102 protein-coding genes and 2 pseudogenes (2 of these 104 running past the window's edge) are annotated in these 112,760 nt (G+C 63.5%); 58 read left to right on the top strand and 46 right to left on the bottom strand.

The window, feature by feature from the left end; genetic code table 11:
• Positions 1-831, top strand: partial view of a methyl-accepting chemotaxis protein gene (locus U4Y88_RS05850; protein ID WP_224011607.1) — the 3' portion only. Its footprint begins 696 nt before the window's first position; 831 of the gene's 1,527 nt are visible here — the last part of the coding sequence; its start codon lies beyond the left edge, outside the window; the stop codon is at positions 829-831.
• A 105-nt stretch (positions 832-936) separates the two neighbouring features.
• Here U4Y88_RS05850 and U4Y88_RS05845 read toward each other — a convergent pair whose 3' ends face one another.
• Entirely contained in the window at positions 937-1,377 is a 441-nt protein-coding gene (locus tag U4Y88_RS05845) for a hypothetical protein (protein ID WP_110326782.1), read from the bottom strand.
• A 281-nt stretch (positions 1,378-1,658) separates the two neighbouring features.
• On the opposite strand from U4Y88_RS05845, the gene U4Y88_RS05840 reads away from it, so the two are divergent.
• The 8 genes from U4Y88_RS05840 to U4Y88_RS05805 all read left to right on the top strand — a co-directional run bounded on the left by U4Y88_RS05840 (position 1,659) and on the right by U4Y88_RS05805 (position 6,778).
• Positions 1,659-2,870, top strand: a complete 1,212-nt coding sequence (locus U4Y88_RS05840; RefSeq protein WP_321782867.1) for a sugar transporter — start codon at positions 1,659-1,661, stop codon at positions 2,868-2,870.
• Positions 2,871-3,001: 131 nt separating this feature from the next.
• Positions 3,002-3,328 carry a hypothetical protein gene (locus U4Y88_RS05835; RefSeq protein WP_224009694.1) on the top strand — a complete coding sequence of 109 codons (327 nt, stop codon included), beginning with the start codon at positions 3,002-3,004 and terminating at the stop codon, positions 3,326-3,328.
• A 163-nt stretch (positions 3,329-3,491) separates the two neighbouring features.
• A complete protein-coding gene (locus tag U4Y88_RS05830) occupies positions 3,492-4,361 on the top strand; it encodes an alpha/beta hydrolase family protein (RefSeq protein WP_321782865.1) in 870 nt (289 codons plus the stop codon).
• 245 nt (positions 4,362-4,606) lie between these two features.
• Positions 4,607-4,966, top strand: a complete 360-nt coding sequence (locus U4Y88_RS05825; protein WP_321782863.1) for a hypothetical protein — start codon at positions 4,607-4,609, stop codon at positions 4,964-4,966.
• Positions 4,967-5,074: 108 nt separating this feature from the next.
• The gene (locus U4Y88_RS05820) at positions 5,075-5,689 is read left to right on the top strand and encodes a type 1 glutamine amidotransferase domain-containing protein (RefSeq protein WP_321782861.1); all 615 of its coding nucleotides are present in this window, start codon (positions 5,075-5,077) and stop codon (positions 5,687-5,689) included.
• Positions 5,686-5,958, top strand: coding sequence for a DUF1488 domain-containing protein (locus tag U4Y88_RS05815; RefSeq protein ID WP_321782859.1), 273 nt, complete (start codon positions 5,686-5,688; stop codon positions 5,956-5,958). Before U4Y88_RS05820 ends, U4Y88_RS05815 begins: the two co-directional genes overlap by 4 nt.
• Before the next feature lie 19 nt (positions 5,959-5,977).
• Positions 5,978-6,565: a hypothetical protein gene (locus U4Y88_RS05810; protein ID WP_321782857.1), complete on the top strand. Its 588-nt coding sequence runs from the start codon at positions 5,978-5,980 to the stop codon at positions 6,563-6,565.
• A 51-nt stretch (positions 6,566-6,616) separates the two neighbouring features.
• Positions 6,617-6,778: a DUF1328 family protein gene (locus tag U4Y88_RS05805; protein WP_224009681.1), complete on the top strand. Its 162-nt coding sequence runs from the start codon at positions 6,617-6,619 to the stop codon at positions 6,776-6,778.
• Positions 6,779-6,937: 159 nt separating this feature from the next.
• Here the strand turns inward: U4Y88_RS05805 and U4Y88_RS05800 are convergent, their stop codons facing one another.
• Entirely contained in the window at positions 6,938-7,732 is a 795-nt protein-coding gene (locus U4Y88_RS05800) for an SDR family oxidoreductase (RefSeq protein ID WP_321782855.1), read from the bottom strand.
• A gap of 187 nt (positions 7,733-7,919) precedes the next feature.
• Between U4Y88_RS05800 and U4Y88_RS05795 the strand changes: the two genes are divergently transcribed.
• Both U4Y88_RS05795 and U4Y88_RS05790 read left to right on the top strand, forming a co-directional pair.
• Positions 7,920-9,137: a YbfB/YjiJ family MFS transporter gene (locus U4Y88_RS05795; RefSeq protein ID WP_321782853.1), complete on the top strand. Its 1,218-nt coding sequence runs from the start codon at positions 7,920-7,922 to the stop codon at positions 9,135-9,137.
• A gap of 248 nt (positions 9,138-9,385) precedes the next feature.
• Positions 9,386-10,591 (top strand): NAD(P)/FAD-dependent oxidoreductase, encoded by a 1,206-nt coding sequence (locus U4Y88_RS05790; protein WP_321782851.1) that lies wholly within the window; start codon positions 9,386-9,388, stop codon positions 10,589-10,591.
• Between the two features lie 83 nt (positions 10,592-10,674).
• Here U4Y88_RS05790 and U4Y88_RS05785 read toward each other — a convergent pair whose 3' ends face one another.
• Genes U4Y88_RS05785 through U4Y88_RS05775 form a run of 3 tightly spaced genes read right to left on the bottom strand, consistent with a single transcriptional unit; the run spans position 10,675 to position 14,057 of the window.
• A complete protein-coding gene (locus U4Y88_RS05785) occupies positions 10,675-11,196 on the bottom strand; it encodes an RrF2 family transcriptional regulator (RefSeq protein WP_224009673.1) in 522 nt (173 codons plus the stop codon).
• A 59-nt stretch (positions 11,197-11,255) separates the two neighbouring features.
• Positions 11,256-11,858 carry a TetR/AcrR family transcriptional regulator gene (locus U4Y88_RS05780; protein ID WP_321782849.1) on the bottom strand — a complete coding sequence of 201 codons (603 nt, stop codon included), beginning with the start codon at positions 11,856-11,858 and terminating at the stop codon, positions 11,256-11,258.
• A 60-nt stretch (positions 11,859-11,918) separates the two neighbouring features.
• Positions 11,919-14,057, bottom strand: a complete 2,139-nt coding sequence (locus U4Y88_RS05775) for a phosphocholine-specific phospholipase C (RefSeq protein ID WP_321782847.1) — start codon at positions 14,055-14,057, stop codon at positions 11,919-11,921.
• A 225-nt stretch (positions 14,058-14,282) separates the two neighbouring features.
• Between U4Y88_RS05775 and U4Y88_RS05770 the strand changes: the two genes are divergently transcribed.
• Positions 14,283-14,609 carry a hypothetical protein gene (locus tag U4Y88_RS05770; protein WP_321782845.1) on the top strand — a complete coding sequence of 109 codons (327 nt, stop codon included), beginning with the start codon at positions 14,283-14,285 and terminating at the stop codon, positions 14,607-14,609.
• Between the two features lie 109 nt (positions 14,610-14,718).
• Here the strand turns inward: U4Y88_RS05770 and U4Y88_RS05765 are convergent, their stop codons facing one another.
• The 3 genes from U4Y88_RS05765 to U4Y88_RS05755 all read right to left on the bottom strand — a co-directional run bounded on the left by U4Y88_RS05765 (position 14,719) and on the right by U4Y88_RS05755 (position 15,839).
• Positions 14,719-14,925 (bottom strand): hypothetical protein, encoded by a 207-nt coding sequence (locus tag U4Y88_RS05765; protein WP_224009665.1) that lies wholly within the window; start codon positions 14,923-14,925, stop codon positions 14,719-14,721.
• Between the two features lie 94 nt (positions 14,926-15,019).
• A complete protein-coding gene (locus U4Y88_RS05760) occupies positions 15,020-15,370 on the bottom strand; it encodes a response regulator (protein ID WP_310631789.1) in 351 nt (116 codons plus the stop codon).
• Between the two features lie 214 nt (positions 15,371-15,584).
• Positions 15,585-15,839: a DUF2795 domain-containing protein gene (locus tag U4Y88_RS05755; RefSeq protein ID WP_224009661.1), complete on the bottom strand. Its 255-nt coding sequence runs from the start codon at positions 15,837-15,839 to the stop codon at positions 15,585-15,587.
• A gap of 290 nt (positions 15,840-16,129) precedes the next feature.
• Here U4Y88_RS05755 and U4Y88_RS05750 point away from each other — a divergent pair, with 290 nt between their 5' ends.
• Complete coding sequence (locus tag U4Y88_RS05750; protein ID WP_321782843.1) at positions 16,130-17,401, top strand: GGDEF domain-containing protein; 1,272 nt, start codon at positions 16,130-16,132, stop codon at positions 17,399-17,401.
• Positions 17,402-18,215: 814 nt separating this feature from the next.
• Positions 18,216-19,514, top strand: coding sequence for an alpha-hydroxyketone-type quorum-sensing autoinducer synthase (gene cqsA / locus U4Y88_RS05745; protein WP_321782841.1), 1,299 nt, complete (start codon positions 18,216-18,218; stop codon positions 19,512-19,514).
• A gap of 62 nt (positions 19,515-19,576) precedes the next feature.
• Here cqsA and U4Y88_RS05740 read toward each other — a convergent pair whose 3' ends face one another.
• The 4 genes from U4Y88_RS05740 to U4Y88_RS05725 form a co-directional block, all read right to left on the bottom strand.
• Positions 19,577-20,518 (bottom strand): response regulator, encoded by a 942-nt coding sequence (locus U4Y88_RS05740; RefSeq protein WP_321782839.1) that lies wholly within the window; start codon positions 20,516-20,518, stop codon positions 19,577-19,579.
• 80 nt (positions 20,519-20,598) lie between these two features.
• Positions 20,599-21,960, bottom strand: a complete 1,362-nt coding sequence (locus U4Y88_RS05735; RefSeq protein WP_224009654.1) for a sensor histidine kinase — start codon at positions 21,958-21,960, stop codon at positions 20,599-20,601.
• Between the two features lie 258 nt (positions 21,961-22,218).
• Positions 22,219-23,073, bottom strand: coding sequence for an alpha/beta fold hydrolase (locus U4Y88_RS05730; RefSeq protein WP_321782837.1), 855 nt, complete (start codon positions 23,071-23,073; stop codon positions 22,219-22,221).
• A gap of 4 nt (positions 23,074-23,077) precedes the next feature.
• On the bottom strand, positions 23,078-24,676 hold the full coding sequence (locus U4Y88_RS05725) for a benzoate-CoA ligase family protein (RefSeq protein ID WP_321782835.1): 1,599 nt from the start codon (positions 24,674-24,676) through the stop codon (positions 23,078-23,080).
• A gap of 346 nt (positions 24,677-25,022) precedes the next feature.
• On the opposite strand from U4Y88_RS05725, the gene U4Y88_RS05720 reads away from it, so the two are divergent.
• From U4Y88_RS05720 to U4Y88_RS05695, 6 genes are all read left to right on the top strand, one after another.
• Positions 25,023-25,991, top strand: coding sequence for a helix-turn-helix transcriptional regulator (locus U4Y88_RS05720; RefSeq protein ID WP_224009648.1), 969 nt, complete (start codon positions 25,023-25,025; stop codon positions 25,989-25,991).
• A gap of 155 nt (positions 25,992-26,146) precedes the next feature.
• Positions 26,147-27,886, top strand: a complete 1,740-nt coding sequence (gene boxC / locus U4Y88_RS05715) for a 2,3-epoxybenzoyl-CoA dihydrolase (protein ID WP_321782833.1) — start codon at positions 26,147-26,149, stop codon at positions 27,884-27,886.
• A gap of 52 nt (positions 27,887-27,938) precedes the next feature.
• Positions 27,939-29,366 (top strand): benzoyl-CoA 2,3-epoxidase subunit BoxB, encoded by a 1,428-nt coding sequence (gene boxB / locus U4Y88_RS05710; RefSeq protein WP_310630709.1) that lies wholly within the window; start codon positions 27,939-27,941, stop codon positions 29,364-29,366.
• A gap of 29 nt (positions 29,367-29,395) precedes the next feature.
• Positions 29,396-30,640: a benzoyl-CoA 2,3-epoxidase subunit BoxA gene (gene boxA, locus U4Y88_RS05705; protein WP_321782831.1), complete on the top strand. Its 1,245-nt coding sequence runs from the start codon at positions 29,396-29,398 to the stop codon at positions 30,638-30,640.
• Between the two features lie 255 nt (positions 30,641-30,895).
• Positions 30,896-31,360: a PaaI family thioesterase gene (locus U4Y88_RS05700; protein ID WP_224009640.1), complete on the top strand. Its 465-nt coding sequence runs from the start codon at positions 30,896-30,898 to the stop codon at positions 31,358-31,360.
• A 131-nt stretch (positions 31,361-31,491) separates the two neighbouring features.
• Complete coding sequence (locus tag U4Y88_RS05695; protein ID WP_321782829.1) at positions 31,492-32,697, top strand: L-dopachrome tautomerase-related protein; 1,206 nt, start codon at positions 31,492-31,494, stop codon at positions 32,695-32,697.
• Between the two features lie 31 nt (positions 32,698-32,728).
• On the opposite strand, the gene U4Y88_RS05690 is transcribed toward U4Y88_RS05695, so the two are convergent.
• Positions 32,729-33,640, bottom strand: coding sequence for a 2-dehydropantoate 2-reductase (locus U4Y88_RS05690; RefSeq protein ID WP_321782827.1), 912 nt, complete (start codon positions 33,638-33,640; stop codon positions 32,729-32,731).
• Between the two features lie 69 nt (positions 33,641-33,709).
• Entirely contained in the window at positions 33,710-34,558 is an 849-nt protein-coding gene (locus tag U4Y88_RS05685; protein ID WP_224009634.1) for an NADPH-dependent oxidoreductase, read from the bottom strand.
• A 377-nt stretch (positions 34,559-34,935) separates the two neighbouring features.
• Here U4Y88_RS05685 and U4Y88_RS05680 point away from each other — a divergent pair, with 377 nt between their 5' ends.
• From U4Y88_RS05680 to U4Y88_RS05670, 3 genes and pseudogenes are all read left to right on the top strand, one after another.
• Positions 34,936-35,586: an SDR family NAD(P)-dependent oxidoreductase gene (locus tag U4Y88_RS05680; RefSeq protein ID WP_321782825.1), complete on the top strand. Its 651-nt coding sequence runs from the start codon at positions 34,936-34,938 to the stop codon at positions 35,584-35,586.
• A 52-nt stretch (positions 35,587-35,638) separates the two neighbouring features.
• Positions 35,639-35,932 (top strand): annotated as a pseudogene (locus U4Y88_RS05675) (recombinase family protein); the annotation flags it as partial.
• Between the two features lie 51 nt (positions 35,933-35,983).
• Positions 35,984-36,487, top strand: a complete 504-nt coding sequence (locus U4Y88_RS05670) for a recombinase family protein (RefSeq protein WP_321782980.1) — start codon at positions 35,984-35,986, stop codon at positions 36,485-36,487.
• 64 nt (positions 36,488-36,551) lie between these two features.
• On the opposite strand, the gene istB is transcribed toward U4Y88_RS05670, so the two are convergent.
• Together istB and istA are read right to left on the bottom strand one after the other, a co-directional pair.
• Entirely contained in the window at positions 36,552-37,361 is an 810-nt protein-coding gene (istB, locus tag U4Y88_RS05665) for an IS21-like element helper ATPase IstB (RefSeq protein WP_321782823.1), read from the bottom strand.
• Positions 37,351-38,868: an IS21 family transposase gene (istA, locus tag U4Y88_RS05660; protein WP_321782821.1), complete on the bottom strand. Its 1,518-nt coding sequence runs from the start codon at positions 38,866-38,868 to the stop codon at positions 37,351-37,353. Before istA ends, istB begins: the two co-directional genes overlap by 11 nt.
• Between istA and U4Y88_RS05655 the strand changes: the two genes are divergently transcribed.
• From U4Y88_RS05655 to U4Y88_RS05640, 4 genes are all read left to right on the top strand, one after another.
• A complete protein-coding gene (locus U4Y88_RS05655; protein WP_321782819.1) occupies positions 38,861-39,205 on the top strand; it encodes a hypothetical protein in 345 nt (114 codons plus the stop codon). The two genes, istA and U4Y88_RS05655, sit on opposite strands and share 8 nt — an antisense overlap.
• On the top strand, positions 39,198-39,695 hold the full coding sequence (locus U4Y88_RS05650; protein ID WP_321782817.1) for a lysozyme: 498 nt from the start codon (positions 39,198-39,200) through the stop codon (positions 39,693-39,695). Before U4Y88_RS05655 ends, U4Y88_RS05650 begins: the two co-directional genes overlap by 8 nt.
• Positions 39,695-40,252 carry a lysis system i-spanin subunit Rz gene (locus U4Y88_RS05645; RefSeq protein WP_321782815.1) on the top strand — a complete coding sequence of 186 codons (558 nt, stop codon included), beginning with the start codon at positions 39,695-39,697 and terminating at the stop codon, positions 40,250-40,252. Before U4Y88_RS05650 ends, U4Y88_RS05645 begins: the two co-directional genes overlap by 1 nt.
• 189 nt (positions 40,253-40,441) lie before the next feature.
• Positions 40,442-41,233 (top strand): DNA adenine methylase, encoded by a 792-nt coding sequence (locus U4Y88_RS05640; RefSeq protein WP_321782813.1) that lies wholly within the window; start codon positions 40,442-40,444, stop codon positions 41,231-41,233.
• A 197-nt stretch (positions 41,234-41,430) separates the two neighbouring features.
• On the opposite strand, the gene U4Y88_RS05635 is transcribed toward U4Y88_RS05640, so the two are convergent.
• A complete protein-coding gene (locus U4Y88_RS05635; RefSeq protein ID WP_321782811.1) occupies positions 41,431-42,597 on the bottom strand; it encodes a Shedu anti-phage system protein SduA domain-containing protein in 1,167 nt (388 codons plus the stop codon).
• Between the two features lie 119 nt (positions 42,598-42,716).
• Entirely contained in the window at positions 42,717-43,235 is a 519-nt protein-coding gene (locus tag U4Y88_RS05630; RefSeq protein WP_321782809.1) for a hypothetical protein, read from the bottom strand.
• A 482-nt stretch (positions 43,236-43,717) separates the two neighbouring features.
• Between U4Y88_RS05630 and U4Y88_RS05625 the strand changes: the two genes are divergently transcribed.
• Entirely contained in the window at positions 43,718-45,067 is a 1,350-nt protein-coding gene (locus tag U4Y88_RS05625) for an AAA family ATPase (protein ID WP_321782807.1), read from the top strand.
• Positions 45,064-45,771, top strand: a complete 708-nt coding sequence (locus tag U4Y88_RS05620; protein ID WP_321782805.1) for an HNH endonuclease — start codon at positions 45,064-45,066, stop codon at positions 45,769-45,771. Before U4Y88_RS05625 ends, U4Y88_RS05620 begins: the two co-directional genes overlap by 4 nt.
• A gap of 463 nt (positions 45,772-46,234) precedes the next feature.
• Here U4Y88_RS05620 and U4Y88_RS05615 read toward each other — a convergent pair whose 3' ends face one another.
• The 5 genes from U4Y88_RS05615 to U4Y88_RS05600 form a co-directional block, all read right to left on the bottom strand.
• Positions 46,235-46,708 carry a GNAT family N-acetyltransferase gene (locus tag U4Y88_RS05615; protein ID WP_321782803.1) on the bottom strand — a complete coding sequence of 158 codons (474 nt, stop codon included), beginning with the start codon at positions 46,706-46,708 and terminating at the stop codon, positions 46,235-46,237.
• Positions 46,709-47,098: 390 nt separating this feature from the next.
• Positions 47,099-47,560, bottom strand: coding sequence for an NUDIX domain-containing protein (locus U4Y88_RS05610; protein ID WP_321782801.1), 462 nt, complete (start codon positions 47,558-47,560; stop codon positions 47,099-47,101).
• A 94-nt stretch (positions 47,561-47,654) separates the two neighbouring features.
• On the bottom strand, positions 47,655-48,113 hold the full coding sequence (locus U4Y88_RS05605) for a GNAT family N-acetyltransferase (protein WP_321782799.1): 459 nt from the start codon (positions 48,111-48,113) through the stop codon (positions 47,655-47,657).
• Positions 48,114-48,272: 159 nt separating this feature from the next.
• Positions 48,273-48,566, bottom strand: a complete 294-nt coding sequence (locus U4Y88_RS37740; RefSeq protein WP_415774402.1) for a GNAT family N-acetyltransferase — start codon at positions 48,564-48,566, stop codon at positions 48,273-48,275.
• A gap of 112 nt (positions 48,567-48,678) precedes the next feature.
• A complete protein-coding gene (locus U4Y88_RS05600; protein ID WP_321782797.1) occupies positions 48,679-50,136 on the bottom strand; it encodes an AAA family ATPase in 1,458 nt (485 codons plus the stop codon).
• Between the two features lie 260 nt (positions 50,137-50,396).
• On the opposite strand from U4Y88_RS05600, the pseudogene U4Y88_RS05595 reads away from it, so the two are divergent.
• Positions 50,397-50,780, top strand: a pseudogene (locus U4Y88_RS05595) (short-chain dehydrogenase/reductase); the annotation flags it as partial.
• 27 nt (positions 50,781-50,807) lie between these two features.
• On the opposite strand, the gene U4Y88_RS05590 reads toward U4Y88_RS05595, so the two are convergent.
• The gene (locus tag U4Y88_RS05590) at positions 50,808-51,452 is read right to left on the bottom strand and encodes a hypothetical protein (protein ID WP_321782795.1); all 645 of its coding nucleotides are present in this window, start codon (positions 51,450-51,452) and stop codon (positions 50,808-50,810) included.
• A 12-nt stretch (positions 51,453-51,464) separates the two neighbouring features.
• Positions 51,465-52,859, bottom strand: a complete 1,395-nt coding sequence (locus tag U4Y88_RS05585; protein WP_321782793.1) for a selenium-binding family protein — start codon at positions 52,857-52,859, stop codon at positions 51,465-51,467.
• A gap of 302 nt (positions 52,860-53,161) precedes the next feature.
• On the opposite strand from U4Y88_RS05585, the gene U4Y88_RS05580 reads away from it, so the two are divergent.
• The gene (locus U4Y88_RS05580; protein WP_224009629.1) at positions 53,162-53,455 is read left to right on the top strand and encodes a DUF4148 domain-containing protein; all 294 of its coding nucleotides are present in this window, start codon (positions 53,162-53,164) and stop codon (positions 53,453-53,455) included.
• 142 nt (positions 53,456-53,597) lie between these two features.
• On the opposite strand, the gene U4Y88_RS05575 is transcribed toward U4Y88_RS05580, so the two are convergent.
• Positions 53,598-54,167 (bottom strand): helix-turn-helix domain-containing protein, encoded by a 570-nt coding sequence (locus U4Y88_RS05575; protein WP_321782791.1) that lies wholly within the window; start codon positions 54,165-54,167, stop codon positions 53,598-53,600.
• A 118-nt stretch (positions 54,168-54,285) separates the two neighbouring features.
• Between U4Y88_RS05575 and U4Y88_RS05570 the strand changes: the two genes are divergently transcribed.
• On the top strand, positions 54,286-55,086 hold the full coding sequence (locus U4Y88_RS05570; RefSeq protein ID WP_321782789.1) for an SDR family oxidoreductase: 801 nt from the start codon (positions 54,286-54,288) through the stop codon (positions 55,084-55,086).
• Between the two features lie 88 nt (positions 55,087-55,174).
• Here U4Y88_RS05570 and U4Y88_RS05565 read toward each other — a convergent pair whose 3' ends face one another.
• The 6 genes from U4Y88_RS05565 to U4Y88_RS05540 all read right to left on the bottom strand — a co-directional run bounded on the left by U4Y88_RS05565 (position 55,175) and on the right by U4Y88_RS05540 (position 61,455).
• On the bottom strand, positions 55,175-56,671 hold the full coding sequence (locus U4Y88_RS05565; RefSeq protein WP_321782787.1) for an efflux transporter outer membrane subunit: 1,497 nt from the start codon (positions 56,669-56,671) through the stop codon (positions 55,175-55,177).
• Entirely contained in the window at positions 56,668-57,645 is a 978-nt protein-coding gene (locus U4Y88_RS05560) for an HlyD family secretion protein (protein WP_321782979.1), read from the bottom strand. The genes U4Y88_RS05565 and U4Y88_RS05560 overlap by 4 nt, the downstream gene beginning before the upstream one ends.
• Positions 57,646-57,652: 7 nt before the next feature.
• Complete coding sequence (locus U4Y88_RS05555) at positions 57,653-57,862, bottom strand: DUF1656 domain-containing protein (protein WP_310630694.1); 210 nt, start codon at positions 57,860-57,862, stop codon at positions 57,653-57,655.
• Positions 57,863-57,899: 37 nt separating this feature from the next.
• On the bottom strand, positions 57,900-60,032 hold the full coding sequence (locus tag U4Y88_RS05550; RefSeq protein ID WP_224009619.1) for an FUSC family protein: 2,133 nt from the start codon (positions 60,030-60,032) through the stop codon (positions 57,900-57,902).
• 10 nt (positions 60,033-60,042) lie between these two features.
• On the bottom strand, positions 60,043-60,504 hold the full coding sequence (locus tag U4Y88_RS05545; RefSeq protein ID WP_224009617.1) for a MarR family winged helix-turn-helix transcriptional regulator: 462 nt from the start codon (positions 60,502-60,504) through the stop codon (positions 60,043-60,045).
• A gap of 243 nt (positions 60,505-60,747) precedes the next feature.
• Positions 60,748-61,455, bottom strand: coding sequence for an HAD family hydrolase (locus tag U4Y88_RS05540; protein ID WP_224009608.1), 708 nt, complete (start codon positions 61,453-61,455; stop codon positions 60,748-60,750).
• Between the two features lie 189 nt (positions 61,456-61,644).
• Between U4Y88_RS05540 and U4Y88_RS05535 the strand changes: the two genes are divergently transcribed.
• Positions 61,645-62,406, top strand: coding sequence for a class I SAM-dependent methyltransferase (locus tag U4Y88_RS05535; protein WP_321782785.1), 762 nt, complete (start codon positions 61,645-61,647; stop codon positions 62,404-62,406).
• A gap of 65 nt (positions 62,407-62,471) precedes the next feature.
• Here the strand turns inward: U4Y88_RS05535 and U4Y88_RS05530 are convergent, their stop codons facing one another.
• Complete coding sequence (locus U4Y88_RS05530; RefSeq protein ID WP_224009730.1) at positions 62,472-63,611, bottom strand: pyridoxal-phosphate-dependent aminotransferase family protein; 1,140 nt, start codon at positions 63,609-63,611, stop codon at positions 62,472-62,474.
• A 369-nt stretch (positions 63,612-63,980) separates the two neighbouring features.
• On the opposite strand from U4Y88_RS05530, the gene U4Y88_RS05525 reads away from it, so the two are divergent.
• Positions 63,981-64,376, top strand: coding sequence for a PaaI family thioesterase (locus U4Y88_RS05525; RefSeq protein WP_065065395.1), 396 nt, complete (start codon positions 63,981-63,983; stop codon positions 64,374-64,376).
• Positions 64,377-64,480: 104 nt separating this feature from the next.
• On the opposite strand, the gene U4Y88_RS05520 is transcribed toward U4Y88_RS05525, so the two are convergent.
• The 3 genes from U4Y88_RS05520 to U4Y88_RS05510 form a co-directional block, all read right to left on the bottom strand.
• A complete protein-coding gene (locus U4Y88_RS05520; RefSeq protein WP_065065394.1) occupies positions 64,481-65,275 on the bottom strand; it encodes an ABC transporter ATP-binding protein in 795 nt (264 codons plus the stop codon).
• A 1-nt stretch (position 65,276) separates the two neighbouring features.
• The gene (locus U4Y88_RS05515; RefSeq protein WP_224009603.1) at positions 65,277-66,173 is read right to left on the bottom strand and encodes an ABC transporter permease; all 897 of its coding nucleotides are present in this window, start codon (positions 66,171-66,173) and stop codon (positions 65,277-65,279) included.
• Between the two features lie 230 nt (positions 66,174-66,403).
• Positions 66,404-67,393 carry an ABC transporter substrate-binding protein gene (locus U4Y88_RS05510; RefSeq protein WP_224009601.1) on the bottom strand — a complete coding sequence of 330 codons (990 nt, stop codon included), beginning with the start codon at positions 67,391-67,393 and terminating at the stop codon, positions 66,404-66,406.
• Positions 67,394-68,430: 1,037 nt separating this feature from the next.
• Here U4Y88_RS05510 and U4Y88_RS05505 point away from each other — a divergent pair.
• The 5 genes from U4Y88_RS05505 (at position 68,431) to U4Y88_RS05485 (ending at position 73,371) form a co-directional block, all read left to right on the top strand.
• Positions 68,431-69,546, top strand: coding sequence for a branched-chain amino acid ABC transporter substrate-binding protein (locus U4Y88_RS05505; protein ID WP_321782783.1), 1,116 nt, complete (start codon positions 68,431-68,433; stop codon positions 69,544-69,546).
• 142 nt (positions 69,547-69,688) lie between these two features.
• Complete coding sequence (livH, locus tag U4Y88_RS05500) at positions 69,689-70,615, top strand: high-affinity branched-chain amino acid ABC transporter permease LivH (protein ID WP_224009598.1); 927 nt, start codon at positions 69,689-69,691, stop codon at positions 70,613-70,615.
• Positions 70,616-70,622: 7 nt separating this feature from the next.
• Positions 70,623-71,903, top strand: a complete 1,281-nt coding sequence (locus U4Y88_RS05495; RefSeq protein WP_224009596.1) for a high-affinity branched-chain amino acid ABC transporter permease LivM — start codon at positions 70,623-70,625, stop codon at positions 71,901-71,903.
• Positions 71,900-72,670 carry a high-affinity branched-chain amino acid ABC transporter ATP-binding protein LivG gene (gene livG, locus U4Y88_RS05490; RefSeq protein ID WP_224009594.1) on the top strand — a complete coding sequence of 257 codons (771 nt, stop codon included), beginning with the start codon at positions 71,900-71,902 and terminating at the stop codon, positions 72,668-72,670. The genes U4Y88_RS05495 and livG overlap by 4 nt, the downstream gene beginning before the upstream one ends.
• Positions 72,670-73,371, top strand: a complete 702-nt coding sequence (locus tag U4Y88_RS05485; protein WP_224009593.1) for an ABC transporter ATP-binding protein — start codon at positions 72,670-72,672, stop codon at positions 73,369-73,371. Before livG ends, U4Y88_RS05485 begins: the two co-directional genes overlap by 1 nt.
• A gap of 119 nt (positions 73,372-73,490) precedes the next feature.
• On the opposite strand, the gene U4Y88_RS05480 is transcribed toward U4Y88_RS05485, so the two are convergent.
• Entirely contained in the window at positions 73,491-74,654 is a 1,164-nt protein-coding gene (locus U4Y88_RS05480; protein ID WP_321782781.1) for a helix-turn-helix transcriptional regulator, read from the bottom strand.
• A gap of 345 nt (positions 74,655-74,999) precedes the next feature.
• Between U4Y88_RS05480 and U4Y88_RS05475 the strand changes: the two genes are divergently transcribed.
• A complete protein-coding gene (locus U4Y88_RS05475; protein ID WP_224009589.1) occupies positions 75,000-75,623 on the top strand; it encodes a DUF4337 domain-containing protein in 624 nt (207 codons plus the stop codon).
• Positions 75,624-75,749: 126 nt separating this feature from the next.
• Here U4Y88_RS05475 and U4Y88_RS05470 read toward each other — a convergent pair whose 3' ends face one another.
• Positions 75,750-76,223: a hypothetical protein gene (locus U4Y88_RS05470; protein WP_321782779.1), complete on the bottom strand. Its 474-nt coding sequence runs from the start codon at positions 76,221-76,223 to the stop codon at positions 75,750-75,752.
• A gap of 242 nt (positions 76,224-76,465) precedes the next feature.
• Positions 76,466-76,954 carry a DUF2501 domain-containing protein gene (locus U4Y88_RS05465; protein ID WP_321782777.1) on the bottom strand — a complete coding sequence of 163 codons (489 nt, stop codon included), beginning with the start codon at positions 76,952-76,954 and terminating at the stop codon, positions 76,466-76,468.
• Between the two features lie 744 nt (positions 76,955-77,698).
• On the opposite strand from U4Y88_RS05465, the gene U4Y88_RS05460 reads away from it, so the two are divergent.
• Positions 77,699-78,988, top strand: coding sequence for a transposase (locus U4Y88_RS05460; protein ID WP_321782775.1), 1,290 nt, complete (start codon positions 77,699-77,701; stop codon positions 78,986-78,988).
• A gap of 374 nt (positions 78,989-79,362) precedes the next feature.
• Here U4Y88_RS05460 and U4Y88_RS05455 read toward each other — a convergent pair whose 3' ends face one another.
• Positions 79,363-80,883: a mannose-1-phosphate guanylyltransferase/mannose-6-phosphate isomerase gene (locus tag U4Y88_RS05455; protein ID WP_321782773.1), complete on the bottom strand. Its 1,521-nt coding sequence runs from the start codon at positions 80,881-80,883 to the stop codon at positions 79,363-79,365.
• Positions 80,884-81,388: 505 nt separating this feature from the next.
• On the opposite strand from U4Y88_RS05455, the gene U4Y88_RS05450 reads away from it, so the two are divergent.
• The 10 genes from U4Y88_RS05450 (at position 81,389) to U4Y88_RS05405 (ending at position 94,431) form a co-directional block, all read left to right on the top strand.
• On the top strand, positions 81,389-82,768 hold the full coding sequence (locus U4Y88_RS05450) for an undecaprenyl-phosphate glucose phosphotransferase (RefSeq protein ID WP_310634327.1): 1,380 nt from the start codon (positions 81,389-81,391) through the stop codon (positions 82,766-82,768).
• A 77-nt stretch (positions 82,769-82,845) separates the two neighbouring features.
• Complete coding sequence (locus U4Y88_RS05445; RefSeq protein WP_074982425.1) at positions 82,846-84,264, top strand: UDP-glucose dehydrogenase family protein; 1,419 nt, start codon at positions 82,846-82,848, stop codon at positions 84,262-84,264.
• 52 nt (positions 84,265-84,316) lie between these two features.
• Positions 84,317-84,766: a low molecular weight phosphotyrosine protein phosphatase gene (locus tag U4Y88_RS05440; protein WP_224009577.1), complete on the top strand. Its 450-nt coding sequence runs from the start codon at positions 84,317-84,319 to the stop codon at positions 84,764-84,766.
• Positions 84,763-85,935 (top strand): polysaccharide biosynthesis/export family protein, encoded by a 1,173-nt coding sequence (locus tag U4Y88_RS05435; protein WP_310634326.1) that lies wholly within the window; start codon positions 84,763-84,765, stop codon positions 85,933-85,935. Before U4Y88_RS05440 ends, U4Y88_RS05435 begins: the two co-directional genes overlap by 4 nt.
• 51 nt (positions 85,936-85,986) lie before the next feature.
• Positions 85,987-88,215, top strand: a complete 2,229-nt coding sequence (locus U4Y88_RS05430; RefSeq protein WP_310634325.1) for a polysaccharide biosynthesis tyrosine autokinase — start codon at positions 85,987-85,989, stop codon at positions 88,213-88,215.
• 17 nt (positions 88,216-88,232) lie between these two features.
• Entirely contained in the window at positions 88,233-89,159 is a 927-nt protein-coding gene (locus U4Y88_RS05425) for a glycosyltransferase family 2 protein (protein ID WP_224009728.1), read from the top strand.
• Between the two features lie 99 nt (positions 89,160-89,258).
• Positions 89,259-90,416, top strand: a complete 1,158-nt coding sequence (locus U4Y88_RS05420) for a glycosyltransferase (protein ID WP_321782771.1) — start codon at positions 89,259-89,261, stop codon at positions 90,414-90,416.
• A 152-nt stretch (positions 90,417-90,568) separates the two neighbouring features.
• Positions 90,569-91,996, top strand: coding sequence for a glucose-6-phosphate isomerase (locus U4Y88_RS05415; protein WP_224009726.1), 1,428 nt, complete (start codon positions 90,569-90,571; stop codon positions 91,994-91,996).
• Positions 91,993-93,216, top strand: a complete 1,224-nt coding sequence (locus tag U4Y88_RS05410; RefSeq protein ID WP_224009569.1) for a glycosyltransferase family 4 protein — start codon at positions 91,993-91,995, stop codon at positions 93,214-93,216. Before U4Y88_RS05415 ends, U4Y88_RS05410 begins: the two co-directional genes overlap by 4 nt.
• Before the next feature lie 54 nt (positions 93,217-93,270).
• Positions 93,271-94,431 carry a glycosyltransferase family 4 protein gene (locus tag U4Y88_RS05405; protein WP_310632370.1) on the top strand — a complete coding sequence of 387 codons (1,161 nt, stop codon included), beginning with the start codon at positions 93,271-93,273 and terminating at the stop codon, positions 94,429-94,431.
• A gap of 108 nt (positions 94,432-94,539) precedes the next feature.
• On the opposite strand, the gene U4Y88_RS05400 is transcribed toward U4Y88_RS05405, so the two are convergent.
• The 3 genes from U4Y88_RS05400 to U4Y88_RS05390 are packed head-to-tail and all read right to left on the bottom strand — an operon-like array spanning position 94,540 to position 97,656.
• Positions 94,540-95,496 carry a GDP-mannose 4,6-dehydratase gene (locus U4Y88_RS05400; protein WP_321782769.1) on the bottom strand — a complete coding sequence of 319 codons (957 nt, stop codon included), beginning with the start codon at positions 95,494-95,496 and terminating at the stop codon, positions 94,540-94,542.
• Complete coding sequence (gene gmd / locus U4Y88_RS05395; RefSeq protein ID WP_224009564.1) at positions 95,483-96,526, bottom strand: GDP-mannose 4,6-dehydratase; 1,044 nt, start codon at positions 96,524-96,526, stop codon at positions 95,483-95,485. The genes U4Y88_RS05400 and gmd overlap by 14 nt, the downstream gene beginning before the upstream one ends.
• A 44-nt stretch (positions 96,527-96,570) precedes the next feature.
• Positions 96,571-97,656, bottom strand: a complete 1,086-nt coding sequence (locus U4Y88_RS05390) for an acyltransferase (protein ID WP_321782767.1) — start codon at positions 97,654-97,656, stop codon at positions 96,571-96,573.
• 393 nt (positions 97,657-98,049) lie between these two features.
• On the opposite strand from U4Y88_RS05390, the gene U4Y88_RS05385 reads away from it, so the two are divergent.
• The 3 genes from U4Y88_RS05385 to U4Y88_RS05375 are packed head-to-tail and all read left to right on the top strand — an operon-like array spanning position 98,050 to position 104,249.
• On the top strand, positions 98,050-100,239 hold the full coding sequence (locus U4Y88_RS05385) for a hypothetical protein (protein WP_321782977.1): 2,190 nt from the start codon (positions 98,050-98,052) through the stop codon (positions 100,237-100,239).
• A gap of 39 nt (positions 100,240-100,278) precedes the next feature.
• On the top strand, positions 100,279-101,745 hold the full coding sequence (locus U4Y88_RS05380) for a flippase (protein ID WP_224009560.1): 1,467 nt from the start codon (positions 100,279-100,281) through the stop codon (positions 101,743-101,745).
• Positions 101,742-104,249, top strand: a complete 2,508-nt coding sequence (locus tag U4Y88_RS05375) for a glycosyltransferase family 4 protein (protein ID WP_321782765.1) — start codon at positions 101,742-101,744, stop codon at positions 104,247-104,249. Before U4Y88_RS05380 ends, U4Y88_RS05375 begins: the two co-directional genes overlap by 4 nt.
• A gap of 200 nt (positions 104,250-104,449) precedes the next feature.
• Here the strand turns inward: U4Y88_RS05375 and U4Y88_RS05370 are convergent, their stop codons facing one another.
• Positions 104,450-105,610, bottom strand: coding sequence for an acyltransferase (locus U4Y88_RS05370; RefSeq protein WP_321782763.1), 1,161 nt, complete (start codon positions 105,608-105,610; stop codon positions 104,450-104,452).
• A 237-nt stretch (positions 105,611-105,847) separates the two neighbouring features.
• On the opposite strand from U4Y88_RS05370, the gene U4Y88_RS05365 reads away from it, so the two are divergent.
• Positions 105,848-105,991, top strand: coding sequence for a hypothetical protein (locus tag U4Y88_RS05365; RefSeq protein WP_167371401.1), 144 nt, complete (start codon positions 105,848-105,850; stop codon positions 105,989-105,991).
• Between the two features lie 377 nt (positions 105,992-106,368).
• Entirely contained in the window at positions 106,369-107,259 is an 891-nt protein-coding gene (gene galU / locus U4Y88_RS05360) for a UTP--glucose-1-phosphate uridylyltransferase GalU (RefSeq protein ID WP_065065473.1), read from the top strand.
• A 58-nt stretch (positions 107,260-107,317) separates the two neighbouring features.
• On the opposite strand, the gene U4Y88_RS05355 is transcribed toward galU, so the two are convergent.
• Both U4Y88_RS05355 and U4Y88_RS05350 read right to left on the bottom strand, forming a co-directional pair.
• Positions 107,318-107,842 (bottom strand): nucleoside deaminase, encoded by a 525-nt coding sequence (locus U4Y88_RS05355; RefSeq protein ID WP_310630173.1) that lies wholly within the window; start codon positions 107,840-107,842, stop codon positions 107,318-107,320.
• A 72-nt stretch (positions 107,843-107,914) separates the two neighbouring features.
• Positions 107,915-109,015, bottom strand: coding sequence for a BMP family ABC transporter substrate-binding protein (locus tag U4Y88_RS05350; protein ID WP_224009552.1), 1,101 nt, complete (start codon positions 109,013-109,015; stop codon positions 107,915-107,917).
• 366 nt (positions 109,016-109,381) lie between these two features.
• Here U4Y88_RS05350 and U4Y88_RS05345 point away from each other — a divergent pair, with 366 nt between their 5' ends.
• Positions 109,382-111,001, top strand: a complete 1,620-nt coding sequence (locus U4Y88_RS05345; protein WP_321782761.1) for a S53 family peptidase — start codon at positions 109,382-109,384, stop codon at positions 110,999-111,001.
• Positions 111,002-111,238: 237 nt separating this feature from the next.
• Positions 111,239-112,760, top strand: partial view of a S10 family peptidase gene (locus U4Y88_RS05340; protein WP_224009542.1) — the 5' portion only. Its footprint extends 140 nt past the window's final position; only the first 1,522 of its 1,662 coding nucleotides appear in the window; the start codon lies at positions 111,239-111,241; its stop codon lies off the right edge, out of view.

The following is a 112,760-nucleotide window of genomic DNA, read 5'->3' as shown; positions in this document are numbered from 1 at the left end:
GCAAGCGGACGCGATGAAACGGCGCTCCTGCTGCGCGCGCTGAAGGGCATGCAGCGCAGCCTCGTGGGCGTGGTGAGCCAGGTGCGCGGACATGCGGAAGGCGTGGCGTCGGCGAGCGGGCAGATCGCGGCGGGCAATCAGGGTCTGTCGTCGCGTACCGAAGAACAGGCCGCCTCGCTCGAAGAAACGGCCGCAAGCATGGAGCAGATCACGGCCACCGTGCGCCAGAACGCGGCGAACGCGAAACAGGCTGCGCTGCTGGCCAGCGACGCGGCGGGCACGGCGGTGCGCGGCAAGGATCTGATGGCCGAAGTGGTCGAGACCATGCGCGGCATTTCGACGAGTTCCGGCGAGATCGTCGACATCATCGCGGTCATCGACGGCATTGCGTTTCAAACCAATATTCTCGCGTTGAATGCGGCAGTCGAGGCCGCGCGCGCGGGCGAGGAAGGACGCGGCTTCGCGGTGGTCGCTTCGGAAGTGCGCACGCTCGCGCAGCGCAGCGGCGCGGCGGCGAAGGAAATCAAAAAGCTGATCGAGGCTTCGGCGCAGCGCATCGACGCGGGATCGTCGCTCGTGAACGACGCGGGCAGCGTGATCCAGGACATGGTGGCGGCCGTGCAGCGCGTGACGACCATCATCGACGAAATCGCGACCGCTTCGCAGGAGCAGAGCACCGGTATCGAGCAGGTGAATGTGGCGGTTACGCAAATGGACGAAGTCACGCAGCAGAATGCGGCGCTCGTGGAAGAGGCGTCGGCGGCCGCGCATGCCTTGGCCGAGCAGGCGGTGGAATTGCGCGAAGCGGTGGGCGTGTTCCGGCTCGCTTGATAGTCGATTCGCGATTCACGCGCGAGGCGAATAAAAAAAACGGCACGGCGATTCAATTCGCCGTGCCGTTTTTCTTTAAAGCGGACTCGCGGAGGAGCGGGCGCTTCAATCCCAATGGCGATGCTTGTTGCCGTGGTGACGCTTGCCGTGATAGCCGCGCGAGTAGTCGTCTGCGTATGAATTCGACCGCGAGATGTTGCCGCCGAGCGCCGAACCCGCGCCGCCGCCGAGCGCCGCGCCAACGAGGCCGCCGGTACGGCCGCCCATGGCGTTGCCGGCCGCCGTGCCCGCGCCGCCGCCGAGTGCGCCGCCAATGATGGCGCCCGTGCGTTCGCGACGGTTCGACGTCACTGCGCCGCCCGCGCCGCCGCCCACCGCGCCGCCGATCACGGCGCCCGTGCTGCCGCCGACCGCGCCGCCCAGCGCTGCGCCGGCCACGCCGCCGAGCGCGCCGCCCAGCGCATTGTTCATGTCGCCGGCCATTGCCGGAATCGAAGCCGTGGCAGCCAGCGCTGCAATCGCCATCATCGGGAAGAATTTCTTCATGAGTGAACTCATTGGTTTTAATCCGGCGCTGAGTATAACTTCCAATCTGAAAGGCTCCTGTAACGACGGCAAGGTTTGGGGGTAAGAGGTGTAACAAAATGATCGCAAACACCCGTGATTCCGCGAGAGCCCCTTACGCAAACTGAAATAAACGGCGGACGTTATTGGGGCGTTATGGTCCGGTAAATTTGCCCGCATGAACCCTTTTTGCGCGTTGCAACAGGCTTGCACGTGCTTTACGTGATAATTGCCGCTGTTTTGCTTTTTGCCCCTGATTGAATATGTCGACGCCTGAACGGAGCACATCCGGTTACGCCTGGTGGGGCGTGCTGGTATTGGCGCTGTCCGCATTTATTTTCAACACGACCGAATTCGTCCCGGTGGCGCTGCTCAGCGCGATTGGCGACAGCCTGCAAATGAAGGCGACCGACGTCGGCCTCATGCTGACGATCTACGCGTGGACGGTGGCGGTGGCGTCGCTGCCGCTGATGCTGCTGACGCGCAATATCGAGCGCCGCAAGTTATTGACCGGCGTATTCGGTTTGTTTATCGCCAGCCACATTTTGACCGGCGTGGCGTGGAGTTTTCCCGTGCTGGTCGTCGGCCGGATCGGTATTGCGTGTGCGCATGCGATTTTCTGGTCGATATCGGTGTCGCTGGTCGTGCGGCTCGCGCCGCCCGGCCAGAAAAGCCGCGCGCTCGGCATGCTCGGCATGGGCACGTCGATCGCCATGGTGGCGGGCATTCCGCTTGGCCGTGTGATCGGCGAAACGCTGGGCTGGCGCGAAACGTTTCTGGCGATCGCGGCGGCCGCCGGCGTCACGCTGCTGATGCTGCGTGTCGCGTTGCCGAAGCTCGAGAGCCATCAGACCGGGTCGTTCAAAAGCCTGCCCGTGCTGTTTAAAAAGCCGATGCTGGTATCGCTTTATCTGATTACCGTGCTCGTCGTATGCGCGCACTTCACGTCGTATACGTATATCGAGCCGTTTATTCACCACGTCGGCCAGGAAAGCAACGGCCGCATTACGTATTTGCTGATTCTGTTCGGCGCGGCCGGCATTCCCGCCGCTATTGGTTTCAATCGCCTGTTTCCGCAACGTCCCGAACAGTTCCTGCGCTCGGCCGTCTTTGCGATTTGCGTATGTCTGCTCGTGCTGTTTCCGTGTGCGCTCAATATCGTGACGCTGTCCGTACATACGGCGATCTGGGGCGGCGCGGTCGTGTGTTTCGGCCTGGCCATGCAGGCGTGGGTGCTGCGGCTCGCGCCCGATGCCGCCGATCTCGCGGTCTCGATCTATTCCGGTTTGTATAACGTGGGCATCGGCGCGGGCGCGCTGCTCGGCAATCATATTGCCAACGACTTCGGCATTGCGTGGCTCGGCACTTTCGGCGGCGTGGCGGGCGGACTCGGCGCGGCGATCTGTGCGCTGGCGTTGCGCCTGTATGGCAGCCATCATGCGCCTATCGATATGGACGCACACGCGCCGCATTAGCCTCATTAAAAGGGTGCCATGCACCCTTTTTCACCCGCTTCAATCGCGTCGCCAGGACCTTCCAGAACGATTCATGCGTGTGCTAACCTGTATATATATACAGTGCTCGGCGCAGGACTTCACACGCAATCATGGGACGAAATCATCGTCATTTCCCTCCGCTCACGGCAGCGGAGCTGGCCGATATTTACGACCAGCATCCGCTGCCCGTGGTCTTGCGGCTGCTTTGGGAGATTCATCGATTGCGCTCGACCATTAGCCGCGCGAATCAGGTCCGCATGATGATCGGTACGCGCGTGGGCACCGCCAATACGCCCGCGGGCATCTGGGAGCGCTTCGAGCAGGAACTCGACGCCGAGCCTTGCCTGAACGATCCGCTCACGCCGCGCCAGAAGGGGCTGCTGCACGAGGGCGAGCCGCAAGGGCGGCTACGGCGCAGGCGGCGCAATGGCGATTAGATAAGCGACTGAATGAGCGATCAGGTTCGCCGTGCCCAATTAGTGGACGAATGGGGCCGTGAATGTCGCCGTAGGGTTCGCCGAAATTTGGTTGTAAGTGCCAGTTGCTAGAGTCGTCGCTGATGTCGTGCCCCTCGTGGCTATCTGACAAGAGCGACCACTCATGAATAAAGCCCGCGCGTTCCGGCCCCTGCGTGTGTTCTGGCTGTTTCTGATTGTGTTTTTTAGCGCACCCGTTTGGGCGTTCCAGACGAAAATCGTCTCGATTCCGAGCGTCGCCATGCATCGCGCGTTCGACGCCACCGTGGTCCTGCCCGGCGATTACGGGCGCGGCAGCGGCACCACGCGCTATCCGGTGGTGTATGTGCTGCACGGTTCCGGCGGCAATTACGCGGACTGGACCTCGAATACGCAGATCGGCAAACTCGCTGACCGCTATCACGTGATTCTCGTGATGCCCGATGGCGGTCACGAAAGCTGGTATATCGACAGTCCGTTCGATCAGGCGAGCCAATACGAAACCTATATCGGCACCGAAGTCGTTTCGTGGATCGACACGCATTTCCGCACGATCGCCACGCGGCAGGCGCGTGCGATCACCGGCTTGAGCATGGGCGGATTCGGGGCGCTGCGTATCGCGCTCGACCGGCAGGAAACGTTTGGCGCCGCAGGCAGCATCAGCGGCGCAGTCGATCCGCGCAATTGCGAGGACGAACCGGGCATCGACCGCGTGTTCGGCAATCCCGCACGCCATGCGGACTTCTGGACCCGCAACGCCATCGTCGAAGACGCAAGCAGTTTCGAGCACGCGCATATCGCGCTCACGATCGATTGCGGCGTGAGCGACTTCTTCGTGCAATCGAATCGCACGCTGCATGAGAAGCTCATTGCATTGGGCGTGCCTCACGATTATGCGGAGCGGCCCGGCGGCCATACGTGGTCATACTGGTCGAATTCGATTCGTTACCAGGTGTTGTTCTTCTCCACCACGTTTCAGCAAAACGGCTGGCATCGGCCTGCGCATCTGGCTTGAAACGCGGTATTTAACGCATCCCTGACTTATCTGTTTGAACGGGCCCGCGAAGACGGGCCCGTTTCTATTTCTGCCCGCGCTTTTCTTCCTCGTTGATTTTTTGCTCCGTCGTGTTTATCCGGCTTCGTGCGGCACATCGCTTGCGCTCACGAAGGTGTTCGCGCGGCGCGCCTCGCGATGCACGTACACACCGGCAGGCGACGCGCCGCATATCGGCAAACGAATCGTTTTCAAGGAGAACGACGATGAGCAGACCGACGATCAAGGCAGTGACATGGGTTCTCGCAATGGCGCTTTCCGGCGCGGCATACGCAGCAGGCGGGATGGGAGGATCGGGCGGCGTGGGCGCGGGCGGCGGCACCGCGCAGGGCGCGGCAGGCATGGCGCCGAATAACGGCATGGGCGCGAACGGAAACGGCAGTACCGGCACGAACGGCGATACCAGCGGTTACGGCGCGCCGGGCAGCACGGGCGTAGGCGGCGGCATGGGCACCGGCACGGGCTCGACGCCGAACAAGTCGCCTTCGACCGCGCCGGGCTGGAACAACAACGGCGGCAACTCGCAATCGATGCCGCAGACCACGTCGCCGAACACGACGCAATGATTCGCGTGACGTGTCCTGCGTTGCGCCCTTTAACCTCGGGCATCCGGCTTGCTCAACTATTCGATGATGTGAGCCGATGCCTCAACGAGACAGTCGAAGGAGTGCGTGATGACGCGTGAACTGGAACATTGCAAGGTAGCGATCCTCGCCGTGGACGGTTTCGAGGAAGTCGAACTCACCGGGCCGCAACAGGCACTGATCGAAGCTGGCGCGCACGTCGACGTGATATCGAGCGAACCCGGCGAAATTCAGGGATTTCGGCATATCGACAAGGGCGCGCGCGTGAAGGTCGATCGTACGTTCGCGCAGGCGAAGCCCGACGATTACGACGCGGTGGTGCTGCCCGGCGGCGTGATCAACGGCGACGCGATTCGTCTGATCCCCGAGGCACAGGCGTTCGTGAAGTCGGCGAATGCCGCCCACAAACCCATCGCGGCGATCTGCCATGGCGGTTGGCTGCCGGTGTCGGCGGGCATCGTGAAAGGGCGCACCATGACGAGCTGGCCTTCGCTGCAAGACGATATTCGCAACGCGGGCGGCACATGGGTCGATCAGCGCGTGGTGCGCGACGGCAATTTCGTCACGAGCCGCAAGCCTGACGATTTGCCGGCCTTCAACGCGGAATTGATCGCTTGCCTGACGGCTGCGCCAAAAAGCGGGCACGCGCCGCGTCAGTCGTCTACGGCGCATCGTTGGCCAAAATCGATAAGGATTCCGATATGAACATCCACTACCGGAATGACGCGCCTGAATTCGACGGTGCGAATCTGTTGATGCATTTCATCGCCGAAGTGGACGGCGAACCTGTCGATTGCGCCATCAGCGCTGAAGCGCTCGAAGATCACTTTGGCGCGGAATCGGCGCTCGAAGGGCCGCTGCAGGAGGCGTTCGTGCGCGGTCGCGCACAGATTCGCAGCGTCTGTACCGAGTCCATCGAACAGACGGGCGGCGGCGTGGTGCTGCATAGCGGCCACTTCCGTATTCAAGGTTGATCGAGCAAGGAGAACGGCTATGTCTCTGATCGTTGCGAGCCGCTTCACGACGTTCAACGACGCCGAAGCGGCCATCGGCCAGCTTCACACGAACGGATTCATCGACGACGACGTGTCGCTCTTTTACGTGAATCCGGGCGGCCAGCACGCTCGCTTTCCCGTGGGCGGCGACCGCTTCGTCGATCCCCAGTCACGCTGGGCCTCGCTTGGCGCAGGAGCGGGAGCCGGCGTGGGCGCGCTTGCAGGCGTGGTCATCGCCATCGTGCTGTCGCTCCTCTTTTTACGTTCGTTGCTCGTGCTGGCGGTGGCGGCCGGCGTGGGCGCCTATGTGGGCACGCTCGCGGGCGCGCTGATGGAAACGCGCGGCGGCGGTCATGGCAAGGCGCCCGATATCGCTCACGACCCGGACGGCACGCCGCACGGCCGCGAATCGGGCGTGCTCGTGGCCGTGCATGTGAGTCCCGACACGCAGCGTCAGGCCGCCGAGGTATTGGGCGCGGCGGGCGGCGTGGAAGTGGAGCGAGCACACGGCCGTTGGCAACAAGGTAAATGGGCGGACTTCGATCCGACCCAAACCGTCGAGCCCGTGCAATCCGTGCCGCGCTAGGCACGCCTCGCGATTCATGTCGAATTCTTTTTTCGAAGACCGGAGGACGTCATGCTTCAATACGCAGTCATTTTCTTCATCATCGCGATCATTGCCGCCGTCTTCGGCTTTGGCGGCATTGCAGCGGGCGCGGCATCCATTGCCAAGATTCTGTTCTTTATCTTTATCGTGATCTTTCTCGTCACGTTGCTGGTTGGCGTTGTGCGGCGCTGAGGGTAAATGCGTCGACATCACGCTTTGCACGCGCGTGAAAATGAAAACGGCCCGCGGAATTCGCGGGCCGTTTCTTTATGTGTCACACCTTGTGCAGCGCGGCAATCGCGAGTTCGACATCTCCACGTCGCGAAATTTGCTAAGGATATCGAATCAGTATCAGGCGATGGTATCGACCACGCCGCCGTCGACGCGCAGCGCAGCGCCCGTGGTGGCGGAAGCCTGCGTCGAGCACGCATAGACGACCATGTTCGCCACTTCCTCCACGCTCGCGGCGCGGCGGATGATCGACGAGGCGCGATGTTGCTGCACGAAAGCCGCCGCGACTTCCTCGACCGTCTTGCCGGTCTTTGCGACTTCGTCCCGAAGCATCGCTTCCACGCCATCCGAAAGCGTCGGTCCTGGCAGCACCGAATTCACCGTCACGCCTGTGCCGGCGAGGCGCTTGGCGAGCCCGCGCGCCACGGCGAGCTGCGCGGTCTTGGTCATGCCGTAGTGAACCATGTCGGCGGGAATATTGAGTCCCGATTCCGACGAGATGAACACGATGCGCCCCCAGCCCTGCTTGACCATCGCGCCCGCATACGCGCGCGAGAGCCGCACGCCCGACATCACATTGGTTTCAAAAAATCGCTGCCATTCGCTATCGGGAATCTCGAAGAAATCTTCCTGCTGAAACACGCCGAGATTGTTGACGAGGATATCGACTTTTGGATGCGCTTTCACGAGCGCATCGCAGCCCTGCGTATTCGACAGGTCGCCGACGAAACCCTGCACTTGCGCGCCCGGCACAGCGGCGCGCACGGCCGCTTCGGCATCGTTGACGTTGGCGGCGTGGCGGCTGCTCACGATCACGGTCGCGCCGGTTTCGGCGAGACCTTTGGCGATGGCGAGGCCGATTCCGGCCGCCGAGCCGGTCACGAGCGCGAGTTTTCCAGACAAATCGATTTTCATCGTGGCTCCTTGCATCAATCGGGGGAGAAGGGTTGCGGGGCAGGCGAGCGTCAAGAACGGCAACGGGCAGTGTACTGCGCACGCTGTCCGGCTGCGCTCGGGGCTTGCATTTTAATTCGATCGATATAGAATCCGTTATTACTGTATCGAGTGATATAAAACAGCCTCTTCGAGAATGAAATCAAACATGTCAGCCCAGCCATCCACTCTTGGTGCGCGCGTGCCCGAGCGGCTCGACGCTTCGGCCTTGTTCGCGACGCTCGCGGGCCTGTGCGGCAGTTTCGTCGCCATCGGTCTTGCGCGTTTCGCCTACACGCCGTTGATTCCTGCGCTGATCCAGGCGCACTGGTTCACGGCATCGCAAGCCGTCACGCTCGGCGCGGCGAACTTCGCGGGTTATCTGCTGGGCGCGCTGCTCGGGCGGCCCATCGCCCATGCGCTCACGAACCGGCACGCGCTGCGCGTGCTCATGGCGACCGCCACGCTCGCGTTTTTTGCGTGTGCGTTGCCGCTGTCCGTGGCGTGGTTCTTCGTGTGGCGGCTCGCGTCCGGCGTGGCGGGCGGCGCGATCATGGTGCTGGTCGCCACGTCGATTCTTCCGCACGTGCCGCCCGCGCGACGCGGCTTCGTGAGCGGAATGATTTTTCTCGGGCTGGGGCTTGGCATCGCGGCGTCGGGAACGGTCATTCCCTCGCTGCTGCATGACGGTTTGCGCGCCGCGTGGATGGGCCTCGGCGCGCTCGCCTTGCTGCTGACGGCGATTAGCTGGTTCGGCTGGCCGGCCAGCGATGCGCCCGTTGCTGCCGCGCCCGCGCAAACTGCGGGTCACGCTGTAGGGGCACAAACGCCGCTGCGCGTGCTGTACGCGCAATACGCCGCCAATGCGTTGGGGCTCGTGCCCGCGATGATCCTGCTCGTCGATTATGTGGCGCGCGGACTCGGACGCGGTGCGTCGACCGGCGCGCATATCTGGGTGCTCTACGGCATGGCGGCGATCGCGGGACCGATTCTCTGCGGGCAACTCGCCGATCGGATCGGTTTCAAACTCGCCTGGCGTTTTGCGTTGTTGATTCAGGCCGTTGCGGTGGCGCTGCTGGCGCTGTCGAATCACACGGCAGCGGTGCTCGTCGCCACGCTGATCCTCGGGGCATTGACGCCGGGCGTCGTGCCGCTCGCGCTGGGCCGCATTCATGAACTCGTGCCGCACGATCATCTCGAACAGCGTGCCGCGTGGAGCCGCGCGACTACCGCATTCGCATTGTTTCAGGCGCTGGGCGGCTACGGTTATTCGTTTCTGTTTTCGCACACGCATGAAAACTACGCGTTGATTTTCGCGTGCGGCGCCGTTGCGCTCTCGCTGGCGTTTGTCGCGGATCTGGCGACGAGCCGGCTGTCGAAACGATGAGGCGCTAATCGCGATCGCGATAGCGATACACAAGACGAGCACGAGCGCCCGCATGCTTCAGGCATGCGGGCGCTTTTATTTTCAGCGCTCGAAATCGAAGCGCAATTGATCGGACGAATGCCCGGCGTTTGTTTTCGCTCAGTGGAGTCAACAGTGTGTTTCGTTAACATGCATTGTCGCGTTAAACTACGACTCATAGAATCCGAGTTACACGTTGCGACGGTGCAACGATCCACAGGAGCAGCAGCATGTCCAGACGCATTTTGATTATCGGGGCCGGTTTCGCCGGCATGTGGAGCGCGCTGAGCGCGGCGCGTTTGCTCGACGAGGCGGGCCGTGCGGACGTCGAAGTCACGTTGATCGCGCCGGAGCCGCATCTGCACGTGCGTCCGCGCCTGTACGAAGAAGGGCCGGAGAACATGAAGGCGCCGCTCACGGACATCTTCCGCGAAGCTGGTGTGAAGTTCGTGCAGGGCAGCGTGGCGCGTATCGACGTGGCGCGTCGTGAAGTGGAGGGTGTGGATGCGGATCAGCGCGCGTTCACGATGTCCTATGACCGCCTCGTGCTGGCGACGGGCAGCAAGCTGTTCCGCCCGGCCATCGCGGGCCTCGCGGAGCACGCGTTCAGCGTCGATCAGATCGACGAAGCGGCGGAACTCGAAGCCCATATCCGCGATCTCGCGCAACTGCCCGATACGCCCGCGCGAAATACCGTCGTGGTGGCGGGCGGCGGTTTCACCGGCATCGAAACGGCCGCGGAAATGCCCGCGCGTTTGCGCGCCGCGCTCGGCGGTAGCGCGCAAGTGCGTGTGATCGTCGTCGAACGTAACGAGGCGCTCGGTCCCGATCTCGGTCCAGGTCCGCGGCCCGTCATCGAGCAGGCGCTCGGCGAACTCGGCGTGCAGTGGAAACTGGGCCAGGGCGTGACGGCCGTCGACGCGCACGGCGTCACGTTGGCCGACGGCGAGCACATCGCCGCGAATACGGTCATCTGGACCGCCGGCGTGCGTGCGAGCGCGCTGACCGAGCAGATTCCCGCGCGCCGCGATACAGCGGGCCGTCTCTATGTCGATCGCCACCTTGCGGTCGAGGGCGTGCCGGGCGTGTACGCGACGGGCGACGTCGCGAGCGCGGCCACCGACGACGAAGGCAATCGCACGCTCATGTCGTGTCAGCACGCGATGAATCTTGGTCGCTCGGCAGGGCACAACGCCGCTGCCGATCTGCTGGGCCTCGACGCGCTGCCGTATAGCCAGCCGAAATACGTGACCTGTCTCGATCTCGGCCCGTGGGGCGCGGTCTATACCGAGGGCTGGGAGCGCGAAGTGAAGATGAGCGGCCAGGAAGCGAAGGCGCTCAAGCACCGCATCAATACCGAGTGGATTTATCCGCCGCGCGCCGAGCGTGAGGAGGTGTTCGCCTCGGCGGATCCGCGCCGGATCGTGGTGGCCTGATCGCCCCCATCCCCCACGCAGTCAATGAAAAAGGCCCTTGAAAAAGGGCCTTTTCTGCGTGGTCGATAAAAATCTCGGAAAGCTTACGCGCGATCGCTGCGCCGATTCGCGGCGCGGTCGGCAAACCACTCGACCACTTGATGACCGTGGCTCGCGGGCGCCTTCGAATGAGCGCGCGCGGCGAGGTCGGCGAGCGTGTGCTTTTCGAGTTCCTCGCGCATGCTGCGCTCGGCGGCCTGCATCACGGCGTGGATCGAGCAGGTGCCGCGCGTGGCCCAGGCGGGCGCTTCGTCATCGAAGACCGCGCATTGCGCGCGAATCTCGCGGCAGTCGAACAGGCGTTTGTCGCCGTCGATAGCGTCGACCACGTCTTGCACGGTGATGTGTTCGGGCGCACGCGCGAGCGCGAAGCCGCCGCGTACGCCTTCGGTGGCCGAAACGATGCCCGCTTTCGAGAGGCGCGTGAACAGCTTGGCCGCGTAATCGACCGACACGCCCTGCATCTCGGCGAGATCGCGCACGCTCGCTTCGCGCACGCCCGAAGGCTTCGCGAGATAGAGCAGGCAGTGCAAACCGTATTCGACCCCGGTGCTGATGAAAGACATGACGATACCGCGACTGATTGAATCGGAGTTAGAAGATTAACACAGGCGGACGCCGCGCGTCAGCCCGCCTGGCCCGGCAGCAATCCGAGCAGCGTGAGCGCGGGCGCGACGGCATTCACGAGCCAGTCGCGCTCCGGTTGAATGCGCGCGATCACGCGCAGGCCCAGCAACACGGCGAGCAGATGCTGCGCCGCTTCCTGTGCGCCGACTGTTTTGGCGATTTCGCCGCTGGCTTGACCGGCCTGCACGCAGCGCAGGAAAAAGTCGCGGATCTGCACGATTTCGGCGGCGAGCGCGGCGCGCAAGGCCTCGTCGTCGGGCGTGGCTTCGAGAACCGAATTCACCATCAGGCAGCCGCGTTTGGCGGGATCGTCGAGCGAGCGCTGCACGGTTTCCGCGAAAAATCCGGCGATGGCGGTGCCCGGCGTGCCGGCGGCTTCGTGGCGCGCGATGCGCTCGCGCAGCGACTGCTCCAGATAGTGATCGAGCACGCGCAGAAACAGCGCGCGTTTGTCGCCGAACGCGTTGTACAAGCTCGGCTGGGTGAGCCCGGTGGCCTTGACCAGATCGCGCGTGGAGGTGGCTTCGTAGCCGCGCGCCCAGAACGCGTCGCAGGCAGCGTCCAGCACGTGGGTTTCGTCGAATTCGCGAGGGCGGCCCATTGATGGCTCCGTGGCAAGGGAAGCCATCATTTTAGATCAATCGATATGAAACGGGGCGGCTCAGCTCGCCGCGCCCATTTCGGGATCGCTGATGCTGTCCCTGCCGGTTTCCACGCGGCCTGCGAAGCGGCGCGTGGTGCCGTCGGCGGCGCTCAGCGTGAAGTCGTACCAGCCGCCAGATGCGTCGAGCGGCCAGCTCTGCGTGACGCGTGCGCGCGGCGCGACGGTGAAGGCCCACGGTCCATCGCGGCGATAGGCGTTCGCGCTCACGGTGCAGGTGGCGGATTCGCGGCCTTCGTTGACGATGGCGATGCCGACGCTATTGGCGGCTGCGTCGTAGCTCACCTGCATTTCCAGTCCCGCTCCGTGCGGCGGCTGCCCCAGGTTGCCCGCGAAGCCGCGATGAAAGCCGTTGGGGCCGAGCACCCAGAGATCGTAGGCGCCCGCATCGGTGGGCGTGGGCGTCCACGTATCGGCGAGATGCTTGCCGGCTTCGACGGTATAGCGGCGCGGCGCGCGGTCGAGATGCCGTTTGTCGTAGACGTGAAAGACCGCGCCCGCGCTGCCTTCGTTGCTGAAGACGAGATGCACGTCGCGATGTTTCGCATCGACGCTCGCATGCGCATGCAGCCGATACGGCAGTGCGCGCGACGGACGCGCGACGCGCGCCTGATGCGGCATCGTCTGTTCGTTTTCTGCGGGCGCGTGCACGGTTTTGAGCGTGCTTTGCTGGGCGTTGAGCGCATCGGCGGCGGCGCGCGTGGGCGCAGGAAAATTCGTGGACGATTTTTCGTTCGGGCTACTGAAGTTAAATGCCGAGGTCATGTCGCCGCAAACGACACGCCGCCATGCGCTGATATTCGGCTCCAGCACGCCGAAGCGCTGTTCGAGAAAACGCAGCACGGACGTGTGATCGAACACCTGCGAATTGACGTAGCCGCCCGTGCTCCACGGCGAGATCACGAACATCGGTACGCGCGGACCGGGCCCGTAAGGCTGGCCGTCGGGCGCGAGCGGTTGTTTGTCGCCGGGCGGATTTGGCACCGTGAAATACTCGTGCTCCGTGCTGACTGTCGACTTGCCGGCATAGCTGCCGTCGTTGAGCGGCGAGGGCACGGCGGGCGGCGGCATATGATCGAAGAAGCAGTCGTTCTCGTCGTAGTTCACGAACAGCACGGTCTTGCTCCAGACCTCGGGATTCGCCGTGAGCGCGTCGAGCAGTTGCTGGATGTACCACGCGCCCTGGCCCGGCGTGGAAATGGCCGGATGCTCGCAATAGGCTTGCGGCGAGATGATCCAGCTCACTTGCGGCAGCCGGTTCGCCGTCACGTCGTCCTTGAGCGCCTGTAAAAAGCCGCCGTCGGGCAGCGTATTGCCGATGCCTTTATAGAGCGGCGATTGCGCTTCGATTTCCGGTGTCCACGGCGCGTTGGGCGCGCCCGCGATCGACTCGTGCACCTTGCGGAACGTGGCGAAACCCGCGAGCGGATTGTCGTTGTAATTGTCCGGCTGATTTTCGTAGACCTTCCAGCTCACGCCGGCTTTCTGCAGACGCTCCGCGTATGTGGTCCACGTGAGCCCCCTGGACGAACTGTCGAGCCAGTCCCAGCCATTGTTGTTGACCACGGCGTAGGGCGCGCCGCCGGGACCGTTGGTGCCGGTCCACAGGAAGAGGCGATTCGAGTTCGTGCCGCCATGCAGCGAGCAATGGTAGGCGTCGCAGATCGTGAAGGCATTCGCGAGCGCGAAATGAAACGGCAGGTCGGCGGCCTGCAAATAGCCCATCGACACATTGCCTTTCGCGCGCGGCCAGTGCGTCATGCGGCCCGCATCCCACGCGGCATGCGCGTCGAGCCATTCGTGCGCGCCGCCCGCGAGCAGCGCGTTGCCCTTGCTTTTGTCGAGGTAGAACGGCAGCAGCGTGCGCTCGCCGTCGCTTTGTTGCCAGATGGCAGCAAAGCGCGGCTGCGGAATCGTGATGCGGTCGCCGAAGCCGCGCACGCCTGGCAGCGTGCCGAGGTAATGATCGAACGAGCGGTTTTCCTGCATGAAGATCACGACATGCTCGACGTCCTGAATCGTGCCGGTCGCGTTGTGCGCCGGGATGGCGAGCGCGCGCCGGATCGCGGGCGGAAACAGGCTGAGCGCGGCGCCGGCCGCGGCGCTGCGCAGAAAGTGACGGCGGTCCTTCGAGGTCATCGTGCAACGTGCGGTGATGGTGAGGGGCGGATGCCGGCAAGGCACGCGTGAGCATGACACGTTGGCCGCGCGCGTGCGTATCGACTGTACCGGATTCAGGGAGCGCGCTGCGGGTGTCGTACCCCGTCGATGTCGCGAGTTTAAGCCAGTGTGCGCGGCACGCAAGCTGCTGCGTGCAGGGGAGGCGCGTCATTGGCGGAAATGCGCCGTTATCGGAGGTGTGCCATGAACAATCATCACAAGCGTGCTGAGCAACGGGCGGCGCCTGCCGCGCATGAAGCGCGTCATGCATCGCAGACGTCCCACGAATCGCAGGAACCCTCGCAGGAGGAGGCGCAGAGCGTGAAGCATCCGCGTCATGAGGGCGGTGAGCCGGTGGCGACCCGTCATCCGCACGAGCCGCGTTCGGTGGGCGTGCAGGGGCATCGCGATCTCGAACGCGGTTTGGAGGATACGGACCGCTGGGGTGGCGATGCGTATCAGTCGCGCACGCAAAACGACGCGCAGGCGAATCGCAACGCGAAGCCCAATGCGAATGCCCGGCGGCGCTGAATCAAGACGCGGGAATTGAATGACGTGTAAAAGCGCGCGCGGCGTCAATGTCTTTCGCGCCGCGCGCGTTTCATATCAGCGTGAATATTGAATCGGGCGAGTCCGGCGATCAGTCCGATTTCCCGCCGCCGTCGAGTCCCGCGCCTTTGCGCCAGACTTCCTTGCCGCGTTCCGAGAGTTCGCCGCTGCTGTGTGTGGCGTCGGGCTCGGTGCCGTGCACGGCCATATCGCCGCCGGGTGGCTCCTGTGACGGCTGTTTGTGCTGCTTGCGTTGCGCGACGCGGTCGTCCTGCGAGCGTCCTGCGTAGTCGGTCATGATGGCCCTCCTGGTGGCATCGTCATGCCTTACGCGCCGCAATGCGCGTGCCGCGACTTCATGGCAATCACTGAGGATGGCGAATCAATCGTCGTCACGGAGACGCTACGCGCCGCAGAATATCGAGTAATTGCGCCACGGCGAAAGGCTTGCGCAGAAAGCCGACCACGTCGGCGTCGGCGGGCAGCGTGACGAGCGCGGAGACGAGCACGAGCGGAACGGCCGCGAGCTTGCGGTCGCGGCGCATGGCGCGCATCAGTTCGAGGCCGTCCATGCGCGGCATCATGCAGTCGGAGATCACGACGTCGGGCGGGTCGGCGAGCGCGCTCTTGAGCGCGTCCGAGCCGTCCACGGCGGTCCTGACCCGATAGCCTTCCTGGCCGACCAGCTCCTTGAGCGCGTCCAGTGCGTTGCTGTCGTCGTCGACGAGTAATACGGTTGCCATACGTCGTTTACCTGTGCGGCGCGCATCGACCACCCCGGCGGTCCTCACGTCGCGTGCGCCCTTGTTCTTGCCGTGGCTGCGCCCTTGATCCGGGCAGTCCGAAGCCGGGGACCGTCCGGCACTCGGGGCGGAGTGCGCAAATTTCGTTCCCGGCGAGTCCGGGGGGGGCGTTGTCTGGCTGCTGCGCATAGGCGTCGACCGGTGTAAGCGGCGCTCAGCGGACCGCGAAAGGCCGCGGGCGCGCCTGCCGGTCGTGCGCGGCGACAATCGACGCAGACACTTCCGAAAAGCTGCCGAACGCCTCGTCGGGCAGCTCGCGCAGCGCGGCGAGCACGTCGGCGCGCGCGCCCGCGCGTTCGGCGCATTCGATCAGCGTGCCCGGATGGGCGGGGAAGGTCACGGTGTCGACGGCGCGCTCGACGCGCAATATCAGCGCCTCGCGTGCGACGTCCGGTATCGATGCGGGCATGGCAGTCTCCTGAATGACGTTGGCGTTGAATGGGCGTGCATTGCCGTTTTCTTCAGCAGATGGCGTTCCCGTCGATCCGTGTGTACGCATCGATCGGTGAATGCGGGGCGAATGCGGGGCGAGTCGTGGCAATTCATCGCTAATTCGCGGCTATTCATCCTGCATGAATAAATATCCGCGCCACATATCGACGGTGCCTACTAAAAACCATGCAAGCTTTATGCAATTCGTGCCCTAAACTGACGTGACCCCTTATCGAATTCCGAGCCAGCCGCGGCCGTGCGCAGTCCATGCTAAATCCGGTCAATATTCTTCTCGTCACGGTGCTGTCGAGCATCATGAGTCTCGCGATTCTCGGCTCGCTGCGGCCCGCCCGCATTCCTGGCGTGAGCCGCTGGATTGGCGCTTACGTGATGGCGAGCATCGCGCTCGTGCTCGCGGGCATGCAGCCCATGGGCATGCCGATCCTCACGATCCTCGTGTCGAACACGCTGCTCGCGGTCGCCGTCACGCGCGTGCTCGAAGGCTGCCGCGAGTTTTTCGGCCTGCGTCCGCGCGTGCCGCTCGCGTGGGCGGGCTGCGCGGCGCTGGCGGTCGGCATCGCGTGGTGGTACTGGGTGGAACCGGATCTCGGCGTGCGCATTGCGATCGTGTCGGCATTTCATGCGTCGGTTTATGGCGCGATCGGCTGGCTCGCGCTGCATGACCGGCCGCCCGGTCGACCGCGTTACAGCTACGGTTTCGTGACCTGGTCGGCGTGGCTGGGCGCGTTTGCGCACGGCCTGCGCGGCATGATTTACGGCAGCGGGCTCGTGCACCAGACCACGATGCTCGATTCCACGCCGTTCAATGTGGCGTATCTGGCGCTCGGCATTCTGGTGTTGCCGGCGCTCTCGATCGGCATGGTGCTGCTCGCGCACGACCGCATGGCGGAGCGGCTCGAACACCTCGCCAACCGCGACGAACTGACCGGCGCGCTCACGCGCCGCGCCTTCGTCACGCAAGCGGACGCCTTGCTCGGCGCGGCCCGCGCGATGGGCGCGCCGCTGGCGCTCGCCATCATCGACATCGATCATTTCAAGGCCGTCAACGATCTCTATGGCCACGCGGCCGGCGATCGCGTGCTGGCGCATTTCGGCCGCGTGATGTCGTCGGGCGTGCGTGAGACCGATCTGTTCGGGCGCTTGGGCGGCGAGGAATTCGCGCTGCTGTTTCCGGCGACGCAGCGCGAGCACGCCGCCGCGCGCGTCGACGCGCTGCGCGTGGCCGCGCTTTCGGTGCGGCGCACGGCGGATCAACCGGCGCCGATTCACGGAACGTCGGGCGCGGAGCAGAGCGGCTCAGGCGAGCCGCATCTCGCGCGCGAACCCGCCCACGACGGTTTGACCTTCAGCGCGGGCGTGGACGCGCTCGCTCCCGGTGACACCTTGACGACCCTGATGGCACGCGCGGACGCGGCGCTCTACGAAGCGAAAATGCGCGGCCGCAATCAGGTCGTGAGCGCGCGCGCCGCTGAATCGCGCGACGCGATTTCCGCAAACGACGACACAAAAATTTCATAACGCCGTCGGCAATATTTTCTTCTCGCTTCGCATGGCACGCGTTGTTCACGCATTGTTGCGTGCGGACGCGCCGCTGCGCGCTGGCTGAATCGATTGTTTCGCTTATTTACCTGCCAATAGCAGGGGATTCATGCTTGTCGCATGAAATCTTTGCCATCGCCGGTGTGCATTCGTTACGGTGAAAATAATTTCGGAATGCAAAGCGCATCGAAGCCGGTGAAATGCATCACGTGGCTGTTTTTAAAGGATAATTATCGAAGGTGCGTTAAACGTTCCCCGCAACGTTTGTTCCAGCGAGCTGTGCGCCATCGTGTGCGCGCCGCGCGGAACCGTACCCCATTCATCGGGCAAGCGTCTCTTTCCATCCACCCGTGGCGATTGCGCGAAGCGGTCATCGCACGAGTGCCGGGACGCTCGCTCAAGGCGTAAAGCGCCCGCATCCGCCTTTCAATTCGCAGCCGTTTGCGCGCGTCCGGGGGGATGCGTAGCGCGTCGACGGGAGATCGCGCCAAGGGGATCTCAGCGCAGCATCGCGGCCGCCGCGCGCGGCCGGCATGCGCTCGGGTTTGCGCTCAGCATTGCACTCGGGGCCGGGTGCGATGGCGCATCCGGCCCGCCCCTCGTCGCCACGCGCGCGCCCGTCTTTCATATCCGCAATTACCAGCTTGTTTTACCAGCCTGCAGCCTGGATGTCTCGCCATGCCTTCGCGCGCGAGGTGTCCAGGCACGGGTCTATCACCGGCCAGCTATCGCAGTCGATCTCGACCCAGATGTCGCTAGCGGGGGGCGGCCATTCACCACCAAGGAGCCTGAGATGAAAGCAGTGAATAACAACTGGCGTGACGCACACAACAACGACGCGGGCTTGCCCGCATTTCTTGCGGCGCGCGTCGACCGCTATTACGAGGCGCGCGTGCAGCAGACGTGGGCGGGCGGTCACATCATGATGGGCCGCGAGCCCGACGCGCAGGCGCTGCATCTGTCGAGCAACGACTATCTGTCGATCGCGCGGCACCCGGAAATTCTCGACGCGATGTGCACGAGCATCCGTTCGGAAGGCAACGGTCTGCTGATGTCGGGCATTTTCCTGCACGGCGACGCGTGTCCGCAACTCGTGCTCGAAGACCGCTTCGCCCGCTATATGGGCACCGAAGCGAGCGTGCTGTGTCAATCGGGATTCGCCGCCAATACGGGGCTGATCCAGTCGATCGCCAACGCGCAGACGCCCGTGTATGTCGACATGATGGCGCACATGTCGCTGTGGGAAGGCATTCGCAGCGCGGGCGCGAAACCCATCAGCTTCATGCATAACGATGCCGCGCATCTGGAGCAGCGCATTCGCCGTTACGGGCCGGGCATTGTGATGGTCGATTCGGTGTACAGCACGAATGGCAGTGTCTGTCCGTTGCAGGCCTTCGCCGAGGTGTGCGCCGCGCACGATTGCGTGTTCGTGGTGGACGAATCGCATTCGCTCGGCACGCACGGGCCGCACGGCGCGGGCATGGTCGCGGAATTGGGACTCGGCGAGCGCGTGCATTTCCGCACGGCGAGTCTCGCGAAAGCGTTTGCGGGACGCGCGGGCATCATCAGTTGTTCGCGGCGTTTTCAGGAGTATTTCAAGTTCGAAGCGTTGCCCGCCATTTTCAGTTCGACACTGCTGCCGCATGAAACCGCGGGTCTCGCGGCGACGCTCGACGTGATCGAGCGCGACGACTGGCGCCGCGCGCGGCTCGCGTCGAATGCGGATTATGTGCGTTCGCGTCTGACCGAGTTCGGCTACAACCTCAACGGCAGCGAAACGCAGATCGTCGCGCTTGAAGCGGGGCCGGAAACGCAGACCATCGTGCTGCGCGATGCGCTGGAAGCGCGCGGCATTTTCGGGTCGGTATTCTGCGCGCCCGCCACGGCGCAGAATCGCTCGCTGATTCGCCTGTCGATCAACGCGGCTATGAGCGATGCGGATATCGAGCGCCTCGTGGATGTCTGCAAGGCGATTCGCGACGAGGTGCAGATGTGGAACTGGCCGTCGACGCGCCGTCTCATGGAGCGTGGCGAAGGCCGTGCGCGCACGCGTCAGGCGCCCGCGCTGATCGAGCTGCCGGAAGCGGCGTGATAGAGCGCAGAGGGCGGATAAGGCTGGAAAAGCGTTAAGCCGTCAGGGCAGGCGTGGGGCGTTCAGTGCGTGCCCCACGCCGCTTGAATCTCGCGGTCGAGGCGTTGCAGATAGCCGTCGTAGGGCGCGACGCTGTCGAGCGTGAGGCCGGGCGGGCGCTTCACGATCGAATAGACGTAGCGGCGTTCGCCTTCGAATACCGATGCGGGATGCATGTAGAGCCGCCAGTCCGCGCATTGCGCCGGATAGTAGCCTTCGGTGCGCCAGAAGTAGGGCACGCTGCCGCAACTGTCGAGTTCGGCGAGAAAGCTCGCGGGCGCGCTTTGCTCGACGGCGATCTCGCGCACGCCGCGCAGCGATTCGTCGGTATGAATAATGAGCAGATAAGCGGTGCCTTCGGCGTCGAACATCAGAAGGCCGTGCGGCTGATACGAAAGGTAATGTTCGACAATGCCGAATGAATCGAAAATGCCTTGCACATGCGCCGCGAGCGCGCCGTCCTTGAGAAACGCATATTCCGATACCGCGAGTGCGTCGAGCACGCTGCCACTGGTTTTGTCGAAATGCGCGAGCTGCATGTCGTGAATGGCCTGATTCAAGGTCTCGACGGCATCGGCTTCATGCTTGCGGATAAAACGGTCGATTAGCCCTTCATTGAAACTTTTCACCGCCACGTGTTCGTCGGCCTTGCCGGTGAGCATGATCTTTTTGATTGAGGGATTCGTAAGGCGGCGGCAAAATTCGATACCGTTTAGTTCCGGCATGTCGTAATCCACCACTACGACCGAAATGGACTCGAAGCGCGCGGGCCGGTTCACGAGGCTGCGAATCGCGTCCACGCGCATGGCGATGACCTGATGCGCATCGTTTTCCTCGGTGCGGTCGAGATAGGGACTGAAGATGGGCGAGACGGGCTGATCCTGGGCCGCACGCGCATTGAGGTACTTGAGTCCTTCGCCGGGCGAGCTGAACATGCGGAACGCCAGTTCCGGGTCGAGCTGCAAGCTCAGATTCGAAAGAAATGCCGCACTGTCGTCGACGAAGGCGACTGTGGTTGGCCAGGAAAATGGCTGAATGGCTTTCGTCATGGCGTTGGGAATGTCAAAACGAACTCGGTATATTGGCCTTTGACCGAGGAGCAGGTAATCGCTCCCCCCATCGCTTGCATGACATCGCGGCAGAATGCCAGTCCGATTCCCGCGCCCAGCGATACGTCATCGGTGATGGTGCTTGAAGTATAAAAGCGGGTAAAGATGTGCGGCAAGGCTTCCGGCGAAATACCCGTTCCGGTATCGCTGAAAATCAAGCGATTAGCGCGTTTACCCGATTCAAGACGAATAGAAATATGCGCGCCTTCGATACTGCCCATATGGCGGAAGGCGTTTTTAATCAGATTGAACAGCACGTGCACGGTCAGCATTTCCGAGCCGGCGAATTCGAAATCGGGCCGCAGATTGCAATGCACGCGCGCGCGGTCGCCTTCGCGAAACGGATAGCGGGCCAGTGCCGTTTCCACGCAATGCACGATGGAGCAGGTGCTTGCGTTTTGCATCGTTCCGCCGGTAAAGCGCGCGGTGGCGAGCAGCATGTCGATGATCGCGTTCGAATGCAGCGCCTCCTGCTCGATGCGCCCGACCACGCCTTGCATCGAATGCAGATGCGCCACGCGTATTTTCGGCACCGGCAGGCGGTGACGCTGGGCCAGCAGATAGGTGTCGAGCAACGCGGGCAGATAGCGCATGAGGCCGGCGGCACCGACGCGGATGGCGACGAGCGGCGTGCGCAGTTCGTGCGCGACGCTGCCCGCGGTGGCGAGCATCGCGCGCTCCTGTTCGATCTGAATGCGGTCCTGGTCGTAATTGGCGATGGCGCCGATCGCCACGGCAAACGAGAAGATCGCCAGATGCGTGAGGTAGCCGCCAGTCAGCGTGAACGAATCGGACGTGAGCGTGTAGGCGAGCAGCGCCAGTCCGATGCCGACGAGAAATTGCAGCACGAGCATCAGCCAGTCGAGCAGCAGCACCATCACGAAGGCCGCGATCAGCGCGCTTTCCACCCAGACCTCATTGCCGTTGTTCTTGAACAGCATGAAGGTGAAGAAAAACGGCAGGCCGTAAAGCGTGCAGAAATACCAGTACCACGGCAGGAATTTTTTTATCGCAACGGGCCAGCGGTCCGGGAACAGGAACGGCGCAAACAGCGCGGACCCGATCAGGCGCAGCGTGAGATTTTCATAAGGCTGAGGAAACAGGACTTTCCAGACGTAGTAGTAAAGCGGAAAGCCGATTGTCGCGACCACGGCGAAGGGCCGCATGCGCCGCTTCACGTATTGCATGTTGCGCAACGCGGGCGCGAACGCGTGCGCCATGAACGCCTTCAGCGCAGCCCATTCGCGCCGCGCGCGCAGCGTGATTCTCGATACGTTCATCAGGATGGAATCGCTCATCGTTGGGTGCCGTGCCGTGCCGTGCCGTGCCGTCGGCGGCGCTGCTGTGCGTGTGCACACGTCGCGGCGCGTGCGTTGCGTTGTGCCAGCCGCGCGTCCCCGTGGGCGCTCTGGCAGCGCTTTCGGCCAGAGCAAACGATACCATCATTGCGATGCGCCGTTCGGGCGGCGCGGGGAGCGAACAGTCAGGGTTCAGCGGAGGGTTTTGCGCGCGGTAAGCATTCGATGCCCGGCGCATCGTTTGCGCGTGTGCCGCGATTATCGTGCGCCGATCCGGCTGCGCATGAACGTGTCGATGGCGTCGTCGAGCGTGGCGCGCGCGTCGCGATGGGGAGAATGGCCGCCCGCGTCGAGCGTGAGCACGTGCGCGTGAGGCACCGCCGCGCCGATCGCCTCGATTTGCGCCAGCGTGCCGTATTGATCGTCGCGCGCCTGCACGGCGAGCAGCGGCGCGGTAATCGGCGCGAGCGTCTCGACGACATTCCACGCGCGGAATGCCGGATCGAGCCAGATGTCGTTCCAGCCGTAAAACGCGGAATCGACGTCGTCGTGATAGCGCGAAAGTTTGGCGCGCAGAGTCGTTTGCGGGTTTGTCTGCTGTGCCGTTGCTTCGTAGGCCCGCTTGGTTTGCGCAATGCTCTCGACTGAAATCGTTTCCACGAAGACATGCGGCGCGATCACGACCGCGCCCGCGAGCGCGCGCGGAAAAGATGCCGCGTAAAGCAGTGCGATCGAGGCGCCGTCGCTATGCCCGATGAGCCACATATGCGCGCGCTCGGCATCGCTCACGCCGAGCACATCGAGCAGCGCGGGCAACACGTCGCGCGCCTGACGCGACATGAAATCGACGGGCCATTTTTCCGTGGACGCGCGCGGCGTGGAGCGGCCATAACCGGGCCGCGAATAAACGAGCCCGCGCAAGCCGAGGCGTTCGCATAACGCTTGCGGCCAGTCCTTCCACATCGCAATCGAGCCGAGTCCTTCGTGCAGAAAAACGGCGATGGGCGCATGCGCGTCGTCGACGCCGATCCAGCGGTATTCGATACTCAGCGCGCCGCGCCTGGCGGGAAAGTCGGCGCTGGCGGGCAACACGGTAAATTCGCTTGCGTTCATGAATTCAAGGCGGAGATTGAAATTGTTCGCGCAGCCGGAAACGCTGGATTTTGCCGGTCGCGGTCTTCGGCAAATCGTCGACGAAAAGAATATCGCGCGGATACTTATGCGGCGCCAGACGCGTTTTCACGAAGGCCTTGAGCGTTGCGGCCATCGTGTCGGGTTCGGCGCATTCGGCCTGACGCTCGCGCTTGAGCACGACGAATGCGCAAGTCTTGACGAGCCCGTTTTGCTCGACGCCGATCACCGCCGCTTCGAGTACGGCTTCGTGCTGCACGAGCACCATCTCCACTTCGATTGGCGAGACATATTGGCCGCTGACCTTGAGCATGTCGTCGCTGCGGCCCGCGTAAACATAGCAGCCGCCCGGCAGGCGACGATATTTGTCGCCGCTCTTGACCCAGTCGCCGAGAAAGGTCGCGCGCGATTTCTCGCGATTGTTCCAATACATTAGCGCGGCGCTCGGGCCGCGAATATAGAGGTCGCCAATTTCGCCATCGGCAACGAGCTGGCCGGATTCGTCGCGCAATTCGACGTCGTAGCCAGGAACCGGGCGGCCCGTGGTGCCGTATTCGACATCGCCGGGACGATTCGACAAAAAGATATGCAGCATTTCCGTGGAGCCGAGTCCGTCGAGAATATCGCTGCCGAAATGCTGGCGAAAGCGCTCGCCGATTTCGCGCGGCAACGCTTCACCCGCCGAGGTGCAGATGCGCAGCGCGACGTCCGCGCGCGCGGGCAAGGACGGCGAGGCCATCATGCTCGCGTAGAGCGTAGGCACGCCGTAGAACACGGTCGGGCGATGCTGCACTAGGCGCGCGAATACCGCGTCGGCGGTGGGGCGCTCGGCCATCAGCACGGTGGTCGCGCCAACCGAAAGCGGAAACGACAGAGCGTTGCCGAGTCCATACGCGAAAAAGAGTTTAGCGGCTGAAAAGACCACGTCGGTTTCGCGGATGCCGAGTATCGGTTTCGCGTAGGTTTCGACGGTCCAATAAAGGTTCGCGTGCGTGTGAACTGTGCCCTTCGGCTTTCCAGTCGAACCGGACGAATAGAGCCAGAAGGCGATATCGTCGGCGCTGGTGGGCGCGATGTGCGCGGCGGGTGCGGCGTTGTCGATAAGTGTGCGCAGCGAGGTTTCGGTCGATTGATCCGCAAGCGGTTGCGACACGACGAGCGTGCAGTCTTCGCAGCCCGCCTGGTCGAGCGCGGGCTTCACCGCAGGCAGCACGGCGCCCGATGCGATGACGACGCGCGCGCGGCTATGCGCGAGCATATAGGCGTAATCGGCGGCCGTGAGCAGTGTGTTGACGATCACGGGCACCACGCCCGCAAGCAGCGCGCCGAGAAACACGACCGGCAATTCGACGGTGTCGAGCATCACGAGCAGGATGCGTTGTTCGGCATGCACGCCTAGCGCACGCAAGACGCTAGCAAAACGGCGCGCGCGCGTTTCGAGTTCGCCATAAGCGAGGGTTGTGTGATCGTCGATATAGGCGGGTTTATCGGTGCGCGCGGCGTTTAACGCGAACAGATGCGCGGCGAAATTGAATTGCACGGGAGGGGGAATAACGGAATTGATTGACGCTGCCTTCGTGTCCACGATGCTGTCTCCGTTTTGTCCGCCTCGATCGCGTGCCGCCGATCGCCGCTTGTTATATTGCTTCCAATATTGCCAGGGATTGCTAATGATTGTTTGAGGTCGTGCGTGGTGTTCGCCGTCTTGGAGCCGCTCGCGCGCGTGTCTCCAGCGCGTCCTCAATGCGTCCGATCTGTGCCGGACCGCAAGGTATGCACGATCGTGCAGGCAGTCGCGCCACGATTTGACCTTGAGCGGCCAGGCAGCGCGACGGGCTATCGCCACGTGCGCTTTTGGCGGAAAATTAGCGCTTAGACAAGTCCGTGTCAAGCACTATAGTACATAAAATCGCGCTGAGAGGTTTCTGAAAATGAAGCAAACATACGTTGCCGAGCCGCAGGCGGACGAGGCCGCCGAGGCACAGGAAGGCGCACGCGGCGAGCGTGCCGAGCGCGATCCGTTTCTCACGGCGATGGGCGAGCGCGTGCGCATGCTGCGCGCGCGGCGCGGCATGACGCGCAAGGCGCTGGCGACGGAAACCGGGCTGTCCGAGCGTCATCTGGCGAATCTCGAATCGGGCGTCGGCAATGCCTCGGTGCTGGTCCTGCGCCAGATTGCGATCACGCTGAACTGCTCGCTCGCGGAAGTGACCGGCGACGTCACGACGTCGTCGGCGGAATGGCTGTTGATCCGCGAGTTGCTGCAAGGGCGCGACCCGGCCGCGCTGCATCGCGCGCGCGTCGCGCTCGCGGAGATGTTTTCCCAGGCGCCCGCCGATCCGCACCGCAACGAACGCATCGCGCTGATCGGTCTGCGCGGCGCGGGAAAATCCACGCTGGGCCGCATGCTCGCGCAGGAACGCAAGGTGCCGTTCGTCGAACTCACGCGCGTGATCGAGCAGATGGCGGGCTGCCCGCCTGCGGAAATCCACTCGCTTTACGGCGCGAGCGCGTATCGCCGCTACGAGCAGCGCGCGCTCGAAGCGGTGATCGCGGAGCATCCACGCGCCGTGATCGCGTCGCCGGGCGGTCTCGTCTCCGAGCCTGCGACGTTCAACGCGCTGCTCGCGCACTGCTTCACGGTCTGGTTGCAGGCCGCGCCCGAGGATCATATGCGCCGCGTGGTCGCGCAAGGCGACTTGCGGCCGATGTCGGGTCACGCCGGCAACAGCGAGGCGATGGACGATCTCAAACGTATTCTCGCGGGCCGCGCCGAACTCTACGGCCGCGCGGACATGAGTTTCGACACCAGCGAACGCACGCTCGCCGACGCCTATCTGCAACTGCGCGACCGGCTGGCGGCGCGGTTGGGCGCGGAGTTGCCGGTGCGCGTCGATTGACGTTTTGGAGGTCGCGGGGCGCGTGAGTCGTCCTGCATTGCAGTTCATGGTTTACCCGTCGTGGCGGCTTGATATGCACTAAAGTGCTTTACATGGATGGGGTGTAGCACTATCGTTCATTGAAACGATGAGATGAACATCCCCAGGAGACGCCCATGGCCGCCGCCGACACCGTCCTCGCCCCGCAAGAAGCCGCGCTGGCCGCGCGCGTTGCAGCCGTTTCACCCGTTGCGCCAGTCGCGCCAGTCGCGCCGGTCGATTACCGGACCGATCCCTCGCGCTATCGACACTGGACGCTCAGCTTCGACGGCGCGATCGCGACGCTCGGGCTCGATATCGCCGAGGACGGCGGACTACGCGAGGGCTACAAGCTCAAACTGAATTCGTACGATCTGGGCGTCGATATCGAATTGCACGACGCGCTTCAGCGCATTCGTTTCGAGCATCCCGAAGTGCGCACGGTGGTGCTCACGAGCCTCAAGGAGCGCGTGTTCTGCTCGGGCGCGAATATCTTCATGCTCGGCCTTTCCTCGCATGCCTGGAAGGTCAACTTCTGCAAGTTCACCAACGAAACGCGTAACGGCATCGAAGATGCGTCGCGCCATTCGGGACTCAAATTCATTGCGGCGGTCAACGGCGCGTGCGCGGGCGGCGGTTATGAACTCGCGCTCGCCTGCGACGAGATTCTGCTCGTGGACGATCGCTCGTCGACAGTCGCGCTGCCCGAGGTGCCGCTGCTCGGCGTGCTGCCCGGCACCGGCGGCCTCACGCGCCTGACCGACAAGCGCAAGGTGCGCCACGATCGCGCCGATATTTTCTGCACCGTGGTGGAGGGCATTCGCGGCGAGCGCGCGAAGGCGTGGCGTCTCGTCGACGACGTGGTGAAGCCCAATCAGTTTCGCCAGGCTGTGCACGCGCGCGCGCTCGAACTGGCCGCGTCGAGCAACCGTCCCGTGGGCGCGCAAGGCGTGACGCTGACGCGCGTGGAGCGCGTCGAGCACGAGAACGGCTTGCGCTACGCGAACCTCGACGTAACGATCGATCGCGCGAAGCGCACGGCGACATTCACGGCGAAAGCGCCGGTCGCGCCGTTGCCCGAAGGCATCGACGCAATCGTCGCGGCGGGCGCGGCATGGTGGCCGCTGCAATTCGCACGAGAACTCGATGACGCAATTCTCTCGATGCGCAGCAACGAACTCGATATCGGCACCTGGATACTCAAGACCGAAGGCGACGCGCGCGCGGTGCTGGCCGCCGACGCTGCGCTGCTCGCGCATCGCGAGCACTGGTTCGTGCGCGAGACCATCGGCATGCTGCGCAGAACGCTCGCGCGTATCGACGTGTCGTCGCGTTCGCTGTTTGCGCTGATCGAACCGGGATCGTGTTTCGCGGGCACGTTCGCGGAACTGGCTTTCGCCGCCGACCGCACCTATATGGCGGCGCTGCCTTCGAACGAGGATGAAGAACCCGTTATTACGTTATCCGAAGCGAATTTCGGTCTCTATCCGATGGTCACGCATCAGTCGCGGCTCGCACGGCGTTTCTATAACGAAGCAGAACCGCTCGACGCGGCGCGCGCGAAGATCGGCGAACCGGTCAAGCCTGTGGAAGCGGAGCGCCTCGGTCTCGTGACGGCCGCGCCCGACGATATTGACTGGTCCGACGAGATTCGCATCGCGCTGGAAGAACGTGCGGCCATGTCGCCCGATGCGCTCACAGGGCTCGAAGCCAATCTGCGCTTCAATGGCCCGGAAACGATGGAGACGCGCATCTTTGGCCGCCTTTCGGCATGGCAGAACTGGATCTTCAATCGCCCGAACGCCGTGGGCGAGAAGGGCGCGCTCAAGGTGTACGGCAAGGGCAGCAAGGCGCAGTTCGATGCCACGCGCGTTTGAGTGTCGCTTGTATCGCGTTTGAATTTCGCATGAATCGCCGCAAGGAACCGACATGTCGACCATCAATTACAGCGAAAAGATTCCGAACAACGTCAATCTCGCCGACGACCGCACGCTTCAGCGCGCACTGGAACAGTGGCAGCCGAATTTTCTTTCGTGGTGGGGCGACATGGGGCCCGACGGCTCGCAGGGATTCGACGTTTATCTGCGCACGGCGGTGAGCGTGGACGCGGGCGGCTGGGCGCATTTCGATCACGTGAAAATGCCCGACTATCGCTGGGGTATTTTTCTCACGCCAGGCGAAGCCGAACGCAAGATTCATTTCGGCGCGCACAAGGGCGAACCCGCGTGGCAGGAGGTGCCGGGTGAGCATCGCGCGAACCTGCGCCGCATCATCGTCACGCAGGGCGATACCGAACCCGCGTCGGTCGAGCAGCAACGTCATCTGGGTCTGACTGCGCCGTCGATGTACGATCTGCGCAACCTGTTTCAGGTGAACGTGGAGGAGGGGCGGCATTTGTGGGCGATGGTGTATCTGCTGCATCGCTACTTCGGTCGAGATGGTCGTGAGGAAGCCGAAGCATTATTGGAGCGGCGTTCCGGCGACGACGACAATCCGCGCATTCTCGGCGCATTCAACGAGAGAACGCCTGACTGGCTGGCGTTCTTCATGTTCACGTATTTCACCGACCGCGACGGCAAGTTCCAGCTTTCCGCACTCGCGGAATCGGGCTTCGATCCGCTCGCGCGCACCACGAAATTTATGCTGACCGAGGAAGCGCATCATATGTTCGTCGGCGAATCGGGCGTCTCGCGCGTGGTGCAGCGCACGGCGCAGGCGATCAACGAACTCGGCACCGACGACGCGGCGCGTCTGCGCGCAGCGGGCGTGATCGACCTCGACACGATCCAGCGCTATCTGAACTTCCATTACTCGGTGACGATCGACCTGTTCGGCGCCGACCATTCGTCGAATGCGGCGACGTTCTACAGTTCCGGCCTCAAGGGCCGCTACGAGGAAACGAAACGCGACGACGATCACCGCCTCGAAGGCCAGCAGTATCGGCTGCTCGACGTGCAGGAGGGCAAGCTCGTGGAGCGCGAGGTGCCCATGCTCAACGCCATGAACGAAGTGCTGCGCGACGATTACATCAAGGACTCGGTCGCGGGCGTGAACCGCTGGAACAAGGTGCTGGAGAAGGCGGGCATCGGCTTTCGGCTGAGCGTGCCGCACAAGGCGTTCAACCGGCAGATCGGCACCTTCGCGGGCTTGCGCGTAGCGCCTGATGGCCGTGTGATCGACGAGGCGCAATGGGCCGCGAACGAGGCGAACTGGCTGCCTACCGCCGAAGATCGCGCGTATGTGGCCTCGCTGATGGGGCGCGTGGTGGAGCCCGGCAAGTTCGCCAACTGGATCGCGCCGCCCGCGATGGGCATCAATCGTCAGCCCGTCGATTTCGAGTACGTGCGCTTCAACTGAAAGACGGCGCGGCAGGCAGGGAGACAATCATGAACGGACCGGTTCCCGTGGACATTCTCAGGCAGCATTTGATCGATCCCGAGATCTGCATTCGCTGCAACACCTGCGAAGAAACCTGTCCGATCGATGCGATCACGCATGACGGCACGAATTATGTGGTGAAGGCCGAGGTCTGCAACGGCTGCATGGCGTGCGTGCCGCCGTGTCCCACGGGCGCGATCGACAATTGGCGCAACGTGTTCAAGGCGAATGCATACAGCCTCGACGAGCAGTTTTCGTGGGACGAATTGCCGACGCAGAATCCCACGGTAAGCGCGCCCGCAGCGGCGGAAAGCGTATCGCAAGACGCCGTGAGCGAGGAGCCGGATGCGGCGGTCGTCGGTTCGGATCTTGTGCGCGGTTCGACCGTGCCGCCATGGTCGGCGGCGCGTCCTTACGTGAATCTCTACACGCACAAGGCGCCGACGACGGCCACGGTGGTCGGCAACTATCGCCTCACCGACGAGGCCACGGAAAGCGATATCCATCACCTCGTGCTCGACTTCGGCGCGATGCCGTTTCCTGTGCTCGAAGGACAGTCGATCGGCATTCTTCCGCCTGGTGAGAGCGCCGAGGGCCGCGCGCATCACGCGCGTCAATATTCGATTGCGAGTCCGCGCGATGGCGAGCGGCCCGGCTACAACAACGTCTCGCTCACGGTGAAGCGCGTGACGCGCGATCACGGCGGCAAGGCCACGCTCGGCGTGTGTTCGAACTATCTCTGCGATCTGAAGAAAGGCGACGTGGTGACGGTGATCGGGCCGTTCGGCGACACTTTCCTGATGCCGAATCATCCGAACTCGCATTTGCTGATGATCTGCACCGGCACCGGTTCTGCGCCGATGCGCGCGATGACCGAATATCGCCGTCGCCGCAGGCTCAAAGGCGCAACGGGCAAACTGATGCTGTTCTTTGGTGCACGCACGCAGGCGGAATTACCTTATTTCGGACCGCTGATGAATTTGCCGAAGGATTTCATCGACACGAATCTCGCACTTTCGCGCACGCGCGGAAAACCGAAGCGTTATGTGCAGGACGCCATGCGCGAGCGGGCCGCCGATGTCGCGCCGCTGCTCGCGGATGGCAACACGCATGTTTATGTCTGCGGGCTCAAGGGCATGGAGGACGGCGTGTTGCAGGCGCTTGCCGAAATCGCCGAGGCGCACGGCCTCGGTTGGGAGGCGCTGTGGGAGCGGCTCAAGCGCGAAGGGCGGCTGCACCTCGAAACGTATTGAGGGCGCGTACGCGCTGGAATGGAGCATCGATTCAGGTTCAAAACGATTTGTGCACGATCGTTCGCAACGAGGTAGGATGTCGGGACGGCGGCGCGCGCGTCAACCTTGCGCAACAGTCAGTCGCAAGACAGAGGCGCACACTGCCCGATTTTTTGGGCGCATCTGTGCATACGCACGCATACGTGAGCACACACGCGCACGCGTTGGCGAAACCCAGCGCGCAACCCAGCGCAACCCGACGGAGACCGGACTGCCATGAACCTCGTTGCTGAATTGCCCGCCGACCTGAGCGGCCTCGAACAACTCCAGCGCATGCTCGCGAGCGGGCGCAGCGCACCCATCGGCGAAACCCTTGGTTTCAAGCTCGTCGAAGTCGACGAAGGCCGCGTGGTGTTCGAAGGCGTGCCGGGACTGCATGCGTACAACCCCATCGGCACGGTGCATGGCGGCTACGCGGCCACGCTGCTCGATTCGGCCTGCGGCTGCGCGGCCCATTCGCGCCTCGCGCCGAATCAGGGTTACACCACGCTGGAACTCAAGGTGGCCTACCACCGTCCGATGACCGCGAAGACGGGGCCGGTGCGTGCGGAAGGGCGCGTGCTGAGCATCGGCCGTCGCGCGGCTTTCGCGGAGGCGTCGATTACCGATGCGGCGGGCAAGCTCTATGCGTCGGCGACCTCGACGCTGCTTGTTTTCGAACGTGAGTCGTCCAGCACTTGATGCAGCGCGGATAAAGACGGGCACGGCGCTCGCTTCCCGCGGTTTACAGGGAACCAACAAGGCCTCGCGGCTGCCACATCATCAGCGAGGGCCGTGACAGCCGCACGGCTTCCCAACCGCAAGGAGACAGCATGGACGCCGTGCATTCCTTCCTGCGCTCGCGCAGACGCTTTGTCGCGAAGCTGGGCGCCGCCGTGTGCGGCGCGGCCTTACCCGCAGTGTTTCCCACTGTTGTGCCGATATCCGCGGCACGGGCCGCGCCGAATCCCGATCATTCGAAACTCGAAACAGTCGCGACCTTCGGCGACGATTTTCGCCTCGTCGGCATTGGCGTGACGAAAGCGGGGCGCGTATTCGCGACCGCGCCTTCGTCGGTGCATCGATCGCGCTTCAGCGTCGTCGAAGTCGATCTGCGCAGCGGCAGCCTGCTGCCGTTTCCCGACACGCGCTGGAACACGTATCAGCCGAATCGCACTGGTGAGCGTCAGTGGATTTCGGCGCAGGCGCTCTGGGTGGACGAACGCGACCGCCTGTGGGTGCTCGACTCGTCGCTGCCCACTGCCGATCAGCGCCTGCAGCCGCCCAAGCTCTTGCAGTTCGATCTCGAGAAGCCCACGCCCGTGCGCACTTATACGTTCGAGTCCGCGATCACGCCCGCCGATTCGATCAACGACGTGCGCATCGATCTACAGCACGGCTATGCGTTCATCAGCAATGCGGGCAATCGGGGCGGCGTGGTGGTCGCGCGCTTGAGCGACGGACGCGCGCGCCTCGTGCTGGCGGGCGACCGCTCCAGCGTTTCCGATCCGAAGCAGCATCTGATGTTCGGCGACCGCGTGGCGCGCAAGCTCGACGGCCAGGTGCTCGTGCTGCAAACCGACGGCATCGCGCTGTCGCCGCAGCGCGACTGGCTCTACTATCGTCCGCTCACCGATCATCACTATTGGCGCGTGCCGACCGAGGCGCTCGTCGACGAAACGCTCTCGCCGCAAGCGCTCGGGCAGCGCGTGCAATCGCTCGGCGATTACGCGCTCACAGGCGGCTTGCTGATGGGCGCGGACGGCACGCTTTACGGCGGCGATCTCGAACAGCGCACGGTGGTGGCGCTCGCGCCCGTGACGCTCGAGGGCAAACCGGCCTTCACGCAACGCACGCTCGTCGATGATCCCGGCAAGATCTCATGGGCCGATGGATTCGCACTCCAGAATGATTATCTGTATTTCGCGGACTCGCATCTGCACGAGTTGAACTTCTCGAATGGCTATCCGCGCAAAGGGCGATTCGCGATCTTTCGCGTGAAGCTGCCGCCGCAGCCGTCGGGATTATTCGCGGGCTGAAGCGGCGGCACGGGGGACCTTGCCTCGGCGATCAAAGCGCGCCGTGCGCCTTGTCCTCGATGAGTTTGACGAGCGTGTGCAGCAGGCGATTCGCGGGCGTCGCCACGCCGAGCGCTGCGCCGCGCCGCACGATCAGGCCATTCAGGTGATCGATTTCGCTGCGCTTGCCGCGCGCGAGATCCTGCGCGGTGGACGAGAACTGTCCCGGCATGGTTTCGGCAATGCGGCGCACGGCGGCTTCGACGTCGGGCGGCAGCGTCACGCCGTCGGCATGCGCCACGGCCTTGCATTCCTCGACCACGTCATGCATGGCGTCGCGCACGCCCGCGCCTTCCACGAGACGTCCGTACGGCAATTGCGTGATCGCCGATAGCGCGTTGTACGCGCAGTTCAGAATCAGCTTCGCCCAGAGCGCGCCGCGCACGTTCGCGGAGATTTCGGTCGGCACGTCCGCGTCGATCAGTGTCTGCGCGACGGCTTCGCTGCTGCGCGACGGCTCGATCACGAGTTCGCCTCGGCCATGATGGCGCACATGGCCGGGCCCGGCCATTTCCGTCGCCACATAGACCACGGCGGCGGCCACGTCCTGCGGAATCACGGTGCGCAAACGCTCGGCGTTATCGACGCCGTTTTGCAACGTGAGCACGAGCGTGTCCGCGCCGAGATGCGGTTTGATCGATTCGCCCGCGCTCTCGGTATCGGGAGACTTCACGCAAAACAGCACGAGCTGCGCGCCCGCCACGGCGGCGGGCTCCGTGCTGCCGCGCAGATGCGGCGCGCCGATCCGCTCGTCGAAGGTCTGCGTTTCCAGACGCAAACCCTCGCGTTCGATGACCTCGACGTGCTGGGCGCGGCCGATCAGCACGACGTCGTGTCCCGCGCGTGCGAGCATGCCGCCGTAATAGCAGCCCACCGCGCCCGCCCCCATGATGGCGACTTTCATTTGCGTTGCTCCTCCATTCGAACACTTCGTTATGCTGATGATTGTTATGCGGTCGTGCGCGTGCGCTGCTTAGCGCAACTCGAAGCCGAGTGCCTGGAGCGCATCGCGCAGACGGTCGCGGCCATGCAGCGACTCGCGGCTGCGCCAGCGCGCGAGCGAGCGCGAGGTCCAGCCGGCGGCGCTCAGGCCTTGCGCGGTCTGGAAGGCGCCCATCACGTCGTCGTATTGCGCGATGCCTTCGGTTTGCGTGGGCGCGTCGTATTGCTCGCGATGGAGCACGACGCTTTGCGGCAGACGCGGCTTGATTTGCGCCGGACGCGATTCGTCCGCGTAGCCCACGCAGAGGCCGAACACCGGCATCACGCGCGGCGGCAGGCCGAGTTCGGCGGCGACCTGCTCGGGCTGATTGCGGATCGCGCCGATATACACCGAGCTCAGGCCGAGCGATTCGAGCGCGACCACGGCGTTCTGCGCGGCGAGCGCGGCATCGATCACGCCGACGAACAGCGTCTCCAGATAGTGCAGACCCTCGGCGCTTGCGGACGTGCGCTCGGCGGCGGCTTCGAGGCGGTTGAGGTCGGCGAGCCAGACGAGAAAGAGCGGCGCCTCGCGAATCTGCGACTGGTCGGCGGCGAGCTTCGACAGACGCGCCTTGCGTTCCGGGTCCTCGACGGCGACGACGCTCCACGTTTGCAGATTCGACGACGTGGAAGCCGATTGCGCCGCCGCGATCAGCGTTTCGAGCGTGCCTTCGGGCAGCGGCTTGTCGGCGTAATTGCGCACCGAGCGATGCGCGAGCAGCGTGTCAAGCGTGGCGTTCCAGGCGGGCAACGGGGCGTGCCAGGGCGTGCCGTAACGCGTTTCGAGGGCTTCGGTGGCGTTCTGGGTGGCGGACTCGGGCGTGCTGAGGGTGGACATCGGTTTGACTCCGGGTGATGCGTTGAATGCGGACAGGATAAGCGGAGCGCGTGGGCGCGAGCGCCGTATGGTACATGGCCTCGCGATTTGGCGCTGAGGCATGCGTGGGCGGGCGTGGGCACGCGCGCTGCGCTCTGCACGGATGGCGCGTTACCGCTATCATCGACGCGCGCGTGCGCCACGCAGTTTGACGAGTGATTCGACGACTGATTCGGCGATCGGCTCGACGGCGGCGCGCCTTCCGGTTGCCTTTCGCGCGCCGCCCTGGCGCGCGTTTGCGGCTGCATCCGCTGTGTTCACCTCTGCTGTGTCAACGTCTGCGAGGCCCTGTCATGTCGGCGACTTCTTCTTCGAATGCTTCCACGAATGTTTCTCCAGTGTGGTTCATCACCGGCTGCTCGATCGGCTTCGGGCGTGAGTTCGCGCGCGCCGTGCTCGCGCGCGGCTGGCGTTGCGTCGCGACCGCGCGCAACCAGACCGCGCTCGACGATCTCGCGCCCGAGGCGGGCGAGCGTCTGCTGAAGGTTGCGCTCGACGTGACCGATCCGGCGCAGATCGCCGCGGCTGTCGCACAGGCGCGCGAGCATTTCGGCGCGATCGACGTGCTCGTGAATAACGCGGGCTACGGTTATCAAAGCTCGATCGAGGAGGGCGAGGAGCAGCAGATCCGCGCGCAATTCGATGCGAACGTGTTCGGCCTGTTCGCGCTCACGCGCGCGGTGCTGCCTGTCATGCGCGAGCAAAAACGCGGACACGTGATTAACATTACGTCGGTGGCGGGGCTCGCGGGCTTTCCGGGGTCGGGGTATTACGCGGCGAGCAAGCACGCTGTGAACCAATATATACTTGTGCGCACACTTTTTTCGGGGCTTCCATGCGCGCTAAGAATACTACCGAAACGCCAACGCGGCATGCCCGCGTATACAGCTACTTGCGATTCAGTACGCCGAAGCAGGCGGCTGGCAGCAGCGCAGCGCGGCAATCGGATTACGCTGAGCGGTGGGCGGTCGAGCATGGCTTGCAACTAGACGAAAGCTTGTCTCTGCGTGATGAGGGACTTTCTGCTTATCATCAAAAGCACATAAAAAAGGCGCGCTTGGCGCATTCCTGCGCGCGATCGAGGAGGGCCGCGTACCTTCCGGCTCTGTCCTGGTAGTCGAGGGTCTGGACCGTCTGTCTCGCGCGGAGCCTCTGATCGCACAGACGCAACTCTCCGGCATCATTACCGCAGGCGTCGCTGTTGTGACGGCGGCCGACGGCCAGGTGTATAGCTTCGACGGCATAAGGAAGGATCCAGCCAAGCTTTTCTACAGTCTGGCCGTGATGATTCGCGCGCACGAGGAAAGCGACACTAAAAGCAAGCGGGTTCGCGCAGCCTACCGTCGCCAATGTGAAGGTTGGATCGCGGGCACATATCGGGGACTGGTGGGCGGGACCGCTACCGATCCTGTATGGGTGAAGCATTCGAGGGAAAGTGGCTTTGCTCTAGAGCCGACTCAGGCGCACGCTATGCGTCGAATGTTGCATCACTACAAGGCGGGTTACGGCGCTGTTGATATCACGAGGCGGCTCGCAGCTGAAGGCCTCACGGTGAGCGAAAAGTACCCAACGAACAGGATTGGCAGACTCGTAAAGCAGCGCAATCTGATGGGCGACAAGGTCATGAACGCGGATGGTCAGACGTTCGTGCTCAAGGGCTACTATCCGCCGCTGATTTCCGAGGCTGAATACGATGAACTTCAGCTGCTGGTGAGCAAGCGTGAGATACGGAAAGTCAAAGGTGATCTGCCTGCACTGATTACGGGTCTGCACCTGACTTATTGCGGGTATTGCGGACAGCTAATGGTGGGGCAGAACATGCTGAATCGTGCTCGTCGCGAGGACGGTCTTCCTCAGGATGGTCACCGCAGGCTGCGGTGCGGTTGTTGATTTGCAGTAGAAACTGACTCACTTTTTGCATTTAAAACTGACCCACCCTCGTGGCGCAGAATCATCACTCCTGCGCGTCAACTTCTTCGTCTTTTGCAGTCTTTGGTGAGGTTTTGCGGGACGTAGTCCGCTTCGTGGGTTGCGCTGCTGTGCTGTTCTTGAAGCGCCACGAATCATTGCCCGTTTCCACGATATGGCAGTGATGCGTGAAGCGGTCAAGCAGAGCAGTAGTCATCTTTGCGTCGCCGAACACGCTCGACCACTCGGTGAAGCTTAGGTTCGTTGTAACAACGATGCTTGTGTGTTCGTAAAGCTTTGAGAACAGGTGGAACAATAGTGCGCCGCCTGTTTGTGTGAACGGCAGGTAGCCGAGTTCATCAAGAATGACGACGTCTGCATACATCAGCCTGTTGGCGATTTGCCCCGGTTTCCCGGCTGCTTTCTCTGCTTCGAGCTGGTTCACCAGTTCAACGGTAGTGTAGAAGCGCACGCGCTTTGCGTGGTGTTGCACGGCCTCGATGCCTAGCGACGTAGCGAGATGGGTTTTTCCAGTACCTGGCCCGCCGATGAACACTACGTTTTGCGCCGATTCGCAGAACTGCAACGTGTGGAGTTCACGCACGAGCGGCTCGTCCGTGCTGGCCTGTTCGAAGTCGAAGCCAGCGAGGTCGCGATGCGCTGGGAACCTCGCGGCGGTCATCTGGTAGTTGATGGACCGAACCAGTCGCTCGGCCGTCTCGGCTTTTAGCAGCATCTGCATAAACTTCTCCGGTTCAAACTCGTTGTGCCGCGCCTGGGCGACGAGCTCTGGCCACGCCTGCGCCATTCCATGGAGCTTGAGCGACTTGAGTTGCGCTGCGGTTTCATTCGACATGGCCATCCTCCTTGCGCGGAGTGCGAAGCTTTTCGTACCGGTGGACGTCGGCGAGTGGCTCTATCTTCAGCCGTAGCGAAGTCTGTACGCCGTCGGAGCTGCGGGACGCGGGGCTTTTCAGGCGAGCAAGGATATTCAGTACATGCTCGGCACTTGGCCTGCCAGATTCGAGAGCAAGCTCTACGGCAACCAGCACCGCTTCCAGCCCATGCACAGGCGTTGCCGATAGCACCTGTACCATTACGCGGTCGCCACCCACCTGTCGAAGCAGGTGGCGCTGAAGCCGCTGCATCGGCTCTGGCATTGTGAGGAACGGGGCTCCGTTTCGTAGGGAGCCTGGTTTGCGGGCGACGAGGCTGATGTAGTGCGTCCAGTCGTAGAAGGTCAGGTATCGGTCGAAGCTACGTGCATGGCGCGCAATCTCGTTGCCATCGGCGACGACGCTGATATACGCCGGATACGTTCGCAAACTCACAACATGATTTGCGAACTCCGTAGGCACGCTATAGCGGTTGCGTTGGAAGTGAATGAGGCTTGTTGACGACACGCGAACGGGCTGCTCGATGTAGCCATCGAACGGCTTGGGGCACTGCATCAGCCGCGGGCGTTCGTCCTGCAACGCGTCTGCTACTGTCAGCTCGGGCCATTGAGGATGACGAAGTTCCTGCCACGCGTGCCGACAGCGCTCGGCCAGCCAGACGTTCAGAACATCAAGCGACTCCCACCGGGTGCGGATTGCTTCGTGCCAGATGTGACGACGACGGTCCTGAACGTTCTTCTCGACGATGCCTTTTTCCCAGCCCGCAGCGCGGTTGCAGAACTCGGGTTCGAACAGGTAGTGGTTGCACATCGAATGGAAGCGAGCGTTTATGGCGCGCTCCTTTCCTGGCCCCACCTTGTCCACGGCGGTTTTCATGTTGTCGTAGATGCCGCGTCGGGGTATGCCGCCGAACGCGGCAAACGCCCGCGCGTGCGCGTCGAACAACATTTCGTGACTCTGCGTGTGATAGGCGACGAGCCAGAATGCGCGACTTGCGGCGAGCTTCGTGTGTGCGACTTCTATCCGGCGTCGTAGGCCACCGATGAAGACGTATTCGCAGCTCCAGTCGAACTGGAATGCCTCGCCATATTCGAAAGCGAGCGGTACGAAGGCTCCTCGTAGAGCGCCTTCATCGCGGTTCTGCTTCCAGTTGCGGATGAACGCACAGACACGGTCGTAGCTGCCATCGTATCCAGCAGCCCGCAAATCGGCGTGCATCTGCTTTGCCGAGCGCCGCTCGCGCTTCGGCCTTCGCGTATCAGCCAGTAGCCAAAGACGCAACTGCTCCGACCATGGGTCGACAACGCTGCTGCTCTCTCGTTTCGGATACTTCGGCTCACCAGTTGAAGGAGACTCACGCAACCATCGCCGTATGGTGTTGCGTGACAGGCCAGTACGCCGGGATATGTCCCTCAGCGGGACGCCATCGCGGAAATGCATCCGCCGAATCTTTGCCAACATGCTCACCGTAATCACTCCGGCTCTCCTGCTTGGCGTCCAAGCAGGCATTGAACACGTGGGTCAGTTTTCGATGCAAATTTCTAGTAGAAGTGGGTCAGTTTTGCACGCGGCTCAACAACTGATCGAGGAATGGCGCAAAAGTCACCGGCTTGCGTCGGTGCAGACGTCGGCGGTCATGTCCATCGCTTTCGGCGCCGGTCCGGCGCTGTTCGATGCGTGGAGCAAGGTGCCGGACGATCTCAAAGCAGCTTTGCCGCACGGCTGGGCGCGCTGGATCGCTACTGCGGGTTTCGTGTTGGTGCTCGTTGCGCGCTTGACGCGCGTGGAGAAAGCAGATGGCTAACGTGCCAAGGAAAACGCTGGTGAGTGTTGTGGGGGCTGCTACGGCAGCCCTTTTATTTTCCACCGTCCCGCAGTTCGAGGGCGTCGTACTGCGCGGCTATCTCGATCCGGTCGGAATCCCGACGAAGTGCATGGGCGATACGCATGACGTCGTTGTCGGCAAGGCGTACAGCGACGCCGAGTGTCGCGAGTCGCTCGAAACGCAATTGATCGGGCACGCCGAGCCGGTACTGAAGTGCACGCCCGGCCTGAAGGGCCGAACTTTTCAGCTCGGGGCAGCGGTGAGTTTTGCCTACAACATCGGCGCCGGGGCGTACTGCGGCAGCGCGACGGCTCGGCGCTTCAATGCGGGGGACTACCGTGGCGCCTGCAAGGCGATGAACGAGTCCGACTCGGGCAAGCCGCAGTGGGTGACATCTGGTGGCCGGGTGCTTCCCGGTCTGGTGGAGCGGCGCGCGAAGGAGCGTGCCATCTGTGAGAGAGGTTTGTGATGCTGAAAACCATTCTGCCCTACCTGATTGCGGTGCTGATCGGCGCAGGCATCGGCTTCGGTGCCGAGCACGTCCGCGCGGGCGGAGTGCTGGCCGTCGAGCAGGCTGCGCACGCGAAGGACAACGAACGGCACGCGAACGACATGCTCAACGTGTCGCGTGCTGCGCTCGAGGGCGAGAACCGCGCGATTGACGCGCACAACGTGGCGCAAGCCGCACTGGCCGCCGCAGACGCGGCAATCACGAAGGAGAAAGACGCACATGAAGCCGACAATCGCAACTATCGCGCTGCTCTTGCAGCTGGCACTGAGCGCGTGCGCGTCGCAGTGCGAAACTGCACTGCAGCCGATTCCGGCGTCGTCGCCGGAGCTGCCGGCGCCGCCGGCGTGGGCGATGGTGGCGCCGCCACTGCAGACCTCGACCCAGCGGTTGCAGAACGCGTTTTCGGGGTCGCTGGAGACGACCAGCACGAAATCGACAAAGTGAAAGCCTTGCAGGCCTACGTGTGTGCGGTCCGGCCGAAAACGCCCGGCTGCGACGCGAGCGCGGTGCAGTGACGAAAAAAAGCCGCCGCATCGCTCAGGTGCGGCGGCTAGTGCGAGTCTCCTGGCGCTATGCGTCAGTGGCTGCGGAGGTGTCGGGACCGCAGCCAGTCCTCAAGTTATCAGGATGCAAACCTTTCGTCTGGCTTTCGAAACGTTCGCACTTGTTTTTCTCTTAGTCCATCAAAGCGTGGCTTACCACTTATGGCAAACCCTATCATTCCGTGGATCGGCGGAAAGCGCCGCCTCGCTGACCATCTCATTCCGCGTTTTCCCGCTCACGAATGCTATGTCGAGGTTTTTGCGGGCGGCGCAGCGCTGTATTTCATGCGCCCGCCTGCGAAGGTGGAGGTGATCAATGACGTGAACGGGGATCTCATCAACCTCTACCGGGTTGTTCAGCACCATCTGGAGGAATTCGTCCGGCAGTTCAAGTGGGCGCTGTCGAGCAGGCAGGTGTTTGAGTGGCTGAAGGAAACAGTCCCGGAAACGCTCACAGATATTCAGAGAGCCGCACGGTTTTATTACCTGCAGCAAAATTGCTTTGGCGGCAAGGTCGAGGGGCAAACGTTCGGCACTGCAACGACGTCGCCGCCGGGGCTCAACTTGTTGCGTCTGGAGGAAACGCTCTCAGCGGCACACCTGCGACTCGCTCAGACCTTTGTTGAACATCTCGACTGGAAGGCCTGTATCGATCGATATGACAGGCCACATACGCTTTTTTACCTTGATCCGCCGTATTGGGAAACCGAAGGGTATGGCATTTCATTTCCGTTCTCGGAATATGAGGAAATGGCCAAGCGGCTTCGGTCATTGAAAGGGAAGGCAATCGTAAGCCTGAACGACCATCCGGCTATTCGGGAAGTATTTGACGCTTTCCACGTTGAGACAGTGGATATCAAATACACGGTCGGGGGCGGCGGTCGAGAGGCTGCGAGCAGAGAGGTGATTATCTTTAGTTGGGACGACGCGGCTTCGCCTGCCGGACTTTTCTAGAGGCCTTCGCGAGCGGCTTCGGCACCGGGCGCTGTACTACGGATTCGCAACAGCGTCCGGGTGCTGCCTTACAAAAGGAGTGGAGGTGCACACGCGGGTTGCCGAACTCGACCCAGAAATGGTCGTTCATAGGACGAGTTTCGTTTGTACGTGGCAGATATTTATCGTTTTTTCTCCTCGAAATTTGTACATAAACTCTATTGGGCACCCAAAAACATGTGACACAACGTGTCGTAGTCGACTACGCTAACATTCCTGTATTTCCGGCAAGCTTGATTGACCTCATCGGTGTCAACGTTTTCCCAACTTCCGACAATCAAGACGAGTTTCGGGTCATTTACTTCGATGCCGTACTTACGCTTCGCCAAGGCAGCATTTTCCGGGTATTCGAAATATTCACGGTAGTTTGCCAACTGAGATATCCCCTCTTCAACGTAGTCAATGAATCGACGTCTGTTGCGGCTCGCCTTGGTAATGCTTCCTCTATCAAGGAGCGCTGTTTTCAGATCGTAGATATCGTAAAATCCGTCTTCTCGCTTTACCAATAGATCAGGATTTATGGCATTGTCTTCGCAGGTTCCATCGTGCTCTAGCCACTCAAGGTAAGGCTCATATTCAAAGTGGTTCGTCTTAAACGCCTTTTTTACGACATCCGGGTGGCGCATTATGAATTCCCCGATTGTTGTCTCTCGAAGATTCGGAAAGAGAAACATGCTTTGTAGTTGCTCGCCAACCACGAACCTAACGTCTGCGTCTCCGACCGTATGGATGCCCTTAACTTCATTGGCGCGCGTGGTACTCTCGAACAAATCAATAAGTTGAGTCTTATTAATTGTGCTCTTTACTATGTATGCGGAAAGAATGCTTTTACACCGAAAAATATTCTCGTTCCTATTAACTAGGATGCAATTTTCTATTGCGCAAGAGACAAAATTCTCGTCGAATGCTAGTGTGCTGCCGTGCCCGCCAACTCGATTTAACTTGGATCCATATAGTTCGATTTGCGGAAATCGTTCTTTTATTGCATCAAAGTCTGCATCGTGAGCTAGGCAAAGAAAGCGCATGCCATTATTCGTGCCATTGAGGTTGAAAACTGGATCAGGCTTCCGATCGTCAAACTGACTTAAGTATCGATAAATAGATCTTTCCTTATGGATTTTTATGGAAAGATAGTCAAATTTCTCGGACGCGCCGATAAATTCAGCAACGTAATAGCCAGAGCAGTTTGTGGCGAGAAGTATGTTTGGATAGAAAATCTTCCCGCCTTTGGGATCTAATCTTCCATCCAGTTGGGCTTTCATAATGCCCCGGAAATATGCGGACCACCAAAGCCTAGTCTCATCAACGAATTTATCGAAAAGCATAAGTCCAGTTCCAACGGTTAGTCGAATCTAAGGCGCGGCCAATGAAATGCGCCGATTGCCATCGTTAATTATCTGGCATGGCTGCAGCCGGCGCCACTTGACCGGCTGCTTCTGGCCGACTAGCGGCGCTCGCCCGTGAGCGGCCCGATGCGTTCCATTTCCTGCCGCAGGCGACGCCGGATGCGCGCAATCGCCTTGCGTGCGTCGACGATCGTCGCGCTCTGCTTGTCAATGTGCCAATACTCTTCCGCCGTGAGCGCTTCGAGTTCGCTCAGCGCATAGCGACCGCACTGAACCTCTAGCGCAAGCCGCCTCACGTCCTCATTGCGCTGCTCGCTCCAGATCCGGCGCAGTTCCTCGTACGTCGGTGTGAAGAAGGGCGGCAGCTTATAGCGCGAGACCTTGGCGCGTGCTTGGCGCTCGCTCGACCAGTCGACGTTATCGGCCGGCGGGTCGATCAGCGGCCCGATCGAGCGGTTCCGATCGCGCTTCGCGTGGTCAATCTTGTGCGAACGCTGGTCGTTGAACGCCCACCAGTCAGCGCGCGCCTCCGCATCGGTCATCCAGACTGGCGTCGGGACGAAGCATCCGGTTTTTTCATCCCAGGCCGCCCACTTCCATTCCCAGAGAGGTTCCATCTCATCGCTCAAAATACTGTATGCATATACAGTATCGCGACATCTCCAAATCGCGCTAGGGCTGGCCCAATGAGCCGGGGCCGCTCATGGCCGGTTCGGGCCAGCCCCGGTAGTAGTCCGTGGGGGCGGGGTGTCGCGGGCGTGAGGAAGGGGAATGCCCACCAGTCGACGAGGCCGTTGGCCGCTGCCGACCCACTCCAGTCCCCGCGGCATGGGCGGCCGGACGGCAGCTATCGAGTGATGAGCGGTCATCCGTTGCCCTCGATAGCCGGTAAAATCAACGGCCCCGACGGCTATAATAGTCGCAGGAAAACCTGCGGCTTGCCCGCGTAGGCCGCCCAGTGAAGACGGCACGTTTTCGCCAACTGTTAACTGCGATCCAAACGCCCTCCGTAAGTCGATGCAGAGTGGCCGAGCTTATGTGCACGCGCACCGTAAGCCCACGCGAGTTCTGAAGTCCTCGATTACCAAGGCAATAGGCAATGAAAATCTCCGAACTGGTGCTGTACAACTTTCGCAGGTACGAGGAGGCCTTCTTTCAGTTCAATCCTCAGTTCAATGTCCTGATTGGCAATAACGGGAAGGGCAAGACAACGGTACTCGACGCACTGGCGTTGCTGCTTAATACCTACTTTCAAGGCAGCAAACTCACGACCGGCGGAGGCACGATCAAGAATAGTGATGCGCATGCTGTCTACAAGGAGATCGAAGGCCAAGTCTTCTATGAGCCTACCACTGACGTCTGGCTGGAGGCTACGGCTGCGGTGGGCAACGAACGCATTCAATGGCGGCGGGACCTTGGGGACCGAGGCGGCAAAGCAAAGACTCTTGTCAAAAAGGGCAAGGAGGCGCGCGATCGCGTGACCAAGCAGTCGGACGTCGACCTGCCACTACTTCTGTACTATGGTGCAGGCCGCCTTTGGGACAAGCACGACGATATCGAGACGGATCAGCCGGCGTCTCGCCTCATGGGCTACCGGTATTGCCTTGACCCGAAATCGGATCACAAGGCATTTGAGAAATGGTTCAAACGCCTGTCCCTCTCAAGACTACAGAAGCAAGTTGAGATACCAGCGCTGGACGCCGTCAGCAACGCGGTGACGGCGTGCATCCCGGGAGCACAGAGTTTCTTTTTCGACATTGGATACGACCACCTGATGGTCAAGCTAGACCACGAAGGCCTGATCCCATTCGACGATTTGAGCGATGGTTATCGAAACATGATCGGGATAATTGCCGATATTGCCCATCGCGCCTCGCGTTTGAACCCGCAATTCGGCGCTGAAGCCGCGCGAAAGACACAAGGCATTGTCCTAATCGACGAGATAGATCTGCACCTGCATCCCAAATGGCAACGCCGCGTCGTTACGGATCTGAAGGACTCGTTTCCCGCGCTGCAGTTTATTGTCTCCACGCATTCTCCATTCATCTTGCAATCTCTGGAATCCGGAGAAGTCATCGACCTAGGGCGCGGCTTGAAGCCTGCTCAGGCGAGGTCGATCCCAACTGATATTGCCGCGCCCGCTTCGGACGCGAAGTACGTCAATCGGTCCATCGAAGACATCGTTGAAGATGTGATGAAAGTCCCGGTGCCGCAGCGCGGAGAGCGCTACCAGCAAATGTATAACGCCGCGCTGGAGTATTTTCGTTTACTCAAAGAGCCCCCCCAGGACGGAAGTGAGGAGCTAAAGGCCAAGCTCAAGCAGCGACTCGATCAGCTGTCTAGCCCGTTCAGTGACAACGTGGCCTACCACGCCTTCCTTGAGATGCAACGCATGGCTTCTGGAATTGATGGTGCTCCTGATGCGAGTTCCCCGAGGGACGACGCGTGAGACCGGTGGTGCGCGGGGCCTGGCCCACTGACGACGACGGAAAGCGGGTTGCGTTCAGTGCTTACTCAATGGCGCGCGGTGAGCTCATCAAGCGACTCGGAGAATGCTGCTCGTTTTGCGAGCAGCATCTCGATTCCAGCTTGGCGGTGGAGCATGTCCAGCCCAAAAAGCCACCAGGCGCTGTCACCAACGACCCGACTCGCGAGTTCAACTGGGAAAACTTCCTGCTCGCATGCACAAACTGCAACAGCACAAAGGGTAACGAAGATATCGATCTCAACGACCACCTTTGGCCGGATCGGGACAACACCTTTCTTGGTTTGATCTACAAGCAGGGTGGGCTTGTCGAGGCCGCACCTGGTACCGATCATACTCGGGCCAAAAACATTGTCGAACTAGTCGGACTGGACAAAGTTCCTACTTGTCACGAGCAGGAAACAAACGCATCCGACCGCCGGTGGAACAACCGGCGCGAGGCTTGGGACATCGCCGTGCAATCGAAACTGAATTTAGCCCAGTGTAATTTCCCGCAAATGCGAGTCCAGATCGTGTTGCAAATAAAGGATTTCTGGTCCATTTGGATGACGGTCTTCCATGACGATCCGGATATGCTTGAACGCATCCTGGACCGCATTCCAGGTACGGCGAAACACTGCTTCGACGCTGCAAACGGGTATAAGGCCATACCCCGTGTGCTGCCGTAGTAAGCAGTTGTTAGGTAAAGTGTTGTTCGTAGACTAAAGCACCACAAGTTCACCGCCGATCAGCAGGCCCCCCTGAATCACTATTCTCAAGTCAGCTTTCTCGACCACTGACCGCCCCCTTCGCTCAAGTGATATCAGCTGGAATACGTCGGACACCGCGTCCGTACCCGGGCAAGGCGCGCTCACACCGGCTCTACGGCAGTCGGGCGTGAAACTTGAGAGATCGGGCTGGATGGCCGCTTTGGAGTACGCCGCTGACACCTGAATGTCCTCGCGTGGCCTTCCGCGACCGACTCATGTTGGCCGGCTAGCGCCCCACGGCCGAGCGCGGTGATCACCGCGGTCACGGCCTTCATGCAAACGGCATAAACGAAGCGGAGTGGCCTCACAGCGGTGCCGATTGCGCCCATTCAGACCGGCGTTTTACCGACTGCGTGCGGCACCGGTCGGTGAGGGATCAAAGCTACGGCAGCGCAACACACTTGGTCATTGGCACGCAGGCCAGTTCGAGCCCGCGCGACGTCCGGTAGATCGAAATCGAATCCCCTGACCAACCGCAACATCGATAAAAGGGCGCCGCGTTCAGCGTGGCATCGAGTTTCATCGAGGCAATTCCGCGATCGCGAGCCAACGCTTCGAGTAAATGCAACATCTTCCGTCCAATACCGCGCCCCATGTGAGACGACCGGACGAAGATGGCATCCACTTGCCCGTTTTCGACGGTAAGCATTCCTGTGCCGACGACGCATCCCTCATCAACGGCCACATAAAAGTCGCGTTCGACAACGTGGGCCCATTTGTCGCTCGGTGAACCATCAACCCACGCCGACAGGAATGCTTCCGGATAGTATTCAGCGCACGCAGCGAGCACTGCCGTCCTGCGAATATCCCACGCGTCGAGTGTGTCGTCGCTGGTAGCTTTGCGTATTGTTAGCATGCTGGGCTCCTCGGAGCGATCATCCAGGACCACGCGCCGATAAGGTTCAGCAGATAGGAAACACGTATTTTGTCATGCATACAACCACTCCTATTTGCACCAATGCAAACGGAGCGACTGAAAAGACACGGCCCCGTCATGACTGGCGGGGCCGTTGAGGAAATCTATGTGCGATGTATGAACGTCACGATTCCCACGACTCGCCAGTGGCGGTCATGGTGCACATCATAAAATTGCGCGCGTCGCAGTTCATAACCGAAGACTGCCGCTCTGGAGCGTAGCTGTCAAGAGAGATCACAAGATCGTCGTCGATTGAGGCAGCCACCACGAGCGGCCAAAATTGGCCGGATCTGGAAGCGGATCAAATCGCAACGGTTGCCGGCTGTGGTATTAGAAAGGGCGAAACAATTCGTCTTTCGGATATGGAAGTGCCAGTTCCGGCATGTCGTGCCTTGAAAAATATTGAGTCGACTTGGTTTCCGAATCGCTCGGTATCCCTGAGCCATCAATGATTTTGCATTGGAACAGAGTCACTACGTATTCGACGCGGTCGCCACTTGGATACGTGTATCGGAACGGTCGTCCGCCAAACACGCCGAGAATACCGTGAATGCGGACGGCATATCCGGTTTCCTCCATGACCTCGCGGAAGATGGCCTCTTGGGGGCTTTCGCCCAGTTCAATTCCACCAGCGGGAAGACTCCACGCCTCTCCTGACGATTTCTCCTGAAGCAGCAATTTACCTTCATAGTCGTGGATCACGGCTGCAACGGACGGACTCAAAATCAGATCCGTTCCAACCTTCTTTCTCAGCCGACTGATGTAGCTGTCGTTATCAATCTGCGGCGACACCTTCCCCCCACAATGAGATTGGGCTGGTCCGATTGTCGGGGAGCCAAGCAACTCTGTCGAATGTGTCAAAATTGGCAGCAAGCGACGACAGAATTCAGGTCGCTTCGCCGAACTGGCTGCGATATTTAACGAACCCGCGCTTTCGGTCTCCAAGAAAGCCGGCCTGTTCGAAGAAGCGGTGTGCGTCAACGCGAGTTGCCGAACTGAGCAGCATCATCTTCGAACAGTTCCGTGACAGGCAAAATCGCTCGACTTCACGTAACAACGCCAGCCCGATTCCATTGCTGCGGCATTCTTGGTCAACAACGAGATTTTCGACTACCGCAAAGGGCTGCCCGGCGTACATAGCGTCCGCACACAGGCAAACCAACACGGTACCCCGGACACGGTCATCAACCTCGCAAACCAGCAACCGGGTGCGAGGGTCGTTCTCAAGAACCTGTATCTGGAACGCCGTAACCCTGACATTTTCGTCGACCAACTGACGGTACAACGACTGAAGGATGTCGGCATCTGCGCTCTGCGCTATTCGAATAGTCAGATGGGGGCTCACGGGGTTCAATAGTGGTTGGAAGCTGAAAGAATTTTAGATGAGCCGTGGTGTCCCAGCACTGCATTGCCGTCTATAGTGCGCGATTGTTGGCGATCTGCACGCCACCCTCGACGGACCGCTTCTGGCCGCACTCGGTCCGAGGCTCCAGCATTGCAAATGCTACTTAACTTCCCGGCGAGACATGCTGGAGAATACGTAGCAATCTCTCGCGAGATTTCCGAACGCTGGAAGCACCAACCATTTCCGCAACGTCCCCTCGCACTGAAATCCCAGTTTTTCCAAAACTCGTTTTGAGCCCGTGTTTTCAACATCACACACCGTCCGGATTCTTTGGACGTCAGGCGAGCGCCAGAGTGCCGACATAGCGACCCGGGCAGCCTCGACTGCAAGTCCGCGCCCCCAGAATCGCTCGCCGATCCCAAAGTGGATTTCAATCTTGTGTCCCTCAGGGATTACGACAAATACGCCAAAACGCTTTCAATAATTACGTCTTGGTTCACAGTCGCTGCTTAGGGAGGTGTGAACATCCTTTGCTGATCGAGTTATGAACGATCACCAACACACTTCAACTGAGGAACGTTTCTCGCATCCCATCGCCGAGAAAATCAAAAATTGAAAAGCCGGTAGTAGATGTGGGCTGCAACCCTTTCACGCCGGCCAAAGTTTGACCCACGACAACTTCCCAAGGTTTGGTACTTTTCGCAATCGCTACGATAAGAAGCCGAAGGTTTTTAATTTTGACGTTTTTTAACCGATCATTTGAAGAGACCAGCTCACGCAGAAGAGGAAGATCCTTATGCCCCGCATTATTCGCCATCCACTCCTCTGCCAGTGCTTGGAATCTAATCCAGTCCGTTCCCAGTTTGCCGAGACATTCGTCACTGAGGAGCAAATTTTCGATCGCATAGCACTGTAACCGGAAACGTGTGACGCATCCTACTGCGGAGAGCGGTCCAGGCGTGCCGTCGCCGTCCCTCAAGGAGTAGGCTTTGGGTTGGTCATAGATTGATCGAAGCATCTTGTCGCAAAATACCTCCAAGTCTGATTGTTGATCAACCGAATGAGCAAGTACGGGAAAAACGCGAATCTTGCCCTGCGCAGAGCGGGCGGCCTGCTGCCACACCCGTTCGTCGTCCTCGCCTTCCAGGATTAACATCGGATCATTACTTAAGCTCAGTGAGAGCGGATGACCGAAGAACGGCGCCACCTTTTTGATGTCTTCCGAGACGGTACTCAGTTGCACCGTCTGGCTATCGAATTCCTTAGTCCCCACGACGGCAAACTCACTGTTCGCCAAGACACAAACGAGCGCGGTGCTGTGAGTTGCAATGCATACGACCACTTTTTTCCTAGCTGACTCGTCCAAGGCGGCAAGCCGGTCTAACAGGTATTGGCCGAAGCGAGCTTGGAGATCGGGATGCAGATGCACGTCTGGCTCATCAAGCAGTAGTACGTTGATTTTGGACGGGTCCACCGACAAAAAAAAGCTCAATACTTCTGAGGCGACCGCAATGGTTTCGGACTCTCCACTACTCAGTTCGGTAGGGTTCACCAACGTACCGTCGAACGTGCGGAAAAGGAAATCCGGGGTCCCTTGCTCGATTGAGACGTTGGCTAACATCTTGCCGATCGGATCAAGGCAATCGGTTTGAAAGCTTCGTCCGCGAGCATCCGTATTCTGAAGACGCCGTAGGTAGGCATTTTCCGCATTTCGGAGGGCGAGATGGGACATCGCCTTGAAGCTAAAGCCATTCTGTACCTGGTTGGCGCGTCTGACATTTACTGTCCAGCCCGGGCTGGCCATATTAGTTTCAATATTCCCATCCCGTTGGAAGGATCCGGTTCGTTCGGGAGTTACGTAGACTGCACGATAGTTGTTGTCATTGGCGATATATGAATCAACCAGCCGCAGAAATCGACTCTTCCCAGAACCATTTCTGCCCAATATTATATTTATGCAGTTTGCGCCGACGAGAGTTGCAACCGGCTTACCCTCTTCACCTTTAAAGACTAAATCTACCATTTGTGATCCTGATTTTTGTAATTAATGCCAATTTGATAAGGATATTTAGCGAGCATTCTGTGTGGCTTACCAGACGCATCGAAAGTGACGGCGGCATCGATTGTCGACGATTCAGATAACTGTGTCGACCGTCCGCTCCTGGCCGGTTTGAGCCGGCCCCAGTAGCGGTCGCCGCGGGGGCGGAACGGCTGACGGGAAGGTCTTGCCAGCAAGTCATTCGCTGTTCGTGCGACGGTATATATAAGTAAACATCATCTAAGCACGCGGTCGAGGGCTTTTCCGATTCGCTGCTCGCGGAGGCCGGGCCGCTCGGCATCAAGGTGACCTGCGTGGAGCCGGGGCCGTTCCGCACCGAATGGGCGGGGCGTTCGCTCGTGCAGACGCCGAATCGTATCGCCGATTATGCGCCGACGGCGGGCGCGCGCATGGAGCGCACGGCAGAAGGCAGCGGTCACCAGCCGGGCGATCCGAAGCGCGCCGCGCAGGCGATCATTCGTATCACGGAGGTGGAGTCGCCGCCGCGTCATCTGGTGTTGGGCGCGTTTGGCGTGGATGCGGTGGCGGCTCGGCTGCGTGCTGCATTGGCCGATATCGAAACGTGGCGCGAGACGGGGCTGGGGACGGATTTTCCGGCGGGGGAGTGAGCGGAGTAAGGCGCGATGAGCGGCGCTTCACCCCGCCGCCATCACCAACGTCCCCGTGGCCACCAGCGCGCCGCGCCATAACCAGTCGAAATTGATCCAGCCGCGCCGCAGCATTCCCAGCCCGACATACTCATAAGCGACGAGCGCGATCACTGCCGTGGTCGCGAGCGTGACGAGCGTGTGCAGCGCGGTGAACGTGAACGACACGGCCAGCGGATTCGCGCCGCCTGCCCCGCACAACGGCAGCATCGCGGGCATGAGCATGAGTCCCGCGCCATGCAGCGTCGCCATCAACGCGGACCACGCGGCGAGCCCCAGAAAACCCGCCGTCATGCCCACGCGCACGCGGTGCCGATGCCCATACACATGCTGCCAGAGCGCCCAGCCGATCAGCAGCGCGCCCAGCACCCAATGCAGCCCGCCTTGCGCGAGACGCGGCAGCCAGGCGCCGAGCAGCGCGATCGAACTCGTCAACAGCAGCACCGACGCCGCGTGTCCGAGCGCGATCGGCGGCAGCGCCATCAGAAGCGCGGCGCGATTGCGCCGTTGCAGGCCCAGCGCCGTCGCGAACAACCAGCCCATCGCCGGATTCGCGCCGTGAAAAACGCCGCTGCCGACGACGGCGCTCCAGGCCACCCAGTGCGCGTCGAAGCCTTCGAGGATGCCGCTCATCGCGCCGCGCGCTCAGGGATAGCAGTACGAATCCGACGAGCAATCGCCGCCCTCTAGCCGGATCTGATGCGGCCGATGCGTCTTCGGCCACTCGACGAAGAATTGCTCGTCGAATGCGAGGCCGCCGTCCGCGCCCGCGTCGAGCTTCACCATCCATCCGTCGATGCCTTCGGGATAGAACTGCGCATCGATCGCGCCATAGAGCGAGTTCGTGAAATAGACACGCCGACCGTCGCGGCTCACTTCGACCATCTGCGGGCCGCCGTTGAGCGCGCGTCCGCCTGCGCGCGGATGCGTCGCGCGCGAAACGATGCCGCCGATGCGCACGCTTCCCGTGAGTTTTGGATGTTCGGGGTCCGAAACATCGTATTGCCGCAGGTCGCCCGTGCCCCAGCACGCCACGTAAAGAAAGCGGTCGTCGAGCGACAGCGCGATATCGGTCACGAGCGGCGGCACGGCGCTGAAGCCCTTGAGCATCGGCGGCAGCGATTCGGGGTCGGCGGGCTCGGCGGGAATCTCGATGATCTTGCGCGCGGCCCACTGGTCGCCGTCGAGATACCACTGCCAGATCGAGGCCGAGAGATCCTTCAGGCTGATGACGGAATTCACGAAGCCATAGGGGCGCGTGGGATCGTGCGCGGGCCGCAGTTCGAAGACGAGTTGATTCTCCGCGCCGAAGTCGAGCGTCTGCTTGTGCCGACGCGTATGCAGGTCCCAGAAGTGCAGGCGATGCCCGTACTGGCCGCCCAGCAATACCTCGGGCACGAGGCCGTTTTCGAAGGTCGCGGGCAGGCCCCATTCGCTCGTCACGACCGTGTCGAAGCCCAGATGCCACCAGCCGTCATAGGCCAGTTCCTGCGGGCCGCGTTCGATTTCCCATTGGCCGAGAATATCGAAGCTCTCGTGGTCCATCAGGAAGATGCCGCCGGGCGCTTCGCCTTGAGCATTCGCGAGCGCGGTCACGTAAATGCCATCCGGCCCGCAATGCACCGTATGAGGGCGCGTGTAACCCGCGCGCTGCGCGACGCTTTCCGGTTCGTGGACGCGCACGATGCGCGGGCGGCGCGGATCGGGTTTCGTATCGACAATATGAATGCGCGACGAACGCAGCCCCGGCACGACGAGATAGCGGCGCTCGGTATGCGCGTGCGGCGCGTTCGGGCACAGGCACGAACTGCACGCGTTCCAGCCGAAGTGATGCAGTTCGTCGCCGGTGTTGGGCATGGCGAGCCGATGAACGATGCGGCCGAATTCCGGCGAGGCGGGATCGAGATCGACGACGTCGAGCGAGTCGGGTACCGCGCTAGTGGGGTCGAAACTCGCAACCCACGCGAGTTTCTCAGGGGCCGCGTCGGCGGCCAGACGTGCTGAGGGGTAAAACGTCGGATCCGGTTTCCACGTCGCCATCGTTGTCGCCTCCTTCGTCTTCGACGAGATCGAGTGGCTATGATGCACCAGCGCGCGCTTGCGCGTATGGACCGTGTCGCCCGCCGCGCCTTATTTCATAAGGGAATAAGCTTATGTCTTAAGGAAAGAAGCGAATGCCCATGATGCAAATGGGGATAAAAACCGTCGCGCGATTATGCGAGCCATGAAAACAGTGAATTCGTTTCGTCGACATTTATCTCGGAGGCCAGAGTTTCTAGACTTGTAATCAACGGTTCGCAGCGAGCGCTGCACCGACAAGTCAAGTTACTGGAGGTTCTGTCATGAAGTCGCTTTTCAAGGCTGCTGCGCTGGCCGCCGTGCTCGTGGTGCCCGCTGTGTCGTTCGCCCAATCGCAACCGGGAAACGGTCCTGTCACGCGTGAACAGGTGCGCGCTGAGTTGAAGCAGCTGGAGTCGGTGGGCTGGCGCCCGAACGTCGTGTCTCCTTACTATCCTGAAGATTACCGCGCCGCACAGGCCCGCCTGGCCGCGCAAAGCGGTTACGGTCCTTCGACCGATGGCACGTCGCAAAGCGGCTCGGCTAGCTCGTATTCGCCGCCGGTCATCATGAAGTGAGCCTGAATTGCGCTCGGTATTGGCGTAATCGAATGTGCAAACGCGGTGCGTCCCAAATGGGGCGCACCGCGTTTTCGCGTTCTACGGCGTTCGATTCAACCTCAGTGAAAGCGCTTTCACCGTGGTGCGATTCATCAATCGTTTAAATTGAATCGTTCTCCCGATCATCGATCCATGCGCGCGTTTCGTCGAGAATTTCGTCCGAGAGCGTGGGATCGTCGATCAGCCGCGCGAGAATCACCGCGCCCACCATCGCTGACCAGCTGCCGATGGCCGCACGCCGTGCGTGTTCGGCAGTGGAAGCGTCTCCACTCGCGGCGTTCGCCGCGCTCAAACGTTCGATCTGCTTCCTGAGTCCCGCCGCCATCACGGCGCGCGCCTCGGGCGTCTGGCGCACCGTTTCCGCGCCCAGCGCCGCAGTCGGACATCCGCCCGCGAGATTGTCACGATGCGCGCGCGACAGATAGCGCGACGCGTAGCGCGCCACGTCCGTTTCGCCCGCGTCGCCTTGCGCGAACACGTGCGCGAGCGTTTCGGCGATCAGATCGTCCTTCGACTTGAAGTAGCCATAGAAGCCGCCGTGCGTGAGGCCGGCGGCGCTCATGACTTCCGCGACCGTGACGGCGTCGTAGCCGCGCTCGCGGAATAAACGGCTGGCCGCTTCCAGAATCTTCTGGCGATTGATCGCCACCTGCTCACGACTGACTCGCATCGCGTTCTCCGCTGCCCTCGATTTTCTGCTTGACATTATACATGACGGTCATCATTATTCGACTCGAATACATGATGATCGTCATGTATAAGGATTCGATACGCGAAGGAGAGTCACCATGTCAGCAAAACCCGTTGTTCTGATCACAGGCGCATCCACCGGTATTGGCGCGGTGTATGCCGATCGTTTCGCGCAGCGCGGCCACGACCTCGTGCTGGTCGCGCGCGATCAGGCGCGTCTGGAAGCGCTTGGCGCGCGGCTACGCGAGCGCGATGGCGTGAACGTCGAGATTCTGCGCGCCGACCTCACGCAGCACGCCGACCTCGCGCAAGTGGAAGCGCGTCTCGCGAGCGACGCGCGCATTGGCGTGCTGGTGAACAACGCGGGCACTACTGCGGCGGGCACCTTCATCGAGCAGGGCGCGGAGGTCGTGAGCAAGCTGATCGATCTGAACGCCACGGCGGTCGCGCGGCTCGCTGCCGCCGTCGCGCCGCGTTTCGCGCGCGAGGGGCAGGGCGCCATCGTCAATGTGGCGTCGGTGCTGGGTCTCGTGCCCGAGTATCACGCGACGGTTTACGGCGCGACCAAGGCGTTCGTGCTGTTCCTCTCGCAAGGTTTGCACGTCGAACTCGGGCCGAAGGGCGTGTATGTGCAGGCGGTGCTGCCGGGCGCCACGCGCACGGATATCTGGTCGCACGCGGGCAAGGATGTGAACGAGTTGAGCGGCGTGATGGAAGTCGACGATCTCGTCGATGCGGCGCTCGCGGGCTACGATCGCCGCGAGACGGTCACGATTCCGCCCTTGCCCGACGAGCAGCAGTGGAACGCATTCGAAGCCGCGCGTCAGGCGATGGCGGCGAACTTCGGCCAGTCGCAACCGGCGGCGCGTTATCGCGCGGCGGCGGTCGAAGCGAAGTAAGCATGCTGCGCTCAATGAAGCGAGGGCGCGCAAATCGCTTTGCGCGCCCTCGTTTTGTCGCTGCTTTGATGGCTGTTTATTGCGGCGTTTATTGCATGCGAGCCGGTTGTGCGGCCTGCGTGCCCGATGCCGCATCGGCGGGTGCGGGCTTTTCCTGATCGGGCTGCCAGCCACCGCCGAGCGCGAGGAACAGTTTGACCTGATCGAGCGCGACCTGGCCTTCGGCCGCCGCCACCTGCGAGTGCGCCGCCGTAAGCGTGCGCGTGGCGTCGAGATCGGAGAGGAACGATTCGCGGCCCGCCGAATAGAGGCGATGCGTTTCATCGGCGGACTGCCGCGCCGAACCGTACGCGGTGCGCAGCGAATCGGCGCGTTGCGTGTCGGCGGCGTAGGTGGCGAGGCTCGATTGCGTTTCGCGCAGCGCGTTGAGCACCACGCCGTCGAAATGCGCGAGTGCGCCGGCCGTCGCCGCCTGCGCGCCGCGCACGCGCGCGCGCTGCCCGTTCGCCGGGAACGTCCAGTTGATCAGGGGTCCGAATGACCAGCTATTGGTGATCGGCGAGAACAGATCGCTCGCGATACCGACCGAGCCCACGCTCGCGCCGATGCTGATGTCGGGATACATGGCCGCCATCGCCACGCCGATCTTCGCGGTCGCCGACGCGAGTTGCCGTTCGGCTTCGCGCACGTCGGGGCGGCGGCGCAGCAGCGCCGCGCCGTCGCCGACCGGAATCGGCTGCTTGAGCTTCGGCAGGCGGTTGCAGCTGAGCACGGCGGGCGGCAGTTCCGCCGGCGGCCGCGCGAGCAGCATAGCGAGCTGATATTGCGCGATGCGCTGGCGTCCCTGGAAGCGCGGAATGTCGGCGGCGAGCGTCTGGACTTGCGTCACGCCGCGCGTCACGTCGGGCTGATTGCCGCGCCCCGCGTCGCGCAGACGTTTGGTGAGCGCCACGCGCTGCTGTTGCAGCTTCAGCGATTCCTGCGCGATGGCGAGTTCCTCGCCCGCCGAACACGATTCGACATAGGCCTGCACGACGTCGGCGACCACGGTGATGCGCGCGAGATCGGCGGCGGCCAGCACGGCTTCGTCTTCCGCTTCCGCCGACTCCACGCCGCGGCGCAGCTTGCCGAACAGATCGAGTTCATACGAGACGTTCACGCCGAGCGAGCCGAGGTTTTCGACCGGCAGCTTGCTGAACAGCAGGTATTGTTCCGCCGATTCCTGGGCGCGCTGGAAGCCCACGGTCGCGCCGCCCGAGAAGCCGCCTTGCGCGTTGGCGACGTCGAGCGCCGCGCGCGAACGCGCGAGATTCGCGGCCGCCACGCGCAGGCTCGCGTTCGACTGGAGCGCGTCCTGCACGAGCTGATCGAGCGTGGGATCGTCGTAGAGACGCCACCAGTCGTTGGGTACCTCGCCCTGCGAAACCGGCGCCTTGTCCGCGCCCGCGATCGGCCCTTGTGCGAGCGGCGCGTTCACGAGCGCGTCGTTCGGCAGCTTGTAATTCGGGCCCAGGTTCATGCACGCGCCGAGCGCGAGCGTGAGCGGCGCGAGTGCGAACGAGCGCCAGAGACTACGGCGCGTCATTGCGAGGCTCCGCTCGCGGCCAATGCTGCGCTGGCACCCGAAGCGGCGGATGTGCCGCTTGCACCGCTCGCGCCATTGGCGTGGTCCTTCGCGCGCGGCTTGTCGTCGGCATCGGCGCGCACGGCGACCGTCGCGGTGCGGCCCGCGATCATGCGGAAGTCGTCGGGCACTTCGTCGAGCGCCACGCGCACCGGAATACGCTGCGCAAGACGCACCCAGCTAAACGCCGGGTTCACGTTCGGCAGCAGATTCGGGCTCGCCTGGCGGTCGCGGTCCTCGATGGCGGCGACGATGCTCTGCACATGGCCGCGCAGCGGACGCGTTTCGCCCATCACCGTGATCTCGACCGGTTGACCGATATGAATGCCGTGCAGGCGCGTTTCCTCGAAGTAACCGTCGACGCGGAACGAATGCATATCGACCACCGACAGCACCGCATGGCCCGCCGACACATATTCGCCCTCGCGCGGCGCGCGGTCGTTCAGATAGCCGTCCACGGGGCTCACGATGGTCGTGCGCTGCAGGTTCAGCTTCGCGGTATCGACCTGCACCTGGGCGTCGGCCGCGGCGGCTTCGCCCTGCTCGACGCGCGTGCGGCTCTCTTCGAGCGTCTCGCTCGCCACGAGGTTGCCGAGCGCGATGTTGCGCGCGAATTCGCGTTTGGCCTGCGCGAGCGTGGCCTTGCGCTGTTCGAGCGCGGCCTGCGAGAGACGCAGCGCGAGCGCGTAGCGCGCCTGGTCGATCACGAACAGCACCTGGCCTTTCTTGACCTGCTGGTTGTCGGCCACGTCGACGTTCGTGATGAGGCCGCCCACGTCGGGCGCGACCTGGATCACGTCGGCGCGCACGTGGCCGTCGCGTGTCCACGGCGAGAACATGTAGTAGTTGACGATGCGCCACAGCACGAGCGCGGCCACGACGACGACGATGAGCGTCAGCAGGATTTGGCCTGCGGAGAACCAGGTTTTTTTCACGTTCACGTTAGTTCACGAAGCGATGCGACACGATGATGACGGCAGCCAGGACGAACACATAAATGCCGAGATCGAAGATAGAGCGATGCCAGACGAGCCGGTAAAAACCGGCGCGCGTGAGCATCTTGCCGATCACGACATTGATGAGGTACGCGATCAGCATCAGCACGAGCACGGCCGGCACGAACACGCCGAAGATATCGATTTCGCCGATCATGGTGCGGGTTTGATAAAGACAGAAAATGGTTGCGCGCTCACGCTTTGCCTCCCGAGGTGTCGCCGCTCGGACGCTGGGCGACCAGCGTCGGATAGAGCGACAGACGCAGGCCGACCAGCGCGTGCAGCGTGTCGCGCAGCCAGCGCTGCGAGACGCGCATGCGCGGCGGCGCGGCGTTTTCGGTCTGAGCGTCGCCGAGACCTTGCGCGATGCCGCGCGTGGCGACGCGGTGCAGCGCGTCGTCGATGGTGGCGAGCAGCGCGGGTGGCGCGTCCTGGCGCGCGCTCGCTTGCGCGCAGCGCGAGTAATGATCGCTGACGCCCGCGAGCACGCGGTCGATGGCGGCGGGCACGTCGCCGTCGAGCTTGCGGCGCGAGCGGCGCAGATCGAGTGCGTTGAGCGCGATGCGCAGATCGCGGAAGCTCTCGATCGACGGATGGCGGTGTTCGTCGGACGCCGCGAGACGCGGCAGCAACTGCATCAGTCGGTCGAGCATGCGCGAGGCGAGATTGCGCTGATCGCCGAGCGGCGCGACCGACGCCGAGAGCGCCACGTCGGACCAGCTCGAACGCAGCAGGCGGCGCGCGGCGAGTTCGGCGCCGAACGGGCGCGTCACGCGCGTCCACACATAGGCGAACAGCAGGCCCGCGACGCCCGCGATATTGCTGTTGAGGAACACGAGGAAGTCGGCCTCGTAGGCGCTCTGAATGCTGATGAAGGTGGCCGTGTTCACGGCTACGAGCATCGTCACCATATTGAACTGCGGGCGCGGAATCAGGGTGCCGATCAGGATGAACGGCCCCGCGAACAGCAGCACGAGCATCGGGAAGTCGTGCACCTTCGGCAGCACCACGAACAGATAGAGGCCCGCGAACACCACGCTCGCGGCGGTCGCGGCGAAGAAGCGGAACACCATCGGCGCGGGCTCGTCGAGCGCGGCGAAGAAGCAGCAGGCCACGGCCGCGAGCGTCACCGCGCCCGCACCGTCGTGCCAGCCCGAGCTGACCCAGAGCCAGCAGGCCACGAGAATTGCGCTGACCGGCACGGCGCACGAGATCAGCATCATGCCGCGGTCGTAGAAGCGCTCGGTGCCGCCGAGACGCCAGTGGCGATAGCGCGGCCGCCACGTGCCCGCTTCGTGTGCGATCAGCGCACGCAGCGAGCGGCAGTCCTGCCACACGTCGATGACCTGGCCCAGACGCCAGAGCGCATTCGAGAGCAGCGCGCCTTCCCAGCTCGTGAGCGCGTCGTGGCCCGGCTGCAAGGCGGCGATGCGCGCGTGCAGGCTGTCCGCGACGGGGTCGCCGGCGTCGTCGCGCATCTCGGCGGCGCGCGTGGGCAGCGGGGCGTCGAACCATTTGGCCGCGTCGGCGAGCAGCGCGTCGAGGCCTTCGGGCCACGTATGCAGGTCGCGCCGCAAGGCGAGCAGCGGATCGGCGAGCGCCGAAATCATCGGCAGAAATAGCTGCATGCGGCCGCGCAGATTCTCCGCGCGCGCGAGCACTTCAGGATGCGTGTGGTCGTAGCTCAGCTGGCTGAGCAGGAATTCGAGCTGATTGACCGTGGCCGCGAGACGCTGGCGGCAGGCCGACAACGCCTTGCCCGTGATGTGGCCCGAGAGCGTTTCGCGGCCGTAGAAGGCGGCGTCGCGGAACCAGGCGTCGGCGCGCTCGATCAGCGTGGGCGCGAGGCGGCTCGGCAGGATGTTGCTGCCCACCACGCTCGCGCAGATGATGCCGAGCGTGATTTCCTCGGTCCGCGCGATCGCGACGTCGAACACGGTGCTCGGATCGGTCACGGTGGGCAGCGCGATCAGCGGCATCGTGTAGCCCGCGAGCATGAACACGTAGCTGCGCGCGGTGCGGTCCATGATCGCCAGATAGAGCAGCGTGCCGGTCCAGGTCGCGACGATCACGCTGAACAGCAGCGGCGTTTCGACGAAGGGCGGCACGAGCGCGATGGCGGCGGCCGCGCCGAGCGCGGTGCCGAGCGCGCGATAGAGCGCCTTCGAGCGCGTCGCGCCGACGAACGGATTCGAGACGATATAGACGCTCGCCATCGCCCAGTACGGACGCGGCAGCTGAAAGATCAGCGCGATATAGAGCGCGAGCATCGACGCGGCGAACGTCTTGACCGAGAAAAGCCAGTCGCGAAGTGAGGGGTAGGTCATGAGGCCGCTTTCAGCTTTCGGTCCGGGGCGCGCCCTCGGCCGGGTCCGGGGCGTTGAAGGCGCTGAGCACGCGCAAGGTGGCTTCGAGGTCGGCGCGGCTCACGCCCTTGAGCACGCGCGCGCGCAGATCGCGCAGATCAGCCTCGATCCGCGCGGTGACGGCGCGGCCTTCGTCGGTGAGCGAAATCGTTTTCGCGCGGCGATCGTCGGGGTCTTCGTCGCGGCGCGCGAGACCGGCGGCGCAGAGCTGGTCGAGCAGGCGCACGAGCGACGGGCCTTCGATGCCCACATGTTCGGCGAGCGTGACCTGGCGTACGCCTTCGCCCAGACGGCCGGCGATCAGCAGCGGCGAAGCGCAGGCTTCGGAGACGTTATAGGCCGTGAGCGCGCCATGCGTCGTGCGGCGCCATTTGCGCGCGGCGAGGACGAGCGTGCTGCTGACGGCCAGTCGTAAGGTGTGAAGATTCGACATCGGCGGGATGATAGCCCAAAGCGATTTGGTAGCAAACTATCTTTTTCCGGCTGACGACGCCATCCTCGGATAGTAATCGAGCCGGCGTCTGCGTGGCGCTCGCGTGGCGTTCGTGTGACCTGTACGCCACGCTGGATCCGCCGGTTGTCTCCTGATTGGCGGCAGGGTTGCGATTGTCACACACGCTTACTTGCTTTGCAGCGGAGCGCGATGGTTTGGGGCGTAGTGTTGGGTTCGGCGCGATTAGCGTGCGGGCCAGCCTTGCAGCAGGGCGGGCAGCGCGGCCATGTCGGTGATGACGTGCGCGACGCCTTCGGCGCGAAGCGCCTCGGCGCTGCTGTGGCCCGGCTCGGCGGGGCTGTAGCCGATTACCGTGGCGCCCGCCGCGAGGCCCGCGCGCGCGCCGGTCACCGTGTCTTCGATCACGGCGCAGCGGCGCGGGTCCACGCCGAGCCCGGCGGCGGCCGCGAGATAGACGTCGGGATGCGGCTTGCTGCGCGGCGTTTCGTGGCCGCTATAGATATGTCCGTCGAAACAGTCGAGCAGGCCGACCTTGCGCAACTGCAGTTCGACCTTGCGGCGATCCGCCCCCGACGCCACCGCGATGCGCCCGTCGAAGGCCGCGTGCACGGCGCGCACGGCGGCCGGCGCGCCCGGAATCTCTTCGAGGTCGCGCGCGAGCGCTTCGTTGCGGCGCGCGCGAAAGCCCACGAGCCAGTCTTCGGTGATGCGATAGCCGGTGTGGGCTTCGATGCGATCGGCCTCGTCCTTCACCATCTTGCCGACGAAGATGCGCATGGCATCGTCGACGCTGAGCGTCCAGCCCAGTTCGCCGAGCATCTGGACCAGCACGACGTGCGTGATGCGTTCGGAATCGACCAGCACGCCGTCGCAGTCAAAGAGCACGGCGTCAAAAGAAAGGGCGGTAGAAAGGGCGGGAAGCGAGGACATCGTCGGAATCAGGCGCGTTGGAGGGGGCGTTTGATGGTGCGTTTGACGGCGCACGTGAAAGCAAAATGAAATTTTGAACGGGCGTGGGCCGCGTTGCAAGAACGCGATGATACCGGGACGCGCATCGCACTGGAGTCGAAGGCACGAAACACGGGACAATGGCGGTTTCGCTTTTCCGTTCACGCCAGCATGCACAACGACCCGTCCGAACCGGCTAACGCCGCCGCCCCCGAACTGCCGGGCCGCGCCAACTACACGCAGTTCGCCGACCGCTACGCGCAGATGGCGCCCGAAAAGCCGCACAACGCGCTCTACGAGCGTCCGGCCACCGAGGCCCTGCTCGGCGACGTGGCGGGACTCGCGGTGCTCGACGCGGGCTGCGGCCCCGGCATCGTCAGCGCGGAACTCGCGGGCAAGGGCGCGCGCGTGCAGGCCTTCGACGTCACGCCCGCGATGGTCGAGCTTGCGCGCGTGCGCTGCGCGGGCATGGCGGTGGAGATCGCGCAAGGCGACCTCGGCCAGCCGCTCGCCTGGCTCGCCGACGCGCAGTTCGACCGCATCGTTTGCTCGCTCGCGCTCGACTATGTCGAGCATCTGGCGCCCACTTTCGCGGAGTTCCATCGCGTCACGCGGCCCGGCGCGCAACTGGTGTTCTCGATGGCGCATCCGATGCGCGACTGGATCGACACGCGCACGCGCGGCGGCCGCGCGTACTTCGAGACCACGCGCTTCGGCCTGCACTGGGGCGGCTTCGGCGAACCGAAGCCGTATGTGGAGGCGTATCGCCGTCCGCTCGCCGATATCGTCAACGCGCTGATCGAGACGGGCTGGAGCGTCGATCGCATGACCGAACCGAAGCCCCTGCCCGAGATGAAGGACGTTGCGCCCAGACTCTACGCGGAGTTGATGCTCGCGCCCGCGTTTATCTGCGTGCGCGCGCGCCGCGTGTGAGTGGCGTGATTTGACGTGATGTGATGACGTGATATGACGCGCGGCGTGCGCCTGGCGCCTGGCGATTAGCGCCGCGCGCCCGCCGCCGAAAGCGACTCTTCAAGCGCCGCGACGCCAGCAGGCAGATCCACCATCGCGCCCAGATCGCGCATCGTGCGGCCGAGCGCATGCACGGTGCGGAACAGATGGTGTTCGCGGCATTGCTCGCCCATCTGTCCGATGCGGATGATTGGTAATCCGAACGAACCGGCGATCTCCACCTGATACTGCTGCGAGATGTGATTGCACACGTCGCGCGGCGTGAGCCCGTCGGGCAATTCGATGCCGACCACGGAATTCAGGCGGCAAAGCTCGGGCGTATAGAGCGCGAGACCGAGCGCGGCCACGCCGCTTTGCAGCGCGAGCGAGCAGCGCTGATGGCGCGCGAAACGCTTTTCGAGCGTTTCCGTGCAGACGAGCCGCAGCGCCTCGTGCAGCGCGAGCACGCCCGACACCGGCGCGGTGTAGTGATAGCCCGCCTTGTGCCAGAAGTTTTCGGCGAGCACGGCGTCGAGACACCAGTGCGTGTTCGGCGCGGTGCGCGTGCGCACACGTTCCCACGCGGCGTCCGAGAACGCGATCAGCGAGACGCCCGGGATCGACGAAAGACCTTTCTGGCCGCCCGTGATCACCGTGTCGATGCCCCACGCGTCCATCTCCAGCGGCATCGTGCTCAGCGTGCAGACCGCGTCGACCACCACGAGCGCGCCCGCCGCCTTCGCGATCTGCACGATGTCCTTGAGCTGGCGGTTCCAGACCGTGTTCGAGGTCTCGCCGTGCACGATGGTGACGATGGCCGGACGCGTGCGCTCGATGGCCTGCGCGACGGCTTCCAGCGAAGCGATCTCGCGGTCGGCGACGTCGAGCGTGGTGACGTCGGCGCCGATGCGGCGCGCCATCTCCGCCATGCGGCCGCTAAAGAAGCCATTGACGATGGAGAGCACGCGCGTGCCGGGCCAGGCGAGGTTGGAGATCGCCATTTCCATGGCCGCCGAGCCGGGACCGGCCACGCCGAGCACCCAGTTCGAACGCGTCTGGAACACGTAGCGCGCCATGGTTTTCACCTGGTCGATGACGCGCGCCATGGTGTCGCCGAGGTGATTGATGACGACCGAGTTGGCCTTCGCGACGGCGTCCGGGATCGGCACGGGGCCTGCGCCCATCATGAGCAGCGGCTCGTCGGGCAGGATCTCGGTGAGCGGATCGACGCCCGGGCAAGGGACCGGCAACGCGGCGGCGGCCGCCGCTGCCGCCCGTTGCAGGGTGAGGGAGTCGGTGGGTCGCGTGTTGTCGGTCATGATGATTCCTTTTGGGACAGTGGAAAAATGCGCGCGCTCGGGCGGCAAGGGAAACGTACAGTGTTCTCCGGCGCGGCGCACAATACCATGTACAGTTGCGCGCTTTTTGCCGGAACAGTCGCGGATGCGACGCTGCAACGCGCGGCGCGGGGTTCTATAATCGGCTGCGCGGCGCGGCTTGGCAACGATGCTTCGAACCACGCCGCTTTCATCGACAACACCGGGGGGACAGCACGCATGACGCAATTCGCCGTCGACAATCCGTTTCTCGAAACGCTCGGCGTGAGCGTCGCGGCCTGGCGCGAAGGTTACGCCGAACTGCTGATGCCGATCGACGCCTCGAAGCTCAATCGCCAGGGCGTGCTGCAAGGCGGCGCGATCGCCACGCTGCTCGACGCCGCCGCGGGCTACGCGGGCCTGTTCGCCGAACTCGACGCACCCAAGCGTCATGGCTTCACACTCTCGCTGACCACCAATTATCTCGACAAGGGCCTCGGCCAGTTCGTGCGCGCCAAGGGCTTTCTCGAACGCGGCGGCCGCTCGATTTTCTTCGCGCGCGCGGAAGCGTGGGTGGACGACACGCTGCTGATCGCAAGCGCGCAAGGCACGTTCAAGTATGCGAAATCGGCTTGATGTTCGATTGATTCGATATCCGAATTAATCGTTAGGACGTAAAAAAGCCCGCTTTCCTCGCAGAAAGCGGGCTTTTTACATGGCATCGCGCCGCGCGTCGACGATCAGCCCAGCAGCAGGGCGTCGTCGTCGAGCTGCTCGTGGCGGTTCTGCTCGAACATGCGCAGCAGGTCGGGCACGTCGAGGCCACGGCGTTGCTCGCCGGACACGTCGAGCACCACCTGGCCCTGATGCAGCATCACGGTGCGCTGACCGTAATCGAGCGCCTGACGCATGCTGTGCGTGACCATCATCGTCGTGAGCTTCGCTTCTTCGACGATGCGCGCCGTGAGTTCGAGCACGAACGCGGCGGTCTTCGGATCGAGCGCGGCCGTGTGCTCGTCGAGCAGCAGAATGCGCGACGGCTGCAGCGACGCCATCAGCAGGCTCACGGCCTGGCGCTGGCCGCCCGAGAGCAGGCCGATGCGATCGGTCAGACGGTTTTCGAGGCCCAGATTCAGCAGCCGCAGCTTGTCGCGGAACAGCTCGCGATCCTGCTTTTTCAGCGCCGAACCGAAGCCGCGCCGCTTGCCGCGCGCCATCGCGAGCGCCATGTTTTCCTCGATCGTGAGCGCCTCGCAGGTGCCCGCCATCGGGTCCTGAAACACGCGCGCGACCAGATGCGCGCGGTCCCAGGCCTGCTTCTTCGTGACGTCCTGGCCGTCGATCGTGATGGTGCCTTCGTCGACCATCTGGTCGCCGCTGATCGCATTCAGGAAAGTCGATTTGCCCGCGCCGTTCGAGCCGATCACGGCCACGAACTGGCCGGTCGGAATTTCGAGCGTGAGCCCGCGCAGCGCGCGTGTTTCGATCGGCGTGCCGGGATTGAAAGTGAGTCGAAGATCTTGTGCGCTGAGCATCTCAGGCTCTCCCGTTCTTGCGGCCAAACAGCTTCTTGCGCGTCGCGGGCAGCACGAGCGCGATCGTCACGAGCACGGCGGTCACGAGGTTCAGATCCTGCGCCTTGAGGCCGATGAAGTCGCTGTTGAGCGCGAGCGCGATGAAGAAGCGATAGAGAATCGCGCCGAGCACGGCGGCGAGCGTCGTGAGCATGAGACGGCGCGCGGGCAGAATGCTTTCGCCGATGATCACCGCCGCGAGGCCGATCACGATGGTGCCGATGCCCATCGAGATATCCGAGCCGCCTTGCGTCTGTGCGAACAGCGAACCCGCGAGCGCGACGAGCGCGTTCGACAGCGCCATGCCCGCGAGCGTGGCGCGGCCGGTGGCGATGCCCTGCGCGCGCGCCATGCGCGGATTCGCGCCGGTCGCGCGCAACGCAAGGCCGTATTCCGACGAGAAGAACCAGTCCACGCCGAACTTCGCGACGCACACGACCACGAGCAGCGCGAGCGGGCGCAGCACGTAGTCGGGCAGCCACGCGGGCTGGATCATCGTGAAGACGGTGGATTCGGTGATGAGCGGCACGTTGGGCGCGCCCATCACGCGCAGATTGATCGAGTAGAGCGCGATCATCATCAGGATGCTGGCGAGCAGGTCCATGATTTTCAGGCGCACGTTGAGCCAGCCCGTGACGAAACCGGCGGCGGCGCCCGCGAGCATCGCGCAGACGGTGGCGAGAAACGGATCGTGGCCGCTTGCGATCAGCGTGGCCGCGACGGCGCCGCCGAGCGGAAAGCTGCCGTCGACGGTCAGGTCGGGAAAGTTGAGGATGCGAAACGAGATCAGCACCCCGAGGGCGACGAGACTGAAGATCAGGCCGATCTCCAGCGCGCCCAGCAGCGAATAGAGGGACATGGGGAATCCTGTTGCGGTCTCCGGCGCGTCGATTGTGGCGACGGCGGCGGATCGGTCGCCGCACCGGCGCGCGGCCAGGGTGAGGCCGCACGCCGGTGCGTGCGCGGGGGCGCGGGTGCGCCTGGCGGGCCTTGCGGGATCGACGGCGTGCGGGCGTTTCCGATGGGAAACGTTACGTGCGCAACGTGTGCTACGTGCGCAGCCGTCGATCCGTCGTGCGTGCCTGGGCCTTACTTCACGACCGAGGTCGCGTCCTTGAGCAGATCGGCCGAAAGCGTCACGCCTTGCTTCTGCGCGGCGGCCGGATTCACGAACAGTTGCAGCTTGCTGCTGGTTTCCGATGCGATCGCGCCGGGCTTTTCGCCCTTCAGGATACGCACGACGACCTTGCCGGTCTGATGGCCGAGGTCGCTGTAGTCGATACCGAGCGCCGCGATTGCGCCGCGCTTCACGCTGTCCGTGTCGGACGCGACGAGCGGGATCTTCGCGTCGTTGGCGACTTTCACGAGCGCTTCGTAAGCCGAAACGACGTTGTTGTCGGTGTTCGTGTAGATCACGTCGACCTTGCCGATCAGGCTCTTGGCGGCCGAGCCGATGTCCACGGTGCGCGGCGCGGCGGCTTCCTTGAGCGTCATGCCTTGCTGCGCGAGCAGCGCCTTCAGTTCCTTCACGACCACGACCGAATTTGCTTCGCCGGGGTTGTAGACCATGCCGACCGTCTTCGCGTTCGGCACGACGCGCTTGATGAGCGCGACCTGCTTGTCGAGCGGCAGCTTGTCGGACACGCCGGTCACGTTGGTGCCGCTCGCCGACCACGTCTTCACGAGCTGCGCGGCGACCGGATCGGTCACGCCCGAATAGACCACGGGCACCGACTTCGTTGCGGCCACCACGGCTTGCGCCGACGGCGTCGCGATCGCGACGATCGCGCTCGGGTTGTCGCCGACGAACTTGCGCGCGATCTGCGCGGCCGTGCCGGTGTTGCCCTGCGCGCTCTGGTATTCCCACTTGAGGTTCTTGCCGGCGTCGTAGCCGGCGGCCTTCAGTTCGTCTCGCACGCCGTCGCGGATCGCGTCGAGCGCCGGATGTTCGACGATCGAGAGGACTTCGACGGTGGCGGTGTCGGCCGCGTGCGCGGCGCCGCAGGCGAGCGAGAGCGCGGCGGCGCTGGCGATCAGGGTAAGGGTGGCGGCGCGGGCGGCCAGCTTGACGGTCTTCATTCTCTTTGATCTCCCCCGAGTGTTCGGTTCTGGACGGGTAGGGCCGCTTGAAGCGGCTTCGCCGCGGCGTGGCGCGCGGCGCCCGTGGTGTCCCCGGTGGTGCCCGGTCATGCCCGTACGCCGTGCGCCGCGTTGGTGCATAAGACCGGCGGCGAGGCAGCGAGCATACACCGGAGTTCGCGCCTCTGGAACGACGCGGCGGCGCAGTGGTGCGGCAATGCGACGGTATGTCCGCTGATTTTCATCAACGGTTTCGGCGCATTTTCGAGAAAAATGCGTAGGCACCCGAAAGTTTTCCCGATTTCCAATCGGAAATATCCGTGCCGAGCGTGCGCGCCGATTTTCCCGCGATCGACACGGTGCCGTCTGATTCGATTGAAATCTGTGTGTAAGTTTTGTGAATCGAATCAACGACTTGGCGCAGTTTGCATTTAGGGTTTTCCTGCATGAAGAAATGGGAGTTTATTTGCGATTGCTTGACGCCGGTGGAATGTGTTTCCGATCGGATAAATAGTTTCGATCCGGAAATCGCCGCGGTTTCCGAAAGGAAAAATCAAGCCACTTTATTTCGGATCGGAAAGTGAAATCCGCCGGGCCGCGCCAGCCGGGGCGCAGCGCGTAGCGAGGCGGTTTCTCGCTTCCGCCGCCGGACATTTTCCAAATGATTTCAAGCGGTTCCCCATGATTTTCATCAATTGACGCAAGTCAATACCCCTACCAGATATCGGAAAAAACCCTCGCTTGCGAGTGGGAGGGTTTATTGATAGCATCCGCGGGTCGCTGATTGAGCCCGGACCACCTTCCCGGCGCGAAATGCAGTGAACGGGGCAGGCGGATCGCTTGCGCAACAGAGTCGCGTATCCACGCGGTCTCTCCGAACTCAACCGCAACAAAGCGGGTGATATATGCCGGGCCCCGTTGCGTCTTTCTTTTCTGGCCCGTCGTTGTCGTTCTCCAATGCTCGCCATTGGGGTGCTGTTCGTTTGCGCAGGTCATCCGTCTGACCGGTTGACCCGAAAACAATCGAGGAGCTCCTGATGACGTTGTCCCGCCTCACCTCAGTTTCCCTGGCTGCCGCGCTGCTCGCCTTTGGTGCATCCGCGCAAGCCGATACCGTGAAGATCGCCATCGCCGGTCCGTTCAGCGGCCCGGTCGCCCAGTACGGCGACATGGTCAAGGCGGGTGCCCTGACCGCGATCGAACAGATCAATGCCGCTGGCGGCGTGAACGGCAACAAGCTCGAAGCCGTCCTGATGGACGACGCCTGCGAGCCGAAGCAAGCCGTCGCCGTCGCGAACAAGATCGTCTCGCAGCACATCCAGTACGTGGTTGGCCACGTCTGCTCGGGCTCGACGATTCCCGCTTCGGACATCTACGAAAACGAAGGCGTCGTGATGGTCACGCCGTCGGCGACCGCACCGCAGCTGACCGAAGGCAAGAAGCGCCAGTTCATCTTCCGCACCATCGGCCGCGACGACCAGCAAGGTCCGGCAGCCGCTGCGTACATCATCGACAAGGTCAAGCCGAAGAAGGTCGCGATCCTGCACGACAAGCAGTCGTACGGCCAGGGCATCGCCACGTCGGTCAAGGCCGCGCTCGACAAGGCGCACATTCCGGTCGTCGTGTTCGAAGGCATCAACGCCGGTGATTCGGACTACTCGGCAGTCGTCACGAAGCTCAAGTCGCAAGGCGTGGACTTCGTCTACTTCGGCGGCTACCACCCGGAAATGGGCCTGCTCATGCGCCAGTCGCGTGAACAGGGCGTGAAGGCCACGTTCATGGGCCCCGAAGGCGTGGGCAACAAGGACGTGACGGCCATCGCCGGCCCGGCTTCGGAAGGCATGCTCGTCACGCTGCCCGCCGACTTCGCCGCCGACCCGGCCAACGCGAAGCTCGTGAAGGCCTTCGCCGACGCCAAGCGCGACGCGAACGGTCCGTTCCAGATGCCCGCTTACGCGGCAGTCGAAGTGATCGCCGACGGCATCAAGGGTGCAAAGAGCACGGACCCGACCAAGGTCGCGGCCTACCTGCACAAGAACGCGTTCAGCACGCCGATCGGCAAGGTCGAGTACGACGCGCAGGGCGACCTGAAGTCGTTCCGCTTCGTCGTCTACACGTGGCACAAGGACGCCACGAAGACCGCCGCGAACTGATCCTCGCCGCGCATCGCAACGCCCCGTTCGCCGTCGCGGCGGGCGGGGCGTTTTCCAACGATGCGCACCAGCAGACGGATCGACACGGTTTCAAGAGTCTCTTAAAGGTCTCTCATCGGCTTCATGGCCGCGGGGCTTACGCATGAATGATTTTCTTCCTCAGTTCACCCAGCAGCTCGTCAACGGGCTCACGCTGGGTGCGATCTATGCACTGATCGCCATCGGCTACACGATGGTCTACGGCATCATCGGCATGATCAACTTCGCTCACGGCGAGATCTACATGATCGGCGCCTATGTGGGCCTCGTCACGCTCACGGCCATCGGCACCTCGGCGGGTTATCCGCTGCCGCTCGTGCTGGGCGCGGCGCTCATCGTCTCGGTGCTGGTCACCGGGCTCTACGGTTTCGCGGTCGAGCGCGTGGCGTATCGGCCGTTGCGCGGCGGGCCGCGTCTCGTGCCGCTGATCTCGGCGATCGGCATGTCCATCTTCCTGCAGAACTACGTGCAGATCGGGCAGGGCGCGCGTGACGTGTCGGTGCCGGAACTCATTTCCGGCGCGCTCGATTTCCACATGGGCGGCAGCTTCGACGTGACGATTCCGTACGCGCGCATGCTGATCGTCGGCGTGACGCTCGTGCTGATGATCGCGCTCACGCTGTTCATCTCGCGTTCGCGCATGGGTCGCGCGTGCCGCGCCTGCGCGGAAGACATGAAGATGGCGAACCTGCTCGGCATCGACACGAACCGCGTGATCTCGTTCACGTTCGTGCTCGGCGCGATGCTCGCGGCGGTCGGCGGCGTGCTGATCGGTCTGACGATCGGCAAGCTCAATCCGTATATCGGCTTTATCGCGGGCATCAAGGCGTTCACGGCGGCGGTGCTCGGCGGTATCGGCAGCATTCCGGGCGCGATGCTCGGCGGCGTGCTGCTCGGTCTCGCGGAAACCTTCGCGGCGGGCTACATGCCGTCCGAATACAAGGACGTCGTGGCCTTCGGCCTGCTCGTGCTCGTGTTGCTGTTCCGTCCCACCGGTTTGCTCGGCAAGCCGGACGTCGAAAAGGTGTGAGGTCGATATGAGCCAATCTGTTCCGGTTCGCGCGGCCGCCAATCGCGCGCACGGCCAGTCGTCGTCGGAGACGGTGAAGGGCGCGTTCGCCGCCGCGGTCGCGACCATCATCCTGACTGCGCCGATTCTCGGCCTGCAATTGACGCTCGACGGCTACCAGGTCGTGCTGCAACAACACTGGCGTCCGGTGTGGATCGCCGCTGCCGTGGTGTTCGTGTTCCAGCTCGTCAAGCCGCTGTTCCAGCGCGCGACGAGCAGCGTGCGTCTGCCCAAGGCGCCCGCGCTCGGCGCGCGCCAGCAGCGCGTGGCGATCTGGGTGCTGCTCGCGTTCGGCGCCGTGTTCCCGTTCATGGGTTCGCGCGGTTCGATCGACGTCGCGACGCTCGCGCTCATTTACGTGATTCTCGGCCTCGGCCTGAATATCGTGGTGGGTTTCGCGGGCCTGCTCGACCTCGGTTACGTGGGTTTCTACGCGGTGGGCGGCTATACGTATGCGCTGCTCAACCAGTACTTCGGCTTCACGTTCTGGGAATGCCTGCCGCTCGCGGCGCTGGCCTCGGCCACGTTCGGCTTCGTGCTCGGCTTTCCGGTGCTGCGTCTGCGCGGCGACTATCTCGCGATCGTCACGCTCGGCTTCGGCGAAATCATCCGCCTGCTGCTCAACAATCTCACGAGCATCACGGGCGGCCCGGACGGCATCTCGGGCATTCCGAAGCCCACGGTGTTCGGTTTCGAACTCGCGCGCCACGCGAGCGTGGATGGCGCGAAGACGTTCAACGACCTGATCGGCATCGAGTACAGCGGCGAGCATATGGTGATCTTCCTGTACCTGCTCGCGCTGGTGCTGGTGGCGTTCACGCTGTTCGTCACGAGCCGCCTGCTGCGCATGCCGATGGGCCGCGCGTGGGAAGCGCTGCGCGAAGATGAAATCGCGTGCCGCTCGCTCGGTCTGAACCCCACGCGCATCAAGCTCTCGGCGTTCACGCTGGGCGCGTCGTTCGCGGGTCTCGCGGGCGCGTTCTTCGCGGCGCGCCAGGGTCTCGTCACGCCCGAGTCGTTCACCTTCATCGAGTCGGCGCTGATTCTCGCCGTGGTCGTGCTGGGCGGCATGGGCTCGCAACTGGGCGTGGTGCTCGCGGCGATCCTGCTCACGGCACTGCCGGAAGTGGCGCGCGGCTTCGCCGAATATCGCATGCTGATTTTCGGTCTGGTGATGGTGCTGATGATGATGTGGCGTCCGCAGGGCCTGTTGCCCGCCAGCCGTCCGCATGTGGAGTTGCCGCAATGAGCGCAGAAACCTTGTTGAAAGTAGCGGGCCTGCAGATGCGCTTCGGCGGTCTGCTGGCCGTCGACGGCATCGCCTTCGATGTGCGGCCGAACGAAGTGTTCGCCATCATCGGGCCGAACGGCGCGGGCAAGACCACGGTGTTCAACTGCGTGGGCGGCTTCTACAAGCCCACGGCCGGCGACATCGTGCTCGACGGCCACGCGATCACGGGCCAGCCGAGCCACATGGTCGCGCGCCGCGGCCTCGTGCGCACGTTCCAGAACATCCGCCTGTTCAAGCAGTTGACGGTGCTCGAAAACCTGATGGTCGCGCAGCACCTGAAGGTCAACCGCAACATGCTGAGCGGCCTGTTCACGACGCCCGCGTATCGCCGCGCCGAACGCGCCGCGCTCGAACGCGCCGCGTACTGGCTCGATCGCGTGGGCCTGAAAAACGTGGCCAATCGCGAGGCGGGCACGCTGTCGTACGGTCATCAGCGCCGGCTCGAAATCGCGCGCTGCATGATTACCGATCCGCGTCTGCTGATGCTCGACGAACCCGCCGCCGGTCTCAATCCGCAGGAAAAGATCGAGTTGCAGCAGATGGTCGACGGCTTGCGCAACGAGTTCGGAATCTCCGTACTCCTGATCGAACACGACATGAGCCTCGTGATGGGCGTGTCGGATCGCATTCTGGTGATGGAGCACGGCAAGCCGATCATGATCGGCAAACCCGATGAAGTGCGCAACGACCCGCGCGTGATCAAGGCGTATCTCGGAGAGGACTGATGCTGAAGCTGGAACAGGTCCATACCCACTATGGCGCGGTGGAAGCGCTGGCGGGCGTGTCGATCGAAGTGAACAAGGGCGAGATCGTCACGCTGATCGGCAGCAACGGCGCCGGTAAGACCACGCTGATGATGACCGTGTGCGGCACGCCGCGCGCCTCGTCGGGCCGCGTGACGTTCGAAGGCGAGGACATCACGCATCTGCCCACGCATGACATCATGCGCAAGGGCATGGCGATTTCGCCGGAAGGCCGTCGCGTGTTTCCGAGCCTCACGGTGCTCGAAAACCTGCAGATGGGCGGCTTCTTCGCCAAACAGCACGAGATCGAAGCGGGCATCGAGCACGTCTTCAAGCTGTTTCCGCGCCTGAATCAGCGTGCGAAGCAGCGGGCGGGCACGATGTCGGGCGGCGAACAGCAGATGCTCGCGATCGGCCGCGCGCTGATGAGCAAGCCGCGTCTGCTGCTGCTCGACGAACCGACGCTCGGCCTCGCGCCGCTCGTGATCGCGCAGATCTTCGACATCATCCGCGCGATTCGCGAGGAAGGCGTGACGGTGTTCCTCGTCGAGCAGAACGCGAACAAGGCGCTGCATGTGGCCGATCGCGGCTACGTGCTCGAAACGGGCCGCGTGGTGCTGGCGGACAGCGCCGACAATCTGCTCGCGAACGACGATATCAAGCGTGCCTATCTCGGCGGTTAATTAATCGGTCTCTCGCCGATTTCGCCGCTACACGGCCCGCGCAATCCGCTGCTTTCGAGCGGCGATTGCGCGGGCCGTTTTCATTTTCACGCTGCTTTTCAAGGGCTCAATCGTTCTGTTCAATCGCTGCGCGTCATGGCGATCTGTTCGAGCAGGCGCATGAGATCGGCTTGACGTCGCGTGGCGGTTTTCGCGAACACGTGATGCAGATGCGTGCGCACGGTCGACGGCATGATTTGCAGCGTCGCCGCGATGTCGCGCGGTTCCTGCCCCTTGCCGACTTCGCCCGCCACGCGCGCCTCGGCGGGCGTGAGCCCGAAGAGGGCGATCAGGCGCTGCTCCACGCCGCGCCGCGCGGCCAGCGGGTCGGTGATCACGAGCATGGCCGTGCCGCGGCGCGAGACGGTCGTGGCGGTCGTGGCGCCCTCAATCGCGCGATGCGTGCCCAACGGCGCGATCAGCACTTGTAAAGGCGCCTCGCGCGCCGTGCGGTTAATCAGCATCGCGCCGCCCGCGCGCGTGCCGGTTTCGCCGGCCGAGGCGCGCGCGATCATCGCGCGCAGCCGTTGCGTGGCGTCGAGCGTCGGCGCGCAGAGTCCCTGGCGTTCCTCGCGCAGACCGTACGGCTGCGCGAGCAGCGCGCTCGCCGCGCGATTGGCGAAGACCACGTGAGCGTCGCGGTCGGCGATCAGCACGCATTGCGCGAGGCTGTCGAGCGCGTCGAAGGCGTCGAGCGCCGCGAGCGGGTCGGCTTGCGCGCTTAGCGCCATGCGCCGTTGCACGCGGATCGCGTTGCGCAAATGCGGCAGCAGCGCGCGCAGCAGATCGAGTTCATCGTCGTCGTAATAACGCGGCGTCTGGCGCAGCGCGCCGAGTATCGCCGCCACGCCGTCCTCGCGCATCACGTTGGCGAACGCGACCGTATGAATGCGCTGCGGGCGCACCCAGTCCTGCACGAACTCGCTGCGCGCGTGCGCCGCTTGCGGGCGGATCATCGTGTCGGTCACGAGCGTGCCGGTGGGCCAGCGGCGCGCCTGCGGCACCAGCGGATCGAGCGCGCCGTAGTGCTGCGCGTAGCGCCGCGCAAAGCCGCGCTCGATGCCGCTCCAGTCGTCGAGCGGCAGCGCCTCGTGCGCCGCGAGCACGCTCAGATTCACGTGCGTGGCGCCGATGCGCCGCGCGATGCGCGCGAACAGCACCGGCCAGCGGCGCGCGTCGAGCCCCGCATCGTAAATCGCGTCGATCAGGCTGCCGAGCGAGTCGGCGGCGGCGTCTGCGGGCATGGCGTGCTCCGGGCCGCGCGGCGAGGCCGCTGCGCCCAACGCAATCCGATTCCACTCAATCGATAAAGGGAGATGTGGCAGCGCGGAAAAAAATGCCCGAGCGAAGCGCGCAAGCCACGTTAGCAAACGGCATGCGCATTGAACGCGCTGCAGCATGCGAAACGCATCGTCTATTGATAGACGATTAATCTTGCAGATAGCTTTCGAAATGATGCGTTTCTCTTTCTCGGTGTGACATGCAATTCGAATACTGGACAAGCGCTGCGCGCTCACGATAATTTAGCCTCCCGCGCCTTTGAGTGCGGGACACAACACATGCAGCCAGTCACACCGGAGAGTCGTTGGATGTCTGAAGAGTATGAAGTGCATGGACCGCACGATCACGCGGTCGAGCATGCGGCTGCCGGTCATGGACACGGCGGCCACGCAAGCCACGGCGAAGGCGGCCGCGATCCGTTTTCGAGCCGCATGGCGGTCATGACCGCGATTCTTGCGTCGATCGGCGCGATTCTCGCGTACCAGAGCGGCAATAGCGAAAACCTCGCGCTCTATTACAAGAACGAAGCGGCGATACACAAGACCGAGGCCGCGAATCAGTGGGCCTATTACCAGGCGAAGGGCGAGAAGCAGAATCTCGCCGAGCTGGGCGCGTCGCTGTCCGCGCTCGCGCCGAATTCGGGTGATGCGCAGCGCCGTTTTGCCGCCGACGCGGATCGTTATCGCCAGCAAAAGGAGCCGATCCGCGCGAAGGCCGAGGCGCTGGAAAAGCAGGTCGAGGACGACGATGTGCGCAGCGAGAAGCTGCTGCATGGTCATCATCGCTGGGCGCAGGCGACCACGCTGATCCAGATTTCCATCGCGTTGACGGCGATTACGCTGCTCACGCGCAGTAAATGGCTCCTGCGCGGCTCGCTCGGCGTCGGCGCGGTGGGCGTGGTACTGGGCGCGCTGGCGTTTTTCTCGGGCTGATTCACAGATTCAATTCGCGTATCGACGCCTCGCGCTTTCGGCGCGAGTGCGGCGTGAATCGGCAATGGCCGCGTGCATGTTGAAATGCACGCGGCCATTTTCCTTTCATTCAGGAAAGTTTTTTAGTCAGCCGCCACAGACGATGGCGGTGAGCATTAGCGGTACGACTGAATGCACGGTGGCGTCGCTATTGGCTTCCTTTACCCGTGTGCGTACCGATTCCGCGGGCGCAGACACCACCACGCCATAAAGCGGCGCGGCAATTTCCTTACCGGCGCCGCGACGGAATAGATCGTCGTCGCGCGCATAGCCGATCACCACGTAAATGGGAAAGCCAAAGGCGCTCAAACGGGTTCCATGCACCGGACGGAATGCGTTGACCGAATTGGCTTCCACGCGGCTCGGCTGCGCCTCGATCGACTTTTCTTCAATCAGCGATGCAATAAATTCGTGGGGATTCGACTTGCAGTCGAATTGCTCGTCTTGCGGCTGCGCCCTGGCGGAGTGCGGCACGATAAGTGCGCCGAGTCCCGCGCATAACGCGCAGACGAACGCGAACCACGACAGCAAAGGGGCGAGGGCAGCGCGACGCGGATTCATGGCATGAGATCAAGACGCGTGAAGACCGTTCGAACTCATTCGACACCCAAACCGGTCGGGTGTTCAAGTGTTTCGATACGTCGCGGCACACTAATTGCGCACTTCTGCGCCGCGCCGCACATTCTTGAAGCGAAGGTTTTGCAGCGAATTTTTCAGCCGGATTTTTCTGCCGGATTTTTCTGCCGAATTTTTCTGTGATCACGGCCGCGTTCGTGCGTGCAAATGAGCGCGGCCGTCCGGCATCAGAGCATCGACTTCGCCTGGCTCAGGATCTTGTCGCAAACCTGCTTCGTGGCGGTTTCCTTGAGGCCGCTGGCCGAGAGGTCGAGCTTCTGCCCGTTGCCCGTCGTGAGAATGCCGTTGCTGCCTTGCTGATAGCCGCTATCGGTCGTGGACGCGCCGCCGGGCAGTTTGCTGAGCAGCGAGTCTTTCACGTTGCTGGCGGCGTCGGCGTTCAGGTAATTGTTCTTGATGCAGTACTGCAGTACGCCCGTGACGTTGCCGAGGCTGCTCGACGTCACCGACGAGCCGGACAGCGCGCCGCTGAGGTTGCTGAGCGCACCCGAAGTCGAGCCGCTCGTGCCGCCCTGATTGAGCAGATTGCCGAGCTGTGCCTGCGCGGCGCTCCACGGCGCGAGCAGGGCGGCGGCGGCCACGGCGGCGGGAATCAGCAGTCGATGCAGTCGAAGCGGCCGGTGCGAACCGGCAACGCGCGGTGCTGATGTTTGCATACCTCGATCTCCTGGATGTTCGTGGCCTTCGTACTATAGACGGATTCGTTTGAGGGCTTTTTGAGTGTGGCCGCGCGGTGTGCTCATGAAGCGTGGATACGAAGCGCGCATTCGTCGGGCATGGGCCACCGCGTCGGCGTCAGGGTGATGGGCGTATCGCTGCGATGTGTGCGGCATGATGTACGCAGGTGCAACCCGCGAGGCGCGTGGCTTTCATCGCCATGTCATTTGTTGCAGGCACAACATCGAAAAGAGAAAAGCGGGTAACGATGCATTGCAATTCGATTTAATTCGATTTCATTGAATTTGATTCAAATTGAATTAATGCATTGGTACACGAAGCCAATCGAGAACGAATTCAGTCAACAGGGCACGCATGCGATGCGCGGATGAGGCGCGAAATTGCGTGTAATGGCAGAAAAAACAGGGCATTTGCAGCGCGCTGCGAGGCTTCAATTCGCCGCACAAAGCGATACTTTGTTTCTAACCGTAACACTTATTACGGGCCTCCTCATTAGCTGGTTTCAGGTGGTATGCTTCCTGCACAAATTCTCCCTTGCACGAGTGAGACCACGTTCTTTGCGTCAATACCGTGAACACGCGCACTGCCTTCGTGCAGTCGGTGACGCAAACGGACATGACATATAAACATTTGGTGCAACCGAGCACGTCAACGCGAACAGCAAAGATTCGCGAGCGACGGCTCAGTCACTGCAGCCCCGGTCCGGCTGCGTGGAGAAAAGCATGAATTTCGATGAACTGAGCGATGACGAGTGGATGTTGGTGTCTTCGCTCGTATCCGATGAACCGCCTATTCGGCTCAACCGGCGCGGCCGCCCCCGCGCCGAGCCGCGTGTGGTTGCCAATGCCGTGCTGTGGATCCTGACGACAGGCGAGTCCTGGTCGCGTCTGCCCGCACGCTATCCGTCTGGACCGACTTGCCGCCGCCGTTTCGAGGAATGGCACGTGAGCGGCACGCTCGGCGAACTCGTCGCGCTGCTCGCGCAGCGCGGGCGTCAGTTCGTCTACGTGCCCGAGCCCGTGCCGGCTCAACCGGCCGTGCAGGATGCGCCGGCCGTGCAGCCCGTGGCGGTTGCGGTCGAGGAGGCGGTCGAAGACGACGGCCTGCCCGCCGTCTACTGGAAAAGCCCCGAGGCCTGGCAGGCGCCTGCCTCGGTCGCCGACACGCCGCTGGCCAATCCGATCGAGAGCATGACGCGCCAGCTCGCGCGTCTCGATGAAGCGCTCATGAGCGCGCAGTCGCAAACGCAAACGCGCAGCCACCAGGCGCGTGTGGCGCAGCCCGTGCAGGCGCGTCCGCGCGCGCAGGGTTCGGGCCAGGGTTCTGGTCGTGTGCCGCCGCAGGCGGATTCGAGCGTCACGGCCGCGCGTGTGAGCGCGCCGCTTGCCGCGCAGGCTGCTGCGATGCCCGCCGCGCCCGTCACGCGCGCTGCGCCCGCCGATGCCGCGTCGTTCGACGCCGGTTACGACGAGAGCCTCGACGGCGACACCGGTCCGCTCTGGACCAACGCCATCGTCGAAGCCACGCAGATCGCCGAATGGGGCGGCTACGCCATGCATTTGAGCGTGGAAACGTCGCGCAACAACATGTATCGCGCGGCCGTGGAAATCCTCAAGGAAGGCAAGCGTCTCGAACGTTCGGGCCTGATCGGGCCGCCGTTCGAAGACGCCGATAGCGCGCGCAATTTCGCATTCGACTGGGCTCGCCAATGGGTCGAGCGCGAATGCGCCGACGTGCCGGAAGCGCTCGCCACGCACGCAGCCGAAACCGCCGGGCAGGCGGCGACGGATGGGGTCACGGAAGCGGCCACCGAAGCTGGCACGCAAACCACGACGCGCAGCACGAATGGCGTGGTCACACGCAGCGCCGCCGCGAACGTGGGCGGCAGTGTGCGGCTCGCGCCCGTGCAGCGTTTCACCGCGAGCACCGCATTGCGGGCGAGTGGCGATGGCTGCGAACCCGCCGCCGAGCGCCGCGTGCACGTCTCGCGTTACCGTACGTACCTGGGTTAGCAACGTGTCGGACCGGCGCCGGCGCGCGTTCGAACGCGCGCCAGCCGCCATCGCGGAGCGATCCGCGCATTCAGCAGGTTTCAAAACCCGCTTCAAACCCGGCCTCAAAACCGTCGCGCGTGTCGTAGCAAACTGCGTTGCGCACATGTCTCACATCACCGTCTTTCGCAAAACGCCGTAGCAGCACGTACGTTCGTTAGCACGTTCGTCTGGCCGCTACTGCGCTTTGTCGTGTCTCCACCATGGCGGGGCGTTCGAGTGCAGCACAACACCGCTGCGGATGACGCCCTTGCCCTCGCAATGCTTCAGCACTTCAGAACCGTCCTGCATGCAAGCGTGGCCGATGCTTTAACCGCATCGGCCACGCTCGAACTTCACTGGCGTCCGTACACGTCTTCGAGACGCACGATGTCGTCTTCGCCGAGATAGGAGCCCGATTGCACCTCGATGATCTCGAGCGGCATCTTGCCCGGGTTCTCAAGTCGATGCGACACGCCGAGCGGAATATACGCCGATTCGTTCTCCGAAACGATAAAGCGTTCTTCGCCGCGCGTGACGAGCGCCGTGCCGCGCACGACGACCCAGTGCTCGGCGCGGTGATGGTGCATCTGCAGTGACAGACGCGCGCCCGGCTCGACGACGATGCGCTTCACCTGGAAGCGTTCGCCGCTGTCGACGCTGTCGTAATGACCCCACGGCCGATGCACGAGACGATGCGCGACCGCTTCGCTGCGGCGTTGCGTCTTCAGGCGCTGGACGATCTTCTTGACGTCCTGCGCGCGCGAGCGGTCGGCCACGAGCACGGCGTCGGCGGTTTCGATCACGACGAGATTCTCGGTGCCTAGACACGCGATCAGGCGGCCGTCCGAGTGCGCGAACGTATCGTTGGCGCCTTCGAACATCACTTCGCCTTGCGCCACGTTACCGGCGTCGTCCTTGTCGGAGACCTGCCAGACGGTGTCCCACGAACCGAGATCGGTCCAGCCCGCCGTGAGCGGCACGACCACGCCGCTCGCCACGCTCGGGTCGCTCGACAGCGGTTCCATCACCGCGTAGTCGATCGAATTCGCCGGCGAACGCTCGAAGGCTTCGCGGTCCACGCGGAAGAAGTCGCCGTCGGCCTTGCCGTGCTCGACGGCGGCCGTGCAGGCCTCGTGAATGGCGGGGTGGAAGTGGCGAATGGCCTTGAGCCACGTGCTCGCGCGCACGATGAAAATGCCGCTGTTCCACCAGTAGCGCTGCGACGAAACGTATTGCTGCGCCAGCTCGAAATAGGGCTTTTCGACGAAGCCGTTCAGGCGCCGCGCGCCCTGTTCTTCGCCGCTCGCGAGCGGCTCGCCCACGTGAATGTAGCCATAGCCGGTTTCCGGGTGCGTGGGCACGATGCCCATCGTCACGATCTGACCGTTGGCCGCGTGGCGCACGCCGTCGGCGACCGCGGCCTGGAACGCATCGAGGTCGGCGAGCGCGTGGTCGGCGGGCATCACGACGAGAATGCCGTCCTGCTGCTCGGCCACCACGGAAAGCGCCGCGATGGTGAGTGCCGGCGCGGTGTCGCGCGCGAGCGGTTCGAGAATCAGCTTCGCTTCCTTGCCTGCGGCGCGAACCTGTTCGGCGGTCGTGAAGCGATGCTCCTCGTTACACACGATCATCAGCTTGTCGGCGAGCGTGACGCGCTCTGCGAGCGCATCGAGGCGGCTCGCGGTATTCGCGAGCAGCGACTGTTCGCCGACGAGGTTGATCATCTGCTTCGGGTACTGCTCGCGCGACAGCGGCCACAACCGCGAACCCGAGCCGCCCGCAAGCACCACCGGGCAGACTTGCAGCGCACTGCGCGCCGCACTCTGCGGCTGATCCGCTCGCACCGTTGCCGTTGCGGAACCCGTATCCGTCATCTCGATCTCCTGAAAGGGGTTTCGGTTCTGCGATTTGTAGCATGCTTAAAATCAACAGAAATCACGCCGTAAAGAAGAAAATGAAAAATATTCGGATTAAATTAAAAGTCGACTATTCGTCATAATTCGTCGCGAACAAAAATTCGAATAAAAATAGGCGCAATGCGATGCGCACAGAAAAATAAATCGATACGAGGCGCGCGGCAAGCGGCAAATTTTGCCGCGGATTCGACCCCGAGACGCGCCGTCCGGCGGGCGAATCCGGCAATCGTTGCCGAAAAAATGCGTCAAAAACCCTATCGTTAGCAACGAAACATTTGGAGATACTTTTGCACCTTGCGCGCGGAATTTTTATCGCGCTTTATTAGGGTTTATTCGGATCCGTTTCATCAGCGCCGGGTTATTCTGGCGTGAAATTCCCTGATTCCCGTCGTGCGGCCCGCAGTGCGTTATTGCGCAGAACGTGTGGCCGCCGTTCATTTTTTTTCAACCCGAGGTGCCGGACATGCTGAGCGTTCTAGCGAGAATCATCGACGTTGCCGCCATCGCCGCAGGCGCGCTGCTGGCGGCTGCCTTGCACCACGGAAGGCTCGCGCCGCTGTCCGACGCGGAGAGCGTGGCGCTGGCGTTCAACTGCCTGCTGGCGATCTGGATGTTCCCGGCGTTCGGCATCTATCAATCGTGGCGCGGCAAGTCGCTCTACGTGCTGTTCGCGCGCGTCTGCGCCGCGTGGGTCGCGGTGGAATGCACGGGCATCCTGCTGAGCTTCAGCGTCCACCGCGCGGATTCGCTCTCGCGCATCTGGCTCGCGTACTGGGTGGTGGCGTCGGTGGCGTTCCTGATCGTCTCGAAGGCGCTCGTGCATATGGTGCTGCGCGGCCTGCGCCGCGAAGGCTACAACCACAAGGCCGTGGCCGTGGTCGGCAGCCCGCGTTACGCGCGCTTTCTCGTCGAGCAGATGAAAAGCCGTCCCGAGGCGGGCTTTCATCCGGCGCTGGTGTTCGATGAAGACAGCGACGCCGAAGGCGAAGCGTTCCTCGACGGCGTGCCGGTCGCGCGCGATCTCCAGGCCGTGATCGAGTTCGTGCGCGAACACGACGTGCGCGAAATGTGGCTCGCGCTGCCGATCACCAAGGAGCGCACGATTCACCGCATCACCATGGCCTTGCGCAACGACTTCGTGAACATCCGTTTCATTCCCGATGTGCGCAGCCTCTCGTTCTTCAGCCAGCCTGTGGTCGATCTGCTCGGCGTGCCCGCGATCAATCTCGCGGCTTCGCCGGTCACGGATCTGCGCGTGCTGCCCAAGCGCGTGTTCGACTTTCTGTTCGCAGGCTGCGTGCTGATCGCACTCGCGCCGCTGTTCGCCGTGGTCGGTCTCGCGGTGAAGCTCACGTCGCGCGGCCCGGTGTTCTTCAAGCAGCGCCGCAAGGGTCTCGACGGCAACGAGTTCGAGATCTACAAGTTCCGCTCGATGAAGGTCCATGCGGAAGTCGCGGGCCAGGTCACGCAGGCGCGCCGCGGCGATCCGCGCGTGACGCGCGTGGGCGCGTTCCTGCGCCGCACGAGCCTCGACGAGCTGCCGCAATTCATCAACGTGCTCAAGGGCGAGATGTCGGTGGTGGGGCCGCGTCCGCATGCGCTCGCGCACGACGACATCTACAAGGACCTCGTGCGCGGCTACATGGCGCGCTATCGCATCAAGCCGGGCATCACGGGCTGGGCGCAGGTCAACGGCTATCGCGGCGAAACCGACCGCGTGGAAAAAATGCGCGACCGTGTGCGCTTCGACCTGCATTACATGCAGCACTGGAGCTTCGCGCTCGACCTGCGCATCGTCGCCATGACCATGTGGAAAGGCTTCGCAGGACAAAACGCATATTGAAGCGCGGCGGGCGCGCGGCATGCGTATGACGCCGCGGCTCTCGCGAACACCAACAGGCAATCACATTTGAGGTGGGCATGAATCTGACGATCATTGGCAGCGGTTATGTGGGTCTCGTGACGGGCGCGTGTCTCGCCGACATCGGCAACGACGTGTTCTGTCTCGACGTGGACCAGCGCAAGATCGACCTGCTCAATCAGGGCGTCGTGCCGATTCACGAGCCGGGCCTGCAGGAAATCATCGAACGCAACCGTCGCGCGCGCCGGCTGACGTTCTCGACCGACGTCGAAGCGGCGGTCGCGCACGGCGACGTGCAGTTCATCGCCGTGGGCACGCCGCCCGACGAAGACGGCTCCGCCGATCTGCAATACGTGCTGCAGGCGGCGCGCAACATCGGCCGCTCGATGACGGGTTTCAAGGTGATCGTCGACAAGTCGACGGTGCCGGTCGGCACGGCGGCGCTCGTGCGCGACGCGATCGCCTCCGAGCTGCGCAAGCGCGGCGAAAACCACATGTTCTCGGTGGTCTCGAACCCCGAGTTCCTGAAGGAAGGCGCGGCCGTCGAAGACTTCGCGCGCCCCGACCGCATCGTGCTGGGCTGCGATGAAGACGTGCCTGGCGAGCGCGCGCGCGAACTGATGAAGCGCCTTTACGCGCCGTTCAACCGCAATCACGAACGCACGCTCTACATGGACGTGCATTCGGCGGAATTCACGAAGTACGCGGCCAACGCCATGCTCGCCACGCGCATTTCGTTCATGAACGAGCTGGCGAATCTCGCCGATCGCGTGGGCGCCGACATCGAAGCGGTGCGCCGCGGCATCGGTTCCGATCCGCGTATCGGTTACGACTTTTTGTACGCGGGCTGCGGTTACGGCGGCTCGTGCTTCCCGAAAGACGTGAAAGCACTGATGCGGACTGCTGAGGATTTTGGCGAGCCGCTGCAAATCCTGCGCGCCGTCGAGAACGTCAACGAAGGGCAGAAGCAGGTGCTGGCGCAGAAGATCGTCACGCGCTTCGGCTCCGATCTCACGGGCCGCACGTTCGGCCTCTGGGGTCTCGCGTTCAAGCCGAATACCGACGACATGCGCGAGGCGCCGAGCCGCACGCTGATCGCCGAACTGCTGGCGCGCGGCGCACGTGTGGTGGCCTACGACCCGGTCGCGATCAAGGAAGCGCAGCGCGTGATCGAACTCGACTTCGCGAAGACGCCGGAGCAGCTCGAACGCCTGAGCTACGCGCAGGACGCGATGGAAGCCGCCAACGGCGCCGATGCGCTGGTGGTCGCGACCGAATGGAAGGTCTTCAAGGCGCCCGATTTCGAAACGCTGAAGTCGCAGCTGAAGACGCCGATCGTGTTCGACGGCCGCAATCTGTACGACCCGCCCGCGTTGCAGGAACTCGGTTTCGAGTATCACGCGGTGGGCCGCGCGAGCGCCACGCAGGCGAGCCGCGCGCGCGCCGAGGCGGTCACGCAGACGCGTGTCACGGCGTGATCGAAGTCCTGATCGACGCTGAGCGCAAGCAGTAACAAGGAGCCACACGGCCATGTTCAACGACGTATTGATCGTCTGCCACGCGAACGTCTGCCGCTCGCCGGCGGCGGAACAGCTCTTTCGCGCGGGTCTTCGCGAGCGCGCGAAAGCGCACGCAGGCGCGTTCCACTCGGCGGGCCTGCGGGCGCTCGATGGCGAGGACATGGATCCGGTGATGCAGCGGCTGCTCGCGGAGCGCGGCGTGGATGTGGGCGAACACCGCTCGCGCCGCCTCACGAGCAAGCTTGTACGCGCCGCCGATCTCGTGCTCGTCACGGAGCGCCGCCAGGTGGCCGCCGTGGAGCGCATCGAGCCGACCGCGCGCGGCAAGGTGTTCGCGCTAGGCAATTGGGAGAACTCGGACGTTTCCGATCCGCATGGCCTCGACGAAGCCGCGTATCGCGAGAGTCTCGAATTGATGGATCGTCTGGTTAAGGGATGGCTAAGCCGAATATGCCAATGAAGAAACTCAATCTGATGACCGTGCTGGCGTTGAGCGCCTTCGTAGCCGCGTGCTCGACTGCACCGGGTAATTATCTCGACACGTCGAGCCTCAAAGAGCAGCCGAACAATCAGCCGCAGCAGCAGTACGACGTGCATCTGATCACGTCGCAGCTCGTGATGCAGCAGGCCCAGACCGCTGCGGGCGTGCATGTCGACCTGCCGCCGGCGAAGTACGCCAACGCGGCCGACTACACGTATCACATCGCGCCGCAGGACATTCTCGGCGTGACCGTCTACGACCACCCGGAGATTTCGACGCCGCAAGGCTCGACCTTCTCGCAGGGCGGCAACACCACGCAGACCGTGGGGCAGGCGCTCACGCAGCCGTACACCAACGCGCTGTCCGGCCAGTCCGACCCGTATGGGCAGACCGTGGCGAAGGACGGCACGATCTATTTTCCGTTCGTCGGCCGCGTGATGGCCGCGGGCAAGACGCCGGGCCAGTTGCGCGACCAGCTCGCCTCGGGCCTCGGTCCGTACATCAAGAATCCGCAGGTGGACGTGCGCGTGCTCGCCTACCGCAGCCAGAAGATCCAGGTGACCGGCGACGTGAAGACGCCGGGCCCGCTCGCGGTGAGCGACGTGCCGCTGTCGCTCGTCGACGCGATCACGCGTTCGGGCGGCACCACCGACAACGCCGACATCAACCGCGTGCGCCTCACGCGCAACGGCAAGCTCTACGTGCTCGACGCGAACCGCATGCTCGATTCGGGCGACGCGACGCAGAACGTGATGCTGCAGGACGGCGACATCATCAATGTGCCGGATCGTTCGGATAGCAGAGTATTCGTGATGGGCGAAGTGAAGACGCCGATCCAGACCGGCATGATTCGCGGCAAGCTGACGATCGCCGACGCGCTGACTTCCGCCGGCGGCATTCTCGACACCGACGCGAATCCGCGCCAGATTTTCGTGATGCGCGGCATGAAGGACAACCCGAGCCAGCCCGAGATCTATCGCCTCGACATGACCAAGCCCGACGCGATCATGCTGTCGTCGCAATTCCAGCTCAAGCCGCTGGATGTCGTGTACGTCGGCACGGCCGCCTCGACGACCTTCAACCGCCTGTTGCAACAGGTGCTGCCGACCGTGCAGACGGTCTTCTACCTGAAGCAGATCACGCGCTAAGGGCGTGAGGTCTTCCTCCCACGCAACACGAGTTAAAACGGGATCGAAAACGTGAGCATTCAAGCCAACAGTCAGGCGGCCCCGGCGGCCCGCACAGAGGAAGAGGACGTCGTCCTCGGCCAGTTGCTGCGCGTCATCATCGACGACATCGGCTGGCTCATCGCGATCGCGGCCGTGGTGGTCGGCTGCGCCGTGTTCTACTGCTACGTGGCCAAGCCGGTCTACACCGCCGACACGCAAGTGCGCGTCGAGCAGGCCGACTACACGTCGCAGGCGCTCACGCAAACGCAGTCGGGCGCCAACATCACCAGCGGCCAGCAAGGTTCGCTGCCGACCGACGCCGAAATCCAGATGATCCAGAGCCGCAGCGTGCTCGAACCGGTCGTCCGGCAGTTCAAGCTGAACTACAGCGTCTCGCCGGTCACGCTGCCGGTGGTCGGCAGCCTCGCCGCGCGTCTCGCGACGCCGGGCGATCCGGCGCGTCCGTGGTTCGGCCTCAAGGGCTACGCCTGGGGCGGCGAAGTCGCGAACGTCGATTCGATCGACGTCTCGCCCGAGCTGGAAGGCAAGAAGCTCACGCTGACCGCGCTCGACGACAACCGCTTCGTGATCTCCGGTCCCGACGGCGGCCGTCTCGTCGAAGGCACGGTCGGCCAGCAGGTGCAGGGCGGCGGCGTGACGATGCTCGTGAGCGAGCTGAAGGCGCGCCCCGGCACGCGCTTCACGGTCGTGCGCATGAACGATCTGGACGCCGTCTCGGCGTTCCAGAACGCCGTCAAGGTGCAGGAGCAGGGCAAGCAGACGGGCGTGATCGACATCTCGCTCGAAGACAACGATCCCGAGCACGCCGCCGCTGTCGCGAACGCGGTCGCCCAGTCGTATCTGCGCGAGCACGTGGCCACCAAGCAGGCCGACGCGAGCAAGATGCTCGACTTCCTGCGCAGCGAGCAGCCGCGCCTGAAGGGCGATCTGGAAAACGCCGAAGCGGCGCTGACCGCGTATCAAAGCAAGTCGGGCTCGATCAACGCGAGCGACGAAGCGAAGATCTATCTCGACGGCAGCGTGCAATACGAGCAGCAGATTTCCGCGCTGCAATTGCAGATCGCTTCGCTGCAACAGCGTTTCGGCGACCAGCATCCGGTGCTGATCGCGGCGCGCCAGCAGCTCTCGCAACTCGAAGGCGAGCGCGCGAAGTACGACGCGAAATTCCGCAATCTGCCCGCGACCGAAGTGAAGGCCGTGCAGCTGCAACGCGACGCCAAGGTGGCCGAAGACATCTATGTGCTGCTGCTCAACCGTATTCAGGAACTCTCGGTGCAGCGCGTGGGCACGGGCGGCAACGTGCATATCGTCGATCCGGCGATGCGTCCGGGCAAGCCGTCGAAGCCGAAGAAGCTGCTGATCGTCTCGGCGGCCGCGATGCTCGGCCTGATTCTCGGTACCGGCTTCGTGCTGATGCGCCGGAACATGTTCAAGGGCATCGTCGACCCGGACGTGATCGAACGCACGTTCCAGCTGCCCGTCTATGGTCTCGTGCCGCTCTCGGCCGAACAGGCCGCGCTCGAAAAGCGCGCGCCGGTGCGCGGCGGCACGCGTCTGCGTGAAGTGCTCGCGAGTGCTGCGCCAAAGGATCTCACGGTCGAAAGCCTGCGCTCGCTGCGCACCTCGCTGCAGTTCAGCGTGATGGACGCGCGCAATCGCGTGGTCGTGCTCACGGGCTCGGTGCCGGGCGTCGGCAAGAGTTTCATGACGGCGAACCTCGCCGTGCTGCTCGCGCATTCGGGCAAGCGCGTGCTGATGATCGACGGCGACATGCGCCGTGGCGCGCTCGAACGCTATCTCGGCGGCCCGCAGGACAACGGCTTCTCCGAGCTGCTCTCGGGCCAGATCTCGCTGGACGAAGCGATTCGCGCGACCGAAGTGGACAACCTGCACTTCATCTCGTGCGGCCGCCGTCCGCCGAATCCGTCCGAGCTGCTGATGTCGCCGCGTCTTAACCAGTATCTCGAAGGGCTCGCGAAGCGCTACGACATTCTGCTCGTCGATACGCCGCCGGTACTGGCCGTGACCGATGCCGCGATCATCAGCGGTCATGCGGGTTCGATCTTCCTCGTGCTGCGTTCGGGCATGCATACCGAAGGTGAAATCGCCGATACGCTCAAGCGTCTGCGCACCGCGGGCGTGCATGTGACGGGCGGTGTCTTCAACGGCGTGCCGGCGCGCGCGCGCGGCAGCTACGGCTATGGCTACAGCGCCGTGCAGGAATACCTGAGCGCCTGATGAAAGGGGAACACGCGATGAAAGTGACCGTGCTCGTACCGACGTACAGGCGTCCTGACGATCTCTCGCGCTGCCTATCGGCCTTGCTGCGCCAGGAGCGTGCGCCCGATCAGATCGTGGTGGTTGCGCGCGCCGACGATGCCGCCACGCACGCATGCCTCGCCGAACATGTGACGCCGCGCGTGCTCAACGTGGAAGTGGCGAGCGTCGAGGAACCGGGCCAGGTGGCCGCGCTCAATCGCGGTCTCGAAGCGGCGACGGGCGACGTGATCGCCATCACCGACGACGATGCCGCGCCGCACGCCGACTGGGTTGCGCGTATCGCCGCGCATTTCGAGGCTGATCCGCAACTCGGCGCGCTCGGCGGCCGCGACTGGGTGCATGAAGAAGGCCGCGTGCTCGATGGCGAGCGCCAGCTGGTGGGGCGCGTGCAGCGCTCGGGCCGCATCGTCGGCAATCATCATCTGGGCGTGGGCGAGGCGCGCGAAGTCGATCTGCTCAAGGGCGCGAACATGAGCTACCGGCGCGCGGCGATCGCGGGCCTGAGTTTCGATCGCCGTTTGCGCGGCACGGGCGCGCAGACGCACAACGACATGGCCTTCAGCATGGGCGTGAAGCGTGCGGGCTGGAAGCTCGTCTACGATCCGCGCGTGGCCGTCGATCATTATCCGGCGCCGCGTCCCGGCGAAGATCCGCGCAATGCGCAGACGCTCGCCTCGATCCATAACGCCGCGTTCAATTTCCATCTGATTCTGCGCAGCCATCTGCCGCCGCTGCATCGCGAGACGGCCTGGTGGTGGTGGACGCTGGTCGGCACGCGCGTGTATCCGGGCCTGCTGCATACGGGGCTGAGCGCCTTGCGCGCCGGTTCGCCCGGCACCGCGTACGCCCGTTGGCGCGCGGTGCGCGGCGGGGCACGCGAGGCGCGCCGCGCGCCGGTCTGAGACGCCCAACACGCGCTTCGCGGCGTGCGGTTTTCGCGCATCGGCATTGAAGCGCCGATTCGTCCGCGCGCCCGCAATCGAATTTACGGAGGACCCCGAATGAGCGGTACCCAAGTCCACGTGCACCTGTTTTATGGCGCCGATCCGCGCCGCTACCGAAAGGGCGAGAATATCGGCTGCCTCTACGGCTACCATCACGCGGAATCCGCGGAATTCGCTCTCAACTATGCCGAGGATGCGCGCGAAGGCACGCCCGTGCGTTTCGCGCGCCGCGCGCTGAAGGCCGCGCTCGGTTTCGACCTCGTGCACGCGTGGCGCAACCGCCGCGCGATTCTCGACTCGGACGTGATCTGGACGCACACCGAGCAGGAGCATCTGGCCGTCGCCGCCGTGCTGCTGATGCACGCGAAGAAGGGCGGCGCGCGTCCGCTGCTGCTCGCGCAAAGCGTGTGGCTGCTCGACCGCTGGCCCGGTTATGGCGCGCTGCGCCGTGCCGCGTACAAGCGTCTGCTCAAGCGCGCCGATCTGCTGACCACGCTCGCGAGCGAGAACGCCGCGTTGTGCGGCGACTTCTTCGGCCGCAATGCGCGTCACGTGCTGTACGGCCTCAATACGCAGGACTTTCCGCTGTGTCCGCCGTCGCACTGGAAGCCGAATACGCCCGTGCGCATCGCGGGCATCGGTAACGATCGCGACCGCGACTGGACCACGCTCGCCGCCGCGCTCGGCAACGACGCGCGCTATCAGGTGCGCATCGCCACGCGCCGCCGCATTCCGGCCGAAGTGCGCGCGCCGAATGTGGAAATCGTGAGTGTCTCGGGCCTTCAGCAGCAGCACGCGCTCTATGACTGGGCCGATATCATCGTCGTGCCGCTGCGTCCGAACACGCACGCCTCGGGCATCACGGTGATGCTCGAAGCGGCGGCGCTCGGCAAGCCGATGATCGTGACGAAAGTGGGCGCGCTCGAAGATTACTTCGACGAAAACGCCGCGTACTACGTCGAGCCCTTCAACACGCAGCAGTTGCGCGACGCCGTGAACGCCCTCGTGGACGATCCCGCGCGCGCCCTGGCGCAGGCGCGCGAGGCCTGCGAACAGTTGCAGACGCGCGACCTGACGACCGAGAACTTCGCGCGCCAGCACGCGCAGCTTACGCGCGACATGCTGCGCGAGCGCGATCCTCGTACGGCGCAGGCGAGCCGCGCGGATGCAGTAAGCAGCGCGCCTGCGGCCGGCCAGATGCCGCGCGGGATGTAAGCATGCGTGTGCCTTCCTATCCGGCTCCGCGCTCGCCGAATCTGCCGCCGAACCGGCCGCCGAATTTCCCACCGAATCCGCCGCCGAACTTCCCCGGCGCGTCCGCGCGCGCGCCTGCGGAACCGGCGCGCCGCTCGGGCCTGCGCCGCGCGATGAGCCGCGATACGCTGCCCGTCATCGCGCTGTGGACCTTCACCGCGCTGCTGATCCTCGCGCATCAGGGCACGGTGCTCACGCTCGCGTTTCCGGTGCTCGCCATCGGCGTGGGTTTCTGGCTCTATTTCGTGAATCCGGTGCGCTACATCGGCTTCATGTGGTGGCTGTGGTTCCTGAGCCCCGAAGTGCGCCGTCTCGCCGACTACGGCAAGGGCGGCTTCACGCCCACGAGCCTGATTCAGGTCGCGCCGCTCGCGGTCACGATGATCAGCGGCATTTCGCTGATCCGCTATTACCCGATCCTCGCGCAGCGGCGCGGTCTGCCGCTGCTGCTGGCGCTGCTCGGCATCGCCTATGGGTTCGCGGTGGGCGTGGTCGCGAGCGGCCCCGCAGCGGCCGTCTACGACCTTGCAAACTGGGTCTATCCGCTGCTGATCGGCTTTCACATCATGGTGCTCACGCGCCAGTATCCCGACGCGCGCGACACCATCATCAACACCTTCATCTGGGGCATGTTCGTGATGGGCGCCTACGGCCTTGTGCAGTTCTTCATCATGCCGCCGTGGGACGCGATGTGGATGATCGGCTCGGACATGAACTCGCAGGGCGACCCCGTGCCGCTCGGCGTGCGCGTGTTCAGCACGATGAATTCGTCGGGTCCGTTCGCGTTCGCGATGATGGGCGCGATGGTGCTCGTGATGGCCGCGAAGCATCGCGTGCGCTGGGTCGCGGCGGCCTTCGGCTTCTTCTCGTTCGCGCTCTCGCTGGTGCGCTCGACGTGGGGCGGCTGGGCCATCGCGATGGTGATCCAGCTGATGAAGTCGAGCAACAAGGTGCGCATCCGCATCATCGTGAGCGCGCTGGTGCTCGCGGGCGTGTGCGTGCCGCTGCTGACCTTCGGCCCGGTTGCCGACCGCATGCAGCAGCGCCTGAACTCGCTCGTCAATCTCAGCGACGACCAGAGCTACGAAGCGCGTAACCAGTTCTACGCCGACTTCGCGAAGAAGGCGTTCACCGACGTGTCGGGCGAGGGCTTCGGCTCCACCGGCGCTTCGACGAAGCTCTCCAGCAGCAACGGCCAGCTCGGCCAGTACGGCAGCTTCGACAGCGGCGTGATGAACATTCCGTTCGTGCTCGGCTGGCCCGGCACGCTGCTCTACATGTCGGGCGTGATCTGGCTGATGGTGCGCGCGCTGCGCATCGCGCTGCGGCTCTCCGAAGACCGCTACGTCTGCGCCTGCATGAGCCTGATGATCTCCATCTTCGCGATGCTCGTGTTCACCAACTCGCTGGTCGGCACGGGCGGTCTGCTGCTGTTTTCGAGCGTGTTTTCCATTCTCAGCGCGGGGCACTGGACGAGGCTGAACCGTCTGGCTTCGCGCGCCACGCCTGTTGTTACCCCTGTTACGGAGATCTCCGATTGAGAGTCGCAATCGTCACGCACGTAGTGCGCCACAACGACGGCCAGGGGCGCGTCAACCATGAAATCGCGCGCGCGGCGCTCGACGAGGGCTTCGAGGTCACGCTGGTGGCCCGGCACGTCGCGCCCGAACTGCTCGAACATCCGAAGGTGACGTGGGTGCCCGTGCAGCCCTCGCGCCTGTGGCCGACCAATCTGCTGCGCCAGCAGGTGTTCGCGCTGAAAAGCGCATGGTGGCTGCGCCGCCATCGCCGCGACTACGACGTGCTGCACGTGAACGGCTTCATCACGTGGGCGCACGCCGATGTGAACACCGCGCACTTCGTGCACGGCGGCTGGGCGCGCAGCAAGTATTACCCGTTCGGTCTCACGCGCGGCGCGTGGTCGGCGTATCAGTTCGTCTATACGCGCGTGAACGCGGTGCTCGAACGCTGGGCCTACCGTCGCTCGCGCGTGATCGCAGCGGTCTCGCGCAAGGTCGCCGATGAAATCCGCGCGTGCGGCGGCGATCCGGTCGAACGCCTCGACGTGATCTACAACGGCGTGGATACGCGCGGCTTCTCGGGCGCGAGCGCGGACCGTTCGCATTTCAAGCTGCCCGTCGACAAGTTCCTGCTGCTGTTCGTGGGCGATCTGCGCACGCCGCGCAAGAACCTCGGCACCGTGCTCGAAGCGCTCAAGCAATTGCCCGAGCACGTGCATATCGCGGTCGCCGGTTATCTGCCGGGCAGCCCGTATCCCGAGATGGCGCGCAAGCTCGGCATCGAATCGCGCGTGCATTTTCTCGGCCTCGTGCGCGAAATGCCGATGCTGATGCGCAGCGTCGACGCCTACGTATTTCCTTCGCGCTACGAAGCCATGTCGCTCTCGCTGCTCGAAGCGATGGCGTCGGGCCTGCCGGTGGTCACGGCGCGCACGGCGGGCGGCGCGGAAATCATCACGCCCGACTGCGGCATCGTGCTCGAAGATCCTGACGACGCAGCGGCGCTCGCAAACGCGATCCAGCAACTCGACGACGACACGCCGCGCCGCCTCGCGATGGGCGAGGCCGCGGCGGAACTCGCGTGCAGCTTCGGCTGGGCGCGCATGGCGGCACAGTACATTGCGCTCTACCGGCAACTGGCCGGCGACGCCAACGAAGCCGCGCGCGGCGGCGAACGGGCCTTTGCGGCAGCGGCGACGCTGCCCGGCGGCCAGACGCTGCAACGCGCGGACACTCCCTGAACTCACGATTCAACGCCAATTCAACGGCACAGACGGCCATAACAAGGACATGCGATGACGAAACATTCCATCCATTCGCTACAGATCGGCATGCACTGGTTCCCGGAACGTGCGGGCGGCCTCGACCGCATGTATTACTCGCTGGTGGGCGCGCTGCCCGGCGCGGGCGTGAAGGTGCGCGGCGTGGTGGCCGGCTCGCCCAAGGTCGCCGAAGACAGCGGCGGCGCGATCCAGGGCTTCGGTTCGGCCGCGCGCGCCTTGCCGTTCCGCTTGATGGACGCGCGCCGCGCGCTGCGCCGCGAGGTGCGCCGCGAACGCCCGGACGTGATCTCCTCGCACTTCGCGCTCTACACGTTCCCCGGCCTCGACGTCACGCGCGGCATTCCGCAGGTCTCGCATTTTCAGGGACCGTGGGCCGACGAGAGCTTCGTCGAAGGCGCGGCCTCGCTGAGCCAGCGCATCAAGCATTCGCTGGAACAGTCGGTGTATGAACGCTCGTCGCGTCTGATCGTTTTGTCGAAGGCGTTCGGCGACATCCTCACGAAGCGTTATGCGATTTCGCCCGAGCGCGTGCGTATCGTGCCGGGCTGCGTGGATACCGCGCATTTCGATCCGGCCTGCTCGCAAGGCGAGGCGCGTCTGCGCCTGCAACTGCCGCAGAACCGTCCGATCGTGCTGGCCGTGCGCCGTCTCGTGCGCCGCATGGGTCTCGAAGATCTGATTGACGCGATCAAGCAGGTCAAGCAGCGTCATCCCGACGTGCTGCTGCTGATCGCAGGCCGTGGCCGTCTGGAGTCCGAACTACAGCAGCGTATCGATGCCGCCGGTCTGACCGACAACGTCAAGCTGCTCGGCTTCGTGCCCGACGCCCATCTGCCTTCGCTCTATCGCGCCGCGACGCTGAGCGTGGTGCCGACGGTCGCGCTCGAAGGCTTCGGCCTGATCACGGTGGAATCGCTGTCGGCGGGCACGCCTGTGCTGGTGACGCCGGTCGGCGGTTTGCCCGAAGCGGTGGCGGGTCTTTCGCAGGATCTCGTGCTGCCCTCGACGGGCGCGGATGCGATTGCCGAAGGTATCGACGGCGCGCTGTCCGGCCGCATCAAGATGCCCGACGAGCACGCGTGCAAGACCTATGCGCGCGAGCATTTCGACAATGCCGTAATCGCGAAGCGCGTGGCCGATGTTTATGCCGAAGCGATTGCGGCGGCGCATTGAATGCGGATTGAAGCGTAAAAACGAAACTGCCGCTCGAATGAGCGGCAGTTTTTTGAAGCAACGAAGTTGAATAAAGCGGACGTGGAATAAACCGCGCAGGCGTGTGCCTCATCGCGTATCGAGACACACCTGGCGCGCTTCCTCGTACATCCAGCGCAGCGTGTCTTCGAGCGGCTTGCGCGCGCTGTCGCCGACAATCGAGCGCAGCTTCGCATTCGAGCCGATCAACTGACGCACTTCGTTGGCACGCACGAAACGCGGATCGACCTTCACGTCGATGCGGTAGCCCGCGATGCGCCAGAGCGCATCGATCAGCGCGCCGAGCGTGTGGCCCGTCCCCGAGCACACGTTCACCGTTGCGCCGCGCGGCGCGGCTTCGATCAGTTTCGCGTAGGCGTTCACCACGTCGCGCACATCGGAGAAGTCGCGCGCCACGTGCAGATTGCCGAGCGAAATCGTCTTTTCGCCGCGTGCGTAGTGATCGACGATCTTCGGAATCAGGAAGTCCGGCGACTGGCCCACGCCCGTGTAGTTGAACGGCCGCGCGACGACGATCGGCAACTGTGCGTCCCAGCGCTTCGCGACGTACTCCATCGCGAGCTTGCTCACGGCGTAGTCGTTCGCGGGCTGCGGCTCGACGGTTTCGTCGATCACGCCGTTGGTGGCGTTGCCGTAGATGTTCGCGCTGCTCGCGAGCAACACCGCACGCGGCACATGGCGCTGATGCGCGAGCGCTTCGAGCAGGTTGCGCGTGCCGACCACGTTGACCACGTAGGTGCGCGCGACATCGCTATCGGCCACGTGCGCGACCGCCGCGAGATGCACGACCACGTCGGGCTGCACGGTTTCCACCGCGTGCGCGAGCGCGCCGCGGTCGAGCAGGTCGGCGGGCAGCGGCGTGACGAGGTCGGCGAGGCTCGTGTCGGCCAGCGTTTCGCCGGGGCGCACCGTGCCCCAGACGCGATAGCCGTTCGCCGCGAGCCGCTCCGCCATGTAGCGGCCGGTGAAGCCGCCCACGCCGGTGATCAGCGCGCGCGGGGCGCGCGTGTCGTCAGAACGTGTCATGTCGTTCGTTGCGGGTGAGGTCGGCCGTGACCATCATCTGGCAGAGCTGTTCGAGCGAGGTCTGCGGTTCCCAGCCGAGCTTGCTGCGCGCCTTGTCCGAGCTGCCGATCAGCAGTTCGACTTCGGCGGGGCGATAGAAGCGCGGGCTCACGCGCACGAGCGTGCGGCCGTTCGAAATGTCGATGCCGGTTTCGCGTTCGCCGCGGCCCGACCATTCGAGCTGATAACCGGCGGCCGCGAAGGCCATCGTCACGAAGTCGCGGACGGTTTCGGTGCGGCCCGTCGCGAGCACGTAGGTGTCGGGTTCGTCGGCCTGGAGCATGCGCCACATGCCTTCGACGTATTCGGAAGCGTAGCCCCAGTCGCGCTTGGCATCGAGATTGCCGAGTTCGAGCACGCTCTGCTTGCCGAGCTTGATCTTCGCGACGGCGTCGGTGATCTTGCGCGTCACGAATTCGCGGCCACGCAGCGGCGATTCGTGATTGAAGAGAATGCCGCTGGTCGCGAAGATATCGTAGGACTCGCGGTAATTCACGGTCGACCAGTGCGCGAACAGCTTGGCGATGCCATACGGGCTGCGCGGATAGAAGGGCGTATCTTCGCGTTGCGGCACGGCCTGCACCTTGCCGAACATTTCGGAGGTCGACGCCTGGTAATAGCGCGCGCGCGGATTCACCACGCGAATCGCTTCGAGCAGATTGAGCGCGCCGATACCGGTGACTTCGGCGGTCGTGACGGGCTGATCGAACGAGACGCCCACGAAGCTCTGCGCGGCGAGGTTGTAGATCTCGCCCGCCTGCGAGCGTTCGAGCAGACGCATGGTCGAGCCCGCGTCGGTGAGATCGTGCTCGACGAGTTCGAGCGACGGATGATCGGTGACGCCGAGTTCGTTCATGCGCCAGAAATTGACCGAGCTGGTGCGCCGATAGGTGCCGACCACCTGATAGCCCTTGTCGAGCAGCAGTTTGGTCAGATACGCGCCGTCCTGGCCGGATACGCCGGTGATGATCGCTTTGCGTCGTTCGTTCATGTGTGTACCTTTGAAGTAGCGAACGTGGAAACGGAAACTGCCTTTCAGGACTGCGAGCTGGACGCGCTCACGCGCACCGTGGCGCTCGCGCCGGCCGGCGTCGAGCGGCGCGACGGACCGCGCGTGAGGCGTTTTTCGAACAGGAACCAGCTGGCGCTTGCGTAGGCGAGCGTGATGGCGAGCGCGATGGCCGCGCTCACCGGGCGGCTGTAGTGGTGCTCCCACACCGCATAAAGAATCGTGAGGTGAATCAGGTAGATCGTGTAGCTGATGGTGCCGAGATACACGAGCACCGGGTTGCAGAGCACACGCTTGACGATGCCCTTCGATTGCAGCGCGACCACGACCGCCGAGGTGCAGAGCACGAGCGACACGCTATAGAGCATCGCGTTCGAGAGCGGCGTGTTCATGCCGCGAAAACGCGGGTAATGCAGATGCAGCCATGCGAGCACCGCGAGCGCCGCGAAAAAGAAAATCGCCGCGGGCACCTTGAAGGGTTCGAGCGCATTGCGGTCGCGGCGCACCATCACGGCGAGCAGCGCGCCCGCGGCGAGCAGGTCCATGCGGAACGGCGTGAGGTAGTAGATCGGCCAGTAGCTGTCGAACCACGGTGTCGCGATGGCGCGCAGCACGGGCACGATCAGCACGAGCGCGATGGCGACCACGGCGAGCAGACGGCGCGGCAGCAGCAGCACCACGAAGGGCCAGAAGATATAGAACTGCTCCTCGACGGCGAGCGACCAGAGAATGTTGAGACTGTCGTGGCCGCTCTGGCCGAGCGCATCGCCGATATTGGTCGCGAAGAATGCGTACCACGGCCAGTAGCGCGCCCAGCCGAGGCCGAACAGCAGCGACGACACGATCATCAGCAGGATGTACGGCGGCAGGATGCGACGCACGCGCCGCGCGTAGAAGTAGCTGAAATACGACTGCCCGCGTGCCTTGCGTTCGAGCAGGATGCCCGTGATCAGAAAGCCGCTCAGCACGAAGAACAGATCCACGCCCATCCACAGCGGCGCCTTCAGCGCGTGCTGCGCGAAAACGGCGAGCACGGCGATGGCGCGCAGGCCGTCGAGCTGGACGATGCGGTGAGCGTGTTGCGGCGGGCTGGCGAGGCTGTTGACGGTCATCGGCGATCCGGTGGTTTCATGCGTGCACAGTTTTACGTACACAGTCCGGATCATTCTAGAAAGAATTAAATGGTCAAAAAGCCGAAATATATTGATGGGCCGATTTTTAAAATGAAAGCCGATTTAGATCGGTAAATATGAGTCGGCACGTGCCAAAGCGGCCTTTGCGAAATCGGGAAAAACTTGCTGATCGCCCACGCGGTATGGCTTGGCGCGGCGCGCGCGGATTTATTTCGCAGAGCAAAAACGGGTGCCGGTTTTGATTGAATTTTTTTGAATTATTTTCGCTTTTTGTGGGGGGATTTTTCTCCGTGAATGTACGGCATGATCCAGCGGAATCGCCGTATTCTGACCGGAGGAATTGCCTTGCCGTTTCCGATTCCCGACCGCCGCATGCGCAGGGCGCTGGCGCTGGCCGCTTTGAGCGCGTTCGTCTGTACCTCGTCGGTGCAGACGCTCGCCGCGCCACAACTGAACGTGACGACCTCGTGGATCGGCAATACCTTCGGCTATGGCCAGGGGACGTGGACGCAGATCAATATCACCGCGATCGCGGTGACGCCCGAAGGCAAGGTCTTCACGAACGCACCGTGGGACGAAAGCGGCGGCGAGATCAGCGCCTACCAGGACGGCAAGTCGCTCGGCTTCGCGGGCGGCACGCACGGTTGGGGCGGGCAGGGCGGCAACGCTGTCGCGCTCAATCATCGCTATCTGTATGCGGCCGTGGGCGTGGGCAACGAAAAGGGTCATCTCGTAGGGGGCGGCGTGTGGCCCGACAAGGGCCGCCAGTGGTTCGGCATCACGCGCCGTCCGCTCGATGAGCCGAAGCGCGCCGCTGCGTTTCAGGCCTCGCCACAGCCGCTCAATCCGCATGCGCAGCTCGCCAGCGCCTTCCTGAAGATCGCTGATGTGCCCACGGGCCAGCATGCCGATGTGGGCGGTCTCGCGGCCACCGATACGCTGCTCTACGTGAGCAATACGTCGATGAACCGCATCGAGGTGTACGACGCGAATTCGATGCAGCGTAAATCGCAATTCGACGTGCACGAGCCGGGCCGCATCGCGCTGGCCGCCGACGGTTCGCTCTGGGTGCTGACCGGCACCGTGGACGATCGCGCGCCGCGCGTCGCGCATTATTCGCCCGACGGCAAGCTGCTCGGCGACACGCTCGAACTGCCCGCCGATACGCAGGCCGTCGATCTGGCCGTGGACCCGTCGCAACGCATTCTGGTCGCCGACAACGGCCCGCGCCAGCAGATCCTGATCTACGCGCGCGAAGGCGGCGGCAAGCGCTATACCGCGAGCGGCACGCTCGGCGAGCGCGGCGGCATCTTCTCGGGCGTCGCGGGACGCCCCGGCCCTGGCCGCTTCAACGGACTCACGGGCGTGGGCGCGGACGCGAAGGGCAACATCTACGTGTCGACCAACGGCATCGGCCCGAAGCACGACACGATCGGCGCGGGTCTGGGCGCGACGCTCGAAAGCTACGCGCCCGACGGCAAGCGCCAGTGGTACGTGGAAGGGCTGCTGTTCGTCGACGGCGCGTGGATGGACCCGGCGCGGCCGAACAGCGTCTACACCGGCAACAAGCGTTTCGAACTCGATCTGTCGAAGCCGCCGGGTCAGGATTCGAAATATGTAGGGTTCCTGTCTAATCGATTCAAATATCCCGACGATCCGGTTTTCCATACGGATCAGTGGCCGGGTCTGCCCACGGCACGCCAGCTCAACGGCCACACGTTCCTGTACCTGACCGACATGTACGCGGATCACCTGAAGATCTATCGCTTCGATCCGCAACACCAGGGCGAGACCGCGATTCCGTCGGGCTTCATCGCGGGGCGCGAGCGTCCCGTGCTGCACGTGCCGAACGCGCCGCCGGGCGGCGACTGGATCTGGCGCGACACCAACGGCAACGGCGCATTCGACACCGACGAATACACACGCAATCCGGGCCGCGAAAAACTCGGCGGTGGCTGGGGCTGGTGGATCGACACGCGCGGCGACATCTGGCGCGCGCGCGACGAGAAGGGCATCTGGCGCTTCCGTTTCGGTGGCCTCGATGCGAAGGGCAATCCGATCTACTCGTACGACAAGCTCGACAAGTACGCGATTCCCGCGCCGTTCACCGAAGTGCATCGCGCGATTTACGAACCGGAAACCGACACGCTCTACGTGACCGGCTACACCGCCGACGCGCCGCACGATCCGGGCTTCTGGAAGGAAGCGGGCCGCGTGCTGGTGCGCTACGACAAGTGGTCGACCGGCCAGCCCGAACAGCGCTACGTGCTGCGCCTGCCGTGGGACCCGAAGGCGAAGCCGCCCGTCACGCCCGCGGGCCTGACCGTGGAAGGGCAATACATCTTCGTGGTCGAGCCCGCGGGCAATGTCCACGTGTTCGACAAGACGAGCGCGAAGGAGATCGGCACCTTCGGCCCCGGCGCGGAAGTGGGCAATGCGTCGGGCTGGGTCGATGTGCCCTTCGGCATTACGGCGCACCGCCAGCCGAACGGCGAATACCTGATCTTCGTGGAAGAGGATGCACGCGGCAAGGTGCTCATGTACCGCTGGAAACCGGCTTGATGCGCGCGCCCGCCGCCTCGCCACGCTACTGGACAATCTATGGATAAAGGCATTCTGCGCAACGTTGCGATCAACCTGTTCGGGCTCATTCTGCCGACCTTCGTGTCGCTCGTCACGGTGCCCTCGTACATCAAGATGCTCGGCGTCGAACGCTACGGCGTGATCGCGCTCGTGTGGACGCTGATCGGCTATTTCAGCGTGCTCGATCTGGGCATGAGCATGGCCGCGCAGAACCAGATCTCGAAGGCCTACGCGTCGAAGGACGCCGACGCCTGCGAGCGCGTGTTCTGGAGCGCCTTCTGGCTCAACTTCATCACGGGGGCGATCGGCGGCCTGCTGATCTATTCGGGCGGCGCGTTCTACACCGCGTACTTCACGCACGTCACGCCCGAACTGCGTCACGAGGTCTATCTCGCGCTGCCGTGGCTCGCGGTGGCGATTCCCATCGCCAACGTTTCGTGGGTGTTCGCGGGCGCGATCAACGGCGCGGAGCGCTTCGGCATCTACAACACGAATCAGACGCTCGGCACCTTCCTGTTCCAGCTCTTGCCGCTCGGTGCGGCCTGGGCCATCGCGCCGAATCTGCAAACCGTGCTGGCCGCCGCCGTGATGGCGCGCCTGTTCGCGGGCCTGCTGCTCGGCCGTTCGGCATTGCGCGTGCTCGGCATTCGCCGCGTGCTCGGTCCGCGTCTGGATACGTCGAAGGCGCTGTTCAATTTCGGCGGCTGGATGCTGGTCGCGAGCATCACGACGATGGTCGCCGACTCGCTCGACCGCATGATGCTCGGCGCGGGCCTGGGCGCGCGTTTCGTGACCTATTACACGGTGCCGCAGAACCTCGTGACGCGCCTGAACATGGTGCCGAATGCGCTCGTGCGCACGCTGTTCCCGCGTCTTTCCGCACTGCGCCGCGAACACGCCGACGAGATCGCCGCGCAGTCGCTGCAATTTCTCAACGCGATTTTCACGCCCGTCGCGATTGGCGCGATCGTCGTGCTCGAACCGTTTCTGCGCGTGTGGGTCGGTCCGGTGATTGCCGAACATGGCGCGCCCGTGGGCCGCTTCCTGATCGTCGCCGTGTGGCTGATCGGGCAGGCCGGCGTCACGCGCATTCTGATCCAGTCGCAGAACAACCCGGCCGTGGCCGCGCGCGTGGGCCTGATCGAATTGCCGCTGTTCGCGGGTTTGCTGTGGCTCGGCATCGACCGATTTGGTCTGCCCGGCGCGGCGGCAGCGGTGCTGTTCCGCTCGCTGTTCGATTACGTCGTGCTGCTGTGGCTGTCGCGCATTCATAGCCGCGCGATCGTCGTCGATATGTTTGCACACCTGAGTTTTCTCGCCGCCGCGCTTGCGATTGCGTGGTGGGTGCCGGACGCGCTCGTCGCGATCGGCGCGGGCGTGGTGCTGGCGCTCGCCAACTGCGCGTGGTCGGTGATCACGACGCCGTTGCTGCGCGGCTACGTCCGTTCCCTTTTGTTTCGTCTCAACTCACGGAAAAGCGCATGAGTCATGAACTGATCGACGAAGCGGCGCCGTCCGAACGCGCCGCCGCGCCTGTGCAACGGCGCGACTCCACTGCTTCCGCGCGCGGCGATTCGCGCACGGTCACCGAGCTGCGGCCGCTGCACGAAGGGCGCGCCGCGCGGCGCAGTCCGCGTGTGGCTATCGTGCACGACTGGCTCGTCACCTATGCGGGCGCCGAGCGCGTGCTCGAACAGATCATCGATTGTTTCCCCGACGCCGATCTGTTCTCCGTGGTCGATTTCGTCGACGACAAGGATCGCGGCTTTCTGCGCGGCAAACGCGCGACGACCTCGTTCGTGCAGCGTCTGCCGAAAGCGAAAACGAAATATCGCGCCTATCTGCCGTTCATGCCGCTCGCGATCGAGCAGCTCGACGTCTCCGATTACGACGTGGTGATTTCGAGTTCGCACGCGGTCGCGAAAGGCGTGCTGACCGGGCCGGACCAGTTTCATATCAGTTACGTGCATTCGCCGATCCGCTATGCGTGGGATTTGCAGCATCAGTATTTGCAGGAGTCGCGTCTCACGCGCGGTCCGAAGTCGATGCTCGCGCGGCTGATTCTTCACTACATCCGCAACTGGGATGTGCGCACGGCGAATTCGGTCGATCAGTTCGTGGCGAATTCGGAATTCATCGCGCGGCGCATTCACAAGGTGTATCAGCGTGAAGCGGACGTCGTGTATCCGCCCGTCGATGTCGACGCGTTCGAGCTGGAAACGAAGAAGGAAGATTTTTATCTGACCGCGTCGCGGCTCGTGCCGTACAAGAAGATCGATCTGATCGTCGAGGCGTTCGCGCGGATGCCGGACAAGAAGCTCGTCGTGATCGGCGATGGCCCCGACATGCAGAAGGTCCGCGCGAAAGCCGGGCCGAATGTGGAAGTGATGGGTTATCAACCGTTCGCCGTGCTGCACGATCGCATGCGCCGCGCGAAGGCGTTCGTGTTTGCGGCGGAAGAGGACTTCGGCATTTCGGTGGTGGAGGCGCAGGCGTGCGGCACGCCGGTGATTGCATATGGCAAGGGCGGCGCGCTTGAAACCGTGCGCGATACGGGCCCGCATCAGACTGGCCTGTTCTTCGACGAGCAGCGCGCCGAGGCGATCATCGCGGCGGTGGCGTCGTTCGAGCGCGATCCCGCACGCTTCCGCGCCGAGGCGTGCCGCGCGAATGCGGAGCAGTTTTCGGCGCAGCATTTCCGCGAGCAGTTTTTCGCGCGCGTCGCGCAAGCCGTGCCCGCGATTGCCGAAGTGGGACTTCCGCGCGTGCCGCGTGCTCCGAATGCACCGCCGGACGATACGCGGGGTGACGCGCAAAGCGGCGATGCGCCGCGTGTGCTCGCCATCGATCAGAGCGGCGTGCTCGGCGGCGCGGAACTCTCGCTGCTCGAAGTCGTGAAGGGACTGCGCTCGCGCATCGAAGTGCTGCTGTTCAACGACGGGCCGTTCCGCGAGGCGCTCGACGCTGCGGGCGCGCGTGTCGACGTGCTCGATTCGGGCGCGCTGAAAAACGTGCGCCGTGACGGCGGTGCCGCGCCGCGTCTGGGCGTGCTCGCAGGCATCGCTTCGCTGGTGCGCGAAACGCGCCGCCGCGCGCGCGAGGCCGACGTGCTCTACGCGAACACGCAGCGCGCGATGGTGATCGGCGTGCTGGCAGGCAAGCTCGCGCGCAAGCCGGTGGTCTGGCATCTGCGCGACATCGTCAGCGACGAGCATTTCGGGCGCGTGCAGCGCGCGGTCATCAAGGGTTGCGCGAAGCTCGGCCTTGCGCACGTGATTGCGAATTCGCACGCGTCGGCGCAAGTGTTCGCCGATCTCACGCGCTTCGACGCGCGCCGCATCGACGTGGTGCACAACGGCGTCGACGAGTCGCCGTTCCGTGCGCTCGCGCGCGTGCCGCAAGCGCAGTTGCGCGCGCAGATCGGCTTGCCGCAGGACGCGTTTCTGGTCGGCGCATTCAGCCGTCTCGCGCGCTGGAAAGGTCAGCATGTGCTGCTCGAAGCGCTGCTGCTCGAACCGCGCGCGCATGCCGTGTTCGTCGGCGCGCCGCTGTTTGGCGAAGATGCTTACGCGCAGGAATTGCACGACTTCGTGAAGGCGAACGGCCTCGAAGCGCGCGTGCATTTTCTCGGCTTCCGTCACGATATCGCGGCCTGCATGCGCGCGATGGATGTGATCGCGCATACCTCGATCACGGCGGAGCCGTTCGGTCGCGTGGTGGTCGAAGGCATGTTCGCGCAGCGGCCCGTGGTGGCGTCGCGCGATGGCGGCGTGACGGAGATCGTCGCGCACGGCAAGAGCGGTTTGCTCTGCACGCCGGGCGACGCACGCGAACTCGCGACGACGCTGGCCGCGCTCCACGACGATGCGAATCTGCGCGAGCGTCTTGCGCAGAACGGCCTCGCGGTGGCGCGCGAACGCTTCGGCAAGGAGCAGTACGTCGAGGCGGTCGAGCGCGTGCTGGACGGCGTGGCGGCGCGCGCGCGATAAGCCGGTTCGCAGTGAGCCGGTTCGCAGTTAGCAGGTTCGCAGTTAGCAGGTTCGGAGGAGACGGCAAGCACATTCAGGGAGGAAGCGTCGGCCCACGCAGGCCGACGCAGCAAAACGAAGGGGCCGCATGTGCGGCCCCTTTCTTCATGGCGATCTGAAAAGATCGCGCGGCGGATCCATCGCGCCGCGTGATCGCCGGATCAAGCCGCGCGTTTGCGCAAGCGTGCCGCCACGTTGAGCGCCGGGCGCTCGAAGAGTCGATAGAACACCCACGCCACCGGCAGCACCGCGAGCGTGAAGCCGAACGACGCCCAGATCGACGTCTGCAATTCCGAGCGGAACAGCAGCGAGCCGAGCAGCACGAACAGCGGCAGGTGAATCAGATAGAGCGAGTAACTGAATTCGCCGAGCTTCGAGAACAGCGGCAGGAATACGCCGCCGCTCGCGACCGGCCGCGAGAGCGCCTTGACGAGATAGCAGGCGAACGCGCAGGCCCAGAGCTGGAACGCGCCGTACTGGCCGAAGTGGAACGCGGCGCAGCCCGCGACCGCGAACACGGCCGCGGCCGGCCAGGCGAAGCGAAAACCTTCCGAGCCGCGCAGACGCGCTTCGGCAATCCACGCGCCGAGCATCCACGAGAACCAGTAGGACGTGAAGAATACGATGTCGTGCGGCGCGAGCGTGAGCGCCGACACCACGTTGATGGCGGCGACGGCGGCGAGCACGGCATGGAATCCAAAGCGGCGGCGCGCGGCGAACAGCAGCGGATAGAGCAGGTAGAACTGCACTTCGAGCGAGAGCGTCCAGAGCGCGCCGTTCGAGCCGTAGGTTTTGCCTGCCACGCCTTGCAGCGAGAGCAGATTGACGAGGAAGGACTGCGGGCCGATGTCGAGGATCTTGTGGCTCACGGGCGTCATCGTCAGGCTGAACGAATCGGCGACGAAGGTCAGCGCGAGCGCCGCGAGCAGTACCGGATAGATCCGCACGAAACGGCGCAGCCAGAATTGTTTCGCATCGAGCTGGAAGCCGGGATTCGCGAGCAGGCGCGCGGCGCCGCTGCGGTGAATGCAGTAGCCGCTGATGACGAAGAAAATCGGCACGCCCGCCGATCCCCACGCAACGGGCAGCGTGAGCCATGCGGCGATCGTGCCGGGGCTCGCGAGGCTCGCGTGAGTCTGGTGGAACGCGCCCATGCCGATCCAGGTGACCTGGCGGCAGTGGAAATAGGCCACGAGCAAGGCGGCGAAGCCGCGCAGCGCGTCGATCAGATGATCGCTGGAGACGACGCCGGCAGCGGGACGCGCGGCGGCAGGCACGGCGGATGCGGGCGGCAGAACGGTTTCGAATGCGGGTTCGCTCATCGTGTGCACAGGTAGGCTAGGGTACTTCGCGATCTTAGGCGGCCTGCGCGCCGAAAATATGCAAAAGTTTTTCGAAAAGTATTCCTGGCAATTGGGACGTCGAGGGAAATTGGTCGGTGAATAAATCGCCGGATGCGTCGAAATCGGGAAATAAAACCTTGTAACCTTAAAGCGATTTATTTGCGCGAATTTAGATGCTAGCGTGAAGGGGATCGCCTATGGTCGCTGGAGATTTCGATGAACCTGCATTTGCTGGCCGGCATTGCCGTGCTGTTGATACTCGTCGCGGTGTCGGCGTATCGGGAGGCGCTGCGAAACGAGCCTATCCGGCGCTCGCGCACGCAATCGGCGCGATTGCCGCCCGCCGACGAAGCGGAGTAGACTGCGCGGGCATGCTTGTGCCATTTCGTGCCCTTCGTACCATTTCGTTCGGTGTGCCGTGTATCGCGCGGCGGCCTGAACGCATCGGTTCGCGCCGATAAGCTCGCCCGGAAAATCATGCCGGTTATTCAAATCGCATGGTAATAATTTCCGCGCAACGCCGATGAATCTGCTGTGTATCGGCGATCAATCGCCGATGAATCGGCGACATAGAGGCCGCGTCAAATTTTATTCGGTTTTTTGTCTTTTTATTTTTCTGCAAAAGACGAGGCCGATGCCTTTCAATATAAAAAAGTTGCTGTAACAGAACACTCGGGGATGCCGGCTTGCCTTGCTGCGAGACCGTTACTCAAACGATCGAACTGGGAATGGACATCATGCTGAAAGTTACCAAAGCGGTATTTCCTGTTGCGGGCCTCGGTACGCGCTTCTTGCCTGCCACGAAGGCCAGCCCGAAGGAAATGCTGCCGATCGTCGACAAGCCGCTCATTCAATATGCGGTGGAAGAGGCGATCGCTGCGGGAATCACCGAGATGATTTTCGTGACCGGGCGCAGCAAGCGCGCGATCGAAGATCATTTCGACAAATCGTACGAGATCGAGGCCGAACTCGAAGCCCGCAATAAACAGAAGCTGCTCGACCTCGTCCGCAGCATCAAGCCCAGCAATGTCGACTGCTTTTACGTGCGTCAGGCCGAAGCGCTCGGTCTGGGCCACGCGGTGCTGTGCGCCGAAAAGCTCGTGGGCGGCAGCCCGTTCGCCGTGATTCTCGCCGACGACCTGCTGTATAGCCCGACGCCGGTCATGAAGCAGCTCGTCAACACCTTCAACCACTATCACAGCTCGGTGGTGGGCGTGGAAGCCATTCCGCGCGAGCACACCGCGCAATACGGCGTGGTCGATGGCCGCGAGTGGGAAGAGGACGTGTTCAAGCTGTCGGGCATCGTCGAAAAGCCCGCGCCGGAAGTCGCGCCGTCGAATCTCGGCGTGGTGGGCCGCTACGTGCTGATGCCGACGATCTTCGATCACCTGCGCGCGCTGAAGCCGGGCGCGGGCGGCGAACTGCAACTGACCGACGGCCTGCAATCGCTGCTGACCGAGGAACAGGTGCTCGCCTATCGCTACATGGGCACGCGTTTCGATTGCGGCAGCAAGCTCGGTTATCTGAAGGCCACGGTGGAATTCGCGCTGCGTCACCCCGAGGTGAAGGACGAATTCGAGGCCTATTTGCAGAACCATCTGCCGCAAGCGCTCGCTGCGGCAGCGTAAGGCAACACTCGTGCAGGAAGCGCATGGCGCGTGACGCGCGCCATGCGTTTTCGCGCAATCAGGCGCGCGCCTGCCAGAACGCGCGCTGCACACGCATCACGTCGTCCTCCACATCGGCTACGGGGCCGATCAGATCGACGGGCTTCTGGCAGTGATCGAACACATAGCGCGACGCGACGCTCATCGTCGGGTTCTCGGCGTGATTGCCGGTCGCTTCGAGCAAACGTGCTTCGGTCATGCCGAACACCACGCGGCCGATATTGGCCCAGTAGGCCGTGCCCGCGCACATGCAGCACGGTTCGACCGAGGTGTAGAGCGTGCATGCCCACAGATACTCGGCGCTGAAATTCATCGCGGCGATGCGCGCGAGCACGGATTCCGCGTGATTCACGGTATCGACATTGCCTTGCTCGATCAGCACGGTCTCGTGATCGGGGCCGACGAGGATCGCGCCGAACGGATGGTGTCCGAACGACGCGGCCCGTTCGCCCACGGCCGCCGAGCGCCGCAAATGACGCACGATCTGTTCGTGCGTTGGCGCGGTGCGGGGCGGCGCGGTGGACGATTCCGGTGTTGCGGTCATGAGCGTCTGTCTCCTGTTGACTCTATTTAAGGCCTGTTTTACAGGCCTTTTCTGTATTGATCGAGCGATCGCTTACTTCGGCACCGTGCCGTCGACGCCTTCGACGAACCAGTTCAGGCGCAGCAGATCCGTGTCCGAAAGCGATTTGCCCGCGGCCACGCGAACCGCGCCCGACTGATCCTTGATCGGACCCGCGAACGGATCGAACTTGCCGGCGATGATCGCGTCGCGCTTCTCGGCCAGCGCCTTTTGCGCGGTGGGCGAAACGGCCTGCGTGTTGATATTGGCGAGATCGATGGCCTTTTCCTTGAGGCCCCACCAGACCGGCGCGTTGGTCCACGTGCCCGACATCACCTGCTGGATCAGGTGCGAGTAATACACGCCCCAGTAGCTCACGCACGCGCCAAGCTGCGCGTTCGGGCCGAACTTCTTCATGTCCGAATCCCAGCCGAATGCGTGCACTTTCTTCTGCTCGGCGGTCTGCATCGTGGCGGTGGAGTCGGTGTTCTGGATCAGCACGTCGGCGCCCTGACCGATCAGCGTTTCGGCGGCCTGCTTTTCCTTGCCCGGATCGAACCAGCTATTGATCCAGATAACCTTGGTGCGAACCTTCGGATTCACCGAACGCGCGCCCATCGTGAACGCGTCGATATTGCGGACGACTTCCGGCACCGGCACCGAGCCGACGAAACCGAGCGTGTTGGACTTCGTCGTATAGCCCGCCACCACGCCCGCGAGATACGCGCTCTGATACGTGCGCACGTCGTAGGTCGCGAAGTTCGGCGCTTTCTTGTAGCCCGTCGCGTGCATGAACACGGTGTCGGGATAGTCCTTCGCGACTTTGAGTTCGAAGTCCTGAAAGCCAAAGCTCGATCCGACGATGATCTTGTTGCCTTTCGCGGCGAGGTCGCGGAACACGCGTTCGGAGTCGGCCGATTCGGGCACGTCCTCGACGCGCGTCACCTTGATCTTGTCGCCGAACTGCGCTTCGACGGCTTTCACGCCCTGTTCGTGCGCATAGGTCCAGCCTGCGTCGCCGGGGTTGCCGAGGTAGACGAAGGCGACGCCCATCGGCGCGGTGGCGGCGTGCCCGATGCCGCTCGTGAGGGCGGTGAACAGGGCGGCAAGGAGCGGTGCGCAGACGCGGCGCGCGCGGGACAGGCGTAATTTCATGAATTCTCCGGTGAAGGGCAAAGTCGTGTCGACGCCATGTTCGCGAGCCAAATATATGGGAAATATTTGTGTCCCTTATTGCGGGTATAACAGAATGGATATGAAAGGCACTTGCGTCAAAGTAGCGATGAGGCGTGTGGGCATGGCGCATGCGCTCGCCGACCGGTTGCGCGCGGGGCGGTTTTGACTGTGCGTTTTGCATCGCTGAACGCGCGATTAACACGCGATGAACACATGACTGATGCGCGATGAATGACGCCGCGCGGTGCTCCGTCGCCGTGCGGAACCCGATCACCGGACCGCCGGTCTTTCCCATTTGAGAGAGACGCACGACCCGGATTCACGACGAAAACAGGAGAGCCGTTCATGACCCGTCATCCCGTGGCAGGCAGCGATCATCCGGCGCCGACCGGCGCGCAGTGTGTCGGCGCCTGCGATCCCGCGGAGCATTTCGACATCGTCCTCATCCTGCGGCGTCAGGCGCAGGCCGCGTTCAACGAACTCGTCGACAAGATCGCCTCGGGCGCGGCGGGCGCGCAGCCCGTTTCGCGCGCGGACTACGAGAAGCGTTTCGGCGCGGCGCAGGCCGATATCCAGCGCGTCGAGACCTTCGCCAAGGCGCACGGCCTCAGCGTCGTGAGCGCCGACTCCGGCGCGCGGCGCGTGGTGCTTTCAGGCACCGTGCAGCAGTACAACGCGGCGTTCGGCGTCGATCTTCAGCGCTTCGAGCATCAGGTCGGCACGCTCAAGCAGCACTTTCGCCAGCCCAACGGTCCGGTCCATCTGCCCGACGACATGCACGAGATCGTCACCGCCGTGGTCGGCCTCGACAATCGCGCGAAAGTGCGGCCGCACTTTCGCATCGAATCGACCCAGAGCACGTCCGGCGACAGCCCGATTCACGCGCCCATCCGTCCCGCGCGCGTGGTGAATCGCTCGTTCACGCCGCTCGAACTCGCGACGCTCTACGACTTCCCGGCCGGCGACGGCAAGGGCCAGTGCATCGCGCTGATCGAAATGGGCGGCGGTTATGCGGCGTCGGACCTCAAGGCCTATTTCGGCGCGCTCGGCGTGGCCATGCCGAAGGTCGAAGCGGTGTCGGTCGATCAGGCGAAGAACGCGCCCACCGGCGACCCCAACGGCCCCGACGGCGAAGTGACGCTCGACGTCGAAATCGCAGGCGCGCTCGCGCCGGCCGCGCTGATCGCGGTCTACTTCGCGCCGAACAGCGAAGCCGGTTTCGTCGATGCGGTGAGCGCCGCGCTGCACGACAGCCAGCGCAAGCCCTCGGTCATTTCGATCAGCTGGGGCGCGCCCGAATCGGCGTGGTCGCAGCAGACGCTCGGCGCGCTCAACGACGCGCTGCAAACGGCCGTCGCGCTCGGCGTGACGGTGTGCGCGGCGTCGGGCGACAGCGGCTCGTCCGATGGCGTGAGCGATGGCGCCGATCACGTCGATTTCCCGGCGTCGAGCCCCTACGCGCTCGGCTGTGGCGGCACGCACGTGACGGCCGCGAACGCCCAGATCACGCGCGAAACCGTCTGGGGCAGCGCCGCCGCGCAAGGCGACGGCGCGACGGGCGGCGGCGTCAGCGCCACCTTTGCGCTGCCCGCGTGGCAGAAGGGCTTGCGGCTCGTGCGCAGCAGCGGCGGGGCGGGCGCGCTGGTGCGGCGCGGCGTGCCCGACGTGTCCGCCGACGCCGATCCGGCCAGCGGCTATGCGGTGCACATCGGCGGCGCGGACACCGTGGTGGGCGGCACCAGCGCGGTCGCGCCGCTGTGGGCCGCACTGATCGCGCGCATCAACGCGGCGAACGGCAAGGCGGCGGGCTTCGTCAACGCGAAGCTCTACGCGCAGCCGGGCGCGTTCAACGACATCACGAGCGGCAGCAACGGCGACTACACCGCCGGGCCGGGCTGGGACGCCTGTACGGGGCTCGGCACGCCGGTGGGCAGCAAAGTGGCAGCGGCGCTCGGCTCGGCGTAGCATCGAGTGCCGGCGCGCCTGCATCGACTCACATCGACTCATCGACTCGATTCACCCGGCTCGATGCCGGCGCGCACAAAAGTTTTCCTGGTTTCCGAAACGAAACCGCGTGTCATCCGCGCCGTGGGTTGTGACCCGGCGCGCAGGGCGCGCGGTGCGTCACGTTGCAGCCCGCCGACGCCTGCCGCCAGGCGCGGCGCTGAACGCCCCCCGGCGTACCACGAGCAAGGAGACGACATGAACGAAGAGGCTCAGTCCAGCAACGGCGGCCAGGCCGGTCCGTCCAGCGGCAACGGCAAGCACCGCAGCCCCGCCGACCAGCCGTGCTTCGATCCCACCGCCTACGGCAACGGTCCCGACGACTTCGTCACCGACATGACCGAGAACGCCGCGATCACACATCACGCGATCCAGATCGGCAAGGAGGTGATCGCCTACACCGCGACGGCGGGCCACCTCGTCACCGTCGATCCGAGCAGTTCGCAGCCCAACGCGAAGATTTTCTACGTGGCGTTCACGAAGGACGGCGTGCAGGCGCAGGACCGGCCGGTCACGTTCTTCTATAACGGCGGGCCGGGTTCGTCGTCGGTGTTCGTGCTGCTCGGCTCGTTTGCGCCGCGGCGCATCAAGACGTCGATGCCGGGCTTCACGCCGCCCGCGCCCTATGCGCTCGAAGACAACCCCGACAGCCTGCTCGACAAGAGCGATCTCATCTTCGTCAATCCGGTGGGCACGGGCTATTCGGCGGCCATCGCGCCGCATCACAACCGCGACTTCTGGGGCGTCGATCAGGACGCGGACTCGCTCAAGCAGTTCATCAAGCGCTATCTGAGCGCGAACGATCGCTGGAATTCGCCGAAGTTTCTGTTCGGCGAGTCGTATGGCACCGCGCGCAGCTGCGTGCTCGCGTACCGGCTGCACGAGGACGGCGTGGACCTGAACGGCATCACGCTGCAATCGTCGATACTCGATTACACGCAGAGCGGCAATCCGATCGGCGCGTTGCCGACCGTGGCCGCCGATGCGTGGTTTCATCAGCGTCTCGGCGTGAAGCCCGCGCCGAAGGATCTACAGAGTTTCGTCGCGCAGGTCGCGCAATTCGCGCGCACCGATTACCGCGAGGCGCTCGCGAAATTTCCCGATCCGAAAGACCCGTCGATTCCGGCGACGCTGAAGAAACTCTCGCAATACACGGGCATCGACACGCAAACGCTGCAGTCGTGGAATCTCGACATCGCCGCTTACGACAGCCGCGGCAATTCGCTGTTTCTGACCACGCTGCTCAAGGACAAGGGCGTGGCGCTCGGTTCCTACGACGGACGCGTGACGGCCATCGACACGGGCATCGCGGGCAACGTCGATCCGAACGCGGGCGGCAACGATCCGACCATGACGGCGGTGAGCGGCGTCTATACGGCGATGTGGAACAGCTATCTGAACGAGACGCTCAAGTTCCGCACCAACTCGTCGTTCACGGACCTCAACGACCAGGCGTTCAAGAACTGGGACTTCGGCCATATCGATCCGACCGGCGCGCAGAAGGGCGTCGATGCGCAGGGCAATATCGTGCTCTACACGGCGGGCGATCTGGCCGCGGTGATGGCCTTGAATCCCGATTTACGCGTGCTGTCGGCGAACGGTTATTACGACTTCGTCACGCCGTTCTATCAGACCGTGATCGACTTGCAGAAGATGCCGCTCGTCGATCAGAAAGTGCGCGACAACCTCAGCGCGCGCTTCTATCCGTCGGGGCATATGG

The sequence above is a fragment of the Paraburkholderia sp. J94 genome, from assembly GCF_905220285.1.
GTDB classification, from domain to species: Bacteria; Pseudomonadota; Gammaproteobacteria; order Burkholderiales; family Burkholderiaceae; genus Paraburkholderia; species Paraburkholderia tropica_A.
Note: the sequence above shows the minus strand (reverse complement) of the source record. Positions and strands in the feature narration are given on the sequence as shown.

What these genes read in the sequence shown, in the direction of transcription:
- istB (WP_321782823.1), bottom strand. Translation starts at nt 37,361, where the DNA reads ATGTCGAATGAAACCGCAGCGCAACTCAAGTCGCTCAAGCTCCATGGA.
- U4Y88_RS05775 (WP_321782847.1), bottom strand. Translation starts at nt 14,057, where the DNA reads ATGACCTCGAAGGACCGCCGTCACTTTCTGCGCAGCGCCGCGGCCGGC.
- U4Y88_RS05655 (WP_321782819.1), top strand. Translation starts at nt 38,861, where the DNA reads ATGCTCACCGTAATCACTCCGGCTCTCCTGCTTGGCGTCCAAGCAGGC.
- U4Y88_RS05475 (WP_224009589.1), top strand. Translation starts at nt 75,000, where the DNA reads ATGTCTGAAGAGTATGAAGTGCATGGACCGCACGATCACGCGGTCGAG.
- U4Y88_RS05830 (WP_321782865.1), top strand. Translation starts at nt 3,492, where the DNA reads ATGAATAAAGCCCGCGCGTTCCGGCCCCTGCGTGTGTTCTGGCTGTTT.
- U4Y88_RS05790 (WP_321782851.1), top strand. Translation starts at nt 9,386, where the DNA reads ATGTCCAGACGCATTTTGATTATCGGGGCCGGTTTCGCCGGCATGTGG.
- U4Y88_RS05585 (WP_321782793.1), bottom strand. Translation starts at nt 52,859, where the DNA reads ATGGCGACGTGGAAACCGGATCCGACGTTTTACCCCTCAGCACGTCTG.
- U4Y88_RS05810 (WP_321782857.1), top strand. Translation starts at nt 5,978, where the DNA reads ATGTCTCTGATCGTTGCGAGCCGCTTCACGACGTTCAACGACGCCGAA.
- U4Y88_RS05600 (WP_321782797.1), bottom strand. Translation starts at nt 50,136, where the DNA reads ATGGTAGATTTAGTCTTTAAAGGTGAAGAGGGTAAGCCGGTTGCAACT.
- U4Y88_RS05805 (WP_224009681.1), top strand. Translation starts at nt 6,617, where the DNA reads ATGCTTCAATACGCAGTCATTTTCTTCATCATCGCGATCATTGCCGCC.
- U4Y88_RS05400 (WP_321782769.1), bottom strand. Translation starts at nt 95,496, where the DNA reads ATGACACGTTCTGACGACACGCGCGCCCCGCGCGCGCTGATCACCGGC.
- U4Y88_RS05770 (WP_321782845.1), top strand. Translation starts at nt 14,283, where the DNA reads ATGAACAATCATCACAAGCGTGCTGAGCAACGGGCGGCGCCTGCCGCG.
- U4Y88_RS05820 (WP_321782861.1), top strand. Translation starts at nt 5,075, where the DNA reads ATGACGCGTGAACTGGAACATTGCAAGGTAGCGATCCTCGCCGTGGAC.
- U4Y88_RS05550 (WP_224009619.1), bottom strand. Translation starts at nt 60,032, where the DNA reads ATGACCTACCCCTCACTTCGCGACTGGCTTTTCTCGGTCAAGACGTTC.
- U4Y88_RS05370 (WP_321782763.1), bottom strand. Translation starts at nt 105,610, where the DNA reads ATGAGCGAACCCGCATTCGAAACCGTTCTGCCGCCCGCATCCGCCGTG.
- U4Y88_RS05835 (WP_224009694.1), top strand. Translation starts at nt 3,002, where the DNA reads ATGGGACGAAATCATCGTCATTTCCCTCCGCTCACGGCAGCGGAGCTG.
- U4Y88_RS05420 (WP_321782771.1), top strand. Translation starts at nt 89,259, where the DNA reads ATGAGCGGTACCCAAGTCCACGTGCACCTGTTTTATGGCGCCGATCCG.
- U4Y88_RS05385 (WP_321782977.1), top strand. Translation starts at nt 98,050, where the DNA reads ATGCGCAGGGCGCTGGCGCTGGCCGCTTTGAGCGCGTTCGTCTGTACC.
- U4Y88_RS05570 (WP_321782789.1), top strand. Translation starts at nt 54,286, where the DNA reads ATGTCAGCAAAACCCGTTGTTCTGATCACAGGCGCATCCACCGGTATT.
- U4Y88_RS05840 (WP_321782867.1), top strand. Translation starts at nt 1,659, where the DNA reads ATGTCGACGCCTGAACGGAGCACATCCGGTTACGCCTGGTGGGGCGTG.
- U4Y88_RS05380 (WP_224009560.1), top strand. Translation starts at nt 100,279, where the DNA reads ATGGATAAAGGCATTCTGCGCAACGTTGCGATCAACCTGTTCGGGCTC.
- U4Y88_RS05445 (WP_074982425.1), top strand. Translation starts at nt 82,846, where the DNA reads ATGAATCTGACGATCATTGGCAGCGGTTATGTGGGTCTCGTGACGGGC.
- U4Y88_RS05510 (WP_224009601.1), bottom strand. Translation starts at nt 67,393, where the DNA reads ATGAAGACCGTCAAGCTGGCCGCCCGCGCCGCCACCCTTACCCTGATC.
- U4Y88_RS05505 (WP_321782783.1), top strand. Translation starts at nt 68,431, where the DNA reads ATGACGTTGTCCCGCCTCACCTCAGTTTCCCTGGCTGCCGCGCTGCTC.
- livG (WP_224009594.1), top strand. Translation starts at nt 71,900, where the DNA reads ATGAGCGCAGAAACCTTGTTGAAAGTAGCGGGCCTGCAGATGCGCTTC.
- U4Y88_RS05755 (WP_224009661.1), bottom strand. Translation starts at nt 15,839, where the DNA reads ATGCCCGCATCGATACCGGACGTCGCACGCGAGGCGCTGATATTGCGC.
- U4Y88_RS05565 (WP_321782787.1), bottom strand. Translation starts at nt 56,671, where the DNA reads ATGACGCGCCGTAGTCTCTGGCGCTCGTTCGCACTCGCGCCGCTCACG.
- U4Y88_RS05520 (WP_065065394.1), bottom strand. Translation starts at nt 65,275, where the DNA reads ATGCTCAGCGCACAAGATCTTCGACTCACTTTCAATCCCGGCACGCCG.
- U4Y88_RS05525 (WP_065065395.1), top strand. Translation starts at nt 63,981, where the DNA reads ATGACGCAATTCGCCGTCGACAATCCGTTTCTCGAAACGCTCGGCGTG.
- U4Y88_RS05695 (WP_321782829.1), top strand. Translation starts at nt 31,492, where the DNA reads ATGGACGCCGTGCATTCCTTCCTGCGCTCGCGCAGACGCTTTGTCGCG.
- U4Y88_RS05615 (WP_321782803.1), bottom strand. Translation starts at nt 46,708, where the DNA reads ATGCTAACAATACGCAAAGCTACCAGCGACGACACACTCGACGCGTGG.
- U4Y88_RS05540 (WP_224009608.1), bottom strand. Translation starts at nt 61,455, where the DNA reads ATGTCCTCGCTTCCCGCCCTTTCTACCGCCCTTTCTTTTGACGCCGTG.
- U4Y88_RS05580 (WP_224009629.1), top strand. Translation starts at nt 53,162, where the DNA reads ATGAAGTCGCTTTTCAAGGCTGCTGCGCTGGCCGCCGTGCTCGTGGTG.
- U4Y88_RS05785 (WP_224009673.1), bottom strand. Translation starts at nt 11,196, where the DNA reads ATGTCTTTCATCAGCACCGGGGTCGAATACGGTTTGCACTGCCTGCTC.
- livH (WP_224009598.1), top strand. Translation starts at nt 69,689, where the DNA reads ATGAATGATTTTCTTCCTCAGTTCACCCAGCAGCTCGTCAACGGGCTC.
- U4Y88_RS05465 (WP_321782777.1), bottom strand. Translation starts at nt 76,954, where the DNA reads ATGCAAACATCAGCACCGCGCGTTGCCGGTTCGCACCGGCCGCTTCGA.
- U4Y88_RS05735 (WP_224009654.1), bottom strand. Translation starts at nt 21,960, where the DNA reads ATGAGCGATTCCATCCTGATGAACGTATCGAGAATCACGCTGCGCGCG.
- U4Y88_RS05350 (WP_224009552.1), bottom strand. Translation starts at nt 109,015, where the DNA reads ATGAAATTACGCCTGTCCCGCGCGCGCCGCGTCTGCGCACCGCTCCTT.
- U4Y88_RS05515 (WP_224009603.1), bottom strand. Translation starts at nt 66,173, where the DNA reads ATGTCCCTCTATTCGCTGCTGGGCGCGCTGGAGATCGGCCTGATCTTC.
- U4Y88_RS05480 (WP_321782781.1), bottom strand. Translation starts at nt 74,654, where the DNA reads ATGCCCGCAGACGCCGCCGCCGACTCGCTCGGCAGCCTGATCGACGCG.
- galU (WP_065065473.1), top strand. Translation starts at nt 106,369, where the DNA reads ATGCTGAAAGTTACCAAAGCGGTATTTCCTGTTGCGGGCCTCGGTACG.
- U4Y88_RS05630 (WP_321782809.1), bottom strand. Translation starts at nt 43,235, where the DNA reads ATGGAACCTCTCTGGGAATGGAAGTGGGCGGCCTGGGATGAAAAAACC.
- U4Y88_RS05800 (WP_321782855.1), bottom strand. Translation starts at nt 7,732, where the DNA reads ATGAAAATCGATTTGTCTGGAAAACTCGCGCTCGTGACCGGCTCGGCG.
- U4Y88_RS05470 (WP_321782779.1), bottom strand. Translation starts at nt 76,223, where the DNA reads ATGAATCCGCGTCGCGCTGCCCTCGCCCCTTTGCTGTCGTGGTTCGCG.
- U4Y88_RS05685 (WP_224009634.1), bottom strand. Translation starts at nt 34,558, where the DNA reads ATGTCCACCCTCAGCACGCCCGAGTCCGCCACCCAGAACGCCACCGAA.
- U4Y88_RS05575 (WP_321782791.1), bottom strand. Translation starts at nt 54,167, where the DNA reads ATGCGAGTCAGTCGTGAGCAGGTGGCGATCAATCGCCAGAAGATTCTG.
- U4Y88_RS05365 (WP_167371401.1), top strand. Translation starts at nt 105,848, where the DNA reads ATGAACCTGCATTTGCTGGCCGGCATTGCCGTGCTGTTGATACTCGTC.
- U4Y88_RS05495 (WP_224009596.1), top strand. Translation starts at nt 70,623, where the DNA reads ATGAGCCAATCTGTTCCGGTTCGCGCGGCCGCCAATCGCGCGCACGGC.
- U4Y88_RS05435 (WP_310634326.1), top strand. Translation starts at nt 84,763, where the DNA reads ATGAAGAAACTCAATCTGATGACCGTGCTGGCGTTGAGCGCCTTCGTA.
- U4Y88_RS05730 (WP_321782837.1), bottom strand. Translation starts at nt 23,073, where the DNA reads ATGAACGCAAGCGAATTTACCGTGTTGCCCGCCAGCGCCGACTTTCCC.
- U4Y88_RS05795 (WP_321782853.1), top strand. Translation starts at nt 7,920, where the DNA reads ATGTCAGCCCAGCCATCCACTCTTGGTGCGCGCGTGCCCGAGCGGCTC.
- U4Y88_RS05720 (WP_224009648.1), top strand. Translation starts at nt 25,023, where the DNA reads ATGAAGCAAACATACGTTGCCGAGCCGCAGGCGGACGAGGCCGCCGAG.
- U4Y88_RS05690 (WP_321782827.1), bottom strand. Translation starts at nt 33,640, where the DNA reads ATGAAAGTCGCCATCATGGGGGCGGGCGCGGTGGGCTGCTATTACGGC.
- U4Y88_RS05635 (WP_321782811.1), bottom strand. Translation starts at nt 42,597, where the DNA reads ATGCTTTTCGATAAATTCGTTGATGAGACTAGGCTTTGGTGGTCCGCA.
- U4Y88_RS05535 (WP_321782785.1), top strand. Translation starts at nt 61,645, where the DNA reads ATGCACAACGACCCGTCCGAACCGGCTAACGCCGCCGCCCCCGAACTG.
- U4Y88_RS05375 (WP_321782765.1), top strand. Translation starts at nt 101,742, where the DNA reads ATGAGTCATGAACTGATCGACGAAGCGGCGCCGTCCGAACGCGCCGCC.
- U4Y88_RS05780 (WP_321782849.1), bottom strand. Translation starts at nt 11,858, where the DNA reads ATGGGCCGCCCTCGCGAATTCGACGAAACCCACGTGCTGGACGCTGCC.
- U4Y88_RS05460 (WP_321782775.1), top strand. Translation starts at nt 77,699, where the DNA reads ATGAATTTCGATGAACTGAGCGATGACGAGTGGATGTTGGTGTCTTCG.
- boxA (WP_321782831.1), top strand. Translation starts at nt 29,396, where the DNA reads ATGAACGGACCGGTTCCCGTGGACATTCTCAGGCAGCATTTGATCGAT.
- U4Y88_RS05555 (WP_310630694.1), bottom strand. Translation starts at nt 57,862, where the DNA reads ATGATCGGCGAAATCGATATCTTCGGCGTGTTCGTGCCGGCCGTGCTC.
- boxC (WP_321782833.1), top strand. Translation starts at nt 26,147, where the DNA reads ATGGCCGCCGCCGACACCGTCCTCGCCCCGCAAGAAGCCGCGCTGGCC.
- U4Y88_RS05845 (WP_110326782.1), bottom strand. Translation starts at nt 1,377, where the DNA reads ATGAAGAAATTCTTCCCGATGATGGCGATTGCAGCGCTGGCTGCCACG.
- gmd (WP_224009564.1), bottom strand. Translation starts at nt 96,526, where the DNA reads ATGAACGAACGACGCAAAGCGATCATCACCGGCGTATCCGGCCAGGAC.
- U4Y88_RS05440 (WP_224009577.1), top strand. Translation starts at nt 84,317, where the DNA reads ATGTTCAACGACGTATTGATCGTCTGCCACGCGAACGTCTGCCGCTCG.
- U4Y88_RS05645 (WP_321782815.1), top strand. Translation starts at nt 39,695, where the DNA reads ATGCTGAAAACCATTCTGCCCTACCTGATTGCGGTGCTGATCGGCGCA.
- boxB (WP_310630709.1), top strand. Translation starts at nt 27,939, where the DNA reads ATGTCGACCATCAATTACAGCGAAAAGATTCCGAACAACGTCAATCTC.
- U4Y88_RS05815 (WP_321782859.1), top strand. Translation starts at nt 5,686, where the DNA reads ATGAACATCCACTACCGGAATGACGCGCCTGAATTCGACGGTGCGAAT.
- U4Y88_RS05485 (WP_224009593.1), top strand. Translation starts at nt 72,670, where the DNA reads ATGCTGAAGCTGGAACAGGTCCATACCCACTATGGCGCGGTGGAAGCG.
- U4Y88_RS05640 (WP_321782813.1), top strand. Translation starts at nt 40,442, where the DNA reads ATGGCAAACCCTATCATTCCGTGGATCGGCGGAAAGCGCCGCCTCGCT.
- U4Y88_RS05760 (WP_310631789.1), bottom strand. Translation starts at nt 15,370, where the DNA reads ATGGCAACCGTATTACTCGTCGACGACGACAGCAACGCACTGGACGCG.
- U4Y88_RS05700 (WP_224009640.1), top strand. Translation starts at nt 30,896, where the DNA reads ATGAACCTCGTTGCTGAATTGCCCGCCGACCTGAGCGGCCTCGAACAA.
- U4Y88_RS05545 (WP_224009617.1), bottom strand. Translation starts at nt 60,504, where the DNA reads ATGTCGAATCTTCACACCTTACGACTGGCCGTCAGCAGCACGCTCGTC.
- U4Y88_RS05425 (WP_224009728.1), top strand. Translation starts at nt 88,233, where the DNA reads ATGAAAGTGACCGTGCTCGTACCGACGTACAGGCGTCCTGACGATCTC.
- cqsA (WP_321782841.1), top strand. Translation starts at nt 18,216, where the DNA reads ATGAAAGCAGTGAATAACAACTGGCGTGACGCACACAACAACGACGCG.
- U4Y88_RS05650 (WP_321782817.1), top strand. Translation starts at nt 39,198, where the DNA reads ATGGCTAACGTGCCAAGGAAAACGCTGGTGAGTGTTGTGGGGGCTGCT.
- U4Y88_RS05825 (WP_321782863.1), top strand. Translation starts at nt 4,607, where the DNA reads ATGAGCAGACCGACGATCAAGGCAGTGACATGGGTTCTCGCAATGGCG.
- U4Y88_RS05345 (WP_321782761.1), top strand. Translation starts at nt 109,382, where the DNA reads ATGACCCGTCATCCCGTGGCAGGCAGCGATCATCCGGCGCCGACCGGC.
- U4Y88_RS05405 (WP_310632370.1), top strand. Translation starts at nt 93,271, where the DNA reads ATGACGAAACATTCCATCCATTCGCTACAGATCGGCATGCACTGGTTC.
- U4Y88_RS05590 (WP_321782795.1), bottom strand. Translation starts at nt 51,452, where the DNA reads ATGAGCGGCATCCTCGAAGGCTTCGACGCGCACTGGGTGGCCTGGAGC.
- U4Y88_RS05455 (WP_321782773.1), bottom strand. Translation starts at nt 80,883, where the DNA reads ATGACGGATACGGGTTCCGCAACGGCAACGGTGCGAGCGGATCAGCCG.
- U4Y88_RS05625 (WP_321782807.1), top strand. Translation starts at nt 43,718, where the DNA reads ATGAAAATCTCCGAACTGGTGCTGTACAACTTTCGCAGGTACGAGGAG.
- U4Y88_RS05765 (WP_224009665.1), bottom strand. Translation starts at nt 14,925, where the DNA reads ATGACCGACTACGCAGGACGCTCGCAGGACGACCGCGTCGCGCAACGC.
- U4Y88_RS05450 (WP_310634327.1), top strand. Translation starts at nt 81,389, where the DNA reads ATGCTGAGCGTTCTAGCGAGAATCATCGACGTTGCCGCCATCGCCGCA.
- U4Y88_RS05530 (WP_224009730.1), bottom strand. Translation starts at nt 63,611, where the DNA reads ATGATGGGCGCAGGCCCCGTGCCGATCCCGGACGCCGTCGCGAAGGCC.
- U4Y88_RS05355 (WP_310630173.1), bottom strand. Translation starts at nt 107,842, where the DNA reads ATGACCGCAACACCGGAATCGTCCACCGCGCCGCCCCGCACCGCGCCA.
- U4Y88_RS05390 (WP_321782767.1), bottom strand. Translation starts at nt 97,656, where the DNA reads ATGACCGTCAACAGCCTCGCCAGCCCGCCGCAACACGCTCACCGCATC.
- U4Y88_RS05750 (WP_321782843.1), top strand. Translation starts at nt 16,130, where the DNA reads ATGCTAAATCCGGTCAATATTCTTCTCGTCACGGTGCTGTCGAGCATC.
- U4Y88_RS05415 (WP_224009726.1), top strand. Translation starts at nt 90,569, where the DNA reads ATGAGCCGCGATACGCTGCCCGTCATCGCGCTGTGGACCTTCACCGCG.